The following is a 115,343-nucleotide window of genomic DNA, read 5'->3' as shown; positions in this document are numbered from 1 at the left end:
TCGATCGGGTAGCGCGTCACGCAGTGTGAGGGCGGCACACTGGCAGGCGTGTTCGATCGCCTCGAGGCTGCGGTGGGGGTCCGAGGAATCAGGGGTGCGGGCAAGTCCTTGGACTAGACGGTGGACCGACACGGTGGCGGTGGCCGAATCCGAGTGGATCATGCTGTATGCGTTGAGCACACCGAGCGCGGCATCGAGGACAGGTGGGGAGACCGGCTGCTGACACAACGCGAGGGGAATGGCGTCGGGCCCGTACCAGGCCAATGCGCGTAACAGGTCCGCGGCCGCGGGGTGGGTCTCGGTGATGCGGTTCAGGGTCACCCGCCAGATTCGGGCGATAGTGCGTTCGCGGTCTGCTACGACCGCAGCCTGGCCGTACATGTCGCCCGGATAGTCGGTGAGCAACCGCAGATAAACCCGCGGTGTGGTGAGCGGGCTCTGCGCCAGGTACGCGCCGGCCTGCTCGATGGCCAGCGGCAGATGCCCCAGCACGGCGCACAATTCGGCCGCGCCGTCGATATCGCGGGGTCCGTTCGCGGTCATCAGGCCGGTGAGCAGCCGCCGCGATTCGTCCGCTTGCAGGACATCCAGGCGCACCACCGATGTGCCCGGTGCCCACCCGGAGGAAAGCCGACTGGTGATCACGACACGGCCCGCGCCGGACCGGGCCAGCACTGCGGCGATATCGGCGGGGTCGTTGACGTTGTCCAGAATCAGCAGCCACCCGGAGTGCGTGGACAGCCATTGCAGGGCACGGTCGGCCAGCGCTTCCACCTCCAGGGCCTGCGCCGATGCGGCCGCTGCATCCCGTCCGGCGTCAGATCCCCGGCCGCTTCGGCAAGCGTCCAGCCATTCTTCCCCGCCAACGGCGCCAACAGTCCCCGCACATACATCCGCGCCCGCAACCGCGGCTCCGCCCGATAGAAGCGCCCCGCAACCAGCCCGAACAGATCATCCAACCCGGCCACCCACGCAGCCAGGTCCTCACCGAGCGACACAACGAAAGTCCATACCGCACAACATCACCAAGTGCTACTGGAGAAATAAGTTAACAGGGATTCGCATCTACGGGCCAGTGCCCGGACCGCATGGACATTTGCACCGTGGACACCGGTTTGCCCGGACAGGCCCGCAGTCCGGTCTCTGGCGCGGTTCTTGAACGAGACGTGCGCACCCTGAGGGATCCGCGTTCAACCGCCCAGTAAGATCGGGTGCGGCCGCCCGGACGGAACGACGATCGGCATCGGCCGAGCCGGTCGGCTGTGCTCCGACAGCCGGAGATCTCAGTAGAACGTCCCGGCGGCGAAAGCTCCGAGCCCTACCAGCACCGCACCGGTGAGCACCTGCACGCGGCGGTCGACCAGGCACATCAGTGACAGGAAACCGGGCATCGAGCCACCGCGTCGGGTGTAGGCGATGGCGGCGGCGCTCGGCAGGCAGCGGCCGAGGGCGACCGTCACGAACAGGGCCGCGCCGAGGGTCGGTGACCCTACGGCCGCGACTCCCAGCACCAGCAAATAGTACGCGCTCGAACGGATGTAGATGAGGAAGCCGGGCCCGATGATCGCGCCGAACAGCAGCGATACCTTCCACGGCGCCATACTGCGTCGCAGGTGCCGCGGTAGCTGGCGGCGGCGCATCGGGGTCGGCAGGGCGAGCAGCCCGAGTTCGTGCAGGCCGTAGGCCGCGGCGAGGACGGCCCAGGCACCGATCAGCAGTGTGAGCGGTACGAGGCCGAGGGCGAAGCCGCCGAGCACGCCGATCAGCGCGCCAGTGATCGACGCCGTGGCCACGGAGCCGAGGGCATGCCAGCCGAGGCGTCGCAGCGGTGTGGAGGCGCCGCGGCGGCCCGGTTGTTTGGGTGCGACCACCACGCCCGCGACGGACATCCCGCAGGTTGACCAGTTCGCGGCCAGGGCGGTCATCAGGCCGGCGCCCACGACCGCGCCGGTGAGGCCCGCGGCTTGTCCAGGAGCGGCCACGAATGCCGTCGCGATACCGGCCGTGGCGGCGGCCGCGGGAAGGACTATGCGGGAACCGAGTCCGACCGATCGCTGGAGTTCGGGCCGGATCTGTGGCATATCGACGGGCAGAGCTTCGTGATCGAGCAGGGTTGTCATGGTGTACCTCCTGGAGGGTGGCCGCACGTCAGCCGACGTGCACGGTTCCGGACATGGTCGGGTGGATGGAGCAGCGATACGCCACGTCACCGGGTGTGGTGAAAGTGAACCGGAAGGTGTCCTCGCTGCGGATTCCGCTGTCGAAGACACTCTCGGCGCGCAGGTCGTGCAGGAGGAGGCCGTCGTCGAAGCGCCATTCGACGGTGCCGCCGACGGGGATCCGGACCTCCTGCGGCTCGAATCGGATCTGGCTGATGTGCACGACGGCGTCGAGCTGTGATGGACCCGAACAAGCGCCCGCGAACACCAGCAGCAGGACGGCCGCCGGGAAACTCAGCCCTCGACCACGACGGTGCCGACCATCATCGGGTGCGGGGTGCAGTGGTAGGTGAAGGTGCCCGCTTCGGTGAAGGTGTGGCTGAAACTGCCTTCGGTGAGCAGTTCGCTCTCGAACGCTCCGTCGTCGGCCACCACATCGTGCGGAAGGCCGTTGTCGTCGAAGATCCATTCGACAGTCTGGCCTTTCTCGATCGTCACCGAGGCGGGGCTGTAGCTCATATTCGCCACCTGCACCGTCACGGGGGCGCTGTCGCCACCGGAACCACCGCAGGCCGTCAGCGGAAAGAGTGCGCATACGGCGGCGGCCAGAACCAGGAGCTTTTTCATCGATACCTCTCATCGGACGTACATCAGGTTCGCCGTCATTCCGGCTTCGAAGTGATAGGCGTTGTGGCAGTGGAACATCCATTCCCCCGGGTTGTCGGCGTCGAATTCGATCGTCAGCGAGGTGCCGGGCAGGACGTTGACGGTGTCGCGGCGCAGACCGCCGTAATCGGGGATCGCGAATGTATGCCCGTGGGTGTGCATGGGGTGCCACATGGTCGACCGGTTGTGCATGGTGATGCGGACGCGCTCGCCCTGTTTCATCACCAGATCGCCCGCGTCGGCGCCGGCCATCGCCCAGACGTAGCGGTCGCCGGCCTGGAGCAGGTCCACCGCGTAGTCGCGGTCGGGTGGCCGGTTCGGTAGGCGCGTGTGCTGCGCGGGGCGCAGTTCGCCTTCCGGTACCAGTTGCCCGCGGAGTTCCGGGATCACGCCGCCGATATCGGGATCCGCGAGCGGAACCGAGTCCGAGCTGCGCAATACGGTCGAGGCGTAGCCGGGGCGGCCTTCGACCGCCGCCACGACCGGCCACGCCCCGGAGGCGACCGTCACCAGGACGTCGTAGCGCTGGGCCATGCCGATCAGGATCGTGTCGGCCTCGGCCGGGACCACGTCGAACCCGTCGACCGCCACCACGGTCAGCCGGTGTCCGGCGACGGCGAACCGGTAGGGCGTCTCCGCACCGGCATTGATGATGCGCAACCGCAATCGCGCACCTGGGGCCGCCGTAATCACTGCGGGATCGTTCGGAGGGCGGCCGTTGATCAAATGCAGCGGATAGGCGATGTGCTGGGCCATCCCGCCGAGCACCGGCGATTCACCGTGCCCGGCCGCGGTGAGCGAGGCCGCCACCGCAGCCTCCCCGGCACCCACCTGCACCGGGGCAGCGGCACCGTGACCGGCATGACCGCCGTGCAGATCGGGGTTGAGAGCGGCCATCACCGCATCCGGGGTGGTGCCCAGCCCGTCGACCCAGTCGTCGAGAACCAGTACGGCATCGGCATCGGCACCCGTCGTATCGCCCGGGTCCTCGACGATCAGCGCGCCGAAGAGACCGCGATCGGCCTGCAACCCGGAATGCGAGTGGTACCAGTATGTTCCCGGGTCGGGCGCGACGAACCGGTACTCGAAGGTGCCGCCCGCGGCGATGGGTTTCTGGGTGACCGGCGGCACCCCGTCCATATCGTTGCGGATCCGGATGCCGTGCCAGTGGATACTGGTCTCCGCCGGCACCGTGTTGGTGACCCGCACCGCGAGCGTATCCCCGGCCGAGAGCCGCAACTCCGGAGCGACCGCCCCGGCCCCGTATGTCCACGTATTCACCAGCCGCCCACCGAGATCCACAGTCGCCGCACCCGCGGCGAGAGCGTATGAAGCGGTTTTCCCGGTCGACGCACGGGCGGCCTCAGCGGCCGCGATCTCGGGATCGCCGGGTTTTATGTAGTCGAGCCGGGTCGGCCCGAAGGTGGTGCCCGCCGACGATCCACACCCCGTGGCGCCGAGCGCGCCGATTCCCGCCAGGCCGGCGCCGGCCGCCGCGAGGGACAGGAACCGGCGCCGGCCCAGCAGTGCGGAGGTCATTTCAGCACCTCGGGCGTGAGCAGACCGGCGACCGGTTCGACATTGCCGTCCAGCGTCACCGCGCTCACCTGGTTACCGGTGGCCACATCGAACCCGACCAGCCGCTGCGGCGCCTCGCCGTCGACTTCCGGCGCATCCCCGAGGACGTAGAGCTTCGTGCCGTCCACGCTGTAGGCCATCGACGTGTAGGCGGTGATACCGGCGTCGGCGAGTGTGTAGGTGCGCAGCGGTTTCAGGTTCGCCGCGTCGTACACCACCACCTTGGCGACCGATCCGCCGCGGGCGGAGTCGGGGTGCACGATGCTGTCGGTGTAGGCGATGGCGATCCGGGTCCCGTCGGCGTTGATGACGTTCTCGGCGAAACGGCCCGACGGGTCGCCGGCGTTGCCGATCGGTTTCACCGGTTCGGTGGGTAGTCCGGCGGTGAAATCGAAGACGAAGACATCGCCGTTCTCGCTGACCAGCAGTGCCTTGTTTGCCTCGGCGGCGAAGGTGGTCTTGCGGGTGCTCACGAAATCCTCGGGCAGCACCTTCGCGCGGCCGGCCTCCTCCGGGACACCGGCGTCGTTGATCACGACATGCAGCAGTTCGCGGGTCTCCTCGCAGACGCTGTAGAGGTCGTGCCCGACCATCCAGGTGAACGGCCCGCAGCCCACAATGCGGACGGCTCCGCTCTCTCGCCCGGATTCGAGATCGACGACCCGGATTCCGTAGAGCCCGTCGTCCCAGGTCACGAAGTACTTGCCATCGGAGGTGACGGCATTGGACCCCGGCCGCGAATGCACCCGCGCCACATCGGGAAGTGCGACCTCGGCGGGCTCGAGCAGGTTGCCCGAGTAGGTGCTGACGGTGAAATCGGCGTCGCCGCGGGAACCGCGGGGCCGCCAGACCTCGGCGGCCAGCACCGCGGGATCGTCCGGAGTCTGCCCGACGAAACCGTGGATGACCGGGTCCCAGATCCCCGGGCCCACGACGACCCGGGCCGTGATCTTCCCGGTCGCCGGATCGATGGCGTCGACCTTCATCTCGAGACTGCCGAAATCACCTTCGACGCCGAGGATCTGGTCGGCGCCGATCGGCTTGATCTTCCCGACGTGCAAGGGTTCGGGGAACTGCCCGGTGATCTCCTGGTCCTGCTCACCAAGGCCGACCCCCGGCCCTGGGTCGCCGAATTCGACACTGGGATAGGTGACCTCGGTGGACGATTCCGGGTCGTTCGACCCGCACGAGGTGACGGTGAGCAGGGCGGCCAGCGGTACGGCGGCGAATGCGACCCTGCGGCGGTTCGAAGTCATGATCCGGCCCCCACCTTCGGCCGGTCCGCGGGGCGGGCCTGGCAGTCGGCGCCGATGATCGGCGCCATGGTGCAGGTGTAGGCCTGCGACTGATCGGAGACGCACCAGATGATCTCCTGATCGGTGCTGCCGCTGACCGGGTTGTACATGGTGGCCTGCATATCCGGCTCACCGCAGAAGGCGTTGGAGCAGCTCGGGGCGCCGCAGCAGTCGTAGTAGGCGATGAGGTAGGTCTTGCCGTCGGCCGGGTTGGTACAACAGCCGACCCAGAATTCGGCGCCCGGTTTCGAGCCCGGCGCGCAGGTGGTGAGGCCGCCGCCTTCACAAGCGGCGCAGGACGTTCCGTCCATATTGCACCAGCGCCAGTAGTCGCATTCGGCGGGATTGCTGCCGTCGTACTCAGGTACCTGCGGTTCCGGCGCCGGGTCGGGGGCGGCGGACGCACGCGACACGGGCAGCGCACCGATCACCGCGACCCCGGACGCCCCGACCGTCCAGCGGCCGATCCGGGAAAGCATCGAACGCCGTGAGGTGCGTTCGGACAGCCGGCGTCCCGCGCGGCTGACGAAACCGCCGCCGCGGCCGGCCATCCATTCGGCCTGTTCGGCCACCGTGTTCTCGTCGACCGGATACCGCTGTTCGGTACCTCCGTGGTCGTGAGGATGACTGTTCTGGTTCATCTGCACTCCGTTCCGGGAATCGAAGAAGGGGCTACACCTGCGTCCGGCCGTACGCGGACCGCGGCGGAGTTGCGACCGGTGGCGATCAGGCGGCACCGCGTTCGGCGGCCCGGGCGTGCAGGTGCTGGAGCGAGGGCGTATCCGTCTCCAAGGCGTTGAGCAGGCTCTCCACCTGCGCCATGTGATTGCACAGTCCTTTGGCTCGGACCTTGCCGTGCTCGTCGAGCATCACCCCGAACGGTGTGGTGCCCACCTGGTAGGCGATGCCGACATCGCGCCCGTCGACGTAGCTGAGTTCGGCGCCGATCCCCGCGCCGGCGAGGAAATCGGCGTGCTCGCGCTCGGTGCCGTCGGAGATCAGGACGATATCGATATCGCCCTCACCCTTGGCCATCGCTTTCATCCCGGGCAGCAGCGATTTGCAGGTGGAACAGTTCGGCGCGGTGAACAGCAGCAGCTGCGGGCGTTCGCGATGCCCGCCGACGCTGACGCTGCGGCCGAGCTGGTCGGTGAGGCCGTGGAAGGTGGGGCCGATCTGCTGCACCTTCGGGCCGGTGTCCATCATCCGGGCGCCGAGCGGCCCGAGACGCACCTGCACCCGGCCGATCTCGCGGGCGAGCCCGAGGATCATCAGCAGCTCGGCGCAGACCGCCGCGCTGAGTAGCAGGACCATGGTGACAAGAAAAATGGTCATGGATCTGTCCTTTTCGAGTGATCAGTAGCGGCTGGACGCCGAGACGGCGCGTAGCCGGACGGCGGCCGGGGTCAGGTAGTCGTCGACCGGTCGGCGGCCGAACGCCATCACCGATCGCACATACAGTCCGACGGCCGCCACCGTGACGGCGAAGACGCCGATACCAGCCCCTGCGGCGCGTTCGAAAACGGTGGGCACCGGTGCCGCGGCGACCAGTACCGCGGCTACCGCCAGACCAGCCGCCCGGAGCGCATGCCGCCATCCGATCTGCGCGATCTCCGCCTCGCTCGCGGCGAACGCGAAACATCCGCAATCCAGGTCGCGGCGGCCACGCAGCAGATTCACCGTGAGCGCGAGGAAGAAGACGACGAACAACGCCGCCGCGGCGGAACCGGTGGCGCGCGGTACGAGGCCGAGCACCAGCGCGGCACCGAGCACGATCTCGACCCACGGCAATACTGCGGCGACAACCGGTACCAGTGGATCCGGCAGCAGCCGGTACCCCCGCACACTGCGTTCCGTCCGGGCGAGGTCGCCCGCCTTCGGCACCCCCGCGATCACCAAGACGGTGCCCACCGCACCCGCCAGAGCTGCCCACAACATCGGCGCCCTCACTTCCCTCTACCCGACCGCCGGCATCCCGGGCGGTGAGCAAAGTATGGGGAGCCGATGCGACGGAACCGCTTCCCCGGGATTACCGGCCGCGCTTTACCGAATGGAATCGGCACCGCCGCGGTTTGCCCTGCTCAGCGGCAATCACCTCGCGGCAGAAGTGGCGCCGGTCACAGCAGGAGGCCTATAGCGCGGCCATTTTCGCGACCGATTCCCACTCGGCGGTCGCCTACCTGTCACATGGGAAACATCGATGCAATCCAGCCCTCGTAGATTGCTGTTCCCGAAGTAGATTTCTCACCTCAGGTGGCCCATGAACACCAGCGCTCTGCACGCCGCGCTCCGGCATGCCGCAGTGGCCGACCCACCCGTGGAACCGGTGTACTCGCCGCTGCGGGCCCTCGGCCGCAGTCAACTCACACCATTGGACCTGGCCGGACAATCGATGTCGACCATGGCGCCGGCCACCTGCATGGTGTTCACCGCGCTGTGGATGTCGGCGGCCGGATCGCACGGTGTGCGCGGGTTGGCAGCGGTCATCGGCGCGGTGCTGGTGATGGCGCTGGTCGCGCTGTGCATCCGCCAGTTCACGGTACGGCTCGCGGCATCCGGTTCGCTGTACAGCTTCGTCGCCCACGGTCTCGGGAAGCGCGCGACGCTGACCGCGGGAGCGGCTTTGCTGGTGGGCTACCTCGGCGTGTCGATCTCGGTACTGTCCAACGCCGGCGCCGATCTCGCGCAGGTGGGCGAATCGTTCGGGCTCCCGCGGTTTCCCGCCGCGCTCGTCTGCGCGGTCATCGCGGTGGCCGTCGCACTGATCGCGATCCGCGGGGTGCGGTTCGCCACCCGGTTGATCCTGCTGATCGAGGTGTGCACCGTTGGGTTGATTCTCGCCCTTCTCCTGCAGACCCCCGAACCGCCGGCCTTCGACCTGACGGTGACCTCCCTACCGTTCGGCCTCCTGGTGTTCCTGTCGATGCAGACCGTACTGAACCTCGCGGGCTTCGAGAGCGCGGCGTTCTTTGGTCCCGAAGCGCAACGTCCGTTGCGCACGGTGACGCGAACCGTCCTCGGCACGCCGCTGCTCGTGGGTACGCTCTACATCGTCGCGGGCTGGGCCGGGATGACAGGGCATGCGGGCACCCTGCTCAACGCGTACTTCGGCGGCACCGCCTCGGGTGCGAGCCCGCTGCTCGTGCTCGTGGTGAACATCGGCGTCTGTTCGTCGTGGATCGCCTCGACCCTCGGTTTCGCGCAGGCGGGGTCGCGGTTGCTGTATTCGATGAGCCTGGAACGCATCATCCCCGCCGTGTTCGAGAAGGTGCAGCCCCGGTTCCGCACCCCCTACGCCTGCGTCGCGCTGTTCGTCGGTATCTCGTTCCTCGGCACGCTGTGGCACACTCCCGGCCACGGCGGTTCCCCAGCATTCGACGCCGTCACCGAGATCACGCTGCTGCTCGGCTACACCCTGGTCGCCTTCGCGGCGTTGCGTTTTCTGCACCGTATCGGCGAGCACACTCCGGGGACTCGTGCGGCGGGCCTGGCCGCGGCGGTCGCGGGAAGCGGTCTCCTGGCGTTCGCGGCCGTGGATGCCGGCCGCTCGGGCGGATGGATCTACCTGGCGTGGTGCGCCGCGCTGGGGATCTCCGGCCCTCTCTGGTATGCCGTGCTCCGCAGATACCGGCCCGGCAGTATCGACGCGATCGGCGTCTTCGACAGTGTGGAAACCGCCGACCTGCTCCCCGGCGCCGCCTCGCTGAGCACCGACGAACACGGCCGTCCCGTGCTGAGCCCAACCGGACGGTAACCAATGGTGGCCGAGCGAAACCCCGCCCGCCAGGACGCGGCGGGCACCGAATTCGGGGGACAGCAACCCAAAGCGGTACAGCGCGCACTGGCGATGCTCGAAGCGGTGGCGCACCTGGGCGCCGGTGTCTCGGCCAAACAGATCTCCGCCTACACCCGGATCCCCCCGGCCACGGCCTACCGAATCCTCAACCTCCTCGTCGCCGACGGTTTCCTGGTCCGCACCCCCGACCTCACCGGTTTCGCCCTCGGCCGCCGGACCTCCGAACTCGCCTACGCGGCAGCAACCACCCAGCCCGCCCGGACTGTCGCAGAAATCCTGGACGACCTGCGCGCCGAAACCCGGCACGGCCTCTACGTGGCTTCCTTCCGCAGCGGCACGCTACGAATGGTCGACACGGACCCCGACCACGAAATCGTCTCCCCAGCCACGATCAGCCGCAATCCCCACGCCCACGCGGTCGGCAAACTGCTCCTCGCCTATCGCCCCGACCTGCTGGAGCACCTCGACCTGCGACCTGTCACCGCGCACACCGTGGTGGATCCACTGGCTTTCCGATCCCAGCTCGCCCACATACTGGCCACCGAGGTCTCCTTCGAGAACCAGGAGTCCCGCATCGGCCGCGCGGCCGTGGCAGTTCCGGTTCGTGAACCCGGCTCCGAGGTGGTCGGCGGACTATGCGTCCAGGGAGCCGCGGGCCGAGTATCGGCGGACAACACGGACCTGATCGCGTTCCTCCGACACGGAGCCGCCGAGTTGACCGGTCTCCTGTGATCGAGACTGTCCGATCGCCGTTCGGACGGACAGCCCTGTATCGAGATGCCGTTATGAGCGCCTGTTCAGCCGGCCATGCCGGTTGTGGCTCACGTCCCGCATCACACAAGCCCCGGAGCGGACGGAGGATTCTCTGCGCCCCGTGGGAATTATCGTCCTGCCGTTCGAAATCCCTACGCAAGCACGCCGCCCCAGCGATACGGTACTCCGGTCGTGCTGGGTAACGACGCACCCTCCGTCGTTCCGCTCTTGGCAGAATAGGCTTGCGTGCCGGCTCACCATCCCCACACGGCCCGCGACCAGACAACACGGTCCCATACCCGTGGCAAACCAGTGGTCCCATCACTCTGGCAAGCGACACACGGGTCACCCGTGGGGTTGGCCTCAACACCCACCGCCACGAAACCGCCGGGGCGGTCGAAGCCGACTGTGCCGACTGACCGATGTGCGGACGGTGGCGCGGCGATCAGCGGCAGCGACGATCGGCCGATCGATGAAAATCGTTGCCGAAAAGGTGCATCGGCGCGCCGCGACATGCAGAATATACCGGTCGAAGCGCTCCCTGGTCGTCGCCGAGCAAGGCTGTCCGGCAGCTCGAGACGTGAGGGTGAGCTGTGAACCGCGCGGAGGAGAATGTGGGCGAGTCGTTTCATATCGATCCGGACGCCGCGCGCCTCCTGACCGATGAACTGCGCAGTATCGCGGAGAGCGCGGGCCGGACAGCCCGCGCTCTACAGGACGCGCTCACGGCCGCCGGAATGACCGAAGCCGCCGCAAGCTGGGGCGATGACGAGATGGGTCAAGCGTTCGCGGAGTACTACCTGCCGGGCGCCGAGGAAGGTGTCAGTGCATTGGAAAGTAGTGCCGGCGCCCTCCACGAACTGGGTTCGATCCTCGACCAGTCGATTTCGGCGTTCGAAACAGTGGACAGCGACGGCGGCCGGCGCTTGCGAGCCGATGCCGCGAGATTGCAGTCCCCCCACCCGGAGTCGGGGGCACTACGGTCGGCCGACCGGATCCCGGTTGTCGGGGAGGTCCCCGCTGCTCGTACTCCCGCACTGGCCGGCGTACCCGATTCCGGTCCGGGCGCACCGGTGCCGGCCGGAACCGCGCCGGGGACAGGTGATCCGGTGGGTTCCAGTACTTCCGAACCAGGAACGCCGACCGCGGGCGCGGCGAATGATCCCTCGACCGGTACTCCCGCACAGCCGGAAGCGGGCCACCCCTACGAGGGTGACAGCCCGACCGGCCCGTCGGCGCCCGCCCGGCCCGCGAATGACCCCGCCCGCCCGGAAACCCCACCGGCGCAAACCGGCCGCGGCGCCGCGCCCTCCGCACCCGGTGACCGCGGTACAGCCCGTTCTCCGTGGTCCGGGCCGGCGCCGACCGTTCAACCGATCGCCGAAGGCCGCGGTGCTCCGGCCGCCGCCACCCCGCGCGTCTCCGCACCTCCCCAACAGGGCGGCCCACCTCGGGACGTTCCGCCGACCCCGCAGCGCGGTGTCTCCGCGGACACCCCACCGAATCAGCCGGGCGGCACACCCCGGACCAACCCACCGGGCCGCCGAGACGACCGCAGGCAAGAGCAACGGCCCGCCGCAGCTATACCGAAGTCGCCCAAGGCACGCCACGAGCCGGTCCAGCCTCCGCCGACCGTCACAGACCCCGCCGCAATGCGCGTCATCGAGGAGCTGGCCGCCCGGCACGGACTCCGGATCAGCGGATTCGACACCGCCGGGCTGGACGAACCCGCAGCACGCGAGATAGCCGCCGCCGTCGATCAGGTACTCGAACAACACCGCACCATCGACCTGCGTGTCCTGGAGATCGCCGACTCGGCGGACGGGCTACCTGCCCGCCTGGAGCGGGCGGCCATCTCCGACGCTGATCAACTGGAGCTCCGAGCAGCGCATATCGTTCTCGACCGGGCCGCGGCCACCGACCCCGGCCTGCGTGCCGCGGCGATCGAACGGGCGATCGGCGGCCGCCGGCCGGCTCCCGGCGCCATGGACCGGTCGCTCTACGCGATGGTGGTTCGTGAGCTCGGCCGCGCCTTGTCCGCTGCCGGAGATCACGCGGCACACCGGCTGGCCCAGCGCACCCTGATCGCCGAATATCTGCGAATAGCCGGCCCCGAACATGCCGGCGATCCGCTGGGCCGGATCGTCAGCGGTTACCGGCACTGGCGCGATCGGCTCAGTGGATGTTCGCCCACCACACGCTTCGACCCGGGCGCCGCGCTGGTGGAAGCGTTCACCGAGGTCGAGCTGCACTCGGACCGGGCAAGCACACCGGCCACGGCGCTACATCGATTGCTGGTGGACACCGCGAAGCAACGAACCTGACCGGGCTCCTACTCCCCGGCCCACGCGGGTGTGCCGGTTACTCGCCGTCCCGGATACGGCGCATCGTCTCGATCCGACGCGCCAAATCCTCCCGTTGGCGTCCGGCATTACTACCGTCGAGCTGGCCGGCGAAGGCTTCCTTCGCTGCCGCCACCAGCGCGTCGGAGACGTTCGGGTACGCGCGGGCAATCGCCCATAATGTCGCATCGGTTTCCATGTCCAGGCCGGTCGCCGAACGAAGCCCACCCCCATTGCACACCGAGGCCAGTTCGGCGTCGAAGTTCTGGATCAGTTCTTCACGGGTCGGGTGATTGAGCCGCATCATTCCTCCTCGAATCGATTACCTGCTGCTACCGCGCTCCGGCGCGCGGATTCAGTCGAACACAGTCCCGCGGCGGTCGTCGTCGGCGAGAACCGCATTGATATAGGCGCCCAGGTCCAGATCTCGCGGTAGCGCCCGATAGGTCACATCTGCCAGAACAGTTCCATCGACCGCGACGCCGAATCGGCTGGTTCGCGGCCCCGCCGAGGTCCACCAGGTGGTCACCGCGTCGGTGCATTCGACGCGGTGCTCGCCGATCCGCAGTACGAGCCCCTTGCCCGGTTCGCGATAGAACACCACCGGTATATCGCCGAGGTCACCGTAGACACCACTCTGCTGCCGCCCCGCGCGGTCCCCTACCTGCAGTGAGCCGGTCTGCGGATCGAAAAGCGCCGGGATACCTGCACCGGCGAAGGGCCGGACCAGAATGGGCTGTACTTCACCGGGCACTCGATCCGGCCCCTCAGGTCCGCCTGCGCCAGAGTCGCCACCGGTCCCGAGGGGATCGCGCTGTGGAGGTTGCACAGTATCCCGGGTTGCCGGCGGCACCGGCAGTATCCGGAGAGGTGCCGCCGGGTCCGGGTCCTGCCGTTCCGGGCCGTCGTCGTCCGGCACACCGGCCTGCTCCGTAGTGGGTTCCGGCTGAGTGTGCGCCGGCATTCGCTGCCCGGATTTCAGCAGTTCGTAGACCATGCGCATCGGACCGGCAGCGTGATCAGGCCCCCGGAGCGCCACTTCGACGAGCGCATTCCGCATACCCTCCGCCGGGCTCACGCCGTACTCGCGGGTGCGGTATCCGGGGAAGGTCAGCTGCAGCCAATCCTCGTAATCGATCTTCCACCAGTTGGGATTGGTGTCGTAGTACGCCTGCAATGCTGCGTTGAGTTCTGCCTCGGTCTCCCGGTAGTTCCGGTACTCGACGGCTTGGCCGACCCCGCGGGTCACCGCCGCGAACACCGGGCGTTCCAGTACCGCTGCCGGATATTGCGCGTCGTCGATCTTCTCCTGCAGATAGTCCAGTAGTTCCGCCGCATCGACAGGACTGCCGTCGGGCCGGGTCGCCCGGAAATGCACGGCATTGAACATCAGCTCGGAGCTACCGTCTCCGGCGCCGTTATCCGGAACCCAAGCACTGAAACCGTCTTCGGTGAAGTCGTCGAATCGGCCCGATTCCGCCAGTTCGACCTTGCCCACACCCATGGCCGAAAGCAGCTCGGACATCTCTACCAGCGCCCGCGCGAATTCCTGCACTCGCTCCGGGTTCAGATCGTCGCGCGCCAGCCCGGATACCTCCAACTCGTGGTTCCCGGTGCGGTCGCGCAGCATCTCTTGCAATGTCACCTGGACCGCCCGCGGATCCGCCCCGAAAAATGGATCGTCGCGGGCCGCACCGGCCAGGATCTCGTCGATCATCTCCCCGAACTCGTCCCAGCTCCCCGGAGGTTCGGCATCGTCGACGCTCCCGGCCCGGCCTGGAAGGTGGCTGAAGGCGCGGGCGCCGAACAGTACCCAGTCGGCCAGGCGGCCGAGCGGCCCGCGCCGCTGGGCCCGTTCCACCGCACCGAGTAGCATGTCGAATGCTTGTTGGTGCAGCTCACCGGCCCGATCGGGACCGGCGACCACCTCGACGAAACTATCCGCCAGCGCATCCACCGGGTCGACCGCCGACGCGGTGAATGGTTCGGACGGGGCGACTTCGACGTATCCGGTGAAGTCCCAGGACATGCCGTCCGCCGAATGCGCACCGGCCCGGAGAATCTCCAACAGCTCATTGTGGGCGTAGCCGCCACCAGCGAAATCGAGTGCTCGCGCATACTCCCGCAGGCCCACCGAATACACCGGCCGGTATTCCAGCGCCCAATGTTGTGCAGCGTCCTGTTTCGGCCCTGCCTTCGCCAGCACCTCGGCCCGGAACCGCCTCGCATCGGCGGCGAGTTCGGCATTGAAGGTGATGGATGTGGCATGCACCGCACCGGTGAGCGAGTGCACCCATGTGGCGGTATGTGCCAAGGCGTCTTTCGGCACGCGGCCGATGGCGACGTAGTCGAAACCTGCCGGACGGAATCGACCCACCGTATCCGCCATCGATCGCGCGATATCGCGCGCCACCTCGACATCCACGGAGTTGTCGAACCCGTACACCGGAATCGATAGCCGTGCGCTGAGTTCGGTACCCACTGCCGAGGCACTCGTCAGCCGCGACCAATCGTCGGCGGGGGCGCCCAGCAACTGAGCGACCGATGTCGCATCCGCCTCGTTCGGCAAGTGTTTCGCCTCGAAACCGTAGCGCTCGCCGAGCATCCGCAGGGCATGGATGCGACCACTGGGCAGCGGTCCGCCGAACCGGAGTCGGTCGGCGAACCGGCCGAGGTGATCGCGCACCGGCCTGGGCGGGCGGGCCTGGTGCTCAGCGGCGCGGACCACCAGATCATGCAGTATCCGCAGCGCGGGAGGAACATTCTTGCGGCCCAGCACTTCTACCGCCGCGAATGCCGCGGGCAGCGCGTTTTCCGGCCGCAGCGTCAATCCGGCCGCCCCACCGAGCTCATAACTGTCATCGTTCAATTGCTCGCGGGCCCATCGCACGAACCCTTCCCGGGTCGGCTTGCGCAGATGCCGCCGTTCGCTCCGCTCGTACACCGTGGACAACGCCTGCTGAGCCACCCGCGCCGCATCGCCGTTCCCTCGTGCCATCAGCGTCCGCGCGAATCCCTCCACCACCGTGGTGTATACGGGACGGAGCGCGGCATTCGGGTAACCGAATCCGTTGTCGACTGCGAAGCGACCGGATTCGGCCAGCGTTCGGCTCGTGCTGTCGAATACTCGGAGGTTGATCGCGATCCTCGCCGCAACGGGTATTCCGGTCGATTTGGCGAGCGGAGCACTCATATAAATATCTCTCCGCACGCTGGACGGCGAGATCCCGATCTCGCCGAGATCGGCAATCGGGTAGAGCTCGGACATATCTGTCAGCGCCCGCGCTACTTCTCGCGCGGATTCGAAGTTCGCTACGGGACCACGGAAGTTACGCACTGTGAGGTCCTGGCCCAGACTGCGCTCGATTCGCTGCTTCAAAAATGCACCGAGGTGTTCCGGAATCGTATGGAACGACCATATATCCTCGTCCGGGGCACCCAGCCATTCGGCATCGGAATGCTCGCTGTCCGGTTCCCACTCCTGTCGCGGATCCCTGATGGCCTCCTGGTTCGGCCAATCACTCCACCGTGATTTCGGCGCGGCCGCGGGATCCGCGTTTTCCCGCCGTTCGCCGGCGCCGTCGTTCGCTGGTCCGTCCGCATCAGATCGCCCGGCCATATCGTCTCGACCGGGGCCGGAATTCTCCGCGTTCCAGATATGCGCGATCGAACCGTTGTACGGCACCGGCTGCGCGTCCCCGTACGGTTGCTGGAACCGCAACCAGTCCGCGACCTTGTCCAGCAGTCCCGCCGCGGTGCCCCGTTTCGCGCGCCGCACGAGCAGTTCGTGGGCCAGTTGTATTTCGGCGCTGAGCTCCACCGGCTCCGCACGGCCGACGTTCATCAGCTCGGTCAGTTCCGCCACCGCGTACGAATCGGCCAGTGCTTCGCCCGGCAGCAGCACGTCCGCGCGGGAAATACTGTGCCCCGGGAACCTGTCGGCCAGCCAGCTCAGGTACATGCCGACCTCCGACGGCTCCGACTCCAGTTCGGGCAGCATCCGTTTCCACCACTGCCTCCATTCCGCTTTCCCGTCGGCAGGCAGCGCATTCCACCACTGCTGTTCCGCACGGAATACGGTTGTATAGCGCTGCAGCATCATCGGGCCGATCAGATTTCGCGCCGATCGGTTGCCCTTCGCGTCCAGCACATGACCGAATTCGTGCAGAGCCACCGCCTGTATCGGCCGGGCGAGGAAGATTTCCGGGAAATGACCGCTCTCGACCTCCCCGGCGATGTATTGCTGTAACCGCTGCGCATCCGACGCGTGCCGGGTATTGAACGTGATCGATTCGATGTACATCCGGCCGGTTTTCGAATCATATGCGGTATCGGTCTGGGCCATCTGGTTCGGCGCCAATTCGGCGAACCCGATCCGGCGCACGTCCACATCCCGGAACTTGCCGAAACTGCGCTCCAGTGCCCGGCCGTACTCGCGGAGCGCCACCACATCGAGCGGCACCGTGGGCGTGACCGGATCGGGCAGCGTGGTAGCCGCGTCCGTTGCGGTGGGCTGCCCCGGGAACCCGAACAGTTCGACTGTGCGGCCGGGCGGCAGTGCCTCCGCGAGCATCGCCTGAAACTGGCGCCAGATCTTTTCCAATGGGACGTCCGACCACCTGTCTTCGGACCTGACACCCAGCGGATCGGCTATAGGCTGCGCATTGCCTGGGGCCGCCTCATCCCTTACCGCAGCGGCGGGCCCCGAATCGACGCCTTCTACGGCCGGCCTCTCACCGATACCGCCTGTGGCGAGTGGAGCGACCCGCGCCGAACCCTCCGGCGCGGGTATATCGAACCGTTCGCGCACAGCGCGGTACAGCTCCCCGGCCGACCCGTCGGGCGAGCGGAACACTGCGTCGTCTACGAGTTTCAGACCCGACATCCGCATCCCCCGCACCTGCTCGTACAGCGAATGATGCTGCGGCGAAAGGAATGCCAGGATGGCCCCGGCCGCATCCACCTCGGATATACCCGGAGGCCGCATCCAGAGGAACCGGGAAGCGAACCGCGCGGCAGTCCCCGATAGCCCGGCCAGTAGCGGAAACTTCCGCTCGACCGCGAGTTCACGGAACCACGCACCGTCTTTGGCGAAATCTACCCGCGACACACCCGGCCCCCATGGCAGCGGAACCGCGAACTCGCCCGGATCGAGACCCAACGCAGTTTCGGCGTCGACCGTTCCCACTTCGCGGTAGACCAGTACACCGGATACCACCGCCTCGTTCGCCTCGTTCCGTATCCGGTGGCCGTTGTCGTCGTATTCGTACAGCGGGACAGCGAAACGGAATGTCTCGTCCTCCGCCGCGAGCTCGGACTCCAGTGCGTCCGCATCGACCCGCCCCCGGTCATCACGTGGCAACACCCGCCCGGGGTCGAGCCGGGTTTTGCGCAGCGCGACCAGATCACCCGGAATCGCCGCCAATTCCCGCGGTGACAAAGGCATCCCCAGCAGCGCCCAGTCCTGGACGGTGAGTCCGCGCCGCATCTGTTCCAGCGGGTCGCGCACTCTTTCGTCGGCACTGCTCAGGGTTCGCTCGTCCGCGATATCGCTATCCTCGGGATAGCGCACAGTGTTTCGCACATCACGCAGGTCCCTCTTCCCGATCGTCGCCTGTGGGTCGTCGCCGGCGATCCACGTACGCACTTGCCGCAATGCGTCGATATCGAGCTCCAGCTGCGTCGCTTTCTCCTCCCAGTTCTCCTCGTTCAGCAGCGCGGCCACACCGTCGTCCAGCGTGGTCGTCGAGGGATTCTCGGTAAGCTCCCCGCTGCGGAACATGGCGTTGTACACGGCGGCCATCAATTCACGCAGATTCCCCTCCTCGCGCAATTCGTCCAGTGACACCGAACGTGGCACCATTCCGCCGGCCGTCGTGTTCTCCGGCGCGAAGAAAGCGCTATCGATCTCCGCCGGGGTCGCGCCGGGATGCAGCGCGGTAAGAACCTCACGTAGCCGGTCGAGCATCGCGCGCGCGGCGTGCTTACTCGCCGGCCGGTCATACAGCACACGCGCCAGCTCGACCTCATCCCGCAAGCGCAGCAGCCGCCAACCCGGCTCCACCGAGCCATCCGGCGCCGATCTTTCGAACCGGTCGGAAACCGCTTCGTCCTCTCGGCGGTCCACGGCCGGCTCGTCGATATCCCTCGTACCGGTGAGGCCGTCCTGCGACGAGTCATCCGATCCCGGTGGCGCCGCCCGATGATCCGATTCGAGCCGCCGGTAGATCGCCGCCCACGGCGCCGGGGCTCCCTCCTCACCTCGCAGCGATACCGCGAGGAGGGCGGCTCCCATGGCGTTCTCCGGAGATATCTGCTGGTCGGCGGGAGTGTGCCCGGGAAGGATCTGCCGCCGCCAGTCCGCGTATTCGGTTTCCCACAGTTCGGGGTGGGTGTTGTAGTGGTCCCACGCTATGGCCTCGAGGTCGCGGCGAACAGCCGCATAGTCCCGGTATCCGATTGCGCGGCCGAACCCGTGTACCACCACGCCGTACACCGGCCGTTCCTGGACCATTTCTGGATACCGGCCGTCGGAAATCCTGTCCCGCACAAAACGGAGAAACCCATCCGGGCCATCGGTTCCGGCGGCTGCCTGTTGCCGGAAGAATTCGGCGGCGAAGACCAGACGATGGCGTTGTTCACCGGTACGGGGGTCCGGATAGCGAATCGATGCCGTGAAACCGTCGTGAGTGTTTTCCCGGAACTGAGCGGAATTCCGCACCAGACCGACCTCGTCCACGTCGGTTCCGGGGAGCCGCCGGAATGTATCGGCCAGCGCTCGCGCGAATTCCTGTACGCGCGCGGGATCCAGATCCGCGGATTCCAGCCCGAATATCCGCGGCTCGGCATCGGTGTGCTCGCTCAGTATCCGAGGGAGGATCTCCTGCACCCGATGCGGTTCCTGCCCGAAGAACGGATCACCCGCCGCCGCGTCGGGTTCCGTCGCATCGACCATCGCCGCGACGTCACCCTCCACTGCCCGCACCGCGGACTCGAGCTCTGTCAACGCCGCGAGCAGGGCGGAATCCGACATTCGGGCGGCACCGGGCGCGGACTCGGTTTCACCGGATCCGAACATCACGCGGTCCACGAGCCGCCCGAGCGGCCCGAGCGACCGGGCCCTTTCCACTGCTCCGACCAAGGTGTCGAATGCCAGCCAGTGCATATCGCTGATACCGCGGCTGCCCAGCGCCGATTCGACCAACCCGTCCACTGCAGCCTCGGCCAGGTCCACCGGGGGGCGGTCAGGGTCCGCATTCTCGTCGATCCGGACATATCCGGTGAAGTCCCCGGCCCGTTCGGGACTGTCCGGGTATACCTTCCAGTGCGCGCTCTCGGGATCACCGGATCGTGCTTCGACCCACATCGATTCTGCCAGAATACGGTCGCCGCGCCCCCCACTCGCGGCCCAGAGAACCCGGCCGTACTCGCGCAACCCCACCGAATACACCGGCCGGCGCTCCAGCGCCCAATGATCGGCACCCCCCTGCTTCGGGCCCGCCTTCGCCAGCACCGCGAACCGCAGCTTTCGCGCGTCACCGGCATACTCGGCGCTCAAGGTGATCGTCACGCCGCGTACCGCACCCGTCAGCGGATCCAGCCGGAACGTGGTACGGGCAATTGCACCGTCGGGGACGTCCCCGATGACGATGCCGTCGATCGCCACCCAGGGCGGCCGGTACCTGTCGAACGATTCGGCCAGCGAACGCGCGAACTCCTGCGCCACTAGCACATCCACCGAATCATCGGCGAAACCGTGCACCGGGGCCGACAGATGGGCGCTGAGATCGAGCCCGACCGCCGAGGCGGTACCCCGGAGCGACCATATTCCCTCGTCGGGGACCCCCACCAACTCGCTCACCGATATCGCGGTCGCCTCGTCCGGTACATGAGGCGGTACCAGGCCGTTGCCGGCGTGCCCCAGCACCCGCAGTGCGGGCACCGTTGCGGTGCGCAGGGATACGCCGAACTGCATCCTGTCGGTGATCCGGTGGAGGTGATCGCGTACCGAACCGGGCGGATCGCCCTGCCGCTCGACTGTCCGGAACGCCAGGTCGTGCAGGAACTTCACCAGCGGTGGCACGTTCGCCGCACCCAGCACCTCGACCGCCTCGATGGCCTCCAGCAGCGCTCCCTCCGGATAGAGCTCACCGTTGCGGCATCCGTCGATGGCGCTGTTCTCGGGCGCGTGGCTGAGCCGGTCGAGCCGGGCGTGGGTGAATCGGCGGAACCCCTCCTCGGTCGGCGCGGCATCCACCCGCTCATACCAGTGCCGTACCGCCGGCCCGGCTATCCCCCGCGCGACATCATTACCTCTGGCCAGCACCGCGTTCCCGAGCTGGCTCCACAGCAGCGCCTGTATCGGCCGGACTGCCCTACTCGGATAGTGGATTCCGGCCAGGCTCGAGTACTGGGCCAATTCGGTGGTCCGCTGGGCGGATCCGGCCACCAGTTCCGGGCTGACTTCGACCGTCTCGATAAAGCGCACACCGGTCTTCAAGTCTCTCGGGGCCCATGTCGTGGCATCCGCGCGCCCGCCCACCGGGCTGATCCCGAAGTGGCCGATCTCGTACTCCGGGTAATCCTCGACGAATTGGAGGAACCCTCGCGCAAGCTCCTTCGCCTTCTCGAGATTCGCGATGAGCGGTCCGGATTCCCGCTCACCCCTGACGCGGAATTCTTTGTCCTTCAGTTCGGTGTGGAAGCCGTATATCTGCGTCTTTGTGCCGAGATCCCGCAGTTTGCGCTGGAGTAGCTCGCCGACGTCTTCCACGGTCGGCACGTCGAACGACTGGTCGGCGGCCGGGACGCCGAGCCATTCCGCATCCGAATACTCGGCTCCAGGTTCCCAATCCAGCCGCGGATCTCGAATGGCATCCGGGTTCGGCCAGTCACTCCACCGCGCCGGTAGCCGGCCTCGATGGGCCGGCTGCAATACTTCGAAGAGGGTGCGCGTGAGGTCACCGGAATGTTCACCGCGCATGGCGATTTCGGTCAGCACACTGCCCATGGCACTGTCCGGAAGCACCCCCAGGGGGCCCCGGCGGTGGCCGGGCAACATCTTGTCCAGCCACTCCTCGTAATTCGGGTCTCCGCGCTGCGGATCGGTCGCTTCGTAGTTGTGCCGCAGATTCGCATTGAGCGCTATTTCGGTCGCCCGCTGGTGTGGGTAATCGATCGCCTCGCCGAACGCGTGCACCACGGCCGCGAACACCGGGTCGTCGAATACGACGCCGGGATACTCTCCCTTGCCGACCTTTTCGGCGATGTACTCCAGGAAACCTTGTGCGCTGTCCCCGGATTCGGCTGTCACTCGGCCGAATCGTTGCGGATCGAAGAGTAGACCACGCCGGTCCTCCCCGGTCGCTGGGTCTGCCTCGATGACCACCGTCGCGAATTGTCCGTCGGGGAGCGCGGAAGTCGCCCAGCCGGCGAACTGGAGATCCACCGCGGGGAACAAGCCGAACATCCCGGTCAGCGCCCGCGCGAACTCCCGCACCATACCCGAATTCAGCCCACCGTCGATACTGGAGGATTCGAACCCGACGATCTCGAAACGCGGGTTGCCGGTGAGATCTCGCAGCTCGGTCTGTAGTCGCACAGAGGTCGCCCGCGGACCGGGCTCCCGGGGAGGATCATCCTCCGGATCCCAACCGTAGCGGGACAATTCCGCCGAAACTCCCGCGCCCTTCGCACCCGCCCCGGGCAGCCCGTCCTCCGCCTCGACATCTGAAGCCGGCCCCGGTCCTCCTAGGTACTCCGGATCCACCGGAACGGTCTCCCGCGGCCGGTCCGGTTCCGGCGACCAGCCGAGCAGCCGGTGGATCACCTGATCGTCGTCCGGTGCGAGCAGTAGCTCGTAGGCCAGGCGGACCGGTTCACCGACCAGGCCCGGTCCATCGAGCATCACCTCGGTGAACGCGTCGACCAGCCCGTGGGATCCGTTGAACAATGCGGTGGGTGTGAAGGCATAACCACTGAAATTCTCCGCGAGCCAGCCGAGCACTCCGATCCCGCTCTGCTCGCCCAAAGGTTCGGGCCGGGTCCGGTAGAACAGCTCCAGCAACGGTTCGACCTTATCGGCGGCGGCCCGGTTGACACCGTGCACCATGGCCTGGCCGACCGCCTGCACCCCTGTCGCGTACGGGCTGGTGCGATGCGCGCTGCGCGTACCGAAACCCGCGTACTGCGGGTCGACTGCCTCCCGGTATCCGGCGGAGTCACGGACCGATTCGGCGTTGAAGGTTATCGATTCCAGGTACCGGTGGCCGGTCTCCGGATCGATGCCGGGATGTGCGATCGAGAGCATGCCGTCGGGTACCGCGCCGAACCCGATCCGGCGAATATCCGGACTGATGCCGAGTTCCCGCAGCCGCTCGAGCGTATCGGTGAGTCCGCGCGCGATTTCGGAAACCACCGCTGGATCCAGGCCCTCGGTGTCGAACCCGAATACCTCGACTTGCCCCATTTGCTGAACCCGTTCACCCACCACATCCAGGCTCAGCCCGGCCCATCGTTCCAAGGTTTCACCATGTGGAACAGCGGCCTCAGAGGCGCGAAAATCGATTTCGCCGGGCTGCCACCGAGACCCTGGACGATAGGTGCCCACCGGCCCACGAACATCCCGATCGACGCCCCGCGGCGTGTTTCCGTCCTGCGCGTCATTGAGTTCCGCCAGCAACCGGACGAGGTCGTCGACCTCGTCCGGGGTCGCGGTCGCCGCTTCTGCACCGCTTTCGGCCAATGCCTCCCGCGCGTCGATCTGGCTACCGTCGTGGTTCAGACCGGCGCGCGGGAGACTGGCGGCCACCCACTGCCCATGGGCGTCACGTGTCGCCGGGCCCAGATGGTTTCGCAAGTAGTGGTAGAGCACGTTGTTACGCAGTACATCGGTGGCGCTCTCGAAATTCTGTACTTCGCGCACATGCTCGAGTTCGTGCCGGGCGATCGCGTATGCAGGGCGCCGGAATGCACCCTTCTGCCGATAGCCACTGGATACATCCGCACGAACCTCCGACCGGAAGGTTCGGGGATCCGAAATCGCGGCCACGTTGAACCACACGGCGACGTGGGACCGATATCGGCTCTCCGGCTCCGTCACACCGAGGGTCACTCCGTAAGCGGTTCGCCACTGCTCGGGGTCGACTCCGTCCGGAGCATCCTTCGTGAATCCGACCACACGCAGGACAGTGTCCGGGTCACTGTGCACGAAATCGGCGATTGCGCGCGCATATTCCTGCACGATCGCGACGGCTTCGACGGGGACGAGCTCCCACCCGGGCACTTCGACACCGCGGGGATCATTCAGCTCTTGATACAGGAATCCCTCCAGCATCCGCGCGACGTCTTCCGGGTGCTCCGCCGACGGCCACTGGTGGCCAGGTGGGACCCCGAGAACCACGGAATCGGTGGGATCCTCCGGGAACTGCTGATTCGACTGGTGGTCTGCGGGGCCCCTGACCGGGTCGACACGGGAGCCGGCTGACGGTTCCGAAATCCGCCCAGGAACGGGCGTCTCCGGGCTGTTCGATATATGGATCGCGGCGGCGTCCGCTTGCAACGGAGTGGTGGGCCCGACAATCATCCCGTCGTTCTCGCCCTCGGGAAGCGCGGCGAACGGGTTCAGTCCGTCGATGACCTCCCCGCTCGACTCCACACGGTAAACCCGCCCGAGGTCCAAGAGCTCGGTGAGCCGCGGGCTCGGTACCTGGTTGTCGTGTTGCCACCGTGCCAGCTCGACCAGCAGTTCTTCGGAAACGGCGAATGCCTCCCGACTATCGACTTTCGCACGGCCGCCGAGGGACCGCACCTCGGTTCTGGCTTCCGCACCGAATTCGGCTGGATCGATCCGTCTGCCGAGGAAGCCGTATCCACTCGAATTCTGTCGCAACCAGGACCAATAGCCGGTGATCGTCGGTTCGCCCAACGGGACTGTCTGTTCCCCCTCGCGGGCGGCCATATAGTGGCCCAACAGCACATCACCGAGCAGGGTCCGGAACGTGGCGTTCCCCGCGGCATCCAGGACGTGGCCCCATTCGTGCCCACCGAGCGCCCATACCGGGCGAAAACCAGCACTCGGCCGGAAGTGCCCCGATTCGACCGCCCGGTCGATTGCCCTGCGGAAGAACTCCGCTTTCTCGGCCGGGTGCGGGTTGAGCTGGATACTCTGCACGTAGACCCGTCGACTGTCATCGGTTTCGGTGGGATCGCTTTGCGAGTCAGCCGGGGTGACACCGTAGGTTGTCCATGCAAACAAGCCGGGTTCGGGGATTTGTCCGTGAAACCCGATGCCCACCGCGCGAACGTCTTGTCCCAGATCCTCGGAGTCGAAGTCCTGTACCAGCGAACGCGCCCATTCACGGGCAACTTCGGGATCGATATTCGGCCGGAACCCGAAGACCAAGATGCTTCTTCCATCCTGAAGCTTGCGTTTTTCAGCCAGCGAATCCGCGACCTCCCCCCAAGGTTTCCCGATAAACATGTCGGGCCCATAGACGAAGGCGGGTATTTCTGTGATCGCCTCCAGTTTTTCGGCCAGTGTATCCGCGATCTTCTGCAGAGATTTTCCGGTGAAGTCATCCTCGATAGGGAGACCGGATTCATCCACCGCGCCGAGTAGCTGTGCGGGGGTCGGTTCGGGCAACTGCAAGGGCATCGCATGTTCCGGGTCGAGCGGCCGCGGCTCCACCCCGTCCTGGCCGGTCAGCAGCTGGGCCAGTTTTCGGCTCACCGCTGCGTGTTCCGGGTCGAAGCGTGAGTCCGGGTCCCGGTATTCGACCCAGTTCGATACGAACCCGTCGATCAGTGCCCTATCGGGAAGGACATCGTGCCACTCGTCCGGAAAACTGGTGCGCGGTAGCACCTCCGTCAACCAGGCCCGATAGCCTGGCCCGCTGAGCTTCCACCGCTCACCGACGGTGTTCGGCAAGCGCCGGTTGTCGCGGTAATGGCGGGTCAACTCGGCATGGACGAGATCGCGCGCCAAATATCCGCCGTGGTGGTCCAATGCGTGGGCGAATGCCTGCGCAGTGAGCGCGTCAGCGGGCCGCTCGGTAAAAGTTATCGGAAGAAGACCCTTGTCGATATCTTCCCGGATCCCGGCCAGAAAGTAGTCCCCGCCGCCTTTGTCGAAGTAGGGCCTCGTGAACTGGTCTACTCCGAAAATTATGGTTTCGGTGAACCGGTGCCCGGTATCGGTTTCGGACACCCGCACGTGGTGCCGATCCATTATCCGTCCGAAACCGATACGGCGCACGTCCAGCTGCGGGCTCAGTTCGAACAGTCGCGCCATGGAGCGCGCCATATCCCGCACCGACGGCGCGGCATCATCGGGTAATTGGTCGAACCCGAATACCTCGACGGGAGGATTCCGGAGGGCCAGCAGTTTCTGCAATTCCGCGCCGATCTCGGCCGGCGACATGTCCGGAAGGTCGACCAGCGGCCCCAGCGCGCTGTCCGGTAGTTGCCCGTCAGGTTCCCCCGTCTCGGTCACGGTATGCGGTTCGATCCCGTCCTGCGCCGACCGCACCCCGTCGGGCTGGGCCGGGTCCGGCAGGCCGAGTCGCGGCGCCTGGGGCGGAACGGAATCGGGACCGGCCGGGGTGCTCGCAGAGTTCTCGTCCCCGTCGGCCGCCCGTTCCGGGCTGTTCAGGTAACCAGTTGTCGGGCTTTCGGTTTCACCCGGCTCGATCGGAACACCGGACTCGACAATGGCGCCTTCGCCCTCGCCGCGGGGAATCGCAGCGAACGGGTTCAGACCGTCGATGATCTCCCCGGTGGATTCGAGCCTGTAAATCCCGCGCAGTTCCAGGAGTTCGATGAGTCGTCGGCTGGGCACCCCACCGTTGTGCTGCGCCCGCGCCAGCTCGACCAGCAGATCGTAGACAACCGCGATCACCTCGTGGTCACCGATGTTCTCGCGGCCGCGCCACCGCACCTCCGGTACGGCTTCAGCTCCGATTTCGTGCGGATTGATCCTCAGAACGCCCTGTTCGTTCGTCTTGCTGTAGCCACTCACGTTCGGACTCAGCCAGATCCAGTAGTCGGAGATCGTCGGGTTCCCCGGCCGGTTGTGCATGAACAGGCCCAGCAGCACATCACCGATGTACTTCCGGAACAGGCCGGTACCGGCGGCGTCGAGGACATGTCCCCACTCGTGCCCAGCTATCCACCACACGGGTCGCTTGCCGGCATCCGGTGCGAGGTACCCCGATTCAACGGCATTGTCGACAACTCTGCGCAAGAACTCTGCCTTCTCGGCGGCATCGGAGTTGAACTGGATACGGTCCACGTAGATCGGGCGGTCCCTGTCAGGCTGCGTGGGGTTGCCTTCGGTGACAAATGGCGTGAAACCAGGATACGTCCGGGCGGAAACGTATTGGTTGCGGTTGAAATTTATCTCGAACGGCCCATTTCCCACCCCGCGAACATCGACAAACTCATCGGTTTCGAAGCTGTGCACCATGAAACGCGCAAACTCACGGGCAATATCTGGATCGACATCTTTATCGAGCCCATAGACGACTACGGGTTTCCCGGCAAGCTTCAGGAGTTCTTCCGTCAGAATTTTCGAGATATCACGCAGAGATTTTCCGGCGAAAACATCCTCTATCGGCGCACCGGATTCGTCCAGCGCGCCGAGTAGCTGCGCGGGGGTCGGTTCGGGCAACGGAACCGCTACCGCATGCTCCGGGTCGAGCAGCCGCGGCTCGACTCCGTCCTGGACAGTCAGCAGGCCGGCCAGTGTTCGGTTCGCCGCTCCCTGCGTCGATGTCTGAGCGTTGCCGTCGTAATTCGATGCGACCCAGTTCGCCGTGAATCCGTCTATCAGCGCCTTTCGGGGAACGATATCGTGCCACCTGTCCACAAAACTGGTCGGCGGTAATACCTTCTTCAGCCAGCGTCGATAATTCGGTCCGTCGAGCTCCCATCGTTCGCGGCTCATATACATGCGAGGCCGGTTGTCGCGGTAGCAATGGGTCAGTTCGGCATGCACCACTTCACGAGCCAGATATCCGCCCGCGTGATCCAATGCATGGGCGATTGCCTGGGCGGCGAGCGCGGAGCCGGGCTGCAAGACGAATATTTCCGGAATGATCTCGTTATCGATATCCTTCCGTACTTTTTCGTGAAAGTAGTTGCCGGTACCTGTATCTCCGATCGGCCTGGTGAACTGGCTGCTTCCGAAGATGATCGCTTCGGTGTAGCGGTGCCCGGTATCGGTTTCCGCCACCTGCACATCGTGGTATTTCCGCATCGGGCCGAAGCCGATCTGCCGCACATCCAGCTGCGGGTTCAGTTCGAGCAACCGCGCCACGGTTCGCGCGATGTCCTGTACGTCCGGGGCGGCATCCAGGGGTAGCTTGTCGAACCCGAATACCTCGACGGGATGGTCCCGATCGGCCAGCAGATCCCGCAGTAACAGCCCGACCTCGGCCGGGGACTTGCCCGTAAAATCGGGGCCCTGCTGTTCCAATTCATTATCCCGGACAGGGTCGGGAACTTGCCCATCACGTTCTTCCGCCGGGTTCGCCGGTTCGGCCGGCTCATCGCCCGTTCTCCGAGCATTCGAGGCGTCCGCGGCCACCACCGTTTGCTCCGGCCCTGCGATCGGCTCGGCCCCGACTGTTCCCGGCTCCTCCGGACGCCGGAAACGCGCTGCGGTGGAACGGCCTTCCGCGGGCTGTCCGGCCGCCTCGGCCGGAACGGATTCGATCCGGGTGAATCCGTGCCGGGCCGCGAGCTGGGTGATAGCGGGATGCACGTTGCCTTCGTCGGTGACCATCGAAGTCGATATGCCGTCGCCGTCGTAGCCCGGCAGATCATCGGCCGGGATCCAGTCGACCCGGAATTCGGTGGCCAGATGTCCGAGGTTGCGCAGGATATCGCTGAACATATCGACGGCGCGGGGGGTGTTTTCCCCGGTCCGGATTTCGGCCCGCACCACTCCGGCCGAATCGACCGTGGCCCGGATCCCGTAGTCGTCGCCGGCTCCGTATCGGTTGACATAGCTGTCCACTGCCGCTGAATCCACGGGCCCGGCCCGATCCAGGTCCGCGACGCTCTGGGAATCATTCCTGGAGTGGGAACGGATTTGCTGCAGCCGCGCCATGCTCTGGTCGTACCAGTCGAGCTTCTCGTATTGTTCGAAAGCTGGGCGGGCGGTGGCGAATCGTTCGATGAAATCGTCGACCAGTGAAACCGGTAACGCCCCGTCCCGGTATTCGACCGTACCGTCGTCGGTGCGGCGCAGCAGATCGCCGGCGAACGGTCCGATTCGGGAGGGTACCGGGCCGCTGTCCTCGAAGGCCCGGTAATGCCCGACGGCGGCAACACTCCGACGTTCCGGGTTCAGATAGATCTCTGCCGCGGAACGGCCCACGTTGCCGGTCACGATATCCAGCAATCCCAGTACTAGTGCCCGCTCGGTATCGGCGTACGGTGCCACCAACTCGTAGACATCGGCGGAAATACTTTCAGCCGGCTTACCCAGCGGGACCAGCTGATAGAGCGTGTGCGACTCGTAGACTGCAGGTGAGACGGCGCGGCCGAAGGCCCGGCCGACGACCGAGGCGAGCAGCGCAGCCGGCCCGCGCTCGGGGTCGGTGAATCGCGTCTCGACGAGCTCGCGGCCATTCGCGTACCGGACCTTCTCGACGGTTCTGGTGCCGGAATTCTCCAACACTTGCGACGGCAGCACATCGCCGTCGGCAGTTACCGCCCGACCGGCAGCGTGGGCATCGGCAACGATTCGATCCATCGGACGTTCACCACGGGAGCGATCCCATGCTGTGCCGTAGTATTCGGCATAAGTGCGGCCGGAGGGCAAACGATGAGTCGCCAGCTCCGGGCGCATAGCCTGCAACCCGGCGATATTGGCCAGTGCGTCCAGATCAGCCGGTGAGCGACTGGGATCGCGCTCTGCGAGCCGGGCTCGTTCGGTGTCGAACGCGGTGGTGTAGGCCCTTTCCAGAGCGGTTTCCGTGATATCGAAGCCAGCGGTGCGCAACTCCCGGATCGCGATGATTTCCAGGGCATGAGCCCGGGCCTCTTCGGCGAGCATGCTGCGGACGTAATCCCACCGTGGGGTCTGCAGCCGAAACCGGTTTCCCGCCGGGGTTTCCCGGCTCCCGGCCGCTTCGATATGGATTGCGGCGTGCACCATTGCCGCCAGCTGCAGGCCGTCGGACAGGCCCGGATCCAGGACCAGGGTGTTGCGGACCGGGTCGTACTGGTTGTCGGCATCGGTGGCGTATTCGATCCGTACTTCCCAATCCCGGAGAATGTTGTCGGCCCAAGGCCCCACCTGTGTCTTTTTCGGATCGGCGAGTTCCCGGCGAAGTCCGGCAACCCGCTCGGCCGTGAGCTTGTCCGCATGCGACTCGGGTTCGGTGAGCGACTCGGCAGACCAGACACGGGGCGGATCAGGTTTTCCGATGGATTCCACCACGAAAGCCCCATCGGGGTAATACCAGAGACGTCGATACTCCGTTTCGATATCGCCGCGCTCCAGGATCGCCGCCGTCTCCGGGGCCCGGCCGGCAGCCTCCAACGCTCCGATATGCCCATTCACAAAGGCCGCCACCACGATACGATCCGGCGTACCCGGCAGATACGCTACCTGGTCGGTGAGCAGCCGGGCCCCGGATCCGGGAGCCGCATTGGCCTGGACGGTCGTGCTGAGCACATCCCGCGCCAGAAGCGCCTCGAGGCGGAGCGCAGCACGCGCCCAGAGAGAGTGCTGCCAAGCCGAGCGGGATATCAGATCGTCGAGAACTCGCAGGTGATGTAGACGCCGCCGATATTCGGCTGGATCCTCTGATGCCCCGGCAGGTCGCCGCAGCTCTGATGCGACAGTCTCGTGCAGCTTCGCCTCGTTCAGTCCGGTGTCGAGACCGAGCTCGGCAGCTATTTCTCGAATCCGGCCCGAGATCTCGCTCATCTGCAGATCCAGATCGCGACGTTCCAGCGCGCTCCGGTGCAACTCGGCGGCGATATCCGGATCAGTAGCCCGATACCAATGGCGGTCGGAACTCTCGTCGCCGGTCACCGCGCTGCCGGCGGCCCTATTCGCCTCGTCCCACATATCGCCGAAGTACTTTTGGTACCAGTTGATCCCATTGTTGGCGCCGTCGAGGCGACCCAGCGCACGGACTGCGGCGATGCCCTGCTCGTGCATCTGGTCGGCATCCGTTTCCGATCCGGTCCGCCGGCTGTCGCGCAGATAAGCCTCGGTGGCCGCGACGTATGCTTCTTCGATCTTCGTTCTCGGTACTGGATACCCCAGTTCCCGCAATTCCAGACCGGCCCGGACGGCCTGTGCTTCTGCATAGGCTTCCTCATCGACCATGGCCGCCACGTAGTCGTCGCGGGACATAGTCTCCAGCCGGTCGCGCGTCAAACTCGTGATACCACGCACGTGGTATTGCGCATGCGCAATTTCGTGCACCACGGTGAGAACCTGGTCGACTATTCTCCTCCCGTCGGTGTACGTCTCCAATGACAATTCATCGGAGTGATATTTTCCATAGCTACCCAACTCGCCCGGAGGGGCGTCCTCAGCGCGGAGGGGGAATTGGGTCCGGATCATCGGGTTCGCGTCGAGGAATTCCAGGACTTTCCGGCCGGTCTCGATCTGTTCCAGCAGATCCCGGACCTGACCGGCAGGGTCGATTCCCTCGAGACGTTCAGACCAGCCTCCGCTGTCCACATCCTGCGTCGCCGCATCGGCGCCCGTACTCAGTGAGTTTCCGACCTCAGCCGCCTTTCCGGACGGCAGCCACTGTCGAACGAGGTGCTCACCGGCCACTCGGTAGTGCGGCGATCGGTAGCGCACCTCATCGATGAACCGCCCGAACCGGCCCCGCAGTGTTTCTCGATCGGCGGACCGGACCAGCAGGTCGTTCAGGATCCGGACCGGGGCAACGACGTTCTCCCGGCCTACAGCGACCACCTGGGCATAGGCTTCGGCCAGCGCTTCGGCGGGATTCAGCCGCCCGGTGGCGGGGTCGAGGCTGTAGCCGCTGAGATTCGCCCGCAACCAGGCTTTGAAACCGTCGACCGTATCGGGTCCCAGCCGCTCGGCCATATAGTGCTGCAGCAGCCCGTTCGTGGCCAGGTTCCGGGCGGAGGTCTCCCCGGTACGGTCCAGCAGATGTCCGAATTCATGGGAAATAACCGTGTACAGCGGACGGTTTCGAGCACTGTCCGAGAAACGGTGCAGTTCGGCGTTCTCGTCTACCAGACGCCGGATTTTCGTGGGATCCGCGGCGAAAAGCTCGTTGAGAACCAGATGCCGGGTGAACCGTCGCGCGCCGTCCGCCGCTTCCACCGGACGATACTGCACTTCGGCCGGAACGCATTCGGGGTTCGCGTCGTTGATCGGACCGATCTCGATGGAGTCCAACGGCACGTGTGGCGATTCGGCGAAACTGTCCATTACGGCGCGGGCGTACTCTCGCGCGCTCTCCGGATCCACCGAATCCGGGCCGAAACCGAGTACCGGAATATCCGAGCCGGTGGTGTCGAGCAACTGTCTGCGCAGTTCGACGGCAACACCCTGCGGATCCCATGGGGTCCAGTCGTCACTGCCGGGCACTCCCAGCAATTCACTACTCCGCCCGGTATCCGGCCGGAGCCGTGCACCATCCGGGGTCACGAGGGTCGGGCCGGTGTGGTCGTTGTCGGCAGGGTCTCCGGGCCGGGTGAGCGTGGCCGGGGGTGGGGTCTGTCCAGGTGAGTGCCAGGGAGTGGCGACGGGGGGCGGTGTGGTGGCCGGGGTACTGACGGCGGCGCGTGGCGGGTTGCCGGGTGTGGTGATGTCGGGTGGAGTGGTGGGGCGTCCGGTGGGAGGCGGGGTGATGTGGGGGGTGCCGGTGAGTGTGGCTGTGGTTGTCCGGGGAGGTGTGATGGTGCTGGTAGGGGGCGGGGTAGTTCCCGGTTTCAGTGGTGCGTTGGGTAGCGATTGCCAGGGCGAGGGGGTTCGTTCGGCCTTGGGGAGCTGTGGCGGGGTGGAATATTCGTTGGTGCGGGACCACGGAAGGTTCGGTTGGAACGAACCACTCGGGACAGGCAGGGCCGCCGGGGTTTCGATGGGCGGGTCGGGTATGTCGAGGCGTGCGGTATGGCTTGTGCCGGTGGCGGTTACCGCGTTGTCGGCCGCGGTCGGGATGTGGGTGGTTGTACTGGGTGGGTGTGTGGGCAAGTCCGTGGTCAGCGGGGTGATGGCCGAACTGCTGGTTGCCGGGGCGGTGGTGGTGACGGATGCGTCGTCGCCGGTATGTGCGGTGGCGAGGGATTCGGCGGTGACACCCGTGGCGGCGGTCCCGGGACTCGAAATCGTTTCTGGTCTGCCGGTGGACGAGTGAGGATCGGTGACTGTCGTGGCGGTGGCGTCGGTGGCCGTGCCAGCTGCGGGGGTTGTTTGTGTTCTGCCGGTGGACGCGTGAGGGTCGATCGTTGTCGTGGCGGCGTCGGGGGCAGTTCCGGCTGCGAGGGGTGGTGCCGATCTTCCGCCGGGGGCGAGAGGTTCGGTTGGGGCAGTGGCGAGCTCGGGGGCGGTGACGGTTCCCGCTGCGGGGGGTGGCGCCGATCCTTCGCCGGGGGCGAGAGGTTCGGTTGGGGCAGTGGCAAGTTCGGGGGCGGTGACGGTTCCCGCTGCGGGGGGTGGCGCCGATCCTTCACCGGGGGCGAGAGGTTCGGTTGGGGCAGTGGCAGGCTCAGGACCGTCGGTAGCCGCGGCGGGAGCGGTGACGGTTTCCGCCGCCCCGATAAGGGCCGTTTCCGCGACGGGTGCGACCGATCCGATCGGTGTGGCCGGTGGCCTGTCGCCGGGACCGGGCCAGGGGTGCGCAGAGCCGGCCGCGGTGACAGCAGGCCGGTCGCCACGACCGGACGGACCAGCGGGGCGTGTGTCTGTGTGTCGAGTGAAAAGGGCGGACAGGTCGCCCGGTCTCGGGAGCCGGCCACCACGGCCGGGCAGCCCGTCCGGCCGGGCCGGTGAGCTGGCCGAGTGGCCGATGGTGTGAACGCCGCCGGAGAGCAAACCTTCCAAAGCGCCGCTGAGCGCACCCAGATAGAACTCCGAGCCGTCGGGCATCGTGGGGTCCCCGCTCAAAGCGCTCGCGGCTGCCGCGCCTCCCAAGGTGCCGGTGACCCCGCCGGCCACCCCTGCCGCGCCGCCGGCCATCAGCATAGCCAGCACATTCGCTCCCCGTGTTCCCCGCGCATGCAACCGTTCCAGCGCTTCGGCTATCGGCCGCGTATACAGCACTCCCGCACCCAGACCGCCGGCCGCGCCGCCCGCGCTCGACACGGTCACCGAATCCCAGTCGATCTGGTCCCGATGTCCTCGTTGCTGCTGCCATACCTGTCCGCTCCAGGTGACGCCACCGCCGAATAGTGCACCCGCCAAGACGCTCTGGCTGATCAGCGCTGCACGCGATGCCGACAACCGGACACACAGTGCCACTACCGATTCGATCAGCTGCGCCCACGCCAGTTGCCATCCCTTCCGCGCAGCCACCCGAACTCCGGCTGCGATGGCGAGTCCGCCCGTGGGCATGGCCAGGGCCGCCAGTAACTCCACCACCAGCGCCGAGCCCATCACGATCCACGTGAACTGGCCCAGCTCGATGGCGTTGGCTGTTTCGCGGCATTCGACCGCCTTGCTTTCGCAGTAGGCGGCCATATCGCGTTTCTGCGCGCCTGTTGCGGCCAGGACCTTCTGGGTTTCGACCGCGGTGTCGCCGGAAAAACAGTCCGGCACCGACAAGGCCATGTTCTCGAGGCCGTCGGCTTCGGAAAGGCATTCCCGTGCGGCCTGTTCCCAGGCGTCGCCTCCCGCCCGTAACGCTTCGGGGTTTCCTCGCGGAAACGGCCCCAGTACCGGTTCACACACCCCTACGGGGAAGCCCTCCGGCAGAGCGACCAACCGACTCACCTCGACATGACCATCGACCCGACAACAGACCACACCGGCAGAGCACAAGGTCTCGCACCCCGGCCGCCCGTCACAGAGGACCCGCCCCTGTCGGGGCGGACCACTGAGACCTGATCGTGCCGCAAACCCCGGAAACCAGCCGTGCCACTCTCGGGAAGGTTGTGCAATCAATACAAGAAATGTTCGCGCAATGTGCACTGCGCACAATATGTAGATTTTCGACTACTCCGTTCAGCCGAGCCCCAATTGATTCGAATACTTTTCCAGTCATGACAATCCTGCCGATCGGATGAGCGTTCCGATGCAGGATTCGCCGACCCGAGCGCCCCGGCACGTGCGTTTTACGGGCTCCCGGGCGGCTGTGTGATCATCGGGGGCTACGGTGAGTATCGGGGATATCGGCGGAGTCGACACTGAGCACCATCCGCTTCTGCCCGGGGGGTACAGTAGCCACCTACCGGAATGGATCGCACATGCAAATTCAGATCAACACCGATAGCAACATCGACAGCGGTGACAAGCTGATCCGGCACGTCGAGGAGGAGATCGCTTCGACGCTCGAGCGCTTCAGCGACCAGATTGTCAGCGTCGAAGCCCACCTCAGTGATCAGCACGCGGGCAAAGGTGGACCGGGCGACAAGCGATGCGTGTTGCAGGCTCGTCCCACCGGTCAGCAGCCGGTCGCGGTGACCCACAACGCCGCGACGATCGACGACGCCTGCCGGGGTGCGGCCGAGAGCATGGCACATCTGCTCGCCAGCCGGTTCGGCCGGCTGCACGAGACGAAGGGTGGCGACTCCATCCGGCACCCGCACAAGGACCACCAGCACCCGAACTGAGTCAGCAGCATCGGGTGTTCGGCACGGTAGCGACCATCGCGACCTGCCGCGTACTGGGTTCGTACGCTTACCGGTATGCAGCCGACCGATTTCGACGGACCCACTCAGCAACTTCATCGGTGGATCGAAGCTTGGAGATCGGTTCGGAATGAGCTTGCGGAGGCAGATCACCGAGCAGGCAGGTGGCCCATTCCGAACCGACCTTTCAAAGCTGTCGAAGAATGGCCCCGTACAAAAAAGGCTGCGAGGGGACGTAGCACTGACCGGCTGCTCCGTACCAGTTCGGACCGGTAACGGGCACGATCTCCAGCTTGTAGGAGAGGGACGGCGGGCAGACCCGAAAGACCTCAGAAACGTATGACCCGTACTCCTGCCTAACAGTAACCCCGTTCGTCTTGGTGGTCTTCAGCGTGACCGAACTCGGGATGCCCCTGTCCCGGTGACTGTAGTGGACCTTATTACCATCCACCGCCTGAGCGGGAGCCGCAGCCATGAGGCCGGTTAAGGCAAGGGAGGCAATCAGACAGATGGAAGTCAGAATCTTCTTCAAAGGAATCCTCTCGTCAGCCCGCCGAAGTGTTCCGACAGACTTTCTTTGGCGTGAACACACCAACCGGGTAAGCGTCGAATATCAAGTGTCCGCGTGACTCACCGAGAAGGTCCGCGTAGATCGGTTCGTTGCCTAATTGCGGCAGCAGCGGGTACGACCGATATCGATACCGCGCAACAGAAATATTCGACCGTCTTGCCTTCGCACCTACTCCATCGTCTGCACTGATACCTGGCAACATGTGGAGCCCGGTGCGGAAAACCCTACTGAAACGGTGTGTGGCGAACAATTCGTCCATCCCATCTGCGGGAAAGATTGTTCGCACTGCACATTCATCGAAGTTTTCTTGTACACGCCGCACAAGTATGCGCCGGCAGAGACCACACTCTCGCGGTGCCGAGGCACGGAGCGGGCGACCGGTCGAGCGGCGTGAGGGTGTGCCTCATCGCCCCTGGCGACACAACATGCCCGAACGGTCGGGGCTGTCTGCTCGTTCAGGCACAGTCTGTGACGCTCCGGTTGGCCGGGATCGACCGGTGCGGGTCAGGAATTGCCCGGGCGGACGGCGGTCGTGGCGAGGGTGTCAGGTCGTCGTCGCCACCCGACGCCGACGCATGCCCATGACGTGATCCCGCTCGATCTCGAAACCCACTGTGAACCAACACAGTACCCAGCGCACACGGCCCCTACGTATACACGCGCGGTGTGCGGACTCTCGCCGCATCGGTAGGTGAATTGGCGTGGTGGCAGTATGGCGCGGCCAAGGAGACCCCCGAGGACGCCTACCGGAAGCGCATGACCGGGGAGAGGTCCATCCGGTGGCGCGAACTGCGTCGCGGACATGGTCGGGTACGCCGGTCGGAGCCGAATTGCTTATCATATCTGCCTCGGCGGATACTCCGGCGATCCGGGGTGTGCGCGCTGACCTCGGACCGGCTCGCAAGACTCCGGCTCAGTAGGGGCCGATGGCGAAGAAGACCGCATTCGGTCTGCGGAATCCGAACGGCAGTTCGTCATCCAAGCAGTCCCGCTCGACACCCCCATCGAGGTGTCCGTCGCCCTCACCCACGATCACACGCCATGTCAGTGGCTGCAGTTTTGCGATCACCCGGCAGGGAAGGCTTCCGGGCACCCGGGTCCGGTGGCATTCGTAACGCACCGTCGTCAGATTACCGACATTCGTAGGTTTTCTGACCACTGATGAGCGGGTCGAATCGGACTTCAGCGCGCCGGTGGCCCTCGACCGGCCTGGTTCGCGGCCCGGAATCGCGGTTGCCGACCAGGTCACTCCGTTACGGGCAGGCACTCGGCAAGCAGGTCGCCGACGTCGCGCCAGGCTCGCTGCGCGTGCCGTGGGTGGTAGCCGACGCCGGGGACCGCGGGATGGTCGACCGGCGGGTGGTGGAAGGCGTGCAAGGCGCCGCCGTAGACCACGAGGCGCCAGTCGACGCCCGCGGCCTGCATCTCGGCGGTGAACGCGTCCCGTTGGGCGGGCGGCATGATCGGGTCTTCCGACCCCACCCCCGCCCACACCGGGCAGCGAATGTGCGCCGCCTCGCCCGGTCGGCCCGTGGTCAGTGCGTTGACTGTCCCGATCGCGCGCAGGTCGACGCCGTCGCGCCCGAGTTCCAGAACGATTGCGCCCCCGGTGCCGTAGCCGACGGCGGCAATCCGGTCGGGGTCGGTCCGCGGTTCGGCGCGCAACACGTCGAGCGCCGCGTGGCCGATGCCCCGCATCCGGTCGGGGTCGGCAAGCAGCGGCATGCAACGGGCCAGCATCTCCTCGGGGTCGCCCAAATAGCGTCCGCCGTGGACGTCGAAGGCCAGCGCTACGTACCCCAGCTCGGCGAGAGAATCGGCCCGGCGGCGCTCGACGTCGCTGAGCCCCATGCCTTCTGGTCCGACCAGCACCGCGGGCCGGCGGTCGACACCGGCCGGGAGCGCGAGGTGCCCGATCATCGTTAGGCCGTCGGCCGGGTACTCGACCGTGCGCGTTGTAACCGTCGTCATGAGACTGGACTGTAGTGATCGTCGAGCCCGGCCGGGCCGGTGTTCACTGCTGGCAGAGCTACCGGGACCCCTACAGGACATCTTCCCTGGTCAAGCCGTTGTCGTTGTTTTCCCCGCGATTACTACCGGAACCCGAACTCGGGCCTTCATCAACGAACGGTTGTGCGAGGGCTGCGGGGATTGTGGACAGAAGTCGAATTGCATGTCTGTCCGGCCCGTCGAGACCGCGTTCGGGCGAAAAACTCGTATCGATCAAGCGTCCTGCAACAAGGACTACTCCTGCCTCGACGGCGACTGCCCGTCGTTCGTCGCTGTCGAACCCGGCACATCCGCGCGAAGGAAAGCTGCCGAGCCGGGTCTGCCGGAACTGCCGGAACCGGCGCCGAAGGTGAGCCCCGAGGCATTCAACGTACGGATCACCGGTGTCGGTGGAACCGGAGTGGTCACCGCGGCGCAGATTCTCGCCACCGCCGGCGCGCTCGCGGGCCTGCATGTCCGCGGTCTCGATCAGCTGGGGTTGGCGCAAAAGGGTGGCGCGGTCGTCTCCGATCTGAAATTCTCGGCCGGTCCGATCACCGGCACCAACAAGCTCGCCGACGGTGAATGCGATCTGTACCTCGGCTGCGATCTGCTGGTCGCGGCCGACGAAAAGAATTCGACAGCCGCGTCGAGCCGGCGAACGATCGCGGTGATCTCGACAGCCCAGGTGCCCACGGGCTCGATGATCCTCGACCCGGGCACCGGCTTTCCCTCGGTGGCATCGATCCGGAAATCGCTCGACGCAGTCAGCCGCGCAGACGATTCGGTCTACGCCGACGCCCGCGAGATCGCACGCCGCGAATTCGGGTCCGATCAGCTGGCCGATATGGTGCTCGTAGGGATTGCGGTGCAGGCCGGTGCCCTGCCGATCCCGCTGACATCGATCGAGAAAGCGATCGAACTCAACGGAGTCGCGGTTGCCGCGAACCGCAGGGCGATCGCAGTCGGGCGCAGGCATGTGCTCGAACCATACGCCGATACAACCGCGAAACCGCGGGCGAAGAAGTCCGGGAAAACCGGCGACTCGGCCGAGTTGCACCGGGCTCTCACGCAAATCGACGGCATCAGCGAGGCACTGCGGGATCGTGTGGGCTTCCTGGCGGCGGACCTCGTGGATTACCAGAATGTCACGTACGCTCTGTCTTTCCTCAGCTTCGTCGAGCGGGCGCTGATCGAGGAATTCGCCCAGCTCACCGCGGAAATAGTCCCCCTCGCCACACCACTGACCGCCGATCGAGTCGAGGCCATTCTGGCCATGCCTCAGGAAATACGGGATACGAACACATCAAGCTGAACAACGTCGCCGAATACCACCGGAAGGTCGACGAAGCGCGCGACCTCATCGTGCCTGTGTCCGTATGACCACCGAGCACCCGAGACCGGCCGGATCATCTCCAGCGAGGGGAAGTCGGACATCGGGTCGCGTGCCTCTGACGTGCCAGGATGGACGGGCGATAGGAGTAGAGGAACGCAGCCGGTCGCCACCGCGACCGCCGCGCCGACGAGCGGAGCCGAGATGCGGACACCCGACGACAGCAGCGTCCCGGATCTGACGATCGGTCCGCTCATCCGGGCGACTCACCAGGATCCCTGGAAGAACGTCGGCGCGCAGGCATCGAAGGGCCGCCTGGTTTTCCATCCGGCCGCCGCGCAATCCGCCGCCCGGGAATGCGCCGATGTCATGGGCACGGTGGGCGCGCTCCGGCAGAAGATCTCGAGTATGGGCCGGCTGAGCGAACTCAGCCACCTCGCGTCGGGCTGGTATCTGGCGAACCAGATCAACGGCACGACCAACACCGTCGTCAGCGTCATGGACAGTTTCCGGACAGTTCTCGGCGAAATGCTCGATACCTTCAAACAGGCCGGCCGCAACTACCTCGATTCCGACGACCTGGCAGCAGCCGAATTCCCCGGCCCGGCCCGGCAGGCCATGCGTGCTGCGCTCGACGATATCCGGCCACCGGCCGCACCCGGAAAATTCTTCCGGCAACCGCCGAACGAGGGCCGCGAACCGGCCACCTTCAGCAAAGGGTCGAATACCGAGATCACCACCGTGGGGGCCCGTGATCTCACCGGCCCGGGCGACGCCGGGCAGAAGTCCGGAACACCCATCGAGGCAAGCGAATTGGTCCGGCCCGCGAACGTGAACGACAGCATGCTCTACTTCGACGAATCCAACCAAGGAAAGCCGGAGTCACTCCGGCAGGAGACGCTGGAAGGTGGTGGCGGCACGGAGAATCCGTATGTTCAGCTGTGGCGCGACCTCTACGAGCTGGGCGTCTCCACCCAAAAGGCAGTCAAGCCCGTATACCACCAGGCCGAGATGTGGAAATGGGTGGCCGGTGAACTGGGCAAAGCCGTCGAAGGGCTGGCCGATCGGCTGACGAGAATGCCGGAGAGCCTGTGGGACGGTGCGGGCGCGGCAGCGGCCAAAGCGGCAGTGCAGGATTATCACTCACGGGCCCGGGATTTCACCGTCCGGATGGAATCGTTCGGCGGGAATCTCGATTACACCTCCCGCTGGCTGAAGAACACTGCCAAGGGAATGCCCAGTACCCCGGATCCACCGGAGCGTTATTACGATCCAGGGCAGTCTTATGCTCATTACAATCCCTATGACGGCTCGGGCGGGTTGTCAGGCGGGGCATCTTCGACACGTGCGGCGACCGAGGCGGAGACTGCCCGGCAACTCGCCATCCACCGCCAGAACATGGAGAACAACTATGTGGTAGGCGTGCAGAACAGCTCGGAATACCTCCCGGCATTCGGGGAACTGCCCACCACCGCACGCGCTCCGGGTGACACCCCACCACACGCGACAGTCCCCGGTGGATCGACCACCGTCCCGAGCAACCCGGGGACCACCGTCCCGGCCGGCTCGGGGACCATAGTTCCGGCCGGCAGCGCACCGTCCGCGCCGGGAGGTCCGGTATCGGGCGGTGCGCTGGACGTGCCCGCCGGGTCCGCACCCGGTCCAGGTGCACGAGGCGGTTATCCTCCGGTCGAATCCGCTGCCGCCCAGACACCCACCGGTGCCGCGCCCCGTACCCCCGGCACAGCCGCCGCGTCCACGGACCGCGCCGGGCAGTTGTCCGACCTCGCGAAACAGGGACTGCAGAACGCCGGATCAGCCGCGGACGAGGCACTGAAGCAGGCCTCGCAGCCGGGAAGTATCCCGAGGATGCCCGCCACCCCCGGGATGCCGCAGGCGAATGGGCTGCGGTCCGGTGGTCTGCCCTCGGGCGGCGGGGTTTCCGGTGGCACCGGAGCCGGCGGTTCCAGTCCGGCCGCGCCTCCGCTGCGGAGCAGCCCCGCGCTGTTCCCCCGCGCCAGTCTGGAGGGCATGTCGGCCGGCGCGCGGGCGGTCGGCGCGCTGGGGTCGAGCACACCGATGAACGGCGCACCGGGCACTCCCGGCCCGGGTGCCGGAAACCAGGGGCAGCAGGACAAGGAACACGACCGGGCCAAATACCTCAGGTCCAAGAAGCACCTCGACCAGGCATTGGGGGAGGCTCTCACCTTCACCAGATCCGTAGTGGAATGACCCACACCTGGAAACTCTCCGACCTCGAATTCCTGGTCGCTTGGGAGCGAAGTCAGGCCGATCTGCTGCCCGACCCGTTCGTATTCACCAGTCGGACCCCGCTGTACGAGGATTTCCAGGCCGAGAAACAGGCTGTAGGGGAACAACTGCGGACCGGTCTGGACCCCGCCGTTGAGCAGGTACTGGAGATCATTGCCAGGCCCGATATCCGGATCGTGGCGCACGGCTGGACCGGGGAACCCGGCGATGCCGCGGGCCGGATCCGGCTGCTGGGCGTGCGGCGCGGCAACGCCGGGTACCTCATCAAACAGTTTCCCGGCGAAACCGTGTGGCACGGTGGTGGATACGTGATCAGTGAGGTCGACCCGCTCGCACTGTCGGAGCTGGTCGCCACCGAACTACCGGATACCGGGGCGGGCACCCGGGAGCCGACGATACTGCGCTCACCGGCCGCCGACACCACCATGGACTACGCATACCGCCGATCCGCGGTCATCGGCACCTTCGAGGACTCCGAGGAAGAGCGGGCCGAACAGTTCTCGAGCATCCCGGTGACCGGGGAGGGCAAGATCACCGTGATCCAGGGTTTTTCCCGCTTCGGGCCACGAGGGATCTGCCGGCACGGTCTGTACTGGCGCGATCTGCGCGAGGACGGTCGCTATCTGATCCCGATGAGCGATCCACTGGTCGCCACACCGGCCGACCGCGCCCGGCTGGCAGCCGCGATCTCCGACGCGACGGCCGAGGTGGTGGCCGCGATCCGTGACGAACGTCAGTGATCGGGCCATGGGGCTCACTGTCTACCGACGAAGGTCTGGTCCAGTATTTCCCCCGACAATTCGGTCACCAGCGCGGCCAGCGCTTCGCCGTGGGGGCCGGGCCCGAAAGCCGGCCCCGGGGCGAGCCGAGCCGCGAGTTCCTGCAACAGGCCGCCGACGATCATGCCACGCAACTCGGTGAGCACGACATTGCCGGAGTTCCCGTCGGCGCCCACGACGGTCCGGTCGGCGGCCAGTTGCCGGCGCAACTCGTCGGCTTCGTCATCCAGAGACACCGGAAACTTCTGTGTTCCTCGGTAGTTGAATCTGCTAACCAGATGCCGAGCGGGGTCCACCACCGGGAGATCACTATCGGCGGCCGGGCCGGTATCCTGTTCGACGACCTGCCGGAGCTGGGCCAGCGCACGCGCGACCGGTGGTGGATAATCGCCGGTATCGCCCACCGCGGCCAGCGCGACTACGGCCGCGTCCCGCACTCGCCGATATCGCAGTTCCGAATCGTCGGTCACACCACTCACCCTTTCTCTGCCTCACCGTTACGGTCTCCGGCACCGGTGGTCTTCCCTTTCGAAGGCAACGCATTCATCATTTTCTCGGCTGCCGCATCCCAGGTGTAATTGTCATCTTGCATCGCTGCTCGCGCCAGCGCGGCGGCTCGCCACAGCCGCGGCATATCCGCTGTTTCCTCGATGATCCGATCGGCCCACGTCTCGATGGGGATCGGCCCCGCGTAATCCTGCGCAACCACCATTCGCCGGGAAATCTCATTCGAGAAGTGGTCGCGGAGAAAGCGTCCGAACCCGCTGCTGTCGGGGGCCAGAACCGGAAGCCCGGCGGCCAACGCCTCGCTGGATACCAGCCCGAAAGACTCGGCGCGCGAAGGCATGATCAACAAGTGTGCGCGTCGGAGCACTTCCAGTTTTCGCTCCGGATCCGTTGTATAGGGCACAACTTCGACCTCCTGGCCCGCGATATGGGACAGCATCCGCTGGGTACGCTCGAGTGTTTCCGGCTGGGCTCCCACCAAGGTCAGGTCGATACCTCCGCCGCGCTCGCTGACCAGCCGGGCGATCTGTGCGGCCTCGTGGACACCTTTACGATCCGAATGCAACCGGCCCATGAGCACTACTCTGGGGCGGCCCTCCAGCGGAGGTTGCCCGAGTTGCTCCACCACATCGATTCCGGGGAGGAGTTCGTGGACCACAGGTGCCCGCCCGGATTTCGCCGCGAGTTCCCCGGCGAGATCGGCCAGCACCGGCCCCACCCCCGCCACGACATCCGCTTCCGCAGACAGCTCGCCCTCCAGGAATTTTATCGCCGCCCCTTTCCGGGGCTCGCCGCGATTGGCCTCGCAGGTGGCGTCGTCGAAGTGCAGGAAATGAATCAGCTGAGCATCTCGATATCGCACGTGGCGTATGAATCGCGCGGCCCACCCCCCGCTGTTCTTGTGCGAGATGATCGTGTCTATATCCTCCGGCAAGAGATCCAGGTCCGCGTCGAGCTGATCCTCGGGCGGCAGATCGGGATCGTAGGAGCGAGGGCCGATCAACCTCACTCCACTCGGTGGCGTCCATTCGTCCACCGGAGACCCGGCCCGGACGAAGACCTCGTGCCCGCTGCGCGCCAACGCGCAGGCGAGTTCCCGGTTGACGGTGGCACTGCCACCGACTCCCGCACCGGCCCACCACCGGGAGACCAACAGAATCCGGCGCCGTTCCCGCGGCACTGCGATCGAAGCCCGCCCTGATGTGCCGGCACGGTCCGGGGCTTGACGTCCCGCGGCCTCCGGCCGCCCGTCGCCGGCCTCGGTAGCGACGACGTTGCCGCGCCGGTTCGATCGCAGTACGGCCACAATCCTGTCCTCCGCCTCGATCACCTTCCGAAGCAACTGCTCGGTGGCAGCGCTCGATCGGCTCTCCGCGCTCTGGACGAGCTCCCGCCGAAGCCGGTTGATATCGGCATGGCAGGACCGCACATCCTCCGCGGTCTCCAACGGCCTCCGCAGGAGTTCATCCGCCACCGCCGCAACGGCCGGATCCGGGCCATCGACCGCCGGCACACTCCGTACGGGTTCGCCGCCACCGATACTTCCGGGGAAGTAGTCCAGGACCACAACCGCCTGCGATTTCCCGTCGACCAGCGACGTTCCCGGAGTTCCGTCCGGATGGACGACCATCCCGAAGATCTGGGAGGAACGCCACTTGTCCGCACCGGCGGCCACCCACTGACCGAAACTCATCTCGGCGCCGTTGTCGACGACCTTCACCTCGGTACCGTCCCGAAACACAGCCACCGCATGAGATCCCACCCGTCCGACCCGGAAGAGTCCCCGATATCCGACCGTAGCCACCACGGCATCACCGGTTGTCCGCACCCGTTCGAAGAGCGCACCCGGATCGGGCCAGCCACCGGGCTCCCAATCGGCACCCACGACCTCCGGCGCTCGCCACCCGTAGGTCCCCGAATACCTGGCCACCGGAGCCGGCAATCCCTCCGGCACCGCCAGCCGCAGCGCCGCATAAGCCGCGTCGCGAGCCCGATAGACGCAGAGGAGATCGGATCGGCCCATATCCAGGTGCGTGTCGGGAGGACGGTATGCGACGAGGTCACCGACCGCTTCCGTGGTGGCGAGCAGACTGTCGATACGGCTGCCGAACCCGGCGGCCAGGGCCTTGTCGATCCTGGCGAGCTCGGTTGTCCGGTGTTCTGCCCCGGCCGGTGGGAGGTGTGCTCCGGACAGCCGGAAGTGTTCCCCGGCAAGCAGATGGAGTTCCCCGGCGAGCTCGAGCAGCTGGGCTTCGCGGGCCGACCACAATGCCCGGTACTCGGCGAACTCGAGCAGCTTCTCCGGCAGGGTGGGCCGATCGACCGGGCCGCGGCGCGGCTGCACACCCACGCTGTTCCGGAGCGCCGCCACGTCGGTGATATCCGCGTCGGACAGCTCCGGGTATTCGAATTCAGCGGCATTGCCGCGGTATTCGATGAACCGCCGGTCTGCGAGATCTACCTGTGCCCGGGCCCAGGCGATGGCGGATCGCAACCGGCCGATACCGATGATCCGATCCGTGGCCGGAACATCGGATTCCAGCCGGAGCTGGGCCGATTCGCGGGCGAGCCGCTCCAGGCCGGTTCCGAGGGTCACCGGTTTGCCGAGGGAGATACCGTATTCCTCGGCCAACTCGAGTATCCGGCCCAACTGCGTCGCGAATGCGGATCGCAACTCGATCAGTTCCCCGGCCTGTTCTGCACGCAATCGAGGCTCCGCGCCGCTCAGCGCACGATATTCGCTGTGCCGCAGATATAGCACTTCGGCATGCTCCGCGAGTTCGTCGAGGCGCCACGCGATATCCCGCCGGACAGACGTGAGCGCCAGGTCCTCGGTGACGGGCCGGATCAGATCTTCCGCCTCGAGCCACGCGTGCAAGCTTTCGATTCGGTCGAAACGCTCGTCCGGGGCGACCGGAGAGCGCAGGTAGCCGGAATCCTCCGGGTTGTCGCGGAAAGTACCGCCGGCATCGGGTCCCATATAGCGGACCTGGTAGACATTCCGATTCAGCCACGGCAGCGCCGGGGGAACCGCATAGGCCCGAGCCGGATCTACCGTGCGCCAAAACGGCCAGCGCAACCGGCGGTCTCGGCCGACCGGGGCCGAATCCCGGTACGCGGGCACCGGCGCGGCCGGTGATACCTCATCGTTCAAGCCGGCCGCGGCGAGGGCGGCGCGCAGCCGGGCCGCGGGATCGGCAGGATCGGAGGCCGAAACCCCGGATTCTCCGCCCATTCGATGCCGCGGGAAGTCGTACCCCGCGACCCCCACCGGGTAGTCGCCCACGGCGATCGGATGCTCCGGCGAGTAGGTCGGCGTGCCGTCCACGCCATCTTCGGACGCGAAGACGATCCCGTACAGCCTGCCCTCGGCAGGCGTCCACTCCTCCAGCCGCATATCGGTCCGGATGCCCTTGTCGAGGGTGTGCACCCAGACCTCGCCGTCGATTCCGCGGTGCAGGACGAAGACATGGGCATCGGTATCGGTATCGGTATCGACCGCGCCCGCCACCACGGCACCGCCGGCGGCGCGGGCGCGCATCTCCGCGAGGTCGGCGAAACCGCCGAGACGCCAGTTCGCCCCGAGGCTCGCGGCGAATTCGACCGGGCTCGTACCGTTTTCGCGGATCCGGCGACCGGCGGCGGTGGTCGCGGATCCCGAGGGTATCGATGGTGAGTCGACGCCCAGCAGCAGGGCGATGAACGCCGTGGCATCGACCGCGCATATCTTCGGAACATCGTTCGCCGAGGAACTCGGTACCGCACTGCCGTCACCGATGGCCGGGATGAGGGCTTCCGTCCGCAACGGTGTATCCGGCGTGGGTTGTTCCACGCCCTGACCGGAACGCGGGTCGGGTAACTCTGGCGCCGAGGCGGATTCGCCGGTGCTCTCCGGTTCGGCAATGCCATCGACACCGTCCGAATCGGCCGGTTCGGCCGCGATGCCCGCGACGCCCGGAGTGGCAGCGACACCGGAGGTGGCCGAGGAGCTCGGGGCGGCCGATGAGGCTTGGGTGACCGAGGAGGCCGGGTGTTCGGCGATGCGGATCAGTTCGGCCAGTCCGGCTGCGATTTCGCGATCCAGGGCGGCGATCTCATCCCGTCGATCGGTCCGCTGGTCCGTTCCTGCGAGGGTATTGCGTTCCTCGGCCAGCTGCTCGAGGTCCCGCGTCTTCTGGTCCAGACGATCGAGCAGCAGTTGCGCGACCGCGAGCACATCGGCCGCCGCGGCGGCGTCGTCGAGCCGGGCCTCGTGCTCTTCGTCGAGATCGTCCAGGGCATCCTCCGCGCGGAGGTCGGCGAAATCGGGCAACCGGCCGGGTTCGGGGTTGTCGGGATATCCCCGCAATTCCTGCCAGGCATCGTGGGAATGCTGTTTGGCTTCGGCCCAGTTCCGGCGGACGGTCTCCAGTACCTCGGTGGCACGTTCGAATGCCGCGTGGTCGAGGGCACGTGGCAGCGAATCGCCCGGCGTCGCGAAGTGCTGCCGCAATTCCCGCAATGCCGCACCCAGGCCCGGCGGCTCGGGCTGAGCCGCGATGATCCGTTCGACGGCGCCCAGGCTCGCGTCCATCAGTTCGGTGCGCTGTTCGAACATCAGATCCGCAGCTTCGGCCCGGACGGCCAGGTTATGCAGCTCGACTGCCTGGAGATAGGCCACGGCCGGATCACGGAACCGGTGCGGACGTCCGGCGTCGAGATCCCCGCGCACGTCCCGCGCCGCGACCCGGGCCGCCAGTTCGTCGTCCGAGATCGCATGCTCGATATATATGGACCACTTTTCGCGGTTCAGCTCGATCGCCCGCTCGAGGGCGGCCAGCCTGGCACCGGTCTGGCGCCGGGCATGGGGGTCGAGACCGAATACCGCCGGCTGGATGGGCCGGCCGGCCACCGTCCCGGGATCCGGTGGGCGATGGAGTTCCCGGCTCGCGGTGAACCACTCCCCGGCCTGCCTATCCAGTTCCGCGGCCAGATCCCTGAGCATCTCGAGTTCCGTGTGGGTGTCGAACCCGGCGGTGTAGTGCGCCTGGGCGGTGGCGAGCGCCCGGCTCAGGGTGATCACCTGTTCGGCCCTGGTGCGCCACCGCTCGAGCTCCGCCACCGCATTGCGCAGGTTGTCCAACGCGAAGAAATCCAGCTGGTCGGGTGAGACGCCGTCGGGGTTGTCCGCGGCATCGCGACGCAGCTGGTCCACCCGTACCGGATCCCGGAGGTCAGACTCGGAAACCTGTAGCTGTCGGGCGATTTCGGGGAGCAGTTCACCGTGTAGGCGATCCCATTCCGCACGCCGCAACGATCCCAGCTCCGGGTTGGTGTCCAGGTACGACCCCAGTTGAAAACCCAGCCGCAGCTGCTCGTGCAGGCCGACGGTGAGGAGTTGAAACAGCGCGGGTTTCGGAAAATCATCGGGCAGTGGCCGGGACCTGTCGACCAGGAACCGCAGTTCGCTCGGCACTCCCGGGCCGCCGGCGCCGTTGTCGAGCGCGTCGACCGCCCGCGCCTCCAGAATCGCCGACAGTTGCTCGTACAGCACACCGATATCGGCGCCCGCCCAGAACACCACGGCATGCGGCGGCCCGTCGCCGGGATCGGCGGCCATCCTGCTGTAGTACTTCAGTGCACGGCTCGACGCCGCCGCGAAAGCGGACGGATCCGCGGCACCAGGTGACACATCGACGACGATCTTGTCCGCCCGTTCGATCTCACCGATCACCAGCAGATCGGTGCCATCTCCGTGCAGGTCCAGCGAGAACACCCGGACCGCCGAATCACCGGGCAGCCGCGCCGCCGCCCGGTCCAGCCGCCGCAACTCGTGCGCCCGCCCACCGGCCCGCTCCGGGTCGGCGACCGGCTCGGCAGTCAGTTCCCAGTCCAGCAGCGCCCGATTCGCCCGGTCGCGGAGGTCGCCGGGTATACCGGCCCTCCCGGCGATCAGGCCGGGCTCGGCCTCGGCGACCAGCGCCAGACCCGGTACATGGGTGTGCCGCAGCGGCAACACCGGTCCGGTCCCGCCGAGCAGACGCCGAACCTCGGCTATCTGCGACTGCTCGCCGGCGTTCAGGGGTGCCGGTGCATAACTCGTCACTGCCCAGGGATCACCGGGTTCGGGATCACCGGGCCGCGACGGCACCGCGTCGTCGGCGCCGACCGCGAAATCGTCGGCATCCGCCCTGGGCCGCCAGGATTCGGGCTGTTGCGGTGGTGTTTCGACCCGGCCGTTGTGGTCGAGGAACACCACCAGAACTCGATCTCCGCGTCCTTCGGCGGGCAGTGCGAAATCTCGTCCGACGCCGGTTACCGCCTCGGCACCAGCATCGGTAGCCGTCCGATCCGGGGCGGCCGCGGGCCCGTCGTATCGCGTGAAACGGATACCGCCCGGACCATCGGACCGCCACTCCAGCAGATATGTATGCCCCATCGGACCGCCGACAGTCGGGGTCAGTGTGGGATCGAATACCGACACCAGACCGCGCGACCGACCGGACCGCACCATATCCCGCAGCACCGGTTCGAGCCCGGCGAGCTCCGGAATCCACACCGCCCGAGCCGGTTCCCCGTCCGGACCGGGTCCCAGCGCCGGTTCCACCCGGCTCACCAGCACGCCGCTCAGACCGGCGGGCCCCAGATCGCCGAGATCTTCCCGTCCGGAGACCGCGGTGATATTGCCGATCAGATCCCAGGCGCAGTGATCGATCTTCCGGGCTGCGGCGGACTCGACGGTACCGGCCGCCGCTTCGCTATCCTCCGAGATCGGCCGGATCCGTGCGCCGCCCTCCGGCATCGGAAGGCCGAACGCGTCGAATACCGCCCGATACAGCGCATCCACCGGATCGGCCGCCTCGAACACCGCCGGGTCCACCACCTCCAGACCGAACCTCTGTATCGCCCGCACCAGCTCGTACAGCGAATGATGTTCCGGCATCAGGAAAGCCAGTACCGCACCCAGGTAAGCCGTATCCGAAACCCCCGGCGGTTTCAACCACAGGAAATGCGAAGCGAACCGAGCCGCCGTCCCCGAAATCGCCGATACCACCGGGAACCCACGCTCGACCGCGGTCGAGCGGAACCATTCCCCGTCCCGGGCAATACCCACCGCGAGCGAGCCGACAGTCGCCCTGTCCGCCGGAAGCGGTACGGCGTACCTTTCCGGATCCAGCCGCTGCGCCTCCTCCGGAGTGACCTCCCGATCCGCACAGTAGACCCGCACCAGGGTCACCACCGCGTTCCCGTTCGCATCCCGCACCCGGCTGCCGGTCTGCTCGTCGAACTCGTAGAGCGGTAGCGCGAAACGGAAATCTTTGCCTCTGGCCTCGAATTCGGCGCGGAGCGCATCCTCGAGCGTGTCCTCGTCGACCCGCCCGTCGGCAGTACGCGGCAACTCCAGGTTGCCCGGTTCCAGCCGGGATATTTCGAGCGCGATCAATGGACCCGGGATCGCCGCGAACTCCCTGGACGACAACGGCATCCCCAGCAGACGCCAATCCTGGACCGTCCATACCCGGCGTCTCTTCCAACGCTCACTGGGAGGGCGCTCGTCCGCGTTGCTGAGCGCGAGCTCCTCCAGAAGTGGCAGATCCTTGTCGTCGCGCACCGATTTCACGGATTCGGAGACATCGAGCAATTCCACCGTTCCCAGCGGATCTGCCCCGACGATCTGCACACGCAGCGCACCCAGCGCCTCGACATCGAGTCCCAGCCGGGCCGCCGTCTCCGTCCAATCCGTCCGGTTCAGCAGCTCGGTCACACCGTCGTCGAGCGTCGGTCCCGCCGGTGGATCGATCTGCCCGCTGTACCACATCGCATTCTGCAGGGCGCACATCAGTTCCCGGACATTGCCGGCCGCCGCCAGCTCGTCCAGCGACACCGACCGCGCCACCTGCCCGTGCCCCTTCGTTCCCCCGACCGCATAGAACGCGTCCTCGACCCGCTCGATCTGCTCCGGTGTCCGGTCCGGCGCATGCATGTCGATCAGCACCGCACGCAGGTGCTGCAGCACCGCCACCGCGGCCTGCCGGACCTCCGGATCGTGGTACAGCACCCGCGCCAGCTCGACCTCTTCGCGCACCCGTAGTACCCGCCACCCGGGCACACCGGAATTCGGCGCGACAGGATCGGCGGACAGCGCGCCCCCATCGTCGTCGCCGAGCCGAGCCTGCTTTGCGGCGGCGCGGTCCGGTTCAGTCGATACCGGGCCCTGCGGCGCACGAGCTCCCGGTAGTGATACCGGGGGCAGGGTGTTCTCGGGTTGCGCGGCCGGGGGCAACTCGCCGGTGCGCACAGCCTCGAGCACAAGGCCGAGCGCATTGTCCAAGGCCACTGCTATCTCGGCCGGCCGTCCATCGTCGCCGTGCCCGATGTCCGATACGGCCGCAAGGGCGTCGCGAACCTCGAAGTACTGCGCTGCCAGGTCTTCCACCTGCCCGGCGAGCTCTACCAAGGCGGTTTCGCGGGTGGCCAGTAGCTGCCGGGTCTCGGCGAAGTCGATCAGCAGATCGAGCCGCCCCGAGATGGCGGATCGTTCGAATTTCTCGAGGTCACGGCCAGATTTCCGGTCCAGCCGCCCGCGTAGTTCCCGCAGGCGGGTCAGCTCGGTCGGTTCCTGGGTGAAGTCGTAGTCACCGACTGCCCATGCGTTGCGTGCCAAGTCCCGGACGGCACGGAACTGCTCATCCAGCACAGCCAGCTGAGCCCGGGTCCATACCGTGGCGCCGTGCAGCAGCGCGAGTCCTTCGGCATGTGCCGTGCCGATCAGAGCCGCCTCACCCGCGATCAGTTCGCGGTCCAGCAGACGCAACCGGTCGGCTTCTGAATGCCCGGCCGCGGCCGGACCACTCAGCCGTTCGGCAAGCACCGCGACATGCTCCGGGGTCAGCAGTTCCGGCGGATAGCCGATCAGCTCTCCGAGGTGCGCGGCCCGGAGGTCACGATCCCTGCGGAGTTGCTGCTGCCGCTCGGCGAGTGCGGCCACGTTCCGGTGCGCCCACCCGTCCGGCTGCATATCCGGTGGGGGCGCGAATTCCGCTAACTGCCGCGCGAACTCATCAGCGAGCCGCAGCGTTACCGGCCCCAGCACCCGGCTCGGCGCGAAATCTCCTAGTTGCCAAACATATCTGCGTTCAGCGGCCCATTCCACGGTGTCGCGGGCCCGGCTCGCGAGTTCGTCTCGAAGCTCATCCACCTCGTGGGTACGGGCCGAGGACACCCGATACATCGAACCGTGCCCACGATGGGCTGCCGCCTCCGCCTCGAATATCCTGGCGGCGAGCCTCTCCAAATCGATGACACGGCGCATCAGGCCGGCATCGTCGGCCATTTGGCCCGGCCTACCGCCCCAGTATTCCAATTGCGCCTGCGCCACAGCCTTGAGCGCCTCGATCTTGTCCAGGTTCGCCACGAATTCCGCTGTCTGCGTGCCATTCGCGGCCCCCGGGGAAAGTCCTGGAGTCGTCCCGGCGACGAGGGCTGCGTTCCGCAGGAGGTTCAGGTCGAGTTCGAATGTCCGGCCACCGTGACTTCCGGTTCGCCCCAGTGATTCCGGCTCTCGAACAAACGGATGAAACTCCCATGACCACAGCGCGGCCGGCGCGCCCCTGTACTGCCGGGCGAGCGACAAGGGTGACACCGTGTCCCGTCCGTCCGGACCGAGCTCGGAGTCGAGACCTGCATTCGGTCCCGGCACCGCCCGGACCGCTTCGTACACATCCGGTGGAAGACCGCCCGGTGCGGAACTTTCCGGAACGGCGTCATCGGCGCCGACCGGGAAATCCTCGCTGTCCCAGCGCACCCGCCAATGATCCGGCGGCTGCGGCACCGCTTGGACCCGCGCTTCCGCATCGAGAAACGTCACGAACACCGGACCGCCGAATCCAGCGTCGGGAAGTACGAAATCGACTCCACCGGCCGCCGATTGATTGTCTGTGGATACGGTTTCCGCGTCGGCACGCGCCTGGTCGTCGTGACTGAGAAATCTCGGTTCACCCTGTTCGTCGACCGACCATTCGATCAGATAGGTATGTCCCTGCTCCCTCGCCGCGGCCGAGGTCACCTTGGGGTCGAACACCACCACCCCGCCGTGCTTCTGCCCGGTGGTCATCAGCCGGCGCACGCCGGTCTCGATCTCGGCGAGACCGTGGATCCGCACCGCACGACGCACCTCACCGTTCGGATCATCGGCGAGTGCCTGCTCCAGCCGACTGGCCATTACACCGCTCAGATCACCGACGCCCGTCAGATCTCCGAGATCGTCCCGGCCGAACACCCGCTCGATATCGGCCAGCAGTCGCTCGCCGCACCGATTCGGCTCCCACGCCGTGTCCTCGGTATCGGAACGCCGATGCGGGGCGATCGCCTCGCCGGCATCCGGGACGAGGCCGGCCAATACCTGCCAGGCGGAATCGGTTCCCAGAAGGCTGTCCAGTTGCCGTTCGACCACACCGAGGTCACCGATCACCGACTCCAGCCGGCCGGCCACTTCCTCGATGTCGAGCAGGACCTGCGCGATCCGATCCTCGGCGTCCGGAACGGCGGCGTGGACCCCGGCCACCACATCGTCGCCGAATCGGTCGGCTCGCTCGACCTGCTCCAGCACCAACTGTTCACGGATGTCATCGACCAGTGACAGCAGACGGCCAGGCGACACCGGCCGCCTCATGGCATCATCCAGCTCATCTCGGTAGCTTGATGCGAACCTGGTGTCCCGGTCGAATTCCGATCCCTCGACGAGCGGTCCGGGTTTCCAGTAGAGCCGCTGCACCTCGCCGAACAAGTTCGTGCGCGCGACGCTCTGGTCCACCAGCACACTCGCCCGCGCCGCCAACTGCTCGACCCGCCACTGCCAATACATCCGTTCGATCGCCCGAGTTCGCCCCGGATCGTCACCCTCGGCCCGCGACGCGAACTCGAACTCGGCCCACGCATACCGGACGGCGCGATCCAGCGCCTCTATTCCGGTGAGCCACTGCTGCCGCCGGACATCCGGCGGCACATTGTCGGTCGGTTCGTAATACTTGATCGAGGTCAGCGGATCCGATATGGCGATCCGGCTTTCCGCGAGCCACCCCAGGGACCTTCCGGCCTCCCATTTCAGGGGGGAGTCCTGCGACAGCGAGGGTTCGACCGAACTCCCAGCTACGGCAAGCGTGTCCAGTTCGAAACGTCGCTCCTCGAGCTCGAGGCTGCACGCCTCGAATGTTTCGATGGTTCGTAGCAGACGGTTCAGTGGGCCCAGGCGCTCGACGCCGGGCTGCCGCCCCTCCGGATCAGGGAATGGCCGCGTCCTGGCCTGTAGCTCGAGTTCCTCGACTTCCCGCCGCAAGCGCGCCACCGTCTCCGGGCCGGGCAGGACATCACGGCGCCGCGCTTCCCCTACGTTCAACTGCACGCCCGAATCCGATGCCAGGTTCATCAGCCGCTGTCCGGTCTGCCGCACTGTCTTTGCGACAGCAACCGTCTCCGCTGCCTTTGCTTCGAATTCCTCTGCGCGGGCACGCAATTCCTTGAGGCTCAGTGGGCCGGCGCCAGGATGGGCGGATTCGCGGTACATCGCCGAATCCATGGCATCGATCGCATCGATCCAGCCGTTGTACTGCGCGAATTCGCGTATCTGCGCAACGATGCCGTGCAGTCTCGCGAAGTCCACCAGCAGCGAAGTGAGCACTTTCGGACGGTCCGGCATCAACCACAGATCACCGACCACCTGCAGAGTCCTGGTCGACTCCAACGAGGATTCCGGAGTGGTCCCGGTGGTCGATCCCGACCTGGGCAGGTCGGCGACAACTCGGTTGATCTCCCCCCGCAGCCGCTCGTGGTACTCGTCCACGTACCTGCGGAACTCCGAGTCCGGATTGTTCAGCGCGTCGCCGCCGCCTCTGCTGAGATCGTGGATGATCTTCCAAGGGAAGAGGTCGGGACTGTCGGTAGGCAACCGGCCGAACAGCTCGGATTTCAGCTTGTCTCGCGCGGCGCGCCAGTCGATCCGTTTCTGCGCCAGCCCCGGGACGATCGCGGCGATCCCGACCTCGTCCAGATCCCTCTCCGGCACCCAGGGTTGCGGCCACGACACCCTGGAATCCGATGCCGCCGGCAGATACTGCGCGACCGGCGGATCAGCCGGCGATCCTCCGGAATCCGACTCGGTCGGCCGCTGCTCCACCACCGACTGATCGACAGGCCAGACGCCGGAGTGCCCCGGCCTCCTGTCCGGACCCGCAACACCGAAGTCCGCATCCAGGTCGCCCGGATGGACGGACTCCGGCACATAGCCCGCTGTTCCGTCACCCGCACCATCCGGATCCCCAGGCCGAGGCAACGAGTCGCCGCCTCGGTCGTCCGGAGCCGGTGGCGGATCAACTGGGAGACCGCCGCGGGTGCTGTCTTCGGTCGCGCTCCGCTGCCCTCCCTCGACGACAACCCGGGGCGCCAACCGGCCGGCCCGGACGGAGGCCAGTGCCAGGAGGCTGATGACTGCTGGGCCGTCGTCGATTTCGCCGCGCATTGCCATGGCGAGCGCTTCATCGACCGGGATGCGTACCTGCCCCATCCCGATCTCGTCGGATTCGCCCGCGTCCAAGCGGGGGATCCCATACAGGTTCCGCGCCAGGTAGATGCGGTGGTGTTCGTCGGTGACACCGGGAAGTGGCTCCGCAGTGAGGATTTCGCTCCAGTGGAGGGCAGCGAGTCCCGCTCCTTCGGCCAGTTCGCGCCGGGCACCCGTCAGCGGGTCCTCACCGGCTTTGTCGAGCATGCCGGCGGGCAGCTGGTAGATCCAGCGACCGAGTGGTGCCCGATACTGGCGGACCAGGACGACCTCGTCGGTACGTTCGTCCCATGGCAGCGCGAGGACCGTGGCATGGCGGGTGATGACATCCTGGGACACCACGCCCTCGTCCGGTGTGTGCAGTTCCAGCCGGCGCACCTCGTTGTACGGACTGGACCACACCGTGTCCTCGGCCCCACGCCATAGCCGCTGTGCACCGAATACGCGGGTGCTGTCGACCGGCGGCATACCCGATGCTGCGGGCAGTGGGTTCAGCGGCGGATCCGTGGCCGGACGCAATCGGATCTCACCCGATGCCTCGCCCAACGCGGCCAGGACCCCCACCGCTGTTGCGGTATCCACGAGCGCCGCGCCCGTGAGGTGGGCGATGGCCTCCGTCAGCGGTATCCGCAGCATATCCGGTGGCGGCTCGGCGCCCTCGACATCGTCGACGTCCCGGGCCACCAGGACGCGGGTGACGGCGTTCGAACTGCCGCCGCTGCGCACCGCATCCGTAACCAGCGACAACTCCGTGCCGGTTTCCAGTCCGTACTCGGCAAGGATCCGGCGAGCGATCACCGGCACATCACCGTCGGCGGTGAACACACCGCTGGGCAATTCGAGGACCACATCGTCGACCGCGGCACGAAACCGGCGGCTGAGCACAACGCGGCCCTGCCGGTCGACCGGAAGTACAGCCACCGTCGCGGGCACATCCAGCACATCGCGTGGATAGACGTTCCCATCGGGCATACGGACCTTGTACTTCAGCATGCGGTACGTGGAACCGTCGTGGGCCACCTCGGCCGACACCAACTCGAACTCCGCCGCTTCACCGGCCGAATCAGCGGAGTCGAGCTCCACCGCAGCCGGGGAAGTATCGGCCGGGCTTTCCGGCTTCTCCGTATCGCCGGCATCCCGGCGGCGCTGCTCCACTTCCGTGGGAAGTTCCCTGGCCAGGCGATAGACGAACGCCCTTCCTCGCGAGGTGTGTTGCGAGGCTACTTCGACAAACCCCTCATCGCCCAATACCTTCAGGTTCCATTGGACAGCCTTCAACGGAATGCCGAGTGCGGAGCTGAGTTCGAGGGCGCTCATCGGACGATCGGCCAGGAGCAGGGCGATCCGCGCTTGCCGATCTGTCAGGGGCCCGCCGGCCCGCTGCACCCGCTCGCCGGCGACCACCGGTGTCGTGTTCCGCGCGTCCGGCAGCAGGCGGTAGCGGGCCTGTGCCCCATCCTCCACCGGCTCCACGATCCGCAGATCCTGCAGTCCTCGCATCGCTTTGAGAACTCGTTTGTGTGCCGCGCGGGTCAGGTGCGCCAAATCCGAGACAGCACACTCCCCTTGCTCGTCCAAGACCGCGACGATCCGCATCTGCATGTCGGTGAGCGGCCGATCGGGGCTCTCCGCCCTCGTGTCCTGGGCGGTACGTTCGTTCACCGGCGCGACATCCAGGCCGGATTCGAACAGTCTTTCCGCCGCTTCCCACTCCGCTTCGGCTATACCGAGAACCCGGTACAGGGCTTTGCGAAACTCCGGGTCGATGGCGGGTCCACGACTACCGGTTTCCAGCCTCCGGATGGTAGCCACGGACACGCCGAGCAGCTCCGCGAGTTCCTGCCGGGACATCGGTCGCGAATTATCGCCGGGAAACCTTGCCGCCCAGCGGCAGGCGGCGAGATAGCTGTGGAAGGTGGTGTGTGCCGCGGCGGAGATGTCGAACGAATCCGGGTGTCCATCCGCCAATTCCGCCACGATCGGATTCCACAGTGGATGTGGCAGCGCCACTCGCTCGAATATTCCGGCGACAACGTCGATCGGGCCACGACTCGTGGTCTCGAGCGAGTGGGTCGCATCGGCGCGGAAACCGCCCACCTGATCCATTTGGGTCTGGCTGGTGAAACCGGCGGCCCGTCGCAGGTCGGCGATGAGAGTTCCCAAGTCGGGGTATGTACGTCGATCGTTGCGGAGGCTCCGGTGTGTGTGCCCGAAGCTTCGGATGTGCTCGAGCAGCGTGTCGAGTTGAGGGCCATCGAGGCCGACATCGCTGTGGTCGGTGATCCTGTGGACAGCCCGCGCGACGATATGGGCCGGGGTGCTCTCGATGCGCGCGCGGAGATCTGCCCGGCCCGCGAGCGCCGCGCCGCTGTCGCGCAGCAGGCGCGCCTTCAGGGCGGCCGCCGCCGGAGTGGAGCGGATGGCCTCGGAGCGGGCGACGTCGAAGTCCCGTTCCGGGTCCGCACCGAGCTCCCGCCCGAGAACGGCATCGAGAGCGCTGTGCAGCGTATCGATGGTGAGGACGTAAGCGAGCCACGGATCACCCCCGGGGTACTTGCGCTCGAACTTTCCGTAGACCTCCGGGATGAAATGGGTCCGCAACCGCGCGAGGGCGAGCGGATCGCCCTGATGTGCCGCCCGCACCAGTTCGTCCACATCGTCAGCCGACTCTGGCTGTCCGCCGGCGGACACCTCCAGCCCATCCGGCGGCGTGTCCTCTCCGTCCTCGTCGTTCTCCGGTCGCTCGTCGCTGTGGCCCGCGCCCGAACGTATCGCGCCGAATCGGTGCGCATAGTCCTCGCGCTGGCCACGCATCGGCACCAGACCTGTCACCGTCAGCAGGCCGTATTCCCAGTCCGAATGCCCGTTTTTCAAGCGCGAATCGGCGCGGTTGTGCCACTCTTCCCATGACTCGTACGGATACTGTTCGGCGAACGCTATTTCGCCGATTTCGTGCTCGATCAGCCGTATGTCGCTGGCCTTTAGTACGGCCGGATCCACCTCGTCGGAGTTCCAATCACCGAGGACCATTCGGTAAATGGCTTCGACGATCTGGAAATCGCAGTCGAAATTATCGTAGTACGCGGTTCCGTCAGCTGCACGGAACCTGTGCTGGTCCAGAAATATGTAGGTCAGAACCTGCTTGATCTCCGCACGGGTGAACGGGGGCTGCCCCTCCTTACGCTTCACGGTGGCGAGATTCGCGACGATTTCTCGGACTTCGGCCTCCGGGCTCCCCTCCATCCAGAGGCGAATCAGCCGGTACTGCTCTTCGGCCCAGGCGTACCACAGCGACGGATCGGACGGTTTCTCGCTGATCACCTCCGCAAGGTGTCCGATATCGCCCGGACCCAGGTTCACGGTTTCCGGCGTCCACTCCACATCTGCGGACCGCGCCCGAGACCAGGCATCATCGGCCGCTGCGGTGTCGGCCGGGAGAGCGGTTTCGAACAAGTCCGGTCGCATCCGGAAAAATCTTGCGGCGACCTCGGCCATGTCCTCGGGCTCAGCGAGCACCCGAGTCAGGTCGACAATCCAGGGTTCGAAGTCCTCCAGCTGCCAGCTCCGCCTGTTCTGTGCCGCTCGGATATCCGTGGCAGGGAGGCCCGTCAGGTCCACCAGCTGTTTCTGGGTGAGTTCACGGTCCAGGCGGCAGGCGAGGAGGTAGCTGCCCAGCCTCTGGTGCGCGCCGGGTTTCGTGCTGAAGGAGTCCAGTCCATCGATGAATCTCCGCGCGAAACGATTCCGATCCGACTCCGAGACACCCAGCGCGAGCAGTATTGTCCGCCAGCGCCGAGGAGTGATTCCCGCACTGCTCCGTTCCGCCGATACGACAATGGTTTCCGAAATATCAGGATCGTCGATCATGTCGGCGAGGTATTTCTCGGACCATCCCTTGTCGCTGAGACGTGCGATAAGGAAGTCACCGGGCGAATTGTGTGCTGCCACCTCTGTACCGCGAGTCCCTGGACCGGGGGACTCGGTTACGCGAGCTCCGGGCGCCGGCTCGGGCAGGCCGTATGTGGACCACGGCCCGTCCTTCCCATACTCGACGAGGTTCCGGGCCTCCAATCTTCGCAGCGCTTTCAGAGCTACGTTCTTCGACACTCCGGCCCGCGCCGCCACCTCTTCGACGCGCCTCGGTCCGTCGGCCAAAAGCTCGAGGATGTTCCGCTCGGTAGAAGTCAGTAGCCGGGCGGCCGCTGCAGCCTCATGTCCGGGCCGACCCGATTCGGCACCGTCCGACTTCGAGGCTCCACCGGCGCCGGACCGCAGTCGGTAACCGCGTGCCTCGTCGGTTTCGAGCCGTTGTACCGCCACATCGGCGGGGAGCCCACCGACCCAATCGAAACGCTCGTTCGCAGCATTGTGGCGAGACTCGTGATCAGCTCGCTCACCCTTCGACCGCTCCAGCAGTTCATGTTCGACCAAGCGGATATCGCTGGCGCGCACCTCGTCCGAAACGCGCTCGCCTGTGATCAGGCGAAGGATCGCCTCCATGATCTGGAAATCGGCATCGAAACGCCGGCGGGTGATCGCGCCGGAGTTCTGATCGATCAGATCGTGCTCGTCCAGGAACAGATAACGCAGAATCGGAACAAGCTCGGACTCGACATCGAAACCGACCCGACCACCCTCACGTTCGGACCTGCACAAGGTGCGTCCGATCGCCTCGGCCATACCGCGCGGGTCACGCTCCAACTCCATACGGACTACGTCGCACAGGGTGTTCGCCCACTCATCCCGCCGGTCTATCTCCGCCGGTGCCACCAGCTCGTAGCCGGCCTCGATCTCACCGGAGACCACCGAATCGGCAAGGCCCTCGAGCCATTGCCGCATCCGAATACCGTCCGGGGAAGGCTCTGGATCGGCCGGATGTGCGTCGGCCACGTTCTCGGGCCGATTCTGGGCCAGGCTATAGACGTAGGACCCCGCGGTATCGTTGTTCACCTGTACGGCACCGCTGTCTCGCAATTCCGCCAGTGTTCGATACACCGTTGTTTTGGATAACCCGAGCAACTCCTCCAATTGGAGCGCGGTGAACGTTCCTTGTGCGAGTAATTCGAGAATCCGTCCGCGTGTACTGATATCAGCGCCGGAAACAAGCAACCGAAAATCGTTCAGCTGTTCGGGAAGGAATCGAAGAACTATCTCGTCGGCCAACCTCGGCGGAATGTGGAGCACCTCGAAAATTTTCCGCCAGTTCTCCGGAGTCGCCTTACCACCGAGTTTCTCGACTCTCCGGTTCGTGTCTTTCGTGAGACCCGCGGCGATATCGAGTTGATGAACACTGGTGAACCCGGCGGCCGATCGAAGGTCGGGGAGCAGGCTCGCTATGTCGGGGTAGTCGTCGAGGCGGCGGGCCGGGGTGTGCAGGGTTGTCGAATCCGGGCCGGACAGTGCGCTCATCAGGAGGTGGATGGTCGAGTTGTCGAAAAGTCCCGACCGCCCCTCGTCCAGCCGACGCTTCTCGAGAGTGGCCGCGTCCGACGGTGTGGTAAGCGCACGGAAATACCCGCGCCGGTCTCCGGGCCCACTGCGCGCGAGCGCCTTGACGACCCGAGCCAGCAACGGCGCCGGCACGCGCTCGACCATCCCGTGCAGGTGAGGTAGCAAGCGGGTATGAGCCAGCAGCTGCGGCCTGATGACGGCGTGACCGACGAAGGCATCCGCCTTGGCACGATCAAGGATTTCGAGGTAGCGGCGAACCAGCTGCCCATCCTCCTCGGGAACCCCGGGGGCATAGCGCCAGGCTTGCTGAGCGTAACCGAGGGCGGCCGCCGTAACGGTGTGCGCGACCCAGGAATCGTTTTCCACCGGCCCGTGCCACCAGCGCCTGTCGCGGAGCCGACCGAGTCCGGCCAGCATCTCTTCGTGGATACCGAGACCGATCGCGCGGCGCATTTCGCCTGCGGCGACGGCGAATTCGCTGCCGGTACTACGGGCACGGCGTAGGAGATCGGGGGTGAGGGACGACTCGAGCGCCTCTGCAGCGACCGCGGCTAGGCCTGAATCATCCCCTTCTCCGGCCACTCGCCTTGCATCCGGTGCCGACCCATGATCCGCGCCGCCGCCGAGGCGACCATCCCGTGTGAGGCCCCGTTCTGGTCCGCGAAGTGCTTCGTCCGCTTGTTGATGGTCAAGCGCTGGTCCATCGCCTCGGTCCCCCCGAACCGATACTCGATCTCCTCCGGGCCGTCCTGAACCAGGCCGTAATACACCAGCAGTGCCATCGGTCTCTCCTTTGTCCTCAGCAGCGTCCCGCAGGGGCGCTACGCTTGAATGACCCCGTTCTCCGGCCAGGTCCCCTCGGTTCTCACCTGTCCCAGAATCCGGGCTGCCGTATCGTGCACGGTCCCCCGCGTCCGGCCGTTCTGATCCTGGAACGCCCAGGTCGTCTTGTCGATCGTCAGCCGCTGATCCAGCTGATCCCGCTTCCTCCCGAATTCGTACCGGATCTCCGTCGGATCGTCCTGAAGCTTGCGAAAGAACACCAGCAGCGCCATCGGTATCGTCCTTTCCCAGGTCTTTCTCCGGACTGTCACCCGAGGGCCCTGGCTCGGCCTCGAGTGCCACGGACCGCTCGGCCGGCCCCGAATGGTCCTCCGGCGTGTGATCGTCTACTCCACCGGGACCGTCCGCGCTCATGGCCGGATCGGGAGTCTCGCGAACAGCCTCGGGATCCACCGGCGGTGGGTCCGCTCCGTCGGCGTCCGGGAAGCCGACAGCGGGGAGCTCACCGGCCCAGTCGAACCGCGAATTCACGGGTTGGTGGCGCTCACCTGACGACCGCTCCAGCAATTCATGTTCAATGAAGCGGATATCCCTGGCACGCACCTCGTCCGCGACCCGCTCACCCGTAACCAGACGCAGGATCGCCTCCATGACCTGGAAATCGGGATCGAACCGCCGGCGGATGACCTCGCCGGTGTCCTCATCGATCAGACTGTGCTCATCCAGGAACAGGTAGTGCAGTATCGGTACGAGTTCGGATTCGACATCGAAACCTACCCGTCCCCAGTCACGCTCGGCTCCGGAAATGGTGCATGCGATTGCCTCGGCCATACCATGTGCGTCACGGGCCAACTCCGCGCGGACCACCTCATACAAGGCGCCGGCCCACTCATCGCGCAGGTCCATCTCCTCCGGCGTCACCAGTTCGTAGCCGCTGTCGATCTCCCCGGACAGCACCGAATCGGCGATATCTTCCAACCATGGCCGCATCCGAATACGGTCCGACTTTTCCAGAATTCGGGTGTGGGCCGTAAATTTTATTGCCGCCCATGCGCGATCGGCCTCGATACCGCCATTTTCGAGGCGGCGGCGGAGATCGTTTTCGAAGCGCCGCAGTTGCTGGTCGAGCACTACTGTATTGCCGACGCGTACGGCGGTTTGCACCAGAGAAACGGCCGATCCGCCCGTAAGCAACGCGTCCGCGGCCAGGCGCTGGTCTTCGGTTGAATCAAGGTCGGGATAGGAATACAGCATCTGCACGAATGAGGCAGCAGGAACCACCTGATCGGCCTCGATCTGCGCGAGGGTACTCTTCGAAACACCGAAACGCGCCGCGAACTCTCGCACCCCCAGCCCCAGTTGATGACGACAGGCAGTGACGACGCTGCCGAATCTGGAATGCTCCGCAGGATCGGTGCCGAACGAATCGAGCCGTCCCGGAAGAAACGCGAGCGCGGCAATATTTGCATCCTCGCCGGATATTTCGAGGCCGCCAACGAGTCTGGACATGCTGCCATTGAGCCGTTGTCGCGCCAGAAAGCTCTCCGCGTTCGACACGGCCAAAGGGGAAACGGCAGCGATATTCGCGAGTCTATCCCGAGACAGGCCCTTGATGATACGACGGACGGCAAAAAAACTACCGAGGGAACGATGCTTTTCGATGTCTGTGCTGAACGAATCGAATCCGGTGAGGAACTTTTGCGCGAAGAGATCTCGATACCAACCCGGGACACCGAGTCCCGTCAACAATTTCCACCATGCATCCGGAGAAGTTCGATGCGCACCGCGCACAGCGAAGTATATCGAGGTGCGATCAACCTGCGCATCCGTGGCGAGTCTCTGCTGACTCACCCCCTCGGTCTCACAGTAGAACTTCAGCCATACGCCGGGATCTCCCGTGAGTCGCAGATCGATGATGGCGAAGAGCCAATCCTGCACAGGAATATGGTCGTGGGCCTCGAGGACCCTGGCACGAATCTCCGATCGCAGGGACTCGACAACGCTCTCGTCAGGCGATTCCACATGCAAGGCCACGCGCGCACGGAGGGCTTCGTCGAACTGTTGCAGCTGTTGGTCGAAATGGTCGGTGAGGTGGACATTATCCTGTCGCACCGCCGCTTTCAGCAATACCGTACCCTGCTCGCCGCCCCCGATCGGCGGAGCGCCACCGAGTTCGTCCGCGGCTCCCAACTGGAATTTGTCGAGTATCTGATCGCGCAGTACGTTCGGGAGCACGAGTGCGTCGAACAGCTTTGTCAAGATCGCCGGGGCGATGAGCTCCCCCGCCTCATTCTCCGCCCTCGTGATTGTCGTGGCCGAGACCCCGGATGCCCTGGCGAACTGCTCCATGCTGGTCCAGCCCGCGGCCTCCCGGAGAGCCGTGAGCAGCCGGGCGAGGCCGGCTCTGGTGCTCGGGTAGGCGTCGAGGCGGCGCGCCGGGTGGCGCAGGGTTGCCGAATCCGCGTCCGACAGCACGCTCAGTAGCAGGTCGACCGTCGAATCACCGAAGACTCCTGACTTCCGCTCATCCAGCTCACGCTTCTTCGCAGTGGCCGCACCAGACGGCGAGGTGAGTGCGCGGAAATACGCGCCCCGGGCTCCGGGCTCACTGCGCCCGAGCGCATTGACAACCTGGACAAGCAACGGCGCCGGTGCGCTTTCGACTACCTCGTGCAGATGAGGCAGCGAATGGGTATGAGCCAGGAGCTGCGGCCTGATGACGATATGACCGACGAACACATCCGCCCTGGCCTGATCGAGGATTTCGAGATAGCTGCGGACCAGCTCTTCATCATCCTCGGGCACCCTGAGGGTATCGCGCCAGGCTTGCTGAGCGCGGCCCAGGGCAACCGCGGTGACGGCGTGCGCAACCCAGGAGTCGTTCTCCACCGGTCCACGCCACCAGCCGCTTTCGCGCAGCCCGCCCAGTTCGGCCAGTACCTCCCTGTGGATGCCGGGTCCGAGCGCACGATGCACGTCACCCGCGGCAGCGACGAAGTCGAGGCCGCGGGCACGGCGTAGGAGATCGGGTGCGAGGCGGTCGGGGTCGCGAGCACCACCGCTGACATCCGGGCCCGGGCGGGGTGCGCGGGCTTTCGGTGGGGATTCGAGTGGCGTGTCGTAGTCGTAGACGATGGGCGCGACCGGGTCGCCCTGGGAGTCGAATTCTATGCCGTGGACGAGGTAGGGACTGGGCTCGTACGTGGTGGCCTCGAATTCGGTATCGGTGTCGAAGGCCGGGTCGACGAGGCGGAGGGTGCCGTGTTCGTTGACAACGAAGAACGCGTGGGCGGTGTCGCTGTTACGGGGTGTTGTGGTGACCCACATCCCGCGGCCGTGACCGGCGCGGCCCGCACCGGAATCGTCTCCCTCGATCGGGCGGGTCAGCAGGTCGGCGACGGCCTGTAGTCCCGCGTTCCGGCGGCCGCGGAAAACATTGTGCCCCTGCGCCAACTGAGACATGACCTGCACCGGCACGATATCGTCGATATCGTGCCCGGGCAGCAGCGGGGCGGCGGCCGGGTTTTCGGGGTGGTTGTGAACGACCGGCGGGCGGCCCTCACGATAGGGGGCGTACCAGGTGTTGATCGCTGCGCCGGACTGCCGCACACATCCACCGGCGACGGTCCGCGCCCGGCCTCGGCCGTCCGGGCCGGCGCCCGAGGCCACTCGATCGGCCTCGAATGCCATGGACAGTTCGAGCGGCCCGGGATGGTTCTGGGGGGTGTAGTCATCGAGTTCACCTGGATAAACAAGGGTCGCGGCCGGATCGGGGGTCTCGCGGATGGCCGCCCGAGCTCGGGCGCGTTCGGCATCGAAGCGAGTTTCCTGCCAGGGGGCCAGCAAATCGGCCTCGAGGTGGGCGGTTTCCAGGTCCATACCCGCGAGCATGCCCAGCGCTTCATAGAATTCGTGGCGGAGGAATTCGACATCGGAGCGCCGCTGCGCGGTCTGCTCGGCAGGGGTCAGAGCGATACCCCATTCGTCCGTCTCATAGGTGTTCCGGACGAGCCGGTCCCAGACGGTGACCATTTCCGGATGTCCCTGTGCCAGGCGGGGCGTGTCCTCCAGGAGCCCGGTATCGGAATCCAGCCGCCGGTACTCGTTCACGAAGGCGTGACTCTTGATGCCCTCGAGGTTGGCGAGGATCACTGCGGTGTCCGCGCCCTCCTCCGGGAAGACCGGGTCGCCGTGCTCATCACGCGCCTCGCGGATCGTGCGGGCAATGGCGTCGATATCGTGGCTATCGTTCCTGATACGTTCGAAATCGGCATCGGCTTCCGCTTGCACCCGGGCATCCACCGGGAAGTCGCGGAGCGCACCGAAAATGGACAGCCGCAGCTCGGAGGAATCCTGCTCATCGGCGTCGTCGGCGTGCAGAATGCCCGGTTCCCAGGTCGCGTCGGAGTGTTCGTTCAGTATCCCGACGACCACATCGCGTACGAATTCCGGATCGGGCCCGTCCGCAATCGCGGCGGCGATATCCGCGAATCGCCTACGCGCCGCCCGCCGCTGCCGGTGCTCGGCGTTCGAGTACACCGAGTAGTGCGCATCCCACGCCGCCCGCACGGCCTTATCCAGAGGTGTGCCGCCGAGCTCCGGCCAGAACCCCGGATCCCGGACGATATTGGCCGACCCCGGCAGTTCTGCCTCGAGCAGAGCCAGCTCTACCTCAGCGCAATGCAATTCGTGCTCCGCCCGAGCGAAGCTTTTGCGCGTCCGGTCGATGCCGTCCAGCTGGGCCCAGAGCGCACGGGGCGTTGAGCGACTTCCGGTCAGCGCGCTCTCGCTGCCCACGCTGCCCGCGGTATCGGTACCTGCGTTCAGATCGGCCCCCACCTCGGCCCGCAGTTTGGCCTCCTGGAGCTCCAGATTCTGCCGGAAATCCTCCGCCGAACCGGCTGATTCGCCGATCGGCTCCAGTCCGGCGATCTTGTGCATACGAAGGCTCGCGGCGTGCAGGGCCTTACGGGCGTTGAGATAGGCCGTCGACCATTCCGTTTTGTAATCGGCCGTGCGGGTGCGGGCGGCGTGATCCTGATCGGACAGTTTCAATGCGGTGATCTGGGCGATGAGATCGCCGCGCCGCAACCGCAGCAGCGCACGTTCGACACGGTCGATCCTGCGCCGGTGTGGAGCACCGGCGGCTACGGCGGCGTCGTTACCGGCGAGCGCGATATCGCGACGTTCGGTCGCTATCCATGTCGTGAGGCGGCCATTGAGGTACCGGGGGTCGTCGAGCGCGGCCACGGCCACGCGCATCATCTCGGGATCCCCCTCGGTCCGTTCCCGGATCTCGGCATCCAGGTCCAACCCGGCGTAACCCGTCAGGTCCCGCAGATCGGCCACGATCCGCCGACGACGCTCCGCCACCACAGCCTCGACCGCCTGGCGTACGTCGGCTACCCGGCCGCTGTGGAATTCCGCGCTCCCGGCCGTACCGACGGCCGCCGGCCGCACACCGGCCCGCGCCAAACGCTCCTGGCTCGAGTGGTATTCGATGGCGGCTTCATACATATCCGCTGCGGCGCGGAAGCGGGCGGCACGCCGTTCGACCAGGTACTCGACATCGGTCAAACCACCCTTGGTCTTGCGATCCGCGCCGTGGTCGATATCGCTGTGATCAGTGATGGCCATCCGGTTACCGATTTCGGCCAGGAGATCACCCACATCGCCGACCTCCGGATCGACCTGGTACTCGGTCGCGATCGCCCGCAACCGATCGTATGCGGCCTCGGCCCGATCCCGAGTCTTGTCGAGCGCTCCCCCCAGCTCGCCCCGGAGTTCACGCGTGGCATCCGAATCATCGAGCGCCAGAGCAGCTTCAGCAAGAATGCTATCCGTGAGCTCATTACGGTCACGCCAGAGCTCACGCAGCTGGTACTGGGGAACCTGCAGGACCCAGTTCGCCAGGTCGGACCCGGACGACAGCGTGCCCTGCCTCCGGATCTCGGCCGCACGCTGCTGGATCTCCGCGTCCAGCTCCCGGATGCGGGTGATGCGACCCGGTCCGGCGCCCGCACCGCGATCCGGTTCGATCAGCTGGCCTCCGGACTGCGCGGGCAAGTACCTGGGATCGGTGTTCGCCGTGGGGAGCAAGTTTTGCAGCTGGTGTTCCCAATCGGCTTCGCCGTTCGCCTCCCCGTGCATGATCTCGAACGGAGGCAGCTCCCCCCATGCCGAGAACCACCGTGCCTCGAACCGCTGTTCGGCCGCCTCGTGCCTGAGCAACTCCACATGACTCATCACCGTGTCACGGTCCAGGGGACAGCCGAGGGCGAGATCACGCCACGTTTCGGCGATCAGGTGATTCGCCCGGAACCTCGCGACAACACGCTCCCCGGTCAGGTCATCGATGAGATCGTGCTTGTTGAAGTACAAATGGTTCTTGACCGCACCCAATGTGTCCACATCGGACACTTCGAGGAGATGAGCGACGTCCTCGGGCGAGAGTCCGTGCGCCGCGGGATCCGCCGCGATCCCGGCGAGGTACGCGGCGATCCGCCCCACATCGGTATCGTCCGCGCGTGCCGCGTCGTACCGCGTCTCCGCCCATGATTCCCAGGTCGACGGATCCGACCCCTTGTCCGGTATGCGCGGCACCGCATCGCCGCGTAGCGCACCATCGACGAGGCGCATCGCGGCGCCCGGAGAGAGGTTGTCGGGATTGCGGAATACCATCCGGCCCACGGCCAATCCGACGGCGCCGGATTCCCGGACGGCCGCGACGACCTGCTCCATCGGAATGGTCCAGTTCGATCCGCCCGCGAACACCACCGGAACCTGCGAAGAGGCGACCACCGCCCGCATCGCAGCGAGGTCGGGCGTTCCGCCGATGGGCCTGTCCTCGGTGTCCACCGCCCCGTCAGGCCACTTCGGGATGCTCGTTTTCACGATATCCGCGCCCAGTAGCACCGCCTGACTGACAGCCGTGAGGACATGGTCGAGGTTGTCCGGCGAGATACCCGGGCCGCGTGGGTAGCTCATGATGATCAGGGGGATATCGGCCTCGGACAAAGCCCTCCCGAGCTCCGCGACCTCGGCTTCCTGCTCCGCGTTGTCGGGCGATCCGACATTCACATGGACACTCACCGCATCCACGTCGAGCCGCTGCGCCTCCCTGACGATACTTTCGGCGGAGCCGAGAAGCAGCTTGTGATTCGGGTCCGCGCGGAGCAGTCCGTCACCGTCGACATCCTCGCCGATGACGGGTCCACCGGTCACATGCAGGACCAGTCCGTCCGCACTTGTCCGAGCGAACCGTGACGCGTTACCGCGATGCAGGAACACGCCGTTGGCACCGTTCTCGAGAACGGCCCGGATGAGCGGACTGAATTCCTTTGCGTCCCGAACGACAGGACCGTCGGTGAGCGCGTGGTCCAGTGCGACGATGACAGATGTTCCGTCGTCATTGAAGAGTCGGGTCAATCGACGCCAGTAGCCGGAACCCCTGTCGGTGGAATATTTCAGGCCCTCCCACCGCGACTGGAGCAGCTGCCGGATGTCCTGGCCGGAGCTCGGCACGCCATGCTGCGCCGCCGTAACCGATTCCTGCCACGCTGATTCCGGCGAGGGAGTGACATCCAAGGTGTCGATCGCCGGGATCTCGAGCGGCTCGGACCGCGTTGCCTCGGCCGCGGACCACTCGTCAACGCTCCGTCGCGCGATCTCGAGCCGCCGGGCTATCCGGAGCAGGTGGAGTGGGCGCTGGTCCCCCGTGAACGGGTACCGGAGGTCGGGGCGGATCTTCTCGACCGCAACGACCAGTTCGTGCGGACCTCGATCGATGAGCTCCCGAATCCTGTGCTCGGTGAGATTCCCTGAAACGCCGGGCACCGGGCTCGCCAGCAGGCGATCGCATTCGGCTCGCAGCCGCTCGATTTCCCTCTCGATGGCGCCGTGGTGCCCGGCCGGATCAGCCAGTGCTTCGGCGATGATTCGAGCATGGCCGGGAGCCACCGCGCAACCGGCGTCGTCCAGCAGCGTGGCCCGCACCTCGCCCGTCGGTCGAACGGCGGCATCGAAGGTGTATGCGGTGCCGCGTATCCGGCCCTCGGGTTCCTCGACCCACAACCGGCCGGCGATATTTCGCACCAGGTAGACGCTGCGTTCACCTACGTCGGACTGTTGGGCGACCACAGCCGTCGAGCCGGGCCCGATATCCAGCAGTTCCCGGCCGAGTGCGGTGTAAGCGTCGCGATAGCCCTGCTCTGACGTGCCGAACCGATCCAGCGAGCCACGGAATGCCGCTGCCGACCCACGATCGCTGCGCTCCGGCCCGGATTCCCCGACCGGCAGTTCCATATCTGCGCGTGAGTAGAGGTCCCGGACTCGCTCCATCACCTCCGCGACCTGTTCGTCGGCCGAGCGCGTGCTGCCGCGGTGCGGAGGTACCGCGTCCTCATGGGCACCGAACGGCTCATCCCCCAGTTCGAGATGAGGCCGCGCCGGGTCGATACCAGCGAACCACAGCTGATCTCGCAGCGTCACCAGGAAATCGTCGTAATTTCTTGCGGTGGAATCTGTTTCGGCAAGATATCGACGCAGTGTCGCGCGTGTGATCGCAGCGATCGCCTGCGGACCGTCCACGATGGCGGGACGGATCCGGTGATACACCTCCCGAAGGCGGCGGTGGAGGTCGAGCGAGTCGTTCTCATCCGCATCCCGCAGGACGCGAAGCGCCTGCACGACTTCCGGCGCACCGGTTTCGGGCAGGTCGAGACGCCGCGCCTGCCGGACCAGCTCGCGCTCGTACGCGCTCAGCCGCTCGCGACCCACCGGTGTATTGTCGGCGTCGATATACGGCCTCGCCCGAAGCAGTTCGACCATCTTCCGGCCGTCCGGCAGGTGGAGTAGTAGTTCGAGGTCCCGCAACCGGCGCCTGATCTCGACCGCCGGTATTGCCGAGAACCCCACCCCGGGGCATTCCGGCACCGGCTGCGCGCCCACCGGAAACTCATGGGTGAACCCGGCCGGATGGTCCGCCTGGAACCGGGTGATATCCCGCAGCGTCTGCCCCAACGCCACGTGATCCTCGACCGGTATCGCCAATGTCGCGGCGCCGGAGGCGGTGGTGCGTTGGTCGAATTCCCCTCTACCCCAAATGAATTTCGGCAAATGCGCGCGCAACGCGGCAATCGTTTCCTGGGTGCCGGAAACCCACAGGTGATAGTGCGGATCGACATCCTCCCGCCACGCGGTCGGTTCGACCGGCACTGCGATCTCCGGAGAACCGCTCTCGACGGCCTCGTGATACAGCCGCGCGGCTTCGGCCTCGAACGCCTCTCGGGATGACGCCACACCTACCGGTAGCGGCGCGGCCAGGCGCGACACCACATCTCGTGAGATCGTCTCGAGGAAGTCCCGTAACGGCTCGGTCAGCGTATTCATCTCTGCGGCAGCCACACCGGAGCGCTCGACAGCGGCGATCGCCCCGGAGGCGAGCTGGACGATCTGATCGGGAACCGCCAGATCCGCGTCCAGCGTGATCTTCCACTGCCTCCGCTCGCCGGTCGGGTCGCGCGGATCCTGGACGTAATCGAAGTCCACACCGGTGTGCCACGAATCGCTGTACACGATCCGGATATCGAGCCTGTCGAGAACATCGCGTATTCTCCGGCCTGGCTCGTCGCGGCGCAGCGCTTCCATGAGCGGGCCGCCCGTCAGCCGCATGGTCCAGTCCTCGACCGCAGCGTCATCCAGACCGGACTCCGCGAGGGCATCGGTCAAGTAGCCGGACAGACCGGCAATCTGCTCCGGGAGCTCCAGGCCGGCATCCAGCACGATCTGCTTCTGCTGCCGATAACCCGAGGGCTCCCGCGGATCGTCGAACTCCTCGACACGATAACCGGGCGTATCCAGTAGATCGTGCACGATCGTGATGTCGAGGAGACCGAGCAGTTCGAGTACACCCCGACCGGATTCGTCAGCACTCAACGCCTCCAGGAAGGCGTCCTCGGCTGAGAGTTCCACCGTCCGCTTCTGGTCTTCGGGCATCTCCGCCCCGACGGGCGACGTAGAAGTTTCCGTGCCTCCTGCCGGTTCCGGCACGATCAAGGCCCGGACATCGATGAACTTCCAGGCGTCGACCGGGATGACATCCTGCAGGAGCATCCCCGACCGGTTCCGGCCCCCCGTGATCTCCTGGACCAGAAAGCTGCCGCGCACGTTGCTCACCAGATGGATACGGAGTTTTCCCTGGTCATCCGCGCTGGTGCGCGACCGGTCGAACACCACCGCCGCCGCATTATGGTGCCGGAGCTTCGCGTCGAGCTCTCGGTATGCGTCACGGAATCCGCCACTCGCATCACCGTATCGGACGAACTCGGCCCCGAAGGCGGCAGCGACGGCACTCTCGAGGTCGTCGGATCCCCGGTCGAATTGTGATATCGGGAAATCTACCCCCCTCTCCCCGGCCCACACGGCGATCTCGCCCAGCGGTGTCCGGTCCCGCATACCGCTCGTGACATCCACAGCACCGAGCCGAGTATCCCCACCGTCTGCTCCCAGCCACGCGATCTGCTCGGAGAGTTCCGGCTCCCCTACCTCCGCCGGGTTGCCTTCCGCGTCGACGGCGTTGCCCCCGCCGTCGTGCAGGATCGCGAAAACACCGTTTACATCGCCGAACCGGCCGGCGATCAGTCCCGAGGAGATCAGGTCGTCGAGTCGCCGGCCATGGATCAGCGGATCGGCCGGATCGTCGACCATCACACGGCCGTTCTCGTCCAGAACCAGCCCGAAGGTGTGCGCGCAGTATCCGTCCTCGTCCTCGGTCTCGCGGCGCACCACCACTACAGCGGACTTCGCCGGATGTTCTTCGTCGGCCACCAAGTTCCGGATTTCTCCCAGGTCGAACTCGGTGTTCTCGCCCGTCCCGTACTCGCGCAGCACAGCCTTGAACGACCGCTGCACGGCAACGCCACTCCGGCCCGGCAACTCATCCGACTCATCGAACTCCGAGACCAGATCGTCGCCGGCTCTACTCCGGTTGACCCGCTCCCATTGCAACACCGCAAAACGCCCCCGCAAAGCATCCGGACCACCCACGATGGTGTCCGCCCCCTCGGCGGGCACCTCCGCCGTGCCGTCGTAGGGCACGGCCTCTTGCGCCGGAACATCGTCGAGCGAGCGCCGGTTCTGCTCCCCCGATTCGGCGGCCTCGACCGACGCCGCTCGGCCAGTGGAAGGGGTTTCATGCTCGCCGTGGACGATCTTCCGGCCCGCGGCGTTCGCCTTGGTTGTGTCGTCGGATGCAGGCTCTTGGTGTTGTTCACGGGATCCGAAGGTCTGTGAATCCTCGGGGGGCGCGGAGAGGCTGGGCTCGGCTGCTCCGGTCAGCCCGATGAGTTCCCGGACCGCGCGGTAGCGACGGAGTTTCGCTTCGTCGGCATCGCCGCCTACGAGGTCGCCCGCTCGCCGGGCCGACAGGTTCTCCGTCACCAAGCTCCGCGTTGCGGGATCCTGCGACTCCAGCCACCGATCAACGGCTTCCGCGCCGACGACCTTGCGGACATGGGCGAGAACCGCCGCCGTTCCGACCTCCGTATGGGACACGAGCCACCGCGATATCGCCTTGCGCTCTTCGTAGAAGGGGTTCTGCGCCTTCCTGAGTTCGCTCGGCGACAGAGCGGATTCGGCCACCATGCCCTCGACGGGACGCACCGCGGTCCGCCGCATCAGCTCACGCATTGCCTCCGGATCGGTCTCGATCCCCTTACCCGTCAACTCCTCGACGGCGGCGGCGAGCGCCGCATCGAACGTACCGTCACCGCGCAACCACGATTCGCGGATGATCAGCCACTGTTCCTCCGGTGTGGGAACGCCCCGGGCGAGGGTGTGCGCCAGCGCACCGACCGCACCGAGTACCTGCTGCGAGGTCGTACCGCCAGGTTCCCCGGCGAGGACCTCCGGCAGGGATGCTGCTGCGACCGGCGTAGCACCGCGGGCCTCCGATCCCGCTCCGCTCAGTTCCTGCAACACCGCCCGGTGTTTCGGTTGCAGTACCCGCAGTGCCCGATCGAATACCTCCGGTGCCGACCGCGCCACCGCACGCACCAGCTCCAACGCCTCCACCTGGGATTTCGCCACACCGACCGCGGGCGCCGCGCCGAACGGAGTCCCGACCGCACCCGTCAGGCCTGCGAGGCCGGTGTCCGGCCCGGCTTCCGCCTGCCGAGCCCCGGCCTCGGCAGCAGCCCGCGCGCCCGTGGCTGGTTCCGGGTCGTCACCGTCCACCCTGCGCGCCGGCTCATCGTCGGGTCCGGTTTCGACCACGACGGTCGGGTCCGCCGCATCTTGTATCGCCGCATCCACGCCGGCAGCGGCGACGACCTCCTCCGGCAACTGTGGGTCCAGCCGGTGGCGGGCCGTTCCGTCTACCACCAGCCCTGGACGGACCGCCGCCGATGTCGCGTCATCCCCGGTATCTGCGCCTACATACCCCTGCCCAGCACCAGGATTCGAACCCTTCGGAGCAGGCATACCGGACCCGCGCTCCGGTCGGCCGGAACCGGAGGCCGGAACCGGGCGCGTCGGGACACCGTCTCCGCGGATACCGGCGACGAACGTCCGCTCGATACCGGTGCGTGCGGTGAAATCGAACGGTGCGGGCCCGTGCGATACCCCGTCGGCGACCATCACCGTATCCTCCTCGAGATACAGCGCATACGGTCGCGCGTTCACTCCGTTCGCATCAGTACTCCCGAACTCCTCGACCACCACCAACGTGCCACCCGGACCGAGCTCCTCCAGCAATTCCCGCAGGTGCTCCGGCGTCGACCTTTCCCGCCACTCCTCCTGCTCGATATCACGGCGCTGGTCGGCCAGATCCTCCAGCCGGGCCTTCTCCCGGGCCGCCCGCGTTGTGAACTCTGCGGCCGACCGAGCCCCCGCGGCCAGTTCTGCCGCACGAGCCTGCCGCCGGGCCGACTGCTTCTCCCGGATCTGTTCGCCCAGCATGTCGGCGTAGGCCGTCCAGCGGTCGGCGTCGGACAAGCCCTGCGTATCGAGACTCCGGGAACGGGCAATACCCGCCAGCTCCGCCTCGATATTCGGGCCGGGGTCCCGCCCGGCCGCCAGTCCGGCCCGCACCCGGCGCAACTCTTCGACCTCGGCCCGCACAGCTTTGTCACGCTGCCGTGCCTGCTTTTTCGCATGCCGGGCCATACTGTGCCCGATACCCGTCAACCGGCGTTCCTCGCCGCGGGCCAGCCGCTGCAACCGCCACGATTCCTGTTTCGGCGTCGCTCCCCGCTCGATTCCCGCCCGGACGAAATTCCCGTCGAACACCTGCTCCAGCGCCCGCATATCCATACCGGCCGCGTCCACCGGCCCGGGCGACTCGATCAAACCACCCGGATGCCGCCGCGCGAGCGTATTCGTCAGCGCCGCAATCACATCAACAGGCTCACGACCGTTGCCAACCGGTACTGCACCGGTCACACCCGGCGGCACGCCGGAACCGCCCTCGGCTCCACCGGCGCCGGAATCCGCCACGGAATCCGCACCGCCCCCTTGCTCGGAACCCACCGCCGCGGAATCCACCGTCTCCGCATCGCGGCCGCCCCACGCCCGCTCACCGTGCTCGCCGGCTCCCGAAGACCGGTCCCCCGCCGCCACACCGAATCCGGTGCCATCCGCCTCCGAACCGAGACCGGGTTGGCCCTTCCGCGAGCTGTATTCGTTTGTACTCGAGGCTGAGTCATTCATCCGCGAACCGGAGTCGTCGAGGTCGGCGCCATCCCGCGCACCGGCATCGGCATCCCGGGCAGCCCACTGCTCGTCTGCCTCGGAAAGGGCGCGGCCCGCCAAAACATTCGGATCAGCACCGACGGCACCCGCGCCGACCCGCGTCCCCACCTCGCCGGCGGACGACGATCCACGCACCCCGGCTTCCGAACTGGCCAGCGGACCCGCTTCGCCGCCGCCCGGCGGCGCCCACCGGTTCTCGCCTCCCGGAACACCACTACGCTCCGGATCGCCGGCACGGGCCGAAGCCTCGCTCGGCCGCCCCTCCGGGCGGGCCTCTTCACCCGGAGCCGCCCCCAGATCCGGATTCCCCACCCGAACCCGCCGATAGTCGTCAGGGGTGATCGGCCTACCTGAATAATCCCCACCACCCAGCCACCCGTAAGCCATGCTCGGCGCAGCGCCGGCGAGCGCACCGGTCAACGACCGAGGATCGACCGACCAGTTTCCGGTCATTCCCCCCGATATCCCCCACGCGGCAGCCGCACCCACCAGCTCCGCCCCCGATCCCACCAACCCACCACGAGCCAACCCACCCCACCGGTCCGCCCCCAACGGCAACCGCGAAACCCCCCGAACCAACCCCTGACCCGCCACACCCGCCGCCACACCAGCCCCCGCGGACACCACCGCATTCGTACCGAGCGCACCCCAGTCCACGCCACTCTGGTAGCCGTTGTGGATCAAATAGGACTGAACCACCACCTCCTGCACCGTCCCCTGCGCGAACTCCTCGAACCCCTCCTGAATCGCCTCGTACAAAAAATGCGACGATGCCGTCCGCAACCCCCGATCAACCAGCAGACCCGGCAACTTCCCCCGAATCCACGCCGCCAGCCGCAAACCGATCATCCGGAAGAAATATCTGGTCGCCGCAATCGCCGTCGCCTGCGCCAACGGACCCGCCGGCCCCAACGTCAACGCCCAGATGAGCTCCGCAGCCAACCACGTCAGCCCGATAAACCCGTTCAGCTTCGCCGCAACGATCTCGCCACCGAACTCATGAATACTGTCCGCCAGACGACCGAACTCTTCTCCCGTACGTTCGATGTCGTCCCGCACACTGCGCAGTTCGCCGAGGATCGCCGCGCCGCCGTCGCCGTGCGGATACGCCGCTTGCACTGCGCCGATCGCTTCGTCGATCCGCGCCAACTCCTCGTCGAGGAGCTGGCGTTTCAGCTCGTCGAAGCCCTCCCGCATGACCTCGGCGAAATCCTCGTTCCCCACCGGGATCTCACTACCACCCACCCAGCCCAGCAGACCCGCCAAATCCGCGGGAGGAAATGGAATAGCCACCTAGATCACCACGTGGAACCGGAAACCGGAGGATTACTCCGTCCACGGCCCGCGGCCCGATCGACCTCTTCCACATTCTCGAACTCGAGCACCGGGTCGGCCGCCACCTCGGCATCCTCCGGGTCCGGAACAACAGTCGGTACCGGCGGCGCCACCGGCATCATCGCCTCCACATCGGCCAGTCCGGGAATCATTTCCGACAGCTTCGGCCGCCGCGCCCGCTCCTCCCGCAGTGGAGCGACCAATTCCGCACTCTTCTGGGCAACCTCGGCCGCCGCCTGCTGCGTCGCCTCGGTCACCGCCGCCGCGATCTCCGCATAACTCAACTCATCGATATCGTCGGCGAACACCGTCTCGATCAGCAACCCATCGGCATTGACGGTAGCCGTCACCCGGCCGTCCCGCACCGACGCCGACGCGGTCAACTTCACCCGCTGCCGCTGCGCCTCGGCGATCAACCCCATCTGCCGCTGCAAACTCTCATACGCCGCAGCCGCTTCCTCCGAAAAGTCGCCGGATATCACCGCTACCATCCGAACTGCCTACTCGACATTTCGTCCGTATCGATATGCGCCTGTGCCGCACCGCTCCCGACCCCCATATCGTCGGCGATCCCGGCAACGATCTCCGACATCCGGCCCGTCTTGTCCTCGGCCGCCTCCCCCTGACTCCGGAAACCCCGAGGTCCACCCGCGAACTCTTCACCGAAATGGTCGTTACCGCAGGCTATTTCGGTATTGTCCAAAATCTTGTTCGCCTTGTCCCGCGCAGCCGCGAGGTTATCGCCGATCTCGGCAACCAGCTTCGCCGCATCCCCGAGCAACGCCGGGTCGACTTCGATCCTCTTCGCCATCACCGATCCTCACCATCCGCCCACGGCACACGTCCGTGCACTCACACCGAAACCTTGCGTCGCGCGTGGAAACGCTGTTCGAACTCGCCCGCGAACACCGCCGGCGCCACCGACGAAGAGGAATGCTCCAGCACCCCGTCATCGGCAACATAGAAAATCGCGCGCCCGATCGCCATCTCCCCCTGCGGAACCGGCACATAGACCATCCATCCGCAGCTGATCCGTTCCCCGACCAGCTCGTCCAGGGGATATCCGGTGGTATCCAGACCCCGGCTCTCGATATAGGTCCGCACCCGGTGCACCGCTTCGCTCTCCGGCATCGCCACCGGCAGCGAGGTCAGCACGCCGGCCGTGTTCAGCTGATAGACCGCTCCGTCGATATCGAAGGTGTCCTCGTCGAACAGGGCGGTCACGGTGTCACGTGTGGCGAGTCCGAGTTCGGCCGCCGCGACGAGTTCGGCCGCCGCGGCCCGGCCCTGCGCCGTGGGCGGTGTCGCCGCCAGCCCGGCCAGCAGCCCGGCCACGGTATCCGCAGTCCACACCCCGGGCACCGCGGTGGCGCAGGCCTCGGCATCCGGGGAGTCCCCGCGATACCAGCGACCGGCCTCCCACCAGTAGACGAACGACAGCAACCCGGTCCCGGCACGCGGATTCAACACCGGATCGGCCACCCAGTCGGGTGCGCCGGCGAAGAATTCCGGCATCGGAGCGTCTTCGTTGTAGGTGGCGTCCAGCGCCGGCGCGTCCCAGACCCCGCCGGAGAGCACCGCCCGGTCACCGGGCAGCGAATACAGCGTCGACCCGCCACGGCGCGAACTCTCGAACCAGCCCATCGCGGGCATGACCCGCGGTCCCCACTCCGATCGGGCCGCCACGAAACCCGCGGCCAGACACGCCCAGCGCGCCCACATCTGTGGAAAGGCCGGAAAACCACCGGCGGCCACATCCGCCCAGACTTCGGCTTCCCGGTCGGCGCGGGCCGCCCGGGCCGCCTGCTGCGGGGTCCGCGACTGCCGGTCACCATGCGAGATATAGGCGGCCAGCCAGACCGGTAACGATTCCCGCGGATACTCGTCGAGATCCAGCAGATACGCCTCGGGCTCGAAAAGCTGCCCCTCCGGGAACGGCTCGTCACCGAGGTCGTAATCGATATCGAGTCCGCCTGCGGAATCCGCGCGCACCAGCAACCGCCACCAGGGCCCATCGGCGGATTCGGCGACCATGGCGCGCTGGCTGCGCACCTGCTGCAGTACCTCCGGCGCGGGCTGGACCCGCAGGGCACGTGTGCCGTCGGAATACCGCACCTCCGCGAACACCGCGGTGGTCGTCACCGCGAACACGGCGTCCAACTCTTGCCAGCCAGGCGGTCCGGAATTGCCTAGTGCCGTGGCGATTTCGCGCGCAGCGGCACGGTCGGCGGGTTCGTTGACCTCGGGTTCGACGCGGGCATCGGGACGGGTGGTGTCGCCGGGCGGGGTGACTTCGGCACCCGCATCGGGCGAGGCGAGCCGGAATCCGATATCCGGCGCCTGCTCTTCCGCACTCTCCGGCTGTTCCGAATTCTTGTCGCTCACGTTGCCCACTCGCTCACAGCTCGACCTGCCTACCGACCGCGTCACCACCCATCAGGTGGGCCAAATACTCTCAGCATCCCCGAAAGGGGATTTCCCACAAGCGGGAACGAATCATCGACAATGGCGGAACCGGCTCGGGACTTACCCGGGAATAGGGTTCCCCGTTCCCGCCGGGCGCGATGGATCGGTCCGGGCCGCTCCCGGCCCGCCGTACGATGTGCGCCTTCGGCGAGTCACCGAGGTGTCATGACAACAACTGCGCCGAGAAGCGGGTCGATCTCCGTGGAGACCACGGGCACGGGCCTTCCGTTCCGAATCGGCATCGGGCCGGCCGAATTGTCGCGGCATCGGAACAAGATTTCGAACCGCAGATCCGGCCGAGGTGGATATGAGCGAGGCAATGGATGCGCTGGAGGCGCGGGTGCACCGCCAGTTGAACATGATGCACGACCTGGCGGACCGGCTCGCCGGGATCCGGGTGCGGGAAACCTCACCGGACGGCACCGTGACCGCCGAGGCCGACGGCAACGGCGCACTGTGCGATCTGGCTCTCGCACCGGCTATCTCGAAATCATCGCCGAGCGAATTCGAGTCGGTGATGGTGGCGACCGCCCGGCGGGCCGCCCATCTCGCGATCATCCGGCGCGGCGAGCTGGTCGATGCTTTCAACACCGAACTCGCCGAGTCGATGCCAGGGCACGATTCCGGCCACTGACCAGGTCACAATCCGTCCCCGTCGGCGCGAGACTTCCCATCAGAGGCAAGTTCCCGGCTATCGGTAGCTATCGGGTCTGGATACGTTAACCAACGAGAATGTAAATTCCTCGGCCCCTAGGCGTTCAGATGACTGATCTTGTGGCGGACTCCCATATCGTGCGTGAATTCGGCAATGCCTCGGCCGCTCTGGCAGTGGAGACGGCAACGGCCGGAGCTGTGAACCAGGCCGCACTCATCGCGGCAGCGATCCCGGTGTTCGGCCTGATCGGTCAGGACTTCCTGGCCGCATTCGCGTATGCGCAGGCCAACAACCTCCGGTCGGTCGGCGAGCTGGCCGCCGTACATGCCGCGACAGCGTTGACCTCCTATGAGGGCGCTGCGGCCTACGATTCGACCGAGGAGGCCTCGGCCAGCGCATTCGGCGTGATCGGCAGAACGGTATGAGCGGACCGATCGACGAGACCGTGCTGGAACTGCTACGCAAGAGCGCGGCCGGTCCCGCGTTGGACCGGCCCGTCAACGCTGTTCTCGCGGATATGGGTCTCGGGCCGCTGCCGCAGCTGCCCGACCGGATTCCGCTACCGGAACTACCGCCGCTCCCGGCCCTGGATCTCTCGCTGATCGCGAAGCCGATCACCGATCTGGCCGGAAGTTTCGGCACCGGGCAGTTCGCCGGCGGGACGGAACCTGATCCATCCCAGGTGTTTTCGCAGATCTCCTCCGTCTTGCAGACCCTGATACAGGTGGGCGCGTCCGCGGCACAGACCGCGATGGCGTTGTGGCAGGGCACGGCCGCGACGGAGGCGGCGAACAAGTCCACCGAAGCACAACGCGACGGCGCGGCGATAGCAGGTCAGAGCGCCGGGACCGCAGCCGGCACGGCGACGGCGACAGCATCTGTCTTCACCGGCGCCACCACGATGGCGGCGATCGTGGCACGCTACCTGGCCTCCATCGCCGCCGCCGGTCCGTTCCTGATGACCGGCGCCGGACAGCTGTTCCTGCTGGCGGCCACCACCGAAACCCTGACGGAAGCCACCGTGGTAACCGCGAAGACCCGCACCGAATTGAGTGTGGAAAGCGCGCAGATGATGGCGACGGGCGAGAAAGTACCGGTGACGAACGCGCCGGTCGGTGTGGATCCGATGCAGATCGTCTTGCAGCTGATGCAGATCGTGCCGACGGTGGTGGGTGCGGTGTCCGCCGGAGCGCAATCCGCCGCCCGGCTACACGAAACCCTGAACCCGGTGAAGCCGGTCACCGACGGAGACGCTGCGGATTCGATTGCCCGCCCCGGTGGTGCAGGCCTGCCCGGAGCCGTTCTCGCAGGCAGCGGTGGAATCGCGGGGACGCCTGCGCAACCGCTGGCACCGTGGCCGGGAGCACGAGCTACGGGTAGTCCTGGTGCGGGCTCCGGAACCCCCGGCAGCTCAACGGCTTCCGTGACCAGTAGTAGCGCCACCCGCGCCGTCGGGGGAGCCATCCCGATGGGCGGAGGTCTGGGCGCTGCCGGACTGCCCAGGGGCGGGGAGGCCCCGACAGCGGACGGCACGCGCGACCATCTGGTCAACGCAGCGCACGGCAACGAGGTCGTCGGGCCTATGGAAGGAGCGTCGTTGCCGGTTGTCGGCACGGCCGAGCGTGTGTCCGTACCGGTGAGTGGCGACTCGCCGGACAAGCCACTGACCCTCTGACAGGAGATCGGGATGGAATTCGATCCACCTCAGGTCCGGCGGGCCGGTACCGAACTGGACGCCCTGGCCGCACGGTTGGAGGATGCGCTTCGGGTGAATCTGCCCGCATTGGCTGTCGAACCGGCCGGTATGGACGAGGTTTCGGTCAGTGCGGCGGATACCTTGCGAGTAGTGGCCACCTCCTATGACGATGCCACCACCCGCGGTGTCCACGAGATCAGAAAACTGGCCGCAGCCCTGCGTTCGCAGACCGATCAGCTGGTCCGGATGGACGAGGACAATGCCGGCGGCTTCGGGACAGCGGTCTAGCGGCGGAGCGCAGAAGATGATCGAACCACCGATACCCGGTTTCACGGGTGTGATCTGGGCGGCCCGCCCCGCGGAAAAACTCGCGCACGATCTGGCCACCGGTCCCGGTGTGCGGCCCATGGCCGAGGCCGGCGCCGCATGGTCGCGGCTGGCCGCGGTATTCGGCGCGGCAGTGATCGAATACGACCAGATCATGGCCCGAATGCGGGATTCGTGGCGATCGACCGAGAGCGGTCCCGCGATCGACCGATTCGCGGCGCTGCGGCACTGGCTGGCGGACACCGCCGCGGCCGCCGGCCGGAACGCCTCGCTGGCCGGTGGGCAGGCAGTCGCGTACGAGGTGGCCAGTCTGGCAATGCCGCATCTGGACGATCTCGCGGCCCTGACAGCAGCGGCCCGCAGTCTCGAACAGGTCGGGGCCGCGCTCGGCGCGCCGCTGGTCGCGACAGTTGCCGATACCGCCGCGGAGCAGGATCTCACCAAGGCGAGCGCGGCCCGGGTCATGCACGGCTATGAATCGGCGTCCGCGTCGTTGGCCGCGCCGTGGCAGCATGTGCAGCCACCGGAAATCGTCTCGAGTACGGCATGGGAAGCCGAGCGTAGTACAGCACCCCCGGTATCCGGTGCCGTACCGGCCGCAACCATGGGTGCGGGTTTCGGTATACCCCGAGTACCCCGGCCCCTGTCCCCCTATCGGACCGGAGCATCCACCCCGCTGGTGGCTGCCGCACCTGAGGCGGTGCCGGTGCAGTCCTCACCCGCGGCCGCGCCGTCGGAGGCAGGACGGATGGTTCCCGCCGGGATGGCCCCGCCGTCTGCCCTGGCCGGCGCCGATCGCGCCGTCCGGGCCGGCGTCATCGACGAGGAAACCGGTGCGGTGATGGAAATCGACACGGGCATCCAGGCGGCTCCACCGGTGCTGGGCGCCGCCGAGACGTCCTGTCATCCGGTCCCGGGAACGGGGACGTCGTGACACGGCCCTTGCCGAGGGGGCGCGATGACGATACTGACCAATGACGGTCTGCTGGCCGTTGCGGGCCTGCTGAATGTGCAAACTCTTCCGCTGGTGCTCGCGGTGGGGCCCCGGCAGGATTCGGCGACCGCCTGGGCCGCCGCGCAGCACGAGGCGCTGGCCGGGCTGCGCAGATCGGGCCTGGTGGACGGGTACGACGACGTCGACACCGATCTGGCCGCGGCCCTGCACGTGCTGGCGCAGCCGGACCGTGAACTGGTGGCACGGATCCACACCGGGGCGGGAGTCCGGCGGGCGTGCCTGGCCCGCCGTGGCGATCGGCATGCGGTGGCCACCAGGGTCGGTGACGTCTTCGACGTGCGGACTACGTGGGCCGATGGGACGGGGGCGACCTTGGCGCGCCCACTGCTGGACATGCTCGGGCCCTGCCCGCCTGCGGCGACAACGAGTTTCAGTGCGCCGTCGGAGGCGCTCCGAGAGCGCCTCGACGGCGCCGGCGACTCCAGTGAGTACACCCAGGCGCTGTATGAACTGGGTGTCGAGGAACGTACTGCGATCGAGTTCGGTCTTGCCCTGTCCACCTGTACCGCGTATTCCGAAATCGTCGGCTACGCCCATGGCGAGGGTGTCACCCATCGATCCGCAGGAGCGGTCGTGGTGTACGACACCGAGCGCGGCCGGCTGGTTGCCGGCCCCGGGACCTCGCCGGACCAGCAGGTCTGGTCGACCTTCACCTCGGGTTCCGATCATCGGATCGCCGAGGCGGTGTCCGCCCTCGCACACTCGCTGCCGGGAGGAGGGTGGATGTCCTAGACCACTGTCTCAGCTCGAGATCGTTGGGTCTCGGCATGTATACAACCTCACGAAAGGATCCTGATAATGGCAACACAGGGTGTTGATCTCGACCACGAACTGGTCAAGAAGGCGACCGGCGAGATGTACCAGGCCATCGAGAATCTGCGGCTCTCGGTCAGAGCCGTCGACTCGGCCGGCGATGCGGCTCGCGCGGGCTGGAAGGGTGACGCGAACGCGTCGTTCGTCACCACCTCGCAGGCGTGGAGCGATGAGTCCGACAAGCTCAACCAGACGCTGGACGAGCTGACCAAGGCCACCGAGGATGCCACCCAGACCATCCTGGGCATGGACGAAGACGCCTTCATCCCCGGCGGCGGCTACACCAGCCTCTGATCCGCCCCGGCGGCTTTTCACCTATCTGCTCGACCGAGAAGGAATGGGACAATGAGCGACATTCTGTACGACAAGCCCACGATGGAGGCGCTGTTCGACGCGCTGAAGACCGAGGGCAGCAAGATCCAGGGTGAGATCGATGCCCTCGGAACCGCCAAGGACAATTTCCTCGCCGCCATGGCGAGCCAGGGCGCGCAGGACGGGTTCATCGCGGCACACAGCAAGGTGAACACCGAGCTCGAGGACACCCTCCACAAGCTCGATCAGCTCGCCATCGCGGTCGAGAACGCGCTGCACCGCGCGCTGGAAACCGATAAGAAAATCGGCGACGGGTTCGCGGCTTTCGCCTGACAGCGGGTCGACCATCCGCCGAAACGGCCGGCTGGATCAGCCGGGGATCCAGCCGGCCGTTTCGCATGATCCCCCACTTGTCCGCCTCTCCCGCGCGGTAACAGGTTGAGGGTTCTCGTCGCTCTATTCGTTCATCCCAGCTCGCGACTCGATCCGGCGATCAACGCCTGCAATCGGATCGCTGCGCACACAGCTCCCTCGGCGAATCGACCAGATGCTGGACAACACCAGCACCTCACGCCTACATCGCCCGTCTCACCGATGCGCTCGAGCGCGGTCAGCTGGATCGGGCTGGTTGTGTCGGACCTTCGGGTCATACTTCGTTCATGGGGTTCGAGACTGTGCGGGGGCACGCTCGCAGGGGACGTCCGGGTGGAAGCTATGTGCGTTCGTCCATCCGTTTCACCGACCGGCCCCCGCCGCGCCGGCGCAGCGGCCACTCCCTGCACTATCCCGGATCTCGCAGTGCCTCGATCATGCCGACCCTGTGGGCCCTCGGGGCACTCCTGGGCGGCGTGATCTTCCTGCTGGTCGTGTTGACCGCCGCCAACATGGACACCCCCACCGATCAACCTGAAACTCCCGCGGTCCCCTCGACGGCCGTGCCCGTGAAACCGGCCGCCCCGCCAACACCGGAGCCGCGAAGACCAAGGGCATACCCTTCGCCGACCGCCTGTTCACAAATAGGTGCTTATTGAACGAGAATACGGCAGCCGCCATCGCCTACCTCGCCGTGTTGGCGATGGTTCTGCGGTACAAGCACATTCCTACAGCTCAGACCCCGGCGGTTGCGCCGCCGAAAGCTTCGTCCGGTAGGCGCAAGCGGCGCTGACTACGGACGACCCTGGTGGTGTCCTGCCCCCGGGCTGTGTTTCGCGCGCGGGAGTCCGGCGGCTCGCGGCTCGCCGTGGCGCTGGACGCTGCTGTGACGCTTCGGTCGGCGAGGATCGTGCGGGTCAGTGCTCGTCGGTGCTTTTGCGGGTGCGGCGACGGCTACGGGTGGCCTCTCCGACCACCCATCCGAGCGCGGTCGGGCGCGGTTTGCCCCGGGAAGCCTCGTAGGTGGCATGCAGCTTCGGCTCCGGCGACGGTGTCTTCCGGTCCGCCGTCCTCGAGTTGTTCGATGCCGGGCCTGCCACAGCAGGCCGCGCGCCTACTTACCGAGGCGTACCGCCTGCTGAGCCCGGCCGGGGCCGCTGAAACGACGGTTGCTAACGCGGGCGGGTCGCGGCGACGACGCCGGCCGCGACCCGCCGCAGTTCGGCGACCGCGGTATCGGGGTGGCCGACACCGTCGCAGCTGTCCAGAATGATTCCGTCGGACCATTGCACGAGATAGCTGTACCAACACCGCAGCGTCGCCGCCGCCGCACGATGGTCACGAGCCACACGGTCGGCCAGCTCCCTCAACGCCGCGACGACCTGGCCCGGTGTTCCGTAATTACTGGTCGCCCACCACGTGCCCCCGTAACCGCTTGCAGGGCGCGAGATCTCGACCAAATACATCAGCGCAGGATCCTCGAAATCGGCCACGGAAGGACACCCTGCCAGAGACCCGCCGCCCGCGGACCGATACCGAATGCAGCACGGCCCCGAACCAACGGCCGCCCTCCCAGAGGCCCGGAGTACCGGTGGACCCAATATTCACTGCGAGGAAGCCGTCACAAAACCTTGGTTGTGAGACGAAACCAGAGCCGTCGCTCCGCCGAGCGACGTCCGGAGAATCGTTGCTTCGAGCGGTTGATCCGACCGTGGTACGGTCGGATTCTTCTCCGCCCATGGGCGGGTTGGTTTTTGGGTAGGGGGACACGGGATGCCGGCCGATGACACTGTTTTGGATGCTGGTGCTGTGCTGGCGGCGGTGAACTCGTTGAACGGGATCCATCAGGCTTTGGAGTCCGGGCTGGGTTCGGTGGTCACCGACGCCGAGGCACTGATCTCCGGCGGGTGGGCCGGTGTGGCGGCGGACGGGTTCCGTGATCACTTCCAGCAGGTCCGCAACCAGGTCGAGCAGTTGCTCACCGATGCCCGCGAGATCGTCGGCCATATCCCGAGTGTGGTGGGTGAGCTGGGCGGGGTCGATGACAACAATTCCGAGGAGCTGGGCAGTCAGGCGCCGAGCTCGCTGAACCTGTGAGGACCGTGACCCGGTGGCCGGCACCTCCTATGACGTCGATCTGGACATGCTCGAGAACGTCGAGCAGCGCCTGTCCGGGTTCGTGGGGTTCTGCCGCGACCAGCTCACCGCGATCGAGGCGCTGGTGAACGACACCCCGACTCGGTGGGAAGGCGCGACCGCGGCCGCGTACCTGGCCGGCCACACCGATTGGCTGCGCCGCGCCGGTGAAGCGGTGGCGGCGTTGGATGCGGTGCGGGCACGGTTGACGACCGCGCGCGAGGCGTATCAGGCGGTGCTGGAAGCGAACACGAAAATGTTCAGCTGAACTGTGGCGGGTGTGTGGTGAGGGGCGGGGTGCGTTATGGCGATGGCTAGCTACGGGGTGTTCCCGTATTTCGAGTTCGCGGCCGCCGCCGATACCGCCTCGGCACTGATCCGGGAGAAGATCGAGGCGGTCGCCCCGGAGATCGAGTCGGTGGGCTCGGGGATGGCCGGCGATGAGGAAGTCGGCAAGGAGTGGGGCGCGAAGTGGGACACCGCACTCAATCAGTTCCTGCCCAACGCCTGCCGGCTGGCCGATGCGTTCGGGGCGATCGCCAACCGTGCCTATGCGGCCGGGGTCAACTTCATCGCCGCCGAATGGGTCGCCGCCGGCCGCCAGGGTGCGCTCCCGGCACCGCCCACCGCACCCCCGCAGTATGTGGATCAGCGGGTGTTGCTGGGCAATCTGCCGACCTCGATCGGCCCCAACGCAGAGCCGTTGATCACCGACATCCCCGGGCTGACCGACGCGATCGCCAAGGACCTACCCAACGGCAACGACGTCAAACTCGACATCGTCGGTGACCTGCTCGGCGATCTGGCCACCGTCATCGGGGAACAGAACGACGCGGTCCGCAAGTTCGGGCGCGAACCCGGGGCCCGCGACTCCCACGACGCGCACCTGCTCTACGACGAATACGTCGCCAACATCCTGGGCCCCGGCGGGATGCTCAAAGAAGACGCCACCACCCTGGCCAGTGCCGCGACCACGTTCAGCCAGGAACTCATCACCCAGCGCCGCGACATGAACACCGCGATCCAAGAGCTGACCATGACCGCGGCGGTCACCCTCGCGGTCGGCGCCGCGGGCACCGTGGTCACCGCCACCGGCTCGAACTGGGTGTCGATGGGCGTCACCGCCGGCCGGGTCACCACCACCGGGTGGCGGATCCGCACGCTCATCGAGACCCTGCAGACCGCCAGCCGCAACATCGGCACCACGCTGACCACCCTGCGCGTCACCGCCAACATCTCGGCGTTGATGGAAGAGACGATCTCGAAAACGCTGACGAACTTCGAGATCGACCCCGACACCGGCGCGATCAAAACCCGCCCCATCTTCCCGAAATGGAAGCAAGAGGCCTGGGAGCGCTACCTCGCCGACTGCGGCACCCGCCCCAGCGGCTGCCTGTCGATGGAGGAATGGAGCAAAAAGTACGACCAGCTCATGGAGAACACGTCCAACGGCACCGAATGGGACCAAGAAGTCGGCGAGATCCTCGGCTACACCACCGAGGACGGGTGGCACCCCCAACGCCACGTCGAGGGCGTGGACGGGCGCCGATACGATTTCGTGCACTACGACGAGAACGGGGTGCCCGACGAACTGGTCGAGAACAAGAGCGGCCGCCTCGACGGCGAGCAGCTCGTCAAGGACGAACAAGCACTCGACCTCGGCTACAAGGTCACCTACAACCTCAAAGCACCCGTCTCGCCCAGCCAGCAAGCCGAACTGGACAGACTCAAAGCCGAGTACGGAGACCAGTTCACCGTCAACTACCACTACAAATAACGCGAACCAACAGCCCGGACACGGGGAGGAAGCAACCGATGGCGGCCAACAAGCAGACCCCGATCAGACAGACCCCCGAATACCAGGCGATCCAGCACGACGAACGCTTCCAGGGCTGGCTGCGGATGCAGGAAGCGGCCATGGACATCGAGTTCACCAACTACGACGTCCCAGAACTCAACGGCCACCTCTACACCCGCGAGGGCCTCGTCATCGCCGAACACCAAATCCTTCAGCGCTACCCCACCTACCGCGACATGTTCTCCCCCGACAACCTCAAGATCGCGATGCGGTTCGTCTATGCCATCGGCGAAACCTTCCGCCGCGCCATCGATGGCACCTGGGTTGCCCTGCCCCCCAACCCACCCGAACGCCCCGCCCCGCTCTCGGTCATCGACTCCCCCATGTGGACCGCCTTCCACGACCCACAACACATGATCGGCCTGGCCTTCAACCGCCGCACCGAAAAAGAGATCACCTTCATCTACGACCGCGCCGTCAAACGCCACCAGAAATGGATCGACGCCGGCCGCCCCGCCCGAGACAGCTGACGATGTCCATAAAAAGGTTATAAACCGACATAATCGCCGGCGCTAACATCGTTGAACAGCGATTATTACCTGCTAGGCGTTCAAGAAAACATTGATTTATGAACAGTTGGCGTCTAGCGGAAGGTCCCCACGCGCCTATTCTGACGCGGTGCATACTCATCGGACTTTCGAAAACCCCGACGCGCTGGCCCACGAGGTCGTGGTCGAGACGTTGGAGCGAGCTCTACGTGACCGTACGGCCGAAGGGGAAGCTGCTGATGTCCTGGTCGGAACCGCGTTGAACGACGACGACATGGAGTTCGTCGAGCACTGGTGCATACAGGTGGGGACACGGGCTGTGCCGGGTAGTCCGTTGCTTGGGCTGGCCGGCCTGTGCCTAGGTCACACCGCTCGGCGTTTCGGGCGTCTCGGCGATGACGCCCTCGCACTCGTGAAGTCGCTGGCGGCGCGTGCCGAGGCCGACCCGTCGGACGTGGACGGTCGGGCCCTTGACGGGTATGACGACGTCCGGAGCTTCCTGCACTTGTGGTGAGGTGTCCATCGGAAACTCTCGGCAGGGGCTCTCAAAACCTTGGTAATGAGACAGGTGAGTGAGAGACGACACGAAAATGTCAGTGACCTGACCTGGGTATGCGGCAGCTGTGTCAGTAGCGGGCGACACGGGATGTCAGTAGTTGACACTTCGTTCAGGGTCGCAGGAAATCCCGTGGTATTCGCAGACCACGCAGGCTATCGTGAGTAGAGCCAACTGACACTTTCCTGTCGCGCACGACCGACATTTTGCTGTCGTCCCTCGAGAGACAGAGTCGCGGATCTGGCCGTGGGCCGGGTCCGGAGCGTGTTGGCGACGGGCTGGGTGGTCCCTCGTTCAATGGCTCTGGGACAGCGCGCTTTTTGTGAAGCGAAATCGATAGGCGCTTCCCGCGTTGAACAGAACATCGACCCCTGCAGGGACGATGTCGCCGAGCGTACTGCCCACGATCGGCCACCAACGTGAAACGGTCGCCTGTTTGTGGATCTCCGCAGTCACGACGAGAACGCACGGCACTCCGGTTTCCGGCGACACGACGACTGGCTCGTTGTCTTGGTCGCATCCGATCTGGACGACGGTGTCGCGGAGGATTCGGATGATGTCGGCACGGTGGTCTTCCCCTGCAGCGGTGAGCCGCGCCAGCGCATCGATCGGGTCGGTCGGGGTCGAGCTGTGGAGTGGGCGGTAGCGGGGGTTCGGCTCGAATGGGCCGAGTTTTCGGTCGGGGTTCACAGTCCATCCGCCCACCATCACCTCCGCTGGTGGTGTGCTCTGCGGTGTGTCGCCACGCCAGCCCGGGTCGATCAGAACGAGCCAGTCTTGTCCCCCGATGGTCAAGGGTCTCGGCTGCATAGCTCCTCTTCCCGAACTCATTGGGCATCACCGAGCCAGGGGGTTGGCCGGTTCTCGGGTGCTGCCGGAGGTGGTGGGGAACGTGTGGCCGCTGGCCACGGTCCAGACCTGCATCATCCATTTGATCCGCAACGCCTTCCGGCTGGCCGGCCGCCAGCACTGGGACGCGTTGAAGCGGGACGTGAAACCGATCTATACCGCGGTAAACGCTGATGCCGCCCGAGCAGCACTGGATGAGCCGACCGAGCGGTGGGGCTCGAAATACGGGGCCATTATCCGGCTTTGGAACAACGCGTGGGAAGAGTTCATCCCGTTCCTGGACTACGACGTCGAGATCCGGCGGGTGATCTGCTCGACCAACGCGATCGAGTCCTTGAACGCTCGCTACCCGGGCCCGGCGATCGCAGCAGGGGCGGGATAGGTGAGGGAGTTCTCAGGGCCGGGTAGCCGGGCTCGGTTGTGCCAACCTTGGTCCGGGGTTTGGCTCTGCGGTCGTGTCGAGGTGAATCAGGTGCTCACTTTCCCGGAGGGGTTTCCTCTGATGCTGTGTGAGCAGGTGATGGGGCCGTATCCGCGGGGGAACGCGGGCGAAATGTGGGCGGGGGCGGCGGCGTGGTCCGCGGCGCAACAGGCGTGTTCGGCGGAGGCGGATCGGCTGGATGCGGTGGCGGCGTCGGTGCCGGGGCGGTTCGGTGGTGCGGCGGGTGCGGAGTTGCAGCGGTCGGTGGCGGGGCTGGTGGTGGCCAAGCGTCGGCAGGCGGAGTTCTGCGAGAGTGTGGCCGAGCAGTGCGCGGAGGGGGCGTTGGGGATCGATCTGGGTCAGGTGACGTGGCGGTGTATGGCATTCGTGCTGGTGGCCGAATTGGTGGCGGATATGTTCCTGGCCGGGGGTGCGCCGGTGGCGGCGGCGGCGCATCGGGCGGCGGCGCGGGCGGGGTGGCGGGTGGCGTTGATGCGGTTGGTGGAGTTGTTGACGTTGTCGGGGGAGCGTTTCGCGGGTTCGCGGGCGGCGATGTTGGTGGGTGCGGGGGTGCTGGGTGCAGGGCTCGGTGGGGGGATCACGTGGGGTGCGCAGGTGTGGCAGCAGGTTCAGGGGCGGCGGGAAGAGATCGATTGGCAGTCGGTGGTGACCGCGGGAGCCGGTGGTGTCGCGGGTGGTGTGGCGGGTGCGGGAGTGTTCTGTCTGCGGCCGGTGAATGCGGTGATGGCACGGTTGCACGGGTCGGGTACCCGGGCGGGGACCGCGGGTGCGGTGTTGTTCGCGGGTGGGGTGTCGGGTGTGGCGGGTGGTGTGGGTGGCGCGGTGGGTGCGGCGGGTGCGGCCAGCGTGTATGCGGGGCGGTGGACGGCGCCGCAGGGCAGCGAGATGTGGATGAATGTGGTCAATGGTGTGCTGGAGGGGTTGATTTCCGGTGGCGCGCACACGGTGCACGCCGGCAGAACCGCGGCCGGGCCGCGGATGTCCGACCTTCCTGGTGTCGCCGCAACCACCTCGGCACATACCTCTTTCGCTGCCGTCCGCGGTCTGCTGCCGGTAGCCGCATCGGTGGACCCAGTGGGCGCCGCCGGGCGCTCGGGGGTCGGCGAGTCGGCTGCCCGGGCAGTGGCGGATCTTCCTCCCCATGCCCCGGGAGCCCGGCAACCGCTGAATCCCGAGCACGGTCACGCCGCGGCACACCCGGTTGCGTCATCCCCGCCCGAAACCATGGCCGAGGCAACGCCGTTTCCACCGCAGAGACACGGCCGTGCGTCCACCATCGTGCCCACCCCCGGAGCCGATCTCGTCTCGAGCACCGGTAGATCGGTAACCATCGACCCCACCACGACAGTCCACACCACTAGGACCGATGCCACCGTCCATACATTCATCACCTCACCCCCCGACCAGGACATGCGGGTTTCCTGGGCCGACCACTCGCAGACTCTCACCCAGTACCCACTCACCCCCACTCCCGGCGACCCGTACACGAGCACCGCTTTCCCGGCATCCACCGGGCCGACGACAACCCCACCGGCTACCGTCACCGACCCGACAAGCGCCCACACCCCGGTCAGCGCCGACACCGCACCGAGCGCCGTCGGCACAGGCCATATCGTCGATGCGGAAGTACGCACCCCGGCCGCCCCCTCCCCCACCTGGACCGACGGCCCATCCGACAGGCAACCGAGCATCCCGTGGATACATACCGCGGAACAAACCACCCGGCCCGGACCTCGACCGGTGGAGTACGGCCCATCGCCCTGGCATCCCGACACCCGCCGCCTCCTCCCCGGCAACCCGAGGCCGGAACCGACGCACTCCGCACCCGCCGACGCCGTCGAGCCCTCTCGACCCACCACAACCACCGGCCCGTCCGTAGTGACCACACGCGGCGCTACCGCGCCGCCCACCACCGTCACCCGCTGGCACACACCCGGAAAAGCCCGGCACGAAACACCGCGATCCGAGATCGGCAATTCCACCGACGGCGACCATTTCACCCCGGTCTCCGGCAGAACCACCACAACCGAACCCGGCGCTCACGTCGATGCCGGAGCTCGACTGCCCGCTGAACCCGGTGCCGGCAATCGCAGCAACGACGGCGGCGGATCCGACAACAGCGACACCGACCACAACGCGGAGGACAACGGCAACGAACCCACATTCGGCGACTGGCTCCGTGCTCTTCGCAAGAGCCACAACATGACCCAACTGCAGTTCGCCGAACGTCTCGGCGTCCCGGAGTCGTCCATCAGGAATTGGGAAGCATCCAGAAAAGCCCCCTCGCTCGAGAAGCTACGGAAGCTACTCGACAAAAACCTCGTGCCGGAAAGTGCCCTGCAATCCGCCTACCAGAAATTCTGCGACGACCCCAGAAAATTCCCAGACGGGCTACCACCTCTCATACCCCAGATCCACAACCCCACCATCTACCCCGCTCTCGGGACCTGGCTGGCCGACATCCGCAGACACCGAGGCATGAACCAGACCGAGTTCGCCGAACACCTCGGGATCAGGCGGGAAAATATCGCCAGGTGGGAAGCGGATCGGGGAAACCCTTGGTTGGAGAATCTGCGGACTATTCGTGATGCCACCGGCGTGCCCGCCGGCACGTTCCGTACCGCCGTCGAGCACTTCTACCGGGACCGCTCCGCCGCCGATCGCGATACCCCCGAAATCCAGGAGAAGTTCTGGGAGCTGATCGCCACCGCGCCGAATTCCGTGGACGAGCGCAGAATCCAGCGGGAAATCGTCGAACACTATCCGTACACCTATTCGGGAGAATCATGCACACTGCAAGAATTCATCGACCGCAACACCCTGGGGAAAACCGAGATCGGACAGCGTAATGATATTGCCCAACGAGTTTATCTCAGGATCTGGCGAGCGGTCGTAACCCACAACCCCATGCTCGGACCGTTCGTTCGGCACGCGCAGGCAACGGCCCGCGGCGCAGTACTGGAGGCGTACTTCGAGGACAAGTATCCGGATCTCGACGGTACGAGCCGGCTTGCCGTGTCGAGGGTGAATGCGTATCTCACACGGCAACTCGGTATCCCCGGCGGCACTCCGGGTGTGCCCGAAATCGCGGCGGAACTGAAGCTGAGCCCGGACCGTGTGCAGGAGGCGCTGCAGATCCTGCAGCAGGGGTCGGCACTATCCGTGGACGCACCCTCGGGCAAAGGGGGTCCGGGATGGCCGGCCGATCCCTCGGACGATATCGCCGACGCGACCTTGCGCCTGACCGTGCGTGAAGCCCTCGCTACGGAATTCGAGGGACCCGGCCTGGCGCTGGCCGAAGAATTGGTCATGCGCCACTTCACCTACGGTTGGTCATTGGCCGACGCCATCGCCGACCTCGACCTGGATATCACCACCGCCCAAGCCATTCTCGATAAAGCACGCCCGGCGCTGCGCTCAGCTCTCGCCGAACCAGACTTTCGATCCGGCAGCGCCCCTACCAGCCACTACCCAGCGCCACAGGAAGGCGCCACATCTCCGGACAACTCATCGTCCGGCGGCGGCGAAACAACAGCGACCACCGGGTCCCGCACCGATGTAACCCCCTGGCACACCCCCGAACCGCCCCTGCCCGCAACGCCGCTCCCCGGGACGGGCAATTCCGCCGACGGTGACGATGTCATCCCTGGCCCCGACCGGCCTACTACGACGACCACCGAACCCGAACCTGTTGCCGGTAACCGCAATAACGGCCATGACCGATCCGACAACAACGACGCGCAGAGCAACAGCGGCAACGGAACCTCACTCGGCGACTGGCTCCGCACACTTCGTAAGAGCCACAACATGACCCAACTCGAATTCGCCGAGCGTCTCGGAGTCGACAAGCCATCCATCAGTAGATGGGAAAATGACAGCCGCAAACCTTCCATCGAGCAGTTACGAACAATGTTCGACGAAGACCTGGTAGCAGAAGATGCCTTGCGATCCGTCTACCAGCACTTCTACCACGACCCGGCAAAGTTCCCCGACGGACTCCCACCGCTCATACCCCAGATCCACAACCCCACCATCTACCCCACCCTCGGCGCCTGGCTCGCCGATATCCGCAAACACCACAACATGACCCGAGCCGAATTCGCCGAAATCCTCGAAGTCAGCCCGTCATCCATCGATAGGTGGGAGATCGGCAGCAGCAAACCTTCACTCGACCACTCACGAACAATGCTCGACAAAGACGTCGTAGCGGAAACCGTCCTGCAATCCGCCTACCAGCACTTCTACCACGACCCGGCGAAATTCCCCGACGGACTCCCACCCCTCATACCCCAGATCCACAACCCCACCATCTACCCCACCCTCGGCACCTGGCTCGCCGACGTCCGCAAACACCACGACATGACACCGCGCGAATTCGCCGAATGCCTCGGGCTCAGCCGGCCCACCATCGATGACTGGGAAGCAGGCAGCCGCAAACCCTCACTCGACCAGCTGCGGAACCTGCTCGACAAAGACGTCGTAACGGAAACCCTCCTGCAACCCGCCTACCAGCACTTCTACCACGACCCGGCGAAATTCCCCGACGGACTACCACCCCTCATACCCTGCATCGACGACCCCACCATCTACCCCACCCTCGGCACCTGGCTCGCCGATATCCGCAAACACCACGACATGACACCGCCCGAATTCGCCCAGCTCTTCGGGTTCACACGGACAGCCATCGATTACTGGGAAGCAGGCAGCCGCAAACCCTCACTCGACCAGCTACGCACGCTGCTCGCCGAAAACTTGGTGCCGGAAAACGCCCTGCAATCCGCCTACCAGCACTTCTATCACGACCCGGCCAGATTCCCCGACCGACTACCACCCCTCATACCGCACATCCACGACCCCACCATCTACCCCACCCTCGGCACCTGGCTCGCCGATATCCGCAAACACCACGACATGACACCGCCCGAATTCGCCGAGCACCTCGAAGTCAGCCGGGAAACCATCGCCAGGTGGGAAGCGGGTCAGGTAAACCCACCGTTGGCGAATCTGCGGGCTATCCGTGACGCCACCGGTATCTCCACCGACACGTTCCGTGCCGCCCTCGAATACTTCTACCGAGACCGGGCCGCGCATCGTGATGACCCCGACCTCGAGGAGAAGTTCTGGGAGCTGATCGCCACCGCGCCGGATTCCGCAGACGAGCGCAGACTCCAGCTGGAACTCGTCGAAAACTACCCCTACACCAGTTACTCGGGCCAATCGCACACACTGAAGGAATTCATCGACCGCAGCATCCCGCGACGATCCGACCCCGGACAGCGTGATGACGTCGCCCAACAGGTGTACCTCGCGATATGGCGAGCAGTCGCAACCCACAACCCTATGCTCGGATCGTTCGATCGCCACGCGTCGGTAACAGCACGCGGCACAGTCCTGGCCACGTTCTTCCAGGACAAGTATCCGAATCTCGACAGTACGACCCGACGTGCCGTGGTGACGGTGAACTCGTATCTCACACGGCGACTCGGTATCCCCGGCGGTACTCCCGACGTGCCAGAAATCGCGGCAGAACTCGAGATGAATCCCCACCGAGTCCAGGAAGCGCTGCAAATACTGCAAGGCGGGCCGGGACTATCGGTGGACGCACCCGCACGCGAAGGGAGTCGAGGGTTTCAGCTGGCCGATTCCTCGGACGATTTGGCCGAGGCGACCTTACGCCTGACCGTGCGTGAAGCTCTCGTGGCCGAATTCGACGGACCCGACTTGGCACTGGCTGTAGAAGTGGTCATGCGCCACTTCTCCTTCGGACTGCCGCTGGCAGACGTCATCGCCGACCTCCACCTGGAAGCCGCAGCAGCACAAGCCATTCTCGACAGGGCGCGCCCGGCACTGCGCACAGCTCTCGCCGACGAGCAGGACCAGAATTGACCAGCGGGCTCCTGATTCACCACGAGCTCGACCGACGGCGCCACCCCCGTCGGCGCCGGACCGGCACGATCACCACACCGATAGCCCCGAGAAGCCCACTACCAGCGCGCCCTCCTGGACTGCCGGTGAAGGCGGGCGAAGGGTCAAATACGCCCTGGACAAATTCGTCGACGACCAGCGACGCAACGACAACCTCTCGGTCGAGCCGAAATCCGTGACACCCGGGCCGACAACCCTGGACGGAACGCGGGCCGCGCTCGCCCATCTGGCCGCCTGCTGGCCGGAGATGACCGTATCGCCGAAACCCTGATCCGGGAAGTCCGCTGGATGAACGTCCCGGCTCGGGGCGTCCTCATCGTCAACCCTGACCCAGACCTACGGCGCCGTGTTCCTGCGTGCCGACCTCATCCGGCCCGTAGCCCTCTACGAGCTCGCCGTTCACGAAGCCACGCACCTGGAGCTGATAGCCCGGATGGCGGCCGACAAACTGGTCGTCAACGGATCCGACCGAGCCGCTTCCCCGTTCCGGCCCATGGCTCGCCCCCTGACCCGGGTACTGCATGCGACACTGGTCGCCGCCCGCCTCATGGAAGCGATGCGCCGCTACGCTCCCGCCACCGATCGGGAACAAGTTTTCGTGCGGCGCCGGGAAGAACAGTTCACCGCCGAGCTCGCCCTCGGGCTGGCCACGCTGACCGAACACGGACGGTGGACCGATATCGGCGACGAATTCTTCATCGGTCTACAACTCGCCGCACGATGAGCCGCGTCTCGAGCACGACGGAACTCCGATCAGGACCAGGACGCGAAAGGAGCTGGGTATCCCAGCGCCTGCTGGAACTACCCATGGAGGAGAGGGGCGCGGTAAACAGTGATCGGCTCTTCGAAACTGACCCGAACCTCAACCGCACCAATGCCACACCCCCAATAGCCGCACGAATACCGGCCACACCGGCCGGCCCGCCCGTACTCGACCCCACTTTCGCCGACTGAGTCGTCCAGGCCCGCATGCTCCCCGGATCACCGCGCAGAATTTCAGGGGCGGCGCAAGGAGTAACCGGCCATCGGCAGACCAGTGCGTTCGGCGGGCCGAGATCATCTCGGCCCGTTGACCTTCAGGCATGACCAGGTGGCCGATCCGGGCAGCGCGCCTCGCGGCCTCACAGTGCGTCCTTGCCGGGGCGTCGGCGTGGGGGTGCGCAGGCTCACCACGTTATCGACCGTCGATTGCCTGGTAGGTCGTGGTCCAGAAGTCGTGGAACAGCCGCGCCGGATCCGGGGTGGACATCCCGACCTGGGTGAGCAGGATTCCGGTGAGCTGGTTTTGCGGGTCGGAATAGACGGTGGTGCCGGTGCCGCCGTCCCAGCCGAACTGGCCGATGGGCGCGTAGTCGCCGCGGTAGGTGCGCACCGCCATTCCGTAGCCCCAGCCTCCGTGCAACCCCAGTCCGGCCGACAGATGGGCGATGTTCCGGTACATCGTGTCGCGGGCGGTTTGCTGCTCGGGCGTGAGGCAGTTGGTGGTCATCAGCTCGACGGCGGGCCGGGACAGGATCCGCTGATCCTGGTGCATGCCGTTGTTCAGCAGCATCCGGAAGAAGGCGTGGTAGTCGTCGACGGTGGAGACCAGTGCGCACCCCTGGAACACCGGAGGCCGGTTGACCCTTCCGCCTGCGGACTCGTCCCACACCAGGAATTCTCCGGTGTGCGGGGCAGGCCCGTACAGCGGTGGTAGCCGGTCGATTTGGTCGGCGGGCACGTGGTAGCCGGTGTCCTTCATGCCCAGCGGATCGAGGATGCGTTCACGCAGGAATGTCCCGAACGGCTGACCGGTGATCCTGGCGACGAGCACGCAGAGCACCTCGTGGCTGAGGTCGTACTGCCACCGCTGTCCGGGCTGATATGACAGCGGGAGCTCGCCCAGGCGGCGCATCCACTCATCCGGCTCAGGCGCCGGTCCGGACGCCACGCCGTAGTCGGTCGCCTCGAATATCGCGGCCCGGATCGGAGAGTCCAGCAATTCGAAATCCATTCCGAGCCCGAACGTCGAGGTGAGCAGGTCTCGTACGGTGATCGGCCGGTGGGCTGGCACGGTATCCTCCAGCGGGCCGTCGGGCCGTCTCAGCACCTTCCGGTCGGCCAGTTCGGGCAACCATTCATCGACCACGTCGTCCGGCCGTATCCGGCATTCGTCGAGCAGAACCATCGCTGCGGCCATCGTGACCGGCTTGGACACAGAGGCCATCCGGAAGAGCGTGTCCCGGCGCATCGGCGCGCCGCCGTCATGCCGCATCGTCCCGAGTGTTTCGACATGCGCCCGGCCGTTGCGGCTGACGAGGGCGACCAGCCCCGGGATCTTTCCGGACTGGACGTGGCGTGCCAGCACCTCACGCAGCCTGCGCAGCCCTGCTTCGGAGAAGCCGTCCTTGCCTGTTCCCATGCTGAATCTCCTTGTCTCGCACAGTCGCCCGGTGGCTACCCGCCCCTTCGAGGCGGCCATGCGATGAGCGTGCAGCCTGACCTAAGGTCAAGGTCAACCCCTCTCGGCGATGAAGGGTGCTGAAATGGAACGCGGGCTATCCTGGCCCTGGTGATCGCCCGCGATCTGGAGGTGCGTTGAGTCGATGACACAGGGGCTCACGATCGGTCACGCGGCGGAGTTCGTCGGCGTCACGATCAAGACCGTGCGGCACTATCACCGGCTCGGCGTGGTCGCCGAGCCGGAACGCGATAGCTCCGGCTATCGCCGTTACCGGTCGGCCGACCTGCTGCGTCTGGTCCAGGTCCGGACCCTGGCCGGGGCAGGCGTGCCGCTGGCCGAGATCGGTGACCTCCTGGATGCCGATCCCGAGCGGTTCGCCACTGCCCTGAGCGACGTCGACCGTCGGCTCGCTGAACGGATCGAGGACCTGATCGCACGCCGCGAAACGCTGTGCCGGCTCGCCCAGGGCGACCGGGTCCTGCTACCCGACCGGGCCTGCACGGTCTTGGACCGGCTTGCCGAGCTCGGCTTCAGTCCCGATTACGTGGCCGGTCAGCGAGAGGGACTGGTACTTGCCCGAGCGCTGATCCCGGAAATCTTCGACAGCTTCCTGACCCGGCTCGAACACGGGCTCGACGACCCCGAATGGATCGAGCTCACCAAGCGCGGCTGGGAGGCGATGTCCTGGGATCCCGACGACCCGCGCATCGAGGAGCTGGCGTCCGCGCTGACCGCCAATCTGCTGGCCAACCGCACGCTGCTGGCAATGCCGAGCGAACTCCAGAGCGAGTCCGACGCAGCCCGGTATGGACTGGTCAACCACCACCGAGAAGACCAGGGGCCGTCCATCGCCCGGTTGAACGCGCTGGTCGAAGCAAACCTGCGAGCGAGCGGTATCGACCTCCCTTATCAGTGACGGCCCGCCCGGCAGCGGCTCCTCGAGGTCCTGAGATCGCCGCTCATCGGCATGAGCGTGCATTCGGGCCACGCCGGGATGGGCATGGTCAATTTAGTTCAGAGAAGCCTGCATCCGCTGCCCGATGCTGCACGTCAACCCCAAGATGCTCACCCGACTCGACGAACTCGAAACCGACCCGATCGACCGCCGCGCCCGCGCCAGGCTGCGCAGTATCTGACGGCACTCGGGCAGGTCGGACCCGATCAACAACACGAAGTGCGCTCCACCCTGAATCCCATCGTGTCCAAAAATATCTTGGGCACATGGCAATCCCTCTGGTTCGCCCACGTCGCAGCACACAGCGGCGCGGCGGAGACGAGCCAACCCTATGAGCAGTGGCTGCACGACAGCGTGAAGACCGCCGCCCCGGCTGTCGCGGCGACCGCCGGCGGCGGCGCTGGGCCGGATCGGGCGTGGCGACTCCGAGGTGGTCACCGCCGCGGTCGCCCGGGTCGGGCCCGAGTGGCGGCGACTGGTCTTCGTGGGACTCATCGGCCTCGACCCCGATAAGGCCCACGCCACGGCCGACGACGCGCTGGACCGGCTCCTGATCACCGCCGCCGACGACGAGCAGTGACCGTATCCACGCCGTCTGTGCCTTCGGCCGAAGCCGAAGCATCGGTTGCGCTGCTGTTCCGGACTCTGGCCTACCATCAGATCGCTGCGGCGGCCTTCCCTGTGGAGCCGGCCGGGCGGCTCCGGCCGGACGCGGCTGCCGATCGTGTCCAAGAGCAGCGCCAGGCCACACTGTTGCGTCCTCTGTCGACTACCGAGGCGTTCGCTGCCGACCTGCTCGCTCGCGAGGTCGAGCAGACGTTCGAATCACTGTCCAGCGAAGTCCTCACCGCAGCAGTAGACGACAGCCTGATCAGCGCCTCCAACACCTGGGATAGCCAGCGGCAGGCGTACAAGAAGTGGCTGAGCATAATCAAACCCGCAGTGGACTGGACCCCGATCGAGCGCCTCGCCGATGCGCGAAACGCCATCGCCCACGGTCTCGGCGAACTCACCCGCCGGCAGAAACAATCCGGGACCTCGATCCCCGCCAGGCTGCTCAACGCCGGGATCGTAGTCGTGGACAGCCGCGTCGTTCTGACCGATGCGAATGTTCTGGCATCGCGACCGATGGCACCCCTAGCTGCGGTTCTCTGATATTCGCCCGATTTTCGGCCAGTACTACGGCGACCCCGGAACCCCGGCTCGGGTGCGAGGACGACGTTCAGATCGACCAGGACCGGGGTCGGTGGGTCCAGGTGTGGCCGGCCACCACATCTGTCACCACCAGCGATGCCCGAGCTGGTGAGGCAGGTCGCTTCGATCAGCGAATCTGTCACCAGGTTTTCAACATTGTTGTCACGGACCGTGCGTTCGAGGTCGCCGAGGCAAATTGCCCCGGCTCCGAACGTCCGCTCATGCCGATGAGCGAGATGATCAAGGAGCGTCGTTCACTGCGACGCCGACCATGGTTGGCAGGACTGACGACCTTTCGATCCAGCTCCAGTTGTTACGCCCGGTAGTAGTGCAGGGAAACGGTGCTGGAGTCGGGGAAGGTGGTAGCGGTGGCAAGTTGCCAGCTCGATGCGTAGTCCTCGGGGAGGAGTCGCAGGCCGCCGCCCAGAATTTTGGGGACGATGGTCAGGTAGAGGTCATCGACGAGACCTGCTCCAAGCAGACCTTGAATGATGCTGGCGCTGTTGAGAACCAGGATGTCGCGACCTGGGGCCTCTTTGAGCGCGCGCACCTCCGCCTCGAGGTCGCGGCCGATTCTCGCGTTGACCCATTCAGTTTTGTCCAGGTCGGCCTGCTCCAAGGTCTTGGTGAAGACGATCTTCTCGACGGTGGCGAGCCACTGGCCGAGCTCGCGGGTACGGGCGGAGCTGGCCGGGTCCTTGGTCAAGCCTGGCCACACCGAGGTGAAGCCTTCCCAATTGGTGCGCCCCAGGACGGCGGTGCTGGCACCGCGCCAGATGCCTTCGTAGTAGAGCTCGCTCTGCCCGCTCAGAATGTGTTCCATGCACCAGCTCATGTCGTCGTCGGGTCCGGTGCTGCTGTAACCATCCATCGACACAGTGACCTCGGCTGCGACTCTTCGACCGGTGCTCTGCGGGCTGTTCGACATGTGCGATATCCGTTCTTCGTTCGGCTCGTGGTTCAGGTGGGTAGACGGAACATCGTTGTCGAACTCATCGGCGAGCGGTGTCCCCGTCACGCCGGGGAAAACGCCACATCTCCACACGGCCGTCGTTTCCGAATCGATTCAACTCGCTTTCGGTGAAAGGTTTTCCATCAAGGTCGGCAGCCTCGATGTATGGATACTCGAGCGCGACGGTGCCAACTCGGATCACGCTCGAGATGACGTGTGCCGCGATGCGGCGGAGTGGTCAATGGGGAACGGCAAACACCGCGATCGCACTGTCATGCTGCATACCGCGCGTTCTCGGTGACGGATGTCCTGATCAAGTGACAGATACGGTGATCCACCACGCCAGGACACGCCGCAGGGGCGCGGAGAACTCGTCGTTCCAGGCTTTGAACATGCATTCCCCAGGGCTCGGCTTGTAGTCGGTGCACCAGATCAGCGGTGTTACGTCGTGGACAATGTCTTCGACGCAGCGATATTGTCGGCTCGCCGCCGGCCATGCGCGGGTGAAGCTGGGTGCGGAGATCGGAAACCCCCGGTGAGGCACCGACCGCTCAGCTGCTGTGAGCATGTAGATGCGATCAGATCTTCCGAGAAACGGCAACTACGTGCAGATCACAAGCGAACACGCGCCTGCGTTCCTAGACAGGTTCGTCACCTTCTACGACAGCGTCATCCTCGGAGTTGCCATCCAGGCCGCACCCGGAAAGCTCGCGACGGTGAGGGTCGATATCCAGGCGATGGATGAGACGGCACCCAGGACTCCCGGCCCCGGCGACGGGCGGAGGTCCGAGTGGTGTCACGTCCAGCTGACCGTGCACGAAGTACACGAATATCGGTTCCTGGAGAGTCGGCGGTTTCCGTATCGGGTGCTCTCCGATGGCATGGCCGTCGCGGCATCTCCGACAGAGTTCGTGCTCGACCTCGACCCGGGTCCCGATGAATGGAGTCCTTCACAGGTGGGTCGCGAAGGCAACTATTCCAAGCAGTACGTCGTGGGTGGGCGGGGCGATTACGAGGTCACGAACATCGCCGCCGGGCGCGCGTTCAGCCACTACGCATCAGCGACTTCGGAAGACCCACCATCTGATGCCCCTCATCTGTCCGGCCGAAGACGCCAACCTGGTCGGTTACTGATAATTTGGGGTGATGTCAGCGTCCGACGCCTCCGAACACATCCAGGACGCCGTCCCGCCCCGCCGTACCGCCGGGCGCATCACCGGCGGCATCGCCCTGATCCTCTGTGCGATCCTCTTGTTGGCCACCGGGGTCCAGGCGATTGTCGATCCGGCAGCGGTCATCGCCGGTTCCTCGAACTCCGCGCGCAGTCCGGACACCGACGCCGAGGCACAGATCGGCGGCCTGCTGCTTTGTTTCTTCGGGATCACGGTGCTGGGCTTCGGCATCGGTCTGCTCAAGAAGAAGTCCGCACCGGGCACACCCTCCAGCACACCCTGACGCGGCTGCCGGGACGCAGCGCGACTCGGCCGCTGTTACCGTGCCGCCGAACCCGGTTCGATGTAGTCGGCGACCTTCGGGACCGCTGAGAAGGGCTGCACGGTCCCGCCGAGTATCGGACCGCGGTGGTCCACTGGCGCAGTTCATTTCAGCATCTACCAGAAGGAATAAAAGTGGCACCGTGATGTTCCCCCGGTTTTCCGGAGTTGGTTTTTTTGACTCTTGGTCACGAAGTCATCGAAGGAGACTTGTTCGTGCCAAGGCGTTATCCCGAAGAGTTCCGTCGTAAGGTCCTGGACCTGGTCGCTGCCGGTCGACCGGTCGCGCAGGTAGCCGCGGACCTGGGCATCAGCGACCAGACGATCTACGTCTGGCGCAAACAAGAACTGATCGACACCGGCCAGATGCCGGGCGCAACGAGCGCCGAGCAGTCCGAACTGATCGCAGCAAAGTGCCGCATCCGCGAGCTCGAGCACGAGGTCGCCATCCTGAGAAGGGCTCGTGAGCTGCTGAAAGAACAGGCCAGCGGCCCAAAAGGCGTTACGCGGCCATAGCCACGATCGCGAGCGAGGGATTGCCGGTGCAGGTCGCGTGCCGGCTGTTGGACGTCTCCGAGTCCGGTTTCTACCACTGGAGATCACGTCCGCCTTCGCAACGAGCGATCCGCCATGCCTGGCTCACCGACCAGATTCGCGCGGTGCATGCCGCCTCCCGCGGCACCTACGGCGCCCCGCGGGTGCACGCCGAACTCACCCTCGGTCTCGGTATCGGCGTCGGATACAACCAGCTCGAACTACTGATGGCACGCGCCGGGATCAAGGGTCTGCCCGGGGTCAAACGGACCCGGCCAAGGCATCAGACCCCGACCGCCGGTGACCTGGTCAACCGGGCATTCACACGGTCACGGCCGAACCAGTTGTGGGTCACAGACATCACCGAGCACTACACGCGAGAAGGAAAGGTCTACTGCGCGGTCGTGCTCGACACCCACTCACGGCGAGTCGTCGGCTGGTCCATCGACTCGACCCAAACCGCAGCACTGGTCGCCAACGCCCTCGGGATGGCAATATCGAATCGGTCGCCGGAGCCGGGCACGATCATTCATTCCGACCACGGCGTTCAATTCACCTCTTGGGCCTTCACCGACCGAGCCCGCAAGTCCGGTGGTGCCGTCGATGGGGTCAATCGGCGACTGCTACGACAACGCCGTGATCGAATCATTCTGGGGCAGAATGCAAACCGAGCTACTCAACCGGCAACGCTGGAAAACCCGGATGGAACTGGCGAACGCGATCTTCGAATACCTCGAGATCTTCCACAACCGACGCCGCCGTCACTCAGCGCTCGGCATGCGGACCCCGATCGAGTACGAGATGATGCAACCATCCATCCAACCCGTGGCCTGAAGTCCAGTATCCCGACTCCATGAAACCGGGGCAACATCAGAGTCCTGAAAACAAGACGAGAACTCGAACGACGGCTATCGTGGCCTCTGGCGTTCGACACAGTGATTTACCGGGATCGCAACACTGTCGAGCGCTGTATCAACCAGCTCAAACAACATCGGCCGTGGCGACCCGGTCGGAATGAGCGCGACAGTACGTCCACGGCAAGGGTCTTCTCGAAATTCGCTGATGCGGCGTCAGGCCGGCGAGTCCGTTCGCCGGAGGTGTTCGAGGACGAGGCTGCGGACGGGTTCGATGTCGGCCAGGAGGCCGTGTCCGGCACCAGGGAGAATCACCGTGTGGGCCCCGGCACGCCGCGCGACATCCGCAGCCGCCTCCGCATCGTGCACCTCGCTCGCCCCGGCCAGTGCGACGAGGGTCGAGACCGGCAGGCGCGTCAGCCCATCCGGCAGGTGGGGATAGACGATCGGCGAGGCCGGGAAGTGCGCGGCTCCGTGGGCGAGCAGGTCGAGGTAGGCCTCCAGGTGCGCCGGCCCGCTGCCGGGGGTGCCCGGTGCCAGCATCGCGCGGGCGTCCTCGAATGTCGGGTGCAGGTCGCGGTTCCGGCCCAGTTCCTCGAATTCGGGACTGAGCCCGGCGAAGACCAGGGGCGGATCGAGCAGGACCAGCCGTCGCACCCGTTCGGGATGGGCGAGCGTGAACCGGAGCGCGAGGTGACCGCCCAGGGACTGGCCGCACAGGTCGGCCCCGGATAGCCCGAGAAGGTCGAACGTTTCCGCCAGCCAGTCCACGAGATCGTCCATACTGGTCAAGGCCGCGCCGGTGTGTCGACTGCGGCCCGGCTCGCCCATGATGTCCACAGCCCGCACACGATGCTCCTCGGCCAGTGAACCGACGACCGGATACCACATCCCGGACGTGCCACTGTATCCGTGGAGCAGGACCAGCGACTGTGCTGCGGACGGGCCGGCGGAAGTGACCCGTGTCGTTCCGTACCGACCCGGAAGATCTGCCGTCTCGACCGGTACCGGCCAGTGTGCCATCACCGCGTCGTAGGCCCCGAAATATGCTGCCTCCAGCTCAGGGGCGGCGAATGCGCTCATCGCGCGCTCCCCAACTCGAATCGGCGGCGCTCCCCCAGCAGGAGCCGGGCATACGGTGCAGCGAAAACCCCCCTACTCGACTGGCAACGGTCCTCAATGGGTGCTTCAACCTTCCTCGGCCGGGATCTCCGGTCAGTCATTCTCACCACTCCCTTTTTCAAGTCAGCTGTATTATGTCAGGCGTATGGAGTCAGATGGAAGGGGTTCGCGTGCCCAAACAGGTCGATCATCGAGAACGTCGCCAAACCATCGCGCGCGCCCTGTGGCGAGTAGTGGAACAACAAGGTTGGACCCGAGCGACGATGCGTGAGATCGCCCGCGAGGCGGACGCCTCACTCGGACAGGTCCAGCACTATTTCAGCTCCCGGACAGCGATGCTCGTATTCGCTATGGAGTTCGCTTCCGAACAGACCTCACGGCGCGTCACCCGAAGCCTCGACCGCCTCGGCTCACCTCCACACCCGCGCGACGTACTGCGAGTGACGCTCATGGAGATGCTCCCCCTGCACCCGGACGCCCGCGCCACCAGCCGTATGAGCGCCGCCTACACCCTCGAGGCGTTACACGACCCAGAGCTACACGAACAGGCCCGCCTCGGACTACACGACGGCAGAGCACTGACCGAACGCCTGATCAGGCAGGCAATCACCGATGGCCATATCCCCTCGGATCGTGAACCGGCCATCGAGACAAACCTCCTGCTTGCGCTGACCGGCCTCACCCCGCTCCTCGACTTCGACGTCATCGATCCCGATGCCGCGCTGACCGCCATCGATTACTACCTCGACAGACTCTTCGACTGCACGTCGCAACATCCCAAACGGTAGGGGTCCCCGAGGTCCACCGACGCATGTCCAGCAAAGCCGCCGCGCGGAGTGGGGTCCGATAGGGGGATGAGCATCAACGGGTTCGATATCGCGCGGAGTCTGGTCTGGGAACGCTTTCCTGGAGCGCGGGCGGCGTGGCTGGGGGTATAGCACCGTACTCGGAATGGTTACGCCCACATCGGATCTGGACGTCAGCGTGCTCCTCGATTGCCAGCCGGCCCCGTATCGCGAATCGCTGCGGTATCAAGGGTGGCCGGTCGAGTTGTTCGTGCACGCCGAAGAAGCGATGCAGCACTTCCTGGCAAAGGACCGCAAGGCCCGGCGGCCGGTGACCCTGCGGCTGATCGGCAGCTCCCTGGTTCTGCTCGACAACGACGGCAGCGGAGAATATCTGCAGGAAGAGTGTGCGGCACAACTGGCCGCGGGCCCGGGCCCGCTTACCGGGGCGGAACTACAGTCGGCTCGCTACGGGATCACTGACCGGCTTGACGATCTCGTGGGCTGCGCGGACGACGACGAACGACTCCTGATCGCCACCGACCTGTGGCGGGCCACCGCCGACCTGCTGCTCACCGGACACGGCCACTGGACAGGGACCGGCAAATGGTTACACCGGGAGCTGGCCGCATTCGACCACGATGCCGGCACGGAGTACGCGAAAGCATTGGCCCACGGTGTTCGCTCGGTGGCCCCGGGAAACACGGAGCCGATCGTCGAGACCATCACCCAGGCGCTGAATATCTTCGGTGGCCGATTCTTCGACGGGTTCACCGCCCAGGGACCCGGCTGAGCCCCACCGTGGGTACCTCGGTGGCAGCATCGTGGTGTGGTCGCGCGGGTGGAGCTGACAGCGTTGGAGTTGCCGTGGAGGCTGACCCTGGAGCAGGGATGGGAAGCGTTCCGGGCGGGCAATCCTCCGGTCGGTGCCGTGATCACCGATGCGGAGGGCGCAGTGGTCGCGCTTGGACGGAGCAGGTTTCACGATTCTGAGGGTCCGTCTGGGCAGTTGGCGGGAACGGCGTTGGCGCATGCGGAAGTGAACACGCTCGCCCGGCTCGCGCCGGGCGATCACACCGGACTGGCGCTGTGGAGTTCGCTTGGAACCGTGTCCGCTGTGCGCGGCGGCGGCGATGATCAGCAGATGTGGCCGAGTCCGGTTTCTGGCTGCGGATCCTATGTGGGCCGCCGCCGAGCAGCTTCCGAATCTGAACGAGGCGGTCGCGCAGCGATGGCCGGATTTCGAGGGCCCACACCCGGGGTGGCCGGCGGATTGGCAGACGGTTCTGTCGGTGGCGTTCCAGACTGCGACAGGCCGCGGGACCAGGCGAGGCCGTCATGACCCGCGCCCGGATCGCGCCGCGTGCGGCAGCTATCGGGTGGAGGATCGGGCAGGATCCTGCTCGCCGGGCCAAGTTCTCGGCGCTGCCCTTATCCGACGCGACCGGTCTGATCTTCGACGAGCTCTGACCCCTGAGGTTTCGATATCGGGTCGCGGGTGGTGTGGTCGGTGACTCGCAGCAGTGGATGGCGGTGTTCTGGTATGGCCGGATGGCGCCCGAGGCGGCGGGTCAGTGGATCTTGTGGGGAATGATCGTGCTCATGACCGAGTGGCAACTGCTTGACAAGTGAGCAGCTCTGGGGTGAACAGCGGTCCCACTGACCGGCCGGAGCAAGCCGGCTGATCGGGGCCCGCCAGGCGAAGTCCGGATCGACTCCCGCTGCATGGGCACACCTCACCTGCATTGGTGCGGCAGCATTGAGGTGGGGTGAGCGCCGGGCAGACGGATGAGCTCGATATCCAGCCCAGTCGTCACCCACGAGGTGGTTGCGGGCGGAATCGCCGTCTGGCCTGGGGTGAGGTGCTCGGTCCCGCGCCCGCCTTTACGCTGACTCGGTTGATCGGTCGTGCCACCTCCCGGGTGAGAGAGGAACCACCATGATCCAGCGCGCAGTTGTCGGGGTGTTCGTCGCGGCGGCGGTATCGGCCGCACCCGCCCATGCCGCCGATATCCATTCCCCGGTCGCCGAGCCCGCGGTCGCGTCGTCGCCGAAGGTGGCACTCGCCCAGCAGCCGACGGAACAGGCCAGCGCCCCGGACGGGGAGAAAGGGGACAACGCCCCGGCCCCCGGCGGCGGGGGCGGCAAGGGCAAAGGCAAAGGAAAGGGCAAAGGAAAGCCGCAGTAGCCCTTCTCGGATCGGCCTGATGGTCGGGGTCCGGCGGCGATAATCCGCCGGACTCTGAACATCCGGAAATGTCGCATATCGCGCGGTGGTCGATCGTGCCGTTCCGCTGTTCGGTCATAGATTCGGTGCCCGTCACAGCATTACCCCGAGCCTCGGCCCAGTTAGCCCGGAGAAGGTAAACCGGGCCGGTCTGGATTTCCAGCCGAGCATGACGTGAAATTCCCGTCGATCGGCGCGCAGTACTCGCCATGGGGACGTTCATCGTTGACTTGCGTCGAGAAATACTATTTGCTCGACCGCGCGCCGCTCGGCGCAGCGCGCAAGGTGCACGTTCCAGTTCCGTTCGAGCGAGGGAGTATTCCATGGTTCGTACCGCAGTTGCTCTGGCCGTGCTCACGGCCGGCACGATCGTGACGGGCGGGGTGCTGGGTGCCGCTCCGGCGGACGCGAGAGACAGTGTTGTGACCGTGGACCCGACCGGCGAGATCGGTCCGCCGACGGCAGAGGTTGCATTCCTGCACGGCTCATGCGGTGACCGGGTGGACAGTGTCGAGATCGTGCTCAGTCAGAGCGGATATGATCTGAGCCGGGTCACGGGTTGCTCGGGTGGCCGATGGGAGCAGGGGTTCTATCAGAAGAGTTCGGACCGGTTTCCATTCGCGTGGCAACCCGGATCGGCCGATGTAGTTCTCCGGGCCTACGACAACGGAAACAATTTCATTGACGGCTATCGCACCACCGTGACGTTGAATTAGCTTGAGTTTTAACCTCGGAGGTGCTGTTTTGTGACCCCGCTTGTTCACGGGCGAAGCCCTTGGCCGATCATGTCTTTCTGCGACAGCGCTTGTCTGCTGTAGCGATCATGAGGGTCGTCGAGCAGTGACGCACTCGCGGTGGTGGTTTCCCGGATTTTGACCTCTAACGCGTCGAGCAGGTCGTCGAGTTCGTCGTGGGCCGGCCGGTCGCGTCAGCGGGCGGCGACCCCTCGGTCGTAGTAGCCGGGGTCGAGGTTGATGGGTTCGACCACCGGCGGCGCCGGTATCTGCTCTGGGATCGGTGCGGTGCGGGGACGGTTGCGGTGCCGCGGTGGGTTTCCCGACAGGTGTGCGGCGGCGATGGCGGCGGCCGCGGTGGGGTGTAGCGAGACTCGGGTCTCAGCGAGAGACAGGGTCGTCGGACGATGCTGGTTGGCATGGGCCGCATACAGCCGGACCGGTGCGTCCGGTCGCCGTCTCGACCGCACTGCACGAAAGGACCTCTGCCATGTTCACCGGCCTCAGCGCCTTCCCACTCACCCCTACCACTAGAAGTTTCCCTTGGCGATCTCCTTCAACGCTGCTTTCTCCAACTCGGCTTCGGCGAGCAGTCGTTTCAGCGTCGAGTTCTCGCGCTCGAGGTCTTTGAGCCGTTTGGCGTCATCAGCTTTCAACCCGCCGAACTGGTTACGCCACCGGTAATAGGTCGCCTCGGTGACCTGCAGCAACCGGCACACCTCGGCCACATCTTTACCGTCGGCCAGGAGCCGATCGGCCTCGGTCAGCTTCCGCACGACCTGCTCGGGGGTATGCCGTTTCCGTGTCGCCATGAATGTCGAGCCTTTCCGCCCACCACGTGGGAAATCAGACTCTCACAACCCCCGGACCGCACCAGCGGGGTCAGGTCATCCTCGCTATCGGACCTTCGGCATCTGTGACTCGGGCTGGTGCGTGGTCGAGATGCAGAGCCCGGCCATAGTGGCCGACTCCGCCTGGGACTCAATAGCGTAGAGCGCTATGCCCGTGGTCCCGAATCAAGCCGGAAAAGGGCGGAATCGAACTGTGCCGGAAGAGTGAACCAGGAATCGAGCTGCCTACGCATATGGTCGGCCACCGCCGGGTCATCGATGAGCCGGTGCCATCTGGACCATGACTGGAAGTAGCCGGTAATCGATGCGGCGGCGTCGCGGGCGAGTCTCTCGGCGTCCAGTAGCGGTTGCGCATTGTGTGCGTGTACTTCACCGAATTGCCGATTTCGGTCGGCGAATAGATCCTGCCATGCCTTGACGGCAATCTCGGCGTAGCGTTCACAGTGTCCGACGGCTCGGTTCACCAGTGTCGGAAGGTCGCCGATTCCGACTTCGGCGAGTGCCTGTTCGAGAGACCTTTGGGTAACGAGCCCTTGCTGCTGTAATAGCGCGGTTCGCCATTTGATCACCTTTTCGTCGCCGGTATGCAGCGGTTTGAACGGGGCCACCTCCACCCGATACCCCAGTGCCTGCAGGGCCGCGACGAACGCGACGTCCTCGTTGTAGGAGCGCGGGATCGGAGCCCGTCGCACACCCTGGTCGTCGAGCAGGAGGAAAGCGCCGCTGACCGCAATATTTCCGGCCAGTGAGTCGTCGCGTTCGGTGCCCGCGTATGCCCGAATCGACACATAGCGGCCGTCATGGCCGGATTCTGGTGATGACTCCGACACCGCGCGCTGGGCGTGCTCCACATCGTAGACATCAGCCCTACCCGCATATTCGGCACCCACCACCTGCCCGATCGGCGCCGAAGCTGCGAGCAGGCCGGCTATCGCTGCGGAGTCCACCGTATGTACCGACTCGTCGAAAACGCCATCGGTCAGTCGTATATCGTCGTCGAGGAAGAGCACCTTGCTTCGGTGTGCGGCGGTGGAGGCCGCTACGAAGTGCGCCAGTGCGCGTACTCCCGCCTGATCCCATCCTGGTGTTCCCAGTTCTTTGAACGCGTAGCGGGCATACGATCGCGTGTCCTGGTCCGGCCACGGCAGATCACGCAGTAGTTCCCGGCGTCGGCGTTCGTCGATGTGCACCGTGTGGAACTTCATCGTCTCCGTCGCGGAGCGATTGTGAGCGCGGTTGATCCAGTTCACCGAGTCGTCATAGACGTACACGGCTGTATCGTCGACGGAAGTCAGCGAGGCGATATCAGCGAGAATCGCCTGCAGCCGGTCCGGTCTGTCCTTGGTACAGATATGGACGGTCAACGGAGGACCGTCGGGAGTTGTTGATGCGGCACCCACTGCTGCGATTGCGGTATCCGCAGCCGGGCCGTCCATGGCCGCGCTTCCGGGCATCGGGGGCGAAGCATCCGAGGGGGGCCGGCCGGCTCCGGAGAGGTCGATCCGACCCGGTTCGGGTGGAACGGCAGGTAGTGGTAGATAGAGAAGGCGGTCTGTATAGCGTCGGCTGTTGAGTGCGGAGCCGAGTACGGTCGATACGCCGCGAGGGAGGGTCTCGCTGTCGGGTTCGCTGACCGGCACCGTCACAGAATCCGGCTGGGTGCCGAATCCGGTACGGTCGCGTGTGTCGGCAGCGGCCTCGTCCTGGGTGACCGGGTGGGCGAAGTCGAGTAGCACCCGCTGGCGGGGATAGCGGTCGGCCATCGAAGTCGGCTGGTCTTCCTCGACCGTGATGCGGCAGTTCGCACTCGCCAAGACCTGCTGCAACGCAGCGCGGCTGGGCGGCGGGCCGACGACGGTATAGTCCAACTGGGCACGCAACCTCAGGTGCCCGTGCGCGTCCTCGCGCAGAGTCAACACGATCACCGCGTCCAATTCGGCATCGAGGCCGGCTCGGGCTTCGGAAGCGGCAAGAGCGACCTGATCGGCCACCCGCAAAACGGCATCGGTTGCCTCCCACACGACGCCGGGCCGATCACCGGTGGGCAGCCGCCGGCGCAAGTATTCGCTGATTTCGATCCGGTCCCACGGTTGCACCCCCGGACGAATCACATACTGCGCTCTCAAAGACTGGTATTTCTCGCGCATCCGCTGGGCGTGTTCGTATGCCTCTCGGTAGGCGGCCAGTGGGGAGTAGCCGGGATCGGTGTCGATCCGGTGCGCGATACGCCGCAGCAGTACGGCGTGATCGCGGCGCATATCACGGTTACCCAGCGCCCACCCGTCCGGATACCGGTATCCATAGCCCGAATCCGGATCCACGAATCCCGCGTTTCCGCGTAGCCGGGCCGCGAACGCTTCCCGCAGGGTGGGGCTGTCGCTGCCGAGCCCGTCGGGGCGTACACCGCCGTAGACACCGACCAGACGCAGAGCCTCCTCGATATAGTTGACGCGGATACCCGGCTTCGCCAATACCCGACCCAGGACCCGGGTTTGGCTGAACCGACGCGACAGCAAGTCCTCGACCGCCAATCGGATGGCTTCGACCACCGCTTCCGGTTCGGACAGTGTCTGCAGATCTTCCCCCGCGACCCACTGGCCGATCCCGGGCCGCTCACCCGCCGCCGCAGCCGCCTGCTGTCCGGACAGATCATCACTAAAGGGCACCTCCTGCGTTCCGACGCCCTCCCTGAAGGTGGTGGCGCGCACAGACTTCGCCGCCTCGTCCGCGGCCGCCGGAGCGAATCCGTGCGCCAGGGCGCGCCGACGTAGCAGCTCTGCGGAACGCTTCTCGTCGAATCCGTCCGGATTGTCGCTGCGTCGCCCGTTCCCGTAGACTCCATCGCTCCACATCGCCGCAGCGGCAGCGAGCAGAACATCGTCGAGCCGACCATTTTGCAGCAAACCATTGGCCAGGATGGCACGCAGCCCGGCGGCGGTATCGCCGTCGTGGTAGAAGGCCGCGACCCCGAATTCACGGGATTCGACCGAACCGTGCAGCTGGTTCGCGCGACCTACTGCGGGATCACCGTAGAGGGTTCGAACGATGTACATGCCTTCAGCGATCAAACCGATAGCACGCCGGGTCCCCGGGTCGGTAAAGTCGCCTTTTGTCAGTGGGAAGCCTGTCTCGGCTCCTACTGCCGAAAGCAGGTCGGTCACCTCGCCGATTTCCCGCGCCAGTACCCTCGGCGACAGCGGTGCTGCATCCGGATCCAATGTGGCGTCCCTGATCCGTTGCGCGGCAACGATATCAGCGGTCAGGTCCCGTTCCTGGATCCAGGCATACGCATCCGGGAGCCCGGCCACCCGGGAATTCTGCTCCGTCGACCACGCACGGTCCCGTAGATTCTCGTGCGATACCGGCTCCCGCCAGGTATCCGGCGATGCCGGAGGTCGCCGGTCACCCTCCATATCGTGACGGTCCCAGACCGGAACAAGCCCGGGCCAACCCACCGATACCCGGAACCCGTCATGGCCGAGCATGGGGCGACTCCCGCTGCGCCGCGGCCATCGGTCGGCCGGCTGCCCACCCAGCGATCGCTGCCCCTCGTCGAGGTCGAGTGACGCCGGGGCCCACTCCGGCCGCTGCGCGATCCGCTCGTACAACCATTCAGGTACCGACAATTCGACAACAGCGCCGACGGGAAGGGGCTTATTCAGCACGGCCGCCACAGCGGCGTCGCCCACGACCACAGCATGCCGACGAAACATCCGACCGAGGTCACCGAACGCCACAACCCCCTCGAGTGGGTCGGGCGTCGAGCGGCCGGGGGGTTCCGGAGTCGCGGGGCCCGTTTCTGCGTCGCTCGGCCGATAGCCGATCCGATCGTATTCGCTATCGGCCGCGACCACACCACCGTCCCCAAGGCGGAAAGCTTGTTCCGGCGAGTGCAATTCGGGCCCCGCGCGACCGACGGGACCCGGCTCGGCACGTCGAATTGCCTCGTGGCAATCCGCGTTCAGCTGTCCGGTGTCGCCCGTCCGCAGACCCACCGGTGGTTCGGCGCCGTCGGAACGATCGCCGAAATGATCGACTCGTTGGACGGCGACCGGCGCATCGTCGAGGAACTCTCGTTGCGCGGCTCCGCTGCCGCGCTCACCGGTTCCGGAGGAATCCGCCGACTTCGACCGGCCGCGCGCGTCCTCCGGAAAGTGTGGAGCTCCAGCAGATTCGCCGGCAGCGATGTGGCTATCGGTGTCTGCCGGCTCGGTTGTTCGAAAGACACTGTCGCCGTGCGGGTCGATTGCCTGGCCATCGGCGCGCTCTGCGGGCGTATCACCGGAATCAGCGGTGACCGGCAGGGATGACGGTAAAATGCTGCGCGTGCGATCGGGGAGGACGTCTGCGGGTGATGGCTCGGCCGACCCGAGCGTTTCGAGGGGAGAAGGCGCTGTGTCGCGAAAGCCGGCGGTCACAGGTGATCGGCGCAACACAGTCGTCGGCGCCGACACCGTGGGCGTTCTGTCGAAAGTCGAGCGGCGATGCATGCTGTCGGCGAGCAGGCCCATGGCTACGCCACTGATGAGTTCGGACCACTCCCAGTGGAACTCACCCGTGACAGCGATGACCGCACCCATACCGCCGACGACACCGCCGA

The 115,343-nt window shown here is 66.1% G+C and carries 55 protein-coding genes and 5 pseudogenes (2 of these 60 cut by a window edge); 32 read left to right on the top strand and 28 right to left on the bottom strand.

The genetic code is table 11. The features are described 5' to 3' along the window. From NF4_RS38130 to NF4_RS27305, 10 genes and pseudogenes are all read right to left on the bottom strand, one after another. A protein-coding gene (locus NF4_RS38130) for a tyrosine-type recombinase/integrase (protein ID WP_063130269.1) crosses the window boundary here: on the bottom strand, positions 1-774 show its 5' portion. It extends 765 nt beyond the left edge of the window; 774 of the gene's 1,539 nt are visible here — the first part of the coding sequence; the start codon lies at positions 772-774; its stop codon lies beyond the left edge, outside the window. A 2-nt stretch (positions 775-776) separates the two neighbouring features. Further along, a pseudogene (locus NF4_RS39525) lies at positions 777-980 on the bottom strand (IS701 family transposase); the annotation flags it as partial. 303 nt (positions 981-1,283) lie between these two features. After that, positions 1,284-2,120, bottom strand: a complete 837-nt coding sequence (locus NF4_RS27340) for a hypothetical protein (RefSeq protein ID WP_063130268.1) — start codon at positions 2,118-2,120, stop codon at positions 1,284-1,286. Between the two features lie 28 nt (positions 2,121-2,148). Beyond that, complete coding sequence (locus NF4_RS27335; protein WP_232330669.1) at positions 2,149-2,427, bottom strand: cupredoxin domain-containing protein; 279 nt, start codon at positions 2,425-2,427, stop codon at positions 2,149-2,151. 26 nt (positions 2,428-2,453) lie between these two features. Beyond that, complete coding sequence (locus tag NF4_RS27330) at positions 2,454-2,786, bottom strand: cupredoxin domain-containing protein (protein WP_063130267.1); 333 nt, start codon at positions 2,784-2,786, stop codon at positions 2,454-2,456. A 9-nt stretch (positions 2,787-2,795) separates the two neighbouring features. Continuing rightward, positions 2,796-4,364 carry a multicopper oxidase family protein gene (locus NF4_RS27325; RefSeq protein WP_063130266.1) on the bottom strand — a complete coding sequence of 523 codons (1,569 nt, stop codon included), beginning with the start codon at positions 4,362-4,364 and terminating at the stop codon, positions 2,796-2,798. After that, complete coding sequence (locus NF4_RS27320; protein WP_063130265.1) at positions 4,361-5,659, bottom strand: hypothetical protein; 1,299 nt, start codon at positions 5,657-5,659, stop codon at positions 4,361-4,363. The genes NF4_RS27325 and NF4_RS27320 overlap by 4 nt, the downstream gene beginning before the upstream one ends. Continuing rightward, positions 5,656-6,339: a methylamine dehydrogenase light chain gene (locus tag NF4_RS27315; RefSeq protein WP_063130264.1), complete on the bottom strand. Its 684-nt coding sequence runs from the start codon at positions 6,337-6,339 to the stop codon at positions 5,656-5,658. Before NF4_RS27315 ends, NF4_RS27320 begins: the two co-directional genes overlap by 4 nt. 85 nt (positions 6,340-6,424) lie before the next feature. Next, positions 6,425-7,033 (bottom strand): thioredoxin domain-containing protein, encoded by a 609-nt coding sequence (locus NF4_RS27310; protein WP_063130263.1) that lies wholly within the window; start codon positions 7,031-7,033, stop codon positions 6,425-6,427. Between the two features lie 21 nt (positions 7,034-7,054). After that, positions 7,055-7,636, bottom strand: coding sequence for a MauE/DoxX family redox-associated membrane protein (locus NF4_RS27305; protein ID WP_063130262.1), 582 nt, complete (start codon positions 7,634-7,636; stop codon positions 7,055-7,057). A 322-nt stretch (positions 7,637-7,958) separates the two neighbouring features. Between NF4_RS27305 and NF4_RS27300 the strand changes: the two genes are divergently transcribed. The 3 genes from NF4_RS27300 (at position 7,959) to NF4_RS27290 (ending at position 12,571) form a co-directional block, all read left to right on the top strand. Then, entirely contained in the window at positions 7,959-9,452 is a 1,494-nt protein-coding gene (locus NF4_RS27300) for an APC family permease (RefSeq protein ID WP_063130261.1), read from the top strand. Positions 9,453-9,455: 3 nt separating this feature from the next. Further along, positions 9,456-10,226 (top strand): IclR family transcriptional regulator, encoded by a 771-nt coding sequence (locus NF4_RS27295; RefSeq protein WP_063130260.1) that lies wholly within the window; start codon positions 9,456-9,458, stop codon positions 10,224-10,226. A gap of 635 nt (positions 10,227-10,861) precedes the next feature. Next, entirely contained in the window at positions 10,862-12,571 is a 1,710-nt protein-coding gene (locus NF4_RS27290) for a hypothetical protein (RefSeq protein WP_157120637.1), read from the top strand. 37 nt (positions 12,572-12,608) lie between these two features. Here the strand turns inward: NF4_RS27290 and NF4_RS27285 are convergent, their stop codons facing one another. Then, a complete protein-coding gene (locus NF4_RS27285) occupies positions 12,609-12,896 on the bottom strand; it encodes a hypothetical protein (protein ID WP_232330668.1) in 288 nt (95 codons plus the stop codon). 48 nt (positions 12,897-12,944) lie between these two features. Continuing rightward, positions 12,945-34,520 carry a hypothetical protein gene (locus NF4_RS27280; RefSeq protein WP_157120636.1) on the bottom strand — a complete coding sequence of 7,192 codons (21,576 nt, stop codon included), beginning with the start codon at positions 34,518-34,520 and terminating at the stop codon, positions 12,945-12,947. Between the two features lie 482 nt (positions 34,521-35,002). Here NF4_RS27280 and NF4_RS27275 point away from each other — a divergent pair, with 482 nt between their 5' ends. Further along, positions 35,003-35,368 (top strand): HPF/RaiA family ribosome-associated protein, encoded by a 366-nt coding sequence (locus tag NF4_RS27275; RefSeq protein ID WP_063130257.1) that lies wholly within the window; start codon positions 35,003-35,005, stop codon positions 35,366-35,368. A 1,502-nt stretch (positions 35,369-36,870) separates the two neighbouring features. Here the strand turns inward: NF4_RS27275 and NF4_RS38125 are convergent. Together NF4_RS38125 and NF4_RS27265 are read right to left on the bottom strand one after the other, a co-directional pair. Continuing rightward, entirely contained in the window at positions 36,871-37,077 is a 207-nt protein-coding gene (locus tag NF4_RS38125) for a hypothetical protein (RefSeq protein WP_157120635.1), read from the bottom strand. Between the two features lie 125 nt (positions 37,078-37,202). Next, positions 37,203-37,928 carry a dienelactone hydrolase family protein gene (locus tag NF4_RS27265; protein ID WP_063130255.1) on the bottom strand — a complete coding sequence of 242 codons (726 nt, stop codon included), beginning with the start codon at positions 37,926-37,928 and terminating at the stop codon, positions 37,203-37,205. A 202-nt stretch (positions 37,929-38,130) separates the two neighbouring features. Between NF4_RS27265 and NF4_RS27260 the strand changes: the two genes are divergently transcribed. The 3 genes from NF4_RS27260 (at position 38,131) to NF4_RS27250 (ending at position 42,290) form a co-directional block, all read left to right on the top strand. Beyond that, on the top strand, positions 38,131-39,261 hold the full coding sequence (locus tag NF4_RS27260; protein WP_063130254.1) for a 2-oxoacid:acceptor oxidoreductase family protein: 1,131 nt from the start codon (positions 38,131-38,133) through the stop codon (positions 39,259-39,261). Between the two features lie 222 nt (positions 39,262-39,483). After that, positions 39,484-41,511, top strand: coding sequence for a hypothetical protein (locus tag NF4_RS27255; protein WP_063130253.1), 2,028 nt, complete (start codon positions 39,484-39,486; stop codon positions 41,509-41,511). Further along, positions 41,508-42,290 (top strand): ESX secretion-associated protein EspG, encoded by a 783-nt coding sequence (locus tag NF4_RS27250; protein ID WP_063130252.1) that lies wholly within the window; start codon positions 41,508-41,510, stop codon positions 42,288-42,290. Before NF4_RS27255 ends, NF4_RS27250 begins: the two co-directional genes overlap by 4 nt. Positions 42,291-42,304: 14 nt before the next feature. Here NF4_RS27250 and NF4_RS27245 read toward each other — a convergent pair whose 3' ends face one another. Genes NF4_RS27245 through NF4_RS27225 form a run of 5 tightly spaced genes read right to left on the bottom strand, consistent with a single transcriptional unit; the run spans position 42,305 to position 79,074 of the window. Further along, entirely contained in the window at positions 42,305-42,799 is a 495-nt protein-coding gene (locus tag NF4_RS27245; RefSeq protein WP_063814730.1) for a hypothetical protein, read from the bottom strand. Positions 42,800-42,804: 5 nt separating this feature from the next. Next, positions 42,805-76,647 carry a glycosyltransferase gene (locus NF4_RS27240; protein WP_157120634.1) on the bottom strand — a complete coding sequence of 11,281 codons (33,843 nt, stop codon included), beginning with the start codon at positions 76,645-76,647 and terminating at the stop codon, positions 42,805-42,807. Positions 76,648-76,652: 5 nt separating this feature from the next. After that, the gene (locus NF4_RS27235) at positions 76,653-77,180 is read right to left on the bottom strand and encodes a YbaB/EbfC family nucleoid-associated protein (protein ID WP_063130249.1); all 528 of its coding nucleotides are present in this window, start codon (positions 77,178-77,180) and stop codon (positions 76,653-76,655) included. Next, complete coding sequence (locus NF4_RS27230; protein ID WP_063130248.1) at positions 77,174-77,500, bottom strand: hypothetical protein; 327 nt, start codon at positions 77,498-77,500, stop codon at positions 77,174-77,176. The genes NF4_RS27235 and NF4_RS27230 overlap by 7 nt, the downstream gene beginning before the upstream one ends. Positions 77,501-77,541: 41 nt before the next feature. Beyond that, the gene (locus NF4_RS27225; protein WP_232330667.1) at positions 77,542-79,074 is read right to left on the bottom strand and encodes a hypothetical protein; all 1,533 of its coding nucleotides are present in this window, start codon (positions 79,072-79,074) and stop codon (positions 77,542-77,544) included. Between the two features lie 388 nt (positions 79,075-79,462). On the opposite strand from NF4_RS27225, the gene NF4_RS27220 reads away from it, so the two are divergent. The 8 genes from NF4_RS27220 (at position 79,463) to NF4_RS27185 (ending at position 84,306) form a co-directional block, all read left to right on the top strand. Then, positions 79,463-79,789, top strand: a complete 327-nt coding sequence (locus NF4_RS27220; protein WP_063130283.1) for a YbaB/EbfC family nucleoid-associated protein — start codon at positions 79,463-79,465, stop codon at positions 79,787-79,789. Positions 79,790-79,917: 128 nt separating this feature from the next. Beyond that, on the top strand, positions 79,918-80,235 hold the full coding sequence (locus NF4_RS27215; protein ID WP_063130247.1) for a hypothetical protein: 318 nt from the start codon (positions 79,918-79,920) through the stop codon (positions 80,233-80,235). Continuing rightward, positions 80,232-81,485, top strand: coding sequence for a hypothetical protein (locus tag NF4_RS27210; protein ID WP_063130246.1), 1,254 nt, complete (start codon positions 80,232-80,234; stop codon positions 81,483-81,485). Before NF4_RS27215 ends, NF4_RS27210 begins: the two co-directional genes overlap by 4 nt. Positions 81,486-81,497: 12 nt before the next feature. Further along, entirely contained in the window at positions 81,498-81,794 is a 297-nt protein-coding gene (locus NF4_RS27205; protein ID WP_063130245.1) for a PE family protein, read from the top strand. 16 nt (positions 81,795-81,810) lie between these two features. Beyond that, positions 81,811-82,767, top strand: coding sequence for a PPE domain-containing protein (locus NF4_RS27200; protein ID WP_063130244.1), 957 nt, complete (start codon positions 81,811-81,813; stop codon positions 82,765-82,767). A 24-nt stretch (positions 82,768-82,791) separates the two neighbouring features. Beyond that, positions 82,792-83,580 carry an ESX secretion-associated protein EspG gene (locus NF4_RS27195; protein ID WP_063130243.1) on the top strand — a complete coding sequence of 263 codons (789 nt, stop codon included), beginning with the start codon at positions 82,792-82,794 and terminating at the stop codon, positions 83,578-83,580. 66 nt (positions 83,581-83,646) lie between these two features. Beyond that, on the top strand, positions 83,647-83,955 hold the full coding sequence (locus NF4_RS27190; protein WP_063130242.1) for a WXG100 family type VII secretion target: 309 nt from the start codon (positions 83,647-83,649) through the stop codon (positions 83,953-83,955). Positions 83,956-84,006: 51 nt separating this feature from the next. Then, the gene (locus tag NF4_RS27185) at positions 84,007-84,306 is read left to right on the top strand and encodes a hypothetical protein (protein WP_063130241.1); all 300 of its coding nucleotides are present in this window, start codon (positions 84,007-84,009) and stop codon (positions 84,304-84,306) included. Positions 84,307-85,517: 1,211 nt separating this feature from the next. Here the strand turns inward: NF4_RS27185 and NF4_RS27180 are convergent. Further along, on the bottom strand, positions 85,518-85,838 hold the full coding sequence (locus NF4_RS27180; protein WP_063130240.1) for a hypothetical protein: 321 nt from the start codon (positions 85,836-85,838) through the stop codon (positions 85,518-85,520). 301 nt (positions 85,839-86,139) lie between these two features. Here NF4_RS27180 and NF4_RS27175 point away from each other — a divergent pair, with 301 nt between their 5' ends. From NF4_RS27175 to NF4_RS27155, 5 genes are all read left to right on the top strand, one after another. Then, complete coding sequence (locus NF4_RS27175) at positions 86,140-86,442, top strand: WXG100 family type VII secretion target (protein ID WP_198165501.1); 303 nt, start codon at positions 86,140-86,142, stop codon at positions 86,440-86,442. A gap of 13 nt (positions 86,443-86,455) precedes the next feature. Then, positions 86,456-86,749: a WXG100 family type VII secretion target gene (locus NF4_RS27170; protein ID WP_063130238.1), complete on the top strand. Its 294-nt coding sequence runs from the start codon at positions 86,456-86,458 to the stop codon at positions 86,747-86,749. A 36-nt stretch (positions 86,750-86,785) separates the two neighbouring features. Beyond that, the gene (locus NF4_RS27165) at positions 86,786-88,258 is read left to right on the top strand and encodes a hypothetical protein (protein ID WP_157120631.1); all 1,473 of its coding nucleotides are present in this window, start codon (positions 86,786-86,788) and stop codon (positions 88,256-88,258) included. Positions 88,259-88,296: 38 nt separating this feature from the next. Continuing rightward, positions 88,297-88,809 (top strand): hypothetical protein, encoded by a 513-nt coding sequence (locus NF4_RS27160; protein WP_063130236.1) that lies wholly within the window; start codon positions 88,297-88,299, stop codon positions 88,807-88,809. Between the two features lie 148 nt (positions 88,810-88,957). Then, positions 88,958-89,341: a hypothetical protein gene (locus tag NF4_RS27155; protein ID WP_063814727.1), complete on the top strand. Its 384-nt coding sequence runs from the start codon at positions 88,958-88,960 to the stop codon at positions 89,339-89,341. Between the two features lie 336 nt (positions 89,342-89,677). On the opposite strand, the gene NF4_RS27150 is transcribed toward NF4_RS27155, so the two are convergent. Continuing rightward, the gene (locus tag NF4_RS27150) at positions 89,678-90,178 is read right to left on the bottom strand and encodes a type VII secretion system-associated protein (RefSeq protein WP_063130234.1); all 501 of its coding nucleotides are present in this window, start codon (positions 90,176-90,178) and stop codon (positions 89,678-89,680) included. A gap of 64 nt (positions 90,179-90,242) precedes the next feature. On the opposite strand from NF4_RS27150, the pseudogene NF4_RS27145 reads away from it, so the two are divergent. The 3 genes and pseudogenes from NF4_RS27145 to NF4_RS27135 form a co-directional block, all read left to right on the top strand. Further along, positions 90,243-90,605, top strand: a pseudogene (locus NF4_RS27145) (transposase); the annotation flags it as partial. Positions 90,606-90,704: 99 nt separating this feature from the next. Further along, positions 90,705-96,560, top strand: a complete 5,856-nt coding sequence (locus NF4_RS27140) for a helix-turn-helix domain-containing protein (RefSeq protein ID WP_157120629.1) — start codon at positions 90,705-90,707, stop codon at positions 96,558-96,560. A gap of 358 nt (positions 96,561-96,918) precedes the next feature. Next, a pseudogene (locus NF4_RS27135) lies at positions 96,919-97,323 on the top strand (aKG-HExxH-type peptide beta-hydroxylase); the annotation flags it as partial. 450 nt (positions 97,324-97,773) lie between these two features. On the opposite strand, the gene NF4_RS27130 reads toward NF4_RS27135, so the two are convergent. Next, complete coding sequence (locus tag NF4_RS27130; RefSeq protein ID WP_063130230.1) at positions 97,774-99,000, bottom strand: serine hydrolase domain-containing protein; 1,227 nt, start codon at positions 98,998-99,000, stop codon at positions 97,774-97,776. A 184-nt stretch (positions 99,001-99,184) separates the two neighbouring features. Here NF4_RS27130 and NF4_RS27125 point away from each other — a divergent pair, with 184 nt between their 5' ends. The 3 genes from NF4_RS27125 (at position 99,185) to NF4_RS27120 (ending at position 101,152) form a co-directional block, all read left to right on the top strand. Then, positions 99,185-99,958 (top strand): MerR family transcriptional regulator, encoded by a 774-nt coding sequence (locus NF4_RS27125; protein WP_063130229.1) that lies wholly within the window; start codon positions 99,185-99,187, stop codon positions 99,956-99,958. A gap of 469 nt (positions 99,959-100,427) precedes the next feature. Next, on the top strand, positions 100,428-100,577 hold the full coding sequence (locus NF4_RS38120; protein ID WP_157120628.1) for a hypothetical protein: 150 nt from the start codon (positions 100,428-100,430) through the stop codon (positions 100,575-100,577). A gap of 17 nt (positions 100,578-100,594) precedes the next feature. Continuing rightward, positions 100,595-101,152 carry a hypothetical protein gene (locus NF4_RS27120; RefSeq protein WP_063130228.1) on the top strand — a complete coding sequence of 186 codons (558 nt, stop codon included), beginning with the start codon at positions 100,595-100,597 and terminating at the stop codon, positions 101,150-101,152. Positions 101,153-101,504: 352 nt separating this feature from the next. On the opposite strand, the gene NF4_RS27115 is transcribed toward NF4_RS27120, so the two are convergent. After that, positions 101,505-102,209 carry a dihydrofolate reductase family protein gene (locus NF4_RS27115; RefSeq protein ID WP_198165500.1) on the bottom strand — a complete coding sequence of 235 codons (705 nt, stop codon included), beginning with the start codon at positions 102,207-102,209 and terminating at the stop codon, positions 101,505-101,507. Positions 102,210-103,289: 1,080 nt separating this feature from the next. On the opposite strand from NF4_RS27115, the gene NF4_RS27110 reads away from it, so the two are divergent. Then, positions 103,290-103,598 carry a hypothetical protein gene (locus NF4_RS27110; RefSeq protein ID WP_063130227.1) on the top strand — a complete coding sequence of 103 codons (309 nt, stop codon included), beginning with the start codon at positions 103,290-103,292 and terminating at the stop codon, positions 103,596-103,598. 254 nt (positions 103,599-103,852) lie between these two features. After that, positions 103,853-105,004: pseudogene (locus tag NF4_RS27100) on the top strand (IS3 family transposase). Between the two features lie 236 nt (positions 105,005-105,240). Here NF4_RS27100 and NF4_RS27095 read toward each other — a convergent pair. Continuing rightward, entirely contained in the window at positions 105,241-106,107 is an 867-nt protein-coding gene (locus NF4_RS27095; protein WP_063130225.1) for an alpha/beta fold hydrolase, read from the bottom strand. 209 nt (positions 106,108-106,316) lie between these two features. Here NF4_RS27095 and NF4_RS27090 point away from each other — a divergent pair, with 209 nt between their 5' ends. The 4 genes from NF4_RS27090 to NF4_RS27075 all read left to right on the top strand — a co-directional run bounded on the left by NF4_RS27090 (position 106,317) and on the right by NF4_RS27075 (position 109,874). Next, positions 106,317-106,934: a TetR/AcrR family transcriptional regulator gene (locus NF4_RS27090; protein WP_063130224.1), complete on the top strand. Its 618-nt coding sequence runs from the start codon at positions 106,317-106,319 to the stop codon at positions 106,932-106,934. A gap of 163 nt (positions 106,935-107,097) precedes the next feature. After that, positions 107,098-107,724: a hypothetical protein gene (locus tag NF4_RS27085; protein WP_063814726.1), complete on the top strand. Its 627-nt coding sequence runs from the start codon at positions 107,098-107,100 to the stop codon at positions 107,722-107,724. A 1,146-nt stretch (positions 107,725-108,870) separates the two neighbouring features. Continuing rightward, the gene (locus tag NF4_RS27080) at positions 108,871-109,119 is read left to right on the top strand and encodes a hypothetical protein (protein ID WP_063130222.1); all 249 of its coding nucleotides are present in this window, start codon (positions 108,871-108,873) and stop codon (positions 109,117-109,119) included. Between the two features lie 362 nt (positions 109,120-109,481). Next, positions 109,482-109,874 (top strand): hypothetical protein, encoded by a 393-nt coding sequence (locus NF4_RS27075; RefSeq protein ID WP_157120627.1) that lies wholly within the window; start codon positions 109,482-109,484, stop codon positions 109,872-109,874. Between the two features lie 212 nt (positions 109,875-110,086). Here NF4_RS27075 and NF4_RS27070 read toward each other — a convergent pair whose 3' ends face one another. The 4 genes and pseudogenes from NF4_RS27070 to NF4_RS27050 all read right to left on the bottom strand — a co-directional run. Beyond that, a complete protein-coding gene (locus NF4_RS27070; RefSeq protein WP_063130220.1) occupies positions 110,087-110,362 on the bottom strand; it encodes a hypothetical protein in 276 nt (91 codons plus the stop codon). Positions 110,363-110,431: 69 nt separating this feature from the next. Further along, positions 110,432-110,704 (bottom strand): annotated as a pseudogene (locus NF4_RS27065) (transposase); the annotation flags it as partial. 185 nt (positions 110,705-110,889) lie between these two features. Continuing rightward, a complete protein-coding gene (locus tag NF4_RS27060; protein ID WP_157120626.1) occupies positions 110,890-115,323 on the bottom strand; it encodes a hypothetical protein in 4,434 nt (1,477 codons plus the stop codon). Then, on the bottom strand, positions 115,295-115,343 hold the final stretch of the coding sequence (locus NF4_RS27050) for a hypothetical protein (protein ID WP_063130216.1). The gene runs 737 nt beyond the window's last position; the window shows 49 of its 786 coding nt (coding positions 738-786); its start codon lies off the right edge, out of view; the stop codon is at positions 115,295-115,297. Before NF4_RS27050 ends, NF4_RS27060 begins: the two co-directional genes overlap by 29 nt.

It is taken from the genome of Nocardia fusca NBRC 14340 (assembly GCF_001618425.1).
In the GTDB taxonomy this organism is placed as follows: Bacteria; Actinomycetota; Actinomycetes; order Mycobacteriales; family Mycobacteriaceae; genus Nocardia; species Nocardia fusca.
The sequence above is the reverse complement of the archived record's forward strand: the minus strand, read 5'-3'. Positions and strand labels throughout refer to the sequence as shown.

Excerpts from the sequence above, each read along its gene's own strand:
- NF4_RS27340 (WP_063130268.1), bottom strand. The coding sequence starts at position 2,120 with ATGACAACCCTGCTCGATCACGAAGCTCTGCCCGTCGATATGCCACAG.
- NF4_RS27330 (WP_063130267.1), bottom strand. The coding sequence starts at position 2,786 with ATGAAAAAGCTCCTGGTTCTGGCCGCCGCCGTATGCGCACTCTTTCCG.
- NF4_RS27325 (WP_063130266.1), bottom strand. The coding sequence starts at position 4,364 with ATGACCTCCGCACTGCTGGGCCGGCGCCGGTTCCTGTCCCTCGCGGCG.
- NF4_RS27320 (WP_063130265.1), bottom strand. The coding sequence starts at position 5,659 with ATGACTTCGAACCGCCGCAGGGTCGCATTCGCCGCCGTACCGCTGGCC.
- NF4_RS27315 (WP_063130264.1), bottom strand. The coding sequence starts at position 6,339 with ATGAACCAGAACAGTCATCCTCACGACCACGGAGGTACCGAACAGCGG.
- NF4_RS27310 (WP_063130263.1), bottom strand. The coding sequence starts at position 7,033 with ATGACCATTTTTCTTGTCACCATGGTCCTGCTACTCAGCGCGGCGGTC.
- NF4_RS27305 (WP_063130262.1), bottom strand. The coding sequence starts at position 7,636 with ATGTTGTGGGCAGCTCTGGCGGGTGCGGTGGGCACCGTCTTGGTGATC.
- NF4_RS27300 (WP_063130261.1), top strand. The coding sequence starts at position 7,959 with ATGAACACCAGCGCTCTGCACGCCGCGCTCCGGCATGCCGCAGTGGCC.
- NF4_RS27295 (WP_063130260.1), top strand. The coding sequence starts at position 9,456 with ATGGTGGCCGAGCGAAACCCCGCCCGCCAGGACGCGGCGGGCACCGAA.
- NF4_RS27285 (WP_232330668.1), bottom strand. The coding sequence starts at position 12,896 with ATGATGCGGCTCAATCACCCGACCCGTGAAGAACTGATCCAGAACTTC.
- NF4_RS27275 (WP_063130257.1), top strand. The coding sequence starts at position 35,003 with ATGCAAATTCAGATCAACACCGATAGCAACATCGACAGCGGTGACAAG.
- NF4_RS27265 (WP_063130255.1), bottom strand. The coding sequence starts at position 37,928 with ATGACGACGGTTACAACGCGCACGGTCGAGTACCCGGCCGACGGCCTA.
- NF4_RS27260 (WP_063130254.1), top strand. The coding sequence starts at position 38,131 with ATGTCTGTCCGGCCCGTCGAGACCGCGTTCGGGCGAAAAACTCGTATC.
- NF4_RS27255 (WP_063130253.1), top strand. The coding sequence starts at position 39,484 with ATGCGGACACCCGACGACAGCAGCGTCCCGGATCTGACGATCGGTCCG.
- NF4_RS27250 (WP_063130252.1), top strand. The coding sequence starts at position 41,508 with ATGACCCACACCTGGAAACTCTCCGACCTCGAATTCCTGGTCGCTTGG.
- NF4_RS27235 (WP_063130249.1), bottom strand. The coding sequence starts at position 77,180 with ATGGTAGCGGTGATATCCGGCGACTTTTCGGAGGAAGCGGCTGCGGCG.
- NF4_RS27230 (WP_063130248.1), bottom strand. The coding sequence starts at position 77,500 with ATGGCGAAGAGGATCGAAGTCGACCCGGCGTTGCTCGGGGATGCGGCG.
- NF4_RS27220 (WP_063130283.1), top strand. The coding sequence starts at position 79,463 with ATGAGCGAGGCAATGGATGCGCTGGAGGCGCGGGTGCACCGCCAGTTG.
- NF4_RS27215 (WP_063130247.1), top strand. The coding sequence starts at position 79,918 with ATGACTGATCTTGTGGCGGACTCCCATATCGTGCGTGAATTCGGCAAT.
- NF4_RS27210 (WP_063130246.1), top strand. The coding sequence starts at position 80,232 with ATGAGCGGACCGATCGACGAGACCGTGCTGGAACTGCTACGCAAGAGC.
- NF4_RS27205 (WP_063130245.1), top strand. The coding sequence starts at position 81,498 with ATGGAATTCGATCCACCTCAGGTCCGGCGGGCCGGTACCGAACTGGAC.
- NF4_RS27200 (WP_063130244.1), top strand. The coding sequence starts at position 81,811 with ATGATCGAACCACCGATACCCGGTTTCACGGGTGTGATCTGGGCGGCC.
- NF4_RS27195 (WP_063130243.1), top strand. The coding sequence starts at position 82,792 with ATGACGATACTGACCAATGACGGTCTGCTGGCCGTTGCGGGCCTGCTG.
- NF4_RS27190 (WP_063130242.1), top strand. The coding sequence starts at position 83,647 with ATGGCAACACAGGGTGTTGATCTCGACCACGAACTGGTCAAGAAGGCG.
- NF4_RS27185 (WP_063130241.1), top strand. The coding sequence starts at position 84,007 with ATGAGCGACATTCTGTACGACAAGCCCACGATGGAGGCGCTGTTCGAC.
- NF4_RS27165 (WP_157120631.1), top strand. The coding sequence starts at position 86,786 with ATGGCGATGGCTAGCTACGGGGTGTTCCCGTATTTCGAGTTCGCGGCC.
- NF4_RS27160 (WP_063130236.1), top strand. The coding sequence starts at position 88,297 with ATGGCGGCCAACAAGCAGACCCCGATCAGACAGACCCCCGAATACCAG.
- NF4_RS27130 (WP_063130230.1), bottom strand. The coding sequence starts at position 99,000 with ATGGGAACAGGCAAGGACGGCTTCTCCGAAGCAGGGCTGCGCAGGCTG.
- NF4_RS27125 (WP_063130229.1), top strand. The coding sequence starts at position 99,185 with ATGACACAGGGGCTCACGATCGGTCACGCGGCGGAGTTCGTCGGCGTC.
- NF4_RS27110 (WP_063130227.1), top strand. The coding sequence starts at position 103,290 with ATGTCAGCGTCCGACGCCTCCGAACACATCCAGGACGCCGTCCCGCCC.
- NF4_RS27095 (WP_063130225.1), bottom strand. The coding sequence starts at position 106,107 with ATGAGCGCATTCGCCGCCCCTGAGCTGGAGGCAGCATATTTCGGGGCC.
- NF4_RS27085 (WP_063814726.1), top strand. The coding sequence starts at position 107,098 with ATGGTTACGCCCACATCGGATCTGGACGTCAGCGTGCTCCTCGATTGC.
- NF4_RS27080 (WP_063130222.1), top strand. The coding sequence starts at position 108,871 with ATGATCCAGCGCGCAGTTGTCGGGGTGTTCGTCGCGGCGGCGGTATCG.
- NF4_RS27075 (WP_157120627.1), top strand. The coding sequence starts at position 109,482 with ATGGTTCGTACCGCAGTTGCTCTGGCCGTGCTCACGGCCGGCACGATC.
- NF4_RS27060 (WP_157120626.1), bottom strand. The coding sequence starts at position 115,323 with ATGGGTGCGGTCATCGCTGTCACGGGTGAGTTCCACTGGGAGTGGTCC.